The sequence below is a fragment of the Pseudomonas taeanensis MS-3 genome (assembly GCF_000498575.2).
In the GTDB taxonomy this organism is placed as follows: Bacteria; Pseudomonadota; Gammaproteobacteria; order Pseudomonadales; family Pseudomonadaceae; genus Aquipseudomonas; species Aquipseudomonas taeanensis.
In genome coordinates, this window is record NZ_AWSQ01000001.1 from 1,199,340 (window position 1) to 1,313,947 (window position 114,608).

The 114,608-nt window shown below is 62.1% G+C and carries 96 protein-coding genes and 1 riboswitch (2 of these 97 cut by a window edge); of the genes, 44 read left to right on the forward strand and 52 right to left on the reverse strand.

The genetic code is table 11. The features are described 5' to 3' along the window. The 7 genes from phaC to TMS3_RS05230 form a co-directional block, all read right to left on the reverse strand. Nucleotides 1-1,407, reverse strand: partial view of a class II poly(R)-hydroxyalkanoic acid synthase gene (gene phaC / locus TMS3_RS05200; RefSeq protein ID WP_025164195.1) — the 5' portion only. The gene continues 273 nt to the left of window position 1, outside the view; only the first 1,407 of its 1,680 coding nucleotides appear in the window; it begins with the start codon at nucleotides 1,405-1,407; its stop codon lies beyond the left edge, outside the window. A gap of 396 nt (nucleotides 1,408-1,803) precedes the next feature. Then, nucleotides 1,804-2,178 (reverse strand): gamma-butyrobetaine hydroxylase-like domain-containing protein, encoded by a 375-nt coding sequence (locus TMS3_RS05205; RefSeq protein WP_025164196.1) that lies wholly within the window; start codon nucleotides 2,176-2,178, stop codon nucleotides 1,804-1,806. Nucleotides 2,179-2,232: 54 nt separating this feature from the next. After that, nucleotides 2,233-3,573 (reverse strand): HslU--HslV peptidase ATPase subunit, encoded by a 1,341-nt coding sequence (hslU, locus tag TMS3_RS05210; RefSeq protein ID WP_025164197.1) that lies wholly within the window; start codon nucleotides 3,571-3,573, stop codon nucleotides 2,233-2,235. Between the two features lie 28 nt (nucleotides 3,574-3,601). Next, entirely contained in the window at nucleotides 3,602-4,135 is a 534-nt protein-coding gene (gene hslV / locus TMS3_RS05215; protein WP_025164198.1) for an ATP-dependent protease subunit HslV, read from the reverse strand. Between the two features lie 186 nt (nucleotides 4,136-4,321). Then, complete coding sequence (locus TMS3_RS05220) at nucleotides 4,322-5,008, reverse strand: SPOR domain-containing protein (RefSeq protein WP_025164199.1); 687 nt, start codon at nucleotides 5,006-5,008, stop codon at nucleotides 4,322-4,324. Beyond that, nucleotides 5,009-6,748, reverse strand: a complete 1,740-nt coding sequence (gene argS, locus TMS3_RS05225; protein WP_025164200.1) for an arginine--tRNA ligase — start codon at nucleotides 6,746-6,748, stop codon at nucleotides 5,009-5,011. 176 nt (nucleotides 6,749-6,924) lie between these two features. Next, nucleotides 6,925-9,144 (reverse strand): primosomal protein N', encoded by a 2,220-nt coding sequence (locus TMS3_RS05230; protein WP_025164201.1) that lies wholly within the window; start codon nucleotides 9,142-9,144, stop codon nucleotides 6,925-6,927. A 167-nt stretch (nucleotides 9,145-9,311) separates the two neighbouring features. Here TMS3_RS05230 and rpmE point away from each other — a divergent pair, with 167 nt between their 5' ends. The 4 genes from rpmE to TMS3_RS05250 all read left to right on the forward strand — a co-directional run bounded on the left by rpmE (nucleotide 9,312) and on the right by TMS3_RS05250 (nucleotide 13,165). After that, nucleotides 9,312-9,527: a 50S ribosomal protein L31 gene (gene rpmE / locus TMS3_RS05235; RefSeq protein WP_025164202.1), complete on the forward strand. Its 216-nt coding sequence runs from the start codon at nucleotides 9,312-9,314 to the stop codon at nucleotides 9,525-9,527. Between the two features lie 26 nt (nucleotides 9,528-9,553). After that, complete coding sequence (locus TMS3_RS05240; protein ID WP_025164203.1) at nucleotides 9,554-10,354, forward strand: thermonuclease family protein; 801 nt, start codon at nucleotides 9,554-9,556, stop codon at nucleotides 10,352-10,354. Next, entirely contained in the window at nucleotides 10,351-11,793 is a 1,443-nt protein-coding gene (locus TMS3_RS05245) for a M48 family metalloprotease (protein WP_025164204.1), read from the forward strand. Before TMS3_RS05240 ends, TMS3_RS05245 begins: the two co-directional genes overlap by 4 nt. A 103-nt stretch (nucleotides 11,794-11,896) precedes the next feature. Continuing rightward, on the forward strand, nucleotides 11,897-13,165 hold the full coding sequence (locus tag TMS3_RS05250; RefSeq protein WP_025164205.1) for a malic enzyme-like NAD(P)-binding protein: 1,269 nt from the start codon (nucleotides 11,897-11,899) through the stop codon (nucleotides 13,163-13,165). An 86-nt stretch (nucleotides 13,166-13,251) separates the two neighbouring features. Here the strand turns inward: TMS3_RS05250 and TMS3_RS05255 are convergent, their stop codons facing one another. Further along, complete coding sequence (locus TMS3_RS05255) at nucleotides 13,252-15,678, reverse strand: penicillin-binding protein 1A (RefSeq protein ID WP_407691596.1); 2,427 nt, start codon at nucleotides 15,676-15,678, stop codon at nucleotides 13,252-13,254. A 184-nt stretch (nucleotides 15,679-15,862) separates the two neighbouring features. Here TMS3_RS05255 and TMS3_RS05260 point away from each other — a divergent pair, with 184 nt between their 5' ends. The 11 genes from TMS3_RS05260 to hemE all read left to right on the forward strand — a co-directional run bounded on the left by TMS3_RS05260 (nucleotide 15,863) and on the right by hemE (nucleotide 31,458). Then, on the forward strand, nucleotides 15,863-16,927 hold the full coding sequence (locus tag TMS3_RS05260) for a pilus assembly protein PilM (RefSeq protein WP_025164207.1): 1,065 nt from the start codon (nucleotides 15,863-15,865) through the stop codon (nucleotides 16,925-16,927). After that, nucleotides 16,927-17,499 carry a PilN domain-containing protein gene (locus TMS3_RS05265; RefSeq protein WP_025164208.1) on the forward strand — a complete coding sequence of 191 codons (573 nt, stop codon included), beginning with the start codon at nucleotides 16,927-16,929 and terminating at the stop codon, nucleotides 17,497-17,499. The genes TMS3_RS05260 and TMS3_RS05265 overlap by 1 nt, the downstream gene beginning before the upstream one ends. Continuing rightward, nucleotides 17,496-18,119, forward strand: a complete 624-nt coding sequence (gene pilO / locus TMS3_RS05270; RefSeq protein ID WP_025164209.1) for a type 4a pilus biogenesis protein PilO — start codon at nucleotides 17,496-17,498, stop codon at nucleotides 18,117-18,119. The genes TMS3_RS05265 and pilO overlap by 4 nt, the downstream gene beginning before the upstream one ends. Next, nucleotides 18,116-18,640, forward strand: coding sequence for a type 4a pilus biogenesis lipoprotein PilP (gene pilP, locus TMS3_RS05275; protein WP_025164210.1), 525 nt, complete (start codon nucleotides 18,116-18,118; stop codon nucleotides 18,638-18,640). The genes pilO and pilP overlap by 4 nt, the downstream gene beginning before the upstream one ends. Nucleotides 18,641-18,695: 55 nt before the next feature. Then, the gene (gene pilQ, locus TMS3_RS05280) at nucleotides 18,696-20,810 is read left to right on the forward strand and encodes a type IV pilus secretin PilQ (protein WP_025164211.1); all 2,115 of its coding nucleotides are present in this window, start codon (nucleotides 18,696-18,698) and stop codon (nucleotides 20,808-20,810) included. Nucleotides 20,811-20,814: 4 nt separating this feature from the next. After that, complete coding sequence (aroK, locus tag TMS3_RS05285) at nucleotides 20,815-21,333, forward strand: shikimate kinase AroK (protein ID WP_025164212.1); 519 nt, start codon at nucleotides 20,815-20,817, stop codon at nucleotides 21,331-21,333. Between the two features lie 51 nt (nucleotides 21,334-21,384). After that, entirely contained in the window at nucleotides 21,385-22,488 is a 1,104-nt protein-coding gene (gene aroB, locus TMS3_RS05290; protein ID WP_025164213.1) for a 3-dehydroquinate synthase, read from the forward strand. A gap of 10 nt (nucleotides 22,489-22,498) precedes the next feature. Further along, on the forward strand, nucleotides 22,499-24,043 hold the full coding sequence (locus TMS3_RS05295; RefSeq protein ID WP_025164214.1) for an SPOR domain-containing protein: 1,545 nt from the start codon (nucleotides 22,499-22,501) through the stop codon (nucleotides 24,041-24,043). 238 nt (nucleotides 24,044-24,281) lie between these two features. Then, entirely contained in the window at nucleotides 24,282-28,730 is a 4,449-nt protein-coding gene (gene gltB / locus TMS3_RS05300; RefSeq protein WP_025164215.1) for a glutamate synthase large subunit, read from the forward strand. Nucleotides 28,731-28,763: 33 nt separating this feature from the next. Continuing rightward, nucleotides 28,764-30,182 (forward strand): FAD-dependent oxidoreductase, encoded by a 1,419-nt coding sequence (locus TMS3_RS05305; protein WP_025164216.1) that lies wholly within the window; start codon nucleotides 28,764-28,766, stop codon nucleotides 30,180-30,182. Nucleotides 30,183-30,390: 208 nt separating this feature from the next. Beyond that, entirely contained in the window at nucleotides 30,391-31,458 is a 1,068-nt protein-coding gene (hemE, locus tag TMS3_RS05310; protein ID WP_025164217.1) for a uroporphyrinogen decarboxylase, read from the forward strand. Nucleotides 31,459-31,500: 42 nt separating this feature from the next. Here hemE and TMS3_RS05315 read toward each other — a convergent pair whose 3' ends face one another. From TMS3_RS05315 to TMS3_RS05410, 20 genes are all read right to left on the reverse strand, one after another. Beyond that, a complete protein-coding gene (locus TMS3_RS05315) occupies nucleotides 31,501-32,757 on the reverse strand; it encodes a serine hydrolase domain-containing protein (RefSeq protein WP_200929596.1) in 1,257 nt (418 codons plus the stop codon). A 40-nt stretch (nucleotides 32,758-32,797) separates the two neighbouring features. After that, nucleotides 32,798-33,190 carry a hypothetical protein gene (locus TMS3_RS05320; protein ID WP_025164219.1) on the reverse strand — a complete coding sequence of 131 codons (393 nt, stop codon included), beginning with the start codon at nucleotides 33,188-33,190 and terminating at the stop codon, nucleotides 32,798-32,800. Between the two features lie 37 nt (nucleotides 33,191-33,227). Next, a complete protein-coding gene (locus TMS3_RS05325; RefSeq protein WP_043301770.1) occupies nucleotides 33,228-34,463 on the reverse strand; it encodes a beta-ketoacyl-ACP synthase in 1,236 nt (411 codons plus the stop codon). Continuing rightward, nucleotides 34,463-35,191: a 3-oxoacyl-ACP reductase FabG gene (fabG, locus tag TMS3_RS05330; RefSeq protein ID WP_025164221.1), complete on the reverse strand. Its 729-nt coding sequence runs from the start codon at nucleotides 35,189-35,191 to the stop codon at nucleotides 34,463-34,465. The genes TMS3_RS05325 and fabG overlap by 1 nt, the downstream gene beginning before the upstream one ends. Before the next feature lie 91 nt (nucleotides 35,192-35,282). Beyond that, a complete protein-coding gene (locus TMS3_RS05335; RefSeq protein WP_025164222.1) occupies nucleotides 35,283-35,747 on the reverse strand; it encodes an ApeP family dehydratase in 465 nt (154 codons plus the stop codon). Next, complete coding sequence (locus TMS3_RS05340) at nucleotides 35,744-36,946, reverse strand: beta-ketoacyl-[acyl-carrier-protein] synthase family protein (RefSeq protein WP_025164223.1); 1,203 nt, start codon at nucleotides 36,944-36,946, stop codon at nucleotides 35,744-35,746. The genes TMS3_RS05335 and TMS3_RS05340 overlap by 4 nt, the downstream gene beginning before the upstream one ends. Beyond that, complete coding sequence (locus TMS3_RS05345) at nucleotides 36,946-37,446, reverse strand: DUF3261 domain-containing protein (RefSeq protein WP_025164224.1); 501 nt, start codon at nucleotides 37,444-37,446, stop codon at nucleotides 36,946-36,948. Before TMS3_RS05345 ends, TMS3_RS05340 begins: the two co-directional genes overlap by 1 nt. Beyond that, nucleotides 37,443-38,171: a class I SAM-dependent methyltransferase gene (locus TMS3_RS05350; protein ID WP_025164225.1), complete on the reverse strand. Its 729-nt coding sequence runs from the start codon at nucleotides 38,169-38,171 to the stop codon at nucleotides 37,443-37,445. Before TMS3_RS05350 ends, TMS3_RS05345 begins: the two co-directional genes overlap by 4 nt. Beyond that, nucleotides 38,168-40,597, reverse strand: a complete 2,430-nt coding sequence (locus TMS3_RS05355) for an MMPL family transporter (protein ID WP_025164226.1) — start codon at nucleotides 40,595-40,597, stop codon at nucleotides 38,168-38,170. The genes TMS3_RS05350 and TMS3_RS05355 overlap by 4 nt, the downstream gene beginning before the upstream one ends. Beyond that, nucleotides 40,587-41,180, reverse strand: coding sequence for an outer membrane lipoprotein carrier protein LolA (locus TMS3_RS05360; RefSeq protein ID WP_025164227.1), 594 nt, complete (start codon nucleotides 41,178-41,180; stop codon nucleotides 40,587-40,589). Before TMS3_RS05360 ends, TMS3_RS05355 begins: the two co-directional genes overlap by 11 nt. Further along, the gene (locus TMS3_RS05365) at nucleotides 41,177-41,602 is read right to left on the reverse strand and encodes an acyl-CoA thioesterase (RefSeq protein WP_025164228.1); all 426 of its coding nucleotides are present in this window, start codon (nucleotides 41,600-41,602) and stop codon (nucleotides 41,177-41,179) included. Before TMS3_RS05365 ends, TMS3_RS05360 begins: the two co-directional genes overlap by 4 nt. Beyond that, nucleotides 41,595-43,136, reverse strand: a complete 1,542-nt coding sequence (locus TMS3_RS05370) for an HAL/PAL/TAL family ammonia-lyase (RefSeq protein ID WP_025164229.1) — start codon at nucleotides 43,134-43,136, stop codon at nucleotides 41,595-41,597. Before TMS3_RS05370 ends, TMS3_RS05365 begins: the two co-directional genes overlap by 8 nt. Further along, a complete protein-coding gene (locus TMS3_RS05375) occupies nucleotides 43,117-44,049 on the reverse strand; it encodes an LpxL/LpxP family acyltransferase (RefSeq protein ID WP_029866130.1) in 933 nt (310 codons plus the stop codon). Before TMS3_RS05375 ends, TMS3_RS05370 begins: the two co-directional genes overlap by 20 nt. Further along, a complete protein-coding gene (locus TMS3_RS05380) occupies nucleotides 44,046-44,807 on the reverse strand; it encodes a glycosyltransferase family 2 protein (RefSeq protein ID WP_029866131.1) in 762 nt (253 codons plus the stop codon). Before TMS3_RS05380 ends, TMS3_RS05375 begins: the two co-directional genes overlap by 4 nt. A 109-nt stretch (nucleotides 44,808-44,916) precedes the next feature. Continuing rightward, a complete protein-coding gene (locus TMS3_RS05385) occupies nucleotides 44,917-46,599 on the reverse strand; it encodes an acyl-CoA synthetase family protein (RefSeq protein ID WP_025164232.1) in 1,683 nt (560 codons plus the stop codon). Next, the gene (locus TMS3_RS05390; protein WP_025164233.1) at nucleotides 46,596-47,141 is read right to left on the reverse strand and encodes a COG4648 family protein; all 546 of its coding nucleotides are present in this window, start codon (nucleotides 47,139-47,141) and stop codon (nucleotides 46,596-46,598) included. Before TMS3_RS05390 ends, TMS3_RS05385 begins: the two co-directional genes overlap by 4 nt. Nucleotides 47,142-47,151: 10 nt before the next feature. Further along, nucleotides 47,152-47,409 carry an acyl carrier protein gene (locus TMS3_RS05395; RefSeq protein ID WP_025164234.1) on the reverse strand — a complete coding sequence of 86 codons (258 nt, stop codon included), beginning with the start codon at nucleotides 47,407-47,409 and terminating at the stop codon, nucleotides 47,152-47,154. 12 nt (nucleotides 47,410-47,421) lie between these two features. Then, nucleotides 47,422-47,682, reverse strand: coding sequence for a phosphopantetheine-binding protein (locus TMS3_RS05400; protein WP_025164235.1), 261 nt, complete (start codon nucleotides 47,680-47,682; stop codon nucleotides 47,422-47,424). After that, nucleotides 47,663-48,472, reverse strand: coding sequence for a lysophospholipid acyltransferase family protein (locus TMS3_RS05405; protein WP_025164236.1), 810 nt, complete (start codon nucleotides 48,470-48,472; stop codon nucleotides 47,663-47,665). Before TMS3_RS05405 ends, TMS3_RS05400 begins: the two co-directional genes overlap by 20 nt. Beyond that, a complete protein-coding gene (locus TMS3_RS05410) occupies nucleotides 48,445-49,161 on the reverse strand; it encodes a beta-ketoacyl synthase chain length factor (RefSeq protein WP_025164237.1) in 717 nt (238 codons plus the stop codon). Before TMS3_RS05410 ends, TMS3_RS05405 begins: the two co-directional genes overlap by 28 nt. A gap of 233 nt (nucleotides 49,162-49,394) precedes the next feature. Here TMS3_RS05410 and TMS3_RS05415 point away from each other — a divergent pair, with 233 nt between their 5' ends. Further along, nucleotides 49,395-50,165 carry a ParA family protein gene (locus TMS3_RS05415; protein ID WP_025164238.1) on the forward strand — a complete coding sequence of 257 codons (771 nt, stop codon included), beginning with the start codon at nucleotides 49,395-49,397 and terminating at the stop codon, nucleotides 50,163-50,165. A 55-nt stretch (nucleotides 50,166-50,220) separates the two neighbouring features. Here TMS3_RS05415 and TMS3_RS05420 read toward each other — a convergent pair whose 3' ends face one another. The 5 genes from TMS3_RS05420 to TMS3_RS05440 form a co-directional block, all read right to left on the reverse strand. Continuing rightward, nucleotides 50,221-51,018: a universal stress protein gene (locus TMS3_RS05420; RefSeq protein ID WP_025164239.1), complete on the reverse strand. Its 798-nt coding sequence runs from the start codon at nucleotides 51,016-51,018 to the stop codon at nucleotides 50,221-50,223. Nucleotides 51,019-51,105: 87 nt separating this feature from the next. Next, nucleotides 51,106-51,549 (reverse strand): PaaI family thioesterase, encoded by a 444-nt coding sequence (locus tag TMS3_RS05425; protein WP_025164240.1) that lies wholly within the window; start codon nucleotides 51,547-51,549, stop codon nucleotides 51,106-51,108. Nucleotides 51,550-51,641: 92 nt separating this feature from the next. Further along, nucleotides 51,642-52,076: a thioredoxin TrxC gene (gene trxC / locus TMS3_RS05430; RefSeq protein ID WP_025164241.1), complete on the reverse strand. Its 435-nt coding sequence runs from the start codon at nucleotides 52,074-52,076 to the stop codon at nucleotides 51,642-51,644. 55 nt (nucleotides 52,077-52,131) lie between these two features. Then, nucleotides 52,132-53,406 carry a bifunctional O-acetylhomoserine aminocarboxypropyltransferase/cysteine synthase gene (locus TMS3_RS05435; protein WP_025164242.1) on the reverse strand — a complete coding sequence of 425 codons (1,275 nt, stop codon included), beginning with the start codon at nucleotides 53,404-53,406 and terminating at the stop codon, nucleotides 52,132-52,134. Between the two features lie 112 nt (nucleotides 53,407-53,518). After that, on the reverse strand, nucleotides 53,519-55,315 hold the full coding sequence (locus tag TMS3_RS05440) for an SLC13 family permease (RefSeq protein ID WP_025164243.1): 1,797 nt from the start codon (nucleotides 55,313-55,315) through the stop codon (nucleotides 53,519-53,521). Nucleotides 55,316-55,544: 229 nt separating this feature from the next. Between TMS3_RS05440 and TMS3_RS05445 the strand changes: the two genes are divergently transcribed. Beyond that, on the forward strand, nucleotides 55,545-56,240 hold the full coding sequence (locus tag TMS3_RS05445) for an aspartate/glutamate racemase family protein (RefSeq protein ID WP_025164244.1): 696 nt from the start codon (nucleotides 55,545-55,547) through the stop codon (nucleotides 56,238-56,240). Nucleotides 56,241-56,347: 107 nt separating this feature from the next. Here the strand turns inward: TMS3_RS05445 and selO are convergent, their stop codons facing one another. The 4 genes from selO to TMS3_RS05465 all read right to left on the reverse strand — a co-directional run bounded on the left by selO (nucleotide 56,348) and on the right by TMS3_RS05465 (nucleotide 65,304). Further along, on the reverse strand, nucleotides 56,348-57,820 hold the full coding sequence (gene selO, locus TMS3_RS05450; protein ID WP_025164245.1) for a protein adenylyltransferase SelO: 1,473 nt from the start codon (nucleotides 57,818-57,820) through the stop codon (nucleotides 56,348-56,350). Between the two features lie 58 nt (nucleotides 57,821-57,878). Further along, nucleotides 57,879-61,247, reverse strand: coding sequence for a mechanosensitive channel MscK (mscK, locus tag TMS3_RS05455; RefSeq protein ID WP_025164246.1), 3,369 nt, complete (start codon nucleotides 61,245-61,247; stop codon nucleotides 57,879-57,881). Nucleotides 61,248-61,427: 180 nt separating this feature from the next. Continuing rightward, complete coding sequence (locus TMS3_RS05460; protein ID WP_025164247.1) at nucleotides 61,428-63,173, reverse strand: potassium/proton antiporter; 1,746 nt, start codon at nucleotides 63,171-63,173, stop codon at nucleotides 61,428-61,430. A gap of 328 nt (nucleotides 63,174-63,501) precedes the next feature. Continuing rightward, on the reverse strand, nucleotides 63,502-65,304 hold the full coding sequence (locus tag TMS3_RS05465; protein ID WP_025164248.1) for an acyl-CoA dehydrogenase: 1,803 nt from the start codon (nucleotides 65,302-65,304) through the stop codon (nucleotides 63,502-63,504). Between the two features lie 205 nt (nucleotides 65,305-65,509). Here TMS3_RS05465 and TMS3_RS05470 point away from each other — a divergent pair, with 205 nt between their 5' ends. Continuing rightward, entirely contained in the window at nucleotides 65,510-66,367 is an 858-nt protein-coding gene (locus TMS3_RS05470) for a 23S rRNA (adenine(2030)-N(6))-methyltransferase RlmJ (protein ID WP_025164249.1), read from the forward strand. 122 nt (nucleotides 66,368-66,489) lie between these two features. Here the strand turns inward: TMS3_RS05470 and msrA are convergent, their stop codons facing one another. Together msrA and TMS3_RS05480 are read right to left on the reverse strand one after the other, a co-directional pair. Further along, nucleotides 66,490-67,137: a peptide-methionine (S)-S-oxide reductase MsrA gene (gene msrA, locus TMS3_RS05475; protein WP_025164250.1), complete on the reverse strand. Its 648-nt coding sequence runs from the start codon at nucleotides 67,135-67,137 to the stop codon at nucleotides 66,490-66,492. A gap of 107 nt (nucleotides 67,138-67,244) precedes the next feature. After that, nucleotides 67,245-69,911, reverse strand: coding sequence for a putative bifunctional diguanylate cyclase/phosphodiesterase (locus TMS3_RS05480; RefSeq protein WP_025164251.1), 2,667 nt, complete (start codon nucleotides 69,909-69,911; stop codon nucleotides 67,245-67,247). 100 nt (nucleotides 69,912-70,011) lie between these two features. Between TMS3_RS05480 and TMS3_RS05485 the strand changes: the two genes are divergently transcribed. Beyond that, entirely contained in the window at nucleotides 70,012-70,515 is a 504-nt protein-coding gene (locus TMS3_RS05485; protein ID WP_029866132.1) for a hypothetical protein, read from the forward strand. A 119-nt stretch (nucleotides 70,516-70,634) separates the two neighbouring features. Here TMS3_RS05485 and aceF read toward each other — a convergent pair whose 3' ends face one another. Continuing rightward, nucleotides 70,635-72,287 carry a dihydrolipoyllysine-residue acetyltransferase gene (aceF, locus tag TMS3_RS05490; protein WP_025164253.1) on the reverse strand — a complete coding sequence of 551 codons (1,653 nt, stop codon included), beginning with the start codon at nucleotides 72,285-72,287 and terminating at the stop codon, nucleotides 70,635-70,637. A gap of 11 nt (nucleotides 72,288-72,298) precedes the next feature. Further along, nucleotides 72,299-74,944 (reverse strand): pyruvate dehydrogenase (acetyl-transferring), homodimeric type, encoded by a 2,646-nt coding sequence (gene aceE, locus TMS3_RS05495; RefSeq protein WP_025164254.1) that lies wholly within the window; start codon nucleotides 74,942-74,944, stop codon nucleotides 72,299-72,301. A gap of 269 nt (nucleotides 74,945-75,213) precedes the next feature. Here aceE and glnE point away from each other — a divergent pair, with 269 nt between their 5' ends. The 13 genes from glnE to TMS3_RS05560 all read left to right on the forward strand — a co-directional run bounded on the left by glnE (nucleotide 75,214) and on the right by TMS3_RS05560 (nucleotide 90,934). Next, nucleotides 75,214-78,159 (forward strand): bifunctional [glutamate--ammonia ligase]-adenylyl-L-tyrosine phosphorylase/[glutamate--ammonia-ligase] adenylyltransferase, encoded by a 2,946-nt coding sequence (gene glnE, locus TMS3_RS05500; protein ID WP_025164255.1) that lies wholly within the window; start codon nucleotides 75,214-75,216, stop codon nucleotides 78,157-78,159. A 73-nt stretch (nucleotides 78,160-78,232) separates the two neighbouring features. After that, the gene (gene ilvE / locus TMS3_RS05505) at nucleotides 78,233-79,156 is read left to right on the forward strand and encodes a branched-chain-amino-acid transaminase (RefSeq protein ID WP_025164256.1); all 924 of its coding nucleotides are present in this window, start codon (nucleotides 78,233-78,235) and stop codon (nucleotides 79,154-79,156) included. 138 nt (nucleotides 79,157-79,294) lie between these two features. After that, complete coding sequence (gene waaF, locus TMS3_RS05510; protein WP_025164257.1) at nucleotides 79,295-80,329, forward strand: lipopolysaccharide heptosyltransferase II; 1,035 nt, start codon at nucleotides 79,295-79,297, stop codon at nucleotides 80,327-80,329. A 1-nt stretch (nucleotide 80,330) separates the two neighbouring features. Beyond that, the gene (gene waaC, locus TMS3_RS05515) at nucleotides 80,331-81,347 is read left to right on the forward strand and encodes a lipopolysaccharide heptosyltransferase I (RefSeq protein WP_025164258.1); all 1,017 of its coding nucleotides are present in this window, start codon (nucleotides 80,331-80,333) and stop codon (nucleotides 81,345-81,347) included. Further along, nucleotides 81,347-82,468: a glycosyltransferase family 4 protein gene (locus TMS3_RS05520; protein ID WP_025164259.1), complete on the forward strand. Its 1,122-nt coding sequence runs from the start codon at nucleotides 81,347-81,349 to the stop codon at nucleotides 82,466-82,468. Before waaC ends, TMS3_RS05520 begins: the two co-directional genes overlap by 1 nt. Then, nucleotides 82,465-83,298 carry a lipopolysaccharide core heptose(I) kinase RfaP gene (gene rfaP, locus TMS3_RS05525; protein WP_025164260.1) on the forward strand — a complete coding sequence of 278 codons (834 nt, stop codon included), beginning with the start codon at nucleotides 82,465-82,467 and terminating at the stop codon, nucleotides 83,296-83,298. Before TMS3_RS05520 ends, rfaP begins: the two co-directional genes overlap by 4 nt. After that, complete coding sequence (locus TMS3_RS05530) at nucleotides 83,291-84,028, forward strand: lipopolysaccharide kinase InaA family protein (RefSeq protein WP_025164261.1); 738 nt, start codon at nucleotides 83,291-83,293, stop codon at nucleotides 84,026-84,028. Before rfaP ends, TMS3_RS05530 begins: the two co-directional genes overlap by 8 nt. Then, nucleotides 84,025-84,771 (forward strand): lipopolysaccharide kinase InaA family protein, encoded by a 747-nt coding sequence (locus TMS3_RS05535; protein ID WP_025164262.1) that lies wholly within the window; start codon nucleotides 84,025-84,027, stop codon nucleotides 84,769-84,771. The genes TMS3_RS05530 and TMS3_RS05535 overlap by 4 nt, the downstream gene beginning before the upstream one ends. Beyond that, nucleotides 84,768-86,228: a lipopolysaccharide kinase InaA family protein gene (locus tag TMS3_RS05540; RefSeq protein WP_025164263.1), complete on the forward strand. Its 1,461-nt coding sequence runs from the start codon at nucleotides 84,768-84,770 to the stop codon at nucleotides 86,226-86,228. Before TMS3_RS05535 ends, TMS3_RS05540 begins: the two co-directional genes overlap by 4 nt. A 15-nt stretch (nucleotides 86,229-86,243) precedes the next feature. Continuing rightward, on the forward strand, nucleotides 86,244-88,001 hold the full coding sequence (locus TMS3_RS05545; RefSeq protein WP_025164264.1) for a carbamoyltransferase family protein: 1,758 nt from the start codon (nucleotides 86,244-86,246) through the stop codon (nucleotides 87,999-88,001). Continuing rightward, entirely contained in the window at nucleotides 87,985-88,908 is a 924-nt protein-coding gene (locus TMS3_RS05550; protein WP_029866135.1) for a glycosyltransferase family 2 protein, read from the forward strand. Before TMS3_RS05545 ends, TMS3_RS05550 begins: the two co-directional genes overlap by 17 nt. Next, a complete protein-coding gene (locus tag TMS3_RS05555; protein ID WP_025164266.1) occupies nucleotides 88,905-90,047 on the forward strand; it encodes a glycosyltransferase in 1,143 nt (380 codons plus the stop codon). The genes TMS3_RS05550 and TMS3_RS05555 overlap by 4 nt, the downstream gene beginning before the upstream one ends. Further along, nucleotides 90,044-90,934, forward strand: a complete 891-nt coding sequence (locus TMS3_RS05560; RefSeq protein ID WP_025164267.1) for a glycosyltransferase — start codon at nucleotides 90,044-90,046, stop codon at nucleotides 90,932-90,934. Before TMS3_RS05555 ends, TMS3_RS05560 begins: the two co-directional genes overlap by 4 nt. Nucleotides 90,935-90,945: 11 nt before the next feature. Here TMS3_RS05560 and TMS3_RS05565 read toward each other — a convergent pair whose 3' ends face one another. From TMS3_RS05565 to TMS3_RS05590, 6 genes are read right to left on the reverse strand one after another with little or no spacing between them, the layout of a single operon-like run. Continuing rightward, nucleotides 90,946-91,563, reverse strand: coding sequence for an acyltransferase (locus tag TMS3_RS05565; protein WP_025164268.1), 618 nt, complete (start codon nucleotides 91,561-91,563; stop codon nucleotides 90,946-90,948). Between the two features lie 27 nt (nucleotides 91,564-91,590). Then, nucleotides 91,591-92,694 carry a DegT/DnrJ/EryC1/StrS family aminotransferase gene (locus tag TMS3_RS05570; protein WP_025164269.1) on the reverse strand — a complete coding sequence of 368 codons (1,104 nt, stop codon included), beginning with the start codon at nucleotides 92,692-92,694 and terminating at the stop codon, nucleotides 91,591-91,593. Further along, on the reverse strand, nucleotides 92,672-93,157 hold the full coding sequence (locus TMS3_RS05575) for an acyltransferase (RefSeq protein ID WP_025164270.1): 486 nt from the start codon (nucleotides 93,155-93,157) through the stop codon (nucleotides 92,672-92,674). Before TMS3_RS05575 ends, TMS3_RS05570 begins: the two co-directional genes overlap by 23 nt. Continuing rightward, nucleotides 93,141-93,554 (reverse strand): sugar 3,4-ketoisomerase, encoded by a 414-nt coding sequence (locus TMS3_RS05580; protein WP_025164271.1) that lies wholly within the window; start codon nucleotides 93,552-93,554, stop codon nucleotides 93,141-93,143. The genes TMS3_RS05575 and TMS3_RS05580 overlap by 17 nt, the downstream gene beginning before the upstream one ends. Further along, nucleotides 93,551-94,231 (reverse strand): BUD32 family EKC/KEOPS complex subunit, encoded by a 681-nt coding sequence (locus TMS3_RS05585; protein ID WP_025164272.1) that lies wholly within the window; start codon nucleotides 94,229-94,231, stop codon nucleotides 93,551-93,553. Before TMS3_RS05585 ends, TMS3_RS05580 begins: the two co-directional genes overlap by 4 nt. After that, nucleotides 94,228-95,328, reverse strand: coding sequence for an O-antigen ligase family protein (locus TMS3_RS05590; RefSeq protein ID WP_235576608.1), 1,101 nt, complete (start codon nucleotides 95,326-95,328; stop codon nucleotides 94,228-94,230). The genes TMS3_RS05585 and TMS3_RS05590 overlap by 4 nt, the downstream gene beginning before the upstream one ends. 202 nt (nucleotides 95,329-95,530) lie before the next feature. Between TMS3_RS05590 and msbA the strand changes: the two genes are divergently transcribed. Genes msbA through TMS3_RS05605 form a run of 3 tightly spaced genes read left to right on the forward strand, consistent with a single transcriptional unit; the run spans nucleotide 95,531 to nucleotide 99,455 of the window. Next, a complete protein-coding gene (msbA, locus tag TMS3_RS05595) occupies nucleotides 95,531-97,339 on the forward strand; it encodes a lipid A export permease/ATP-binding protein MsbA (protein WP_025164274.1) in 1,809 nt (602 codons plus the stop codon). Between the two features lie 36 nt (nucleotides 97,340-97,375). Continuing rightward, nucleotides 97,376-98,800 carry a bifunctional D-glycero-beta-D-manno-heptose-7-phosphate kinase/D-glycero-beta-D-manno-heptose 1-phosphate adenylyltransferase HldE gene (hldE, locus tag TMS3_RS05600; RefSeq protein WP_025164275.1) on the forward strand — a complete coding sequence of 475 codons (1,425 nt, stop codon included), beginning with the start codon at nucleotides 97,376-97,378 and terminating at the stop codon, nucleotides 98,798-98,800. Nucleotides 98,801-98,807: 7 nt separating this feature from the next. Further along, nucleotides 98,808-99,455 carry an acyltransferase gene (locus TMS3_RS05605; RefSeq protein WP_025164276.1) on the forward strand — a complete coding sequence of 216 codons (648 nt, stop codon included), beginning with the start codon at nucleotides 98,808-98,810 and terminating at the stop codon, nucleotides 99,453-99,455. Between the two features lie 311 nt (nucleotides 99,456-99,766). Here the strand turns inward: TMS3_RS05605 and TMS3_RS05610 are convergent, their stop codons facing one another. From TMS3_RS05610 to TMS3_RS05625, 4 genes are all read right to left on the reverse strand, one after another. After that, nucleotides 99,767-100,660, reverse strand: a complete 894-nt coding sequence (locus TMS3_RS05610) for a hypothetical protein (protein WP_025164277.1) — start codon at nucleotides 100,658-100,660, stop codon at nucleotides 99,767-99,769. A 40-nt stretch (nucleotides 100,661-100,700) separates the two neighbouring features. After that, nucleotides 100,701-101,510 (reverse strand): aldo/keto reductase, encoded by an 810-nt coding sequence (locus tag TMS3_RS05615; RefSeq protein WP_025164278.1) that lies wholly within the window; start codon nucleotides 101,508-101,510, stop codon nucleotides 100,701-100,703. After that, a complete protein-coding gene (locus TMS3_RS05620) occupies nucleotides 101,510-102,682 on the reverse strand; it encodes an NAD(P)/FAD-dependent oxidoreductase (protein ID WP_025164279.1) in 1,173 nt (390 codons plus the stop codon). The genes TMS3_RS05615 and TMS3_RS05620 overlap by 1 nt, the downstream gene beginning before the upstream one ends. 64 nt (nucleotides 102,683-102,746) lie before the next feature. Then, complete coding sequence (locus TMS3_RS05625) at nucleotides 102,747-103,079, reverse strand: DMT family transporter (RefSeq protein WP_025164280.1); 333 nt, start codon at nucleotides 103,077-103,079, stop codon at nucleotides 102,747-102,749. A gap of 86 nt (nucleotides 103,080-103,165) precedes the next feature. Here TMS3_RS05625 and TMS3_RS05630 point away from each other — a divergent pair, with 86 nt between their 5' ends. Continuing rightward, the gene (locus tag TMS3_RS05630) at nucleotides 103,166-104,050 is read left to right on the forward strand and encodes a LysR family transcriptional regulator (RefSeq protein WP_025164281.1); all 885 of its coding nucleotides are present in this window, start codon (nucleotides 103,166-103,168) and stop codon (nucleotides 104,048-104,050) included. Nucleotides 104,051-104,083: 33 nt separating this feature from the next. Then, nucleotides 104,084-105,367 carry a lipid IV(A) 3-deoxy-D-manno-octulosonic acid transferase gene (gene waaA / locus TMS3_RS05635; RefSeq protein ID WP_025164282.1) on the forward strand — a complete coding sequence of 428 codons (1,284 nt, stop codon included), beginning with the start codon at nucleotides 104,084-104,086 and terminating at the stop codon, nucleotides 105,365-105,367. Between the two features lie 142 nt (nucleotides 105,368-105,509). On the opposite strand, the gene TMS3_RS05640 is transcribed toward waaA, so the two are convergent. Continuing rightward, entirely contained in the window at nucleotides 105,510-106,958 is a 1,449-nt protein-coding gene (locus TMS3_RS05640; RefSeq protein ID WP_025164283.1) for a TolC family outer membrane protein, read from the reverse strand. Between the two features lie 219 nt (nucleotides 106,959-107,177). Continuing rightward, nucleotides 107,178-107,283: riboswitch (TPP riboswitch) on the forward strand. A gap of 103 nt (nucleotides 107,284-107,386) precedes the next feature. Here TMS3_RS05640 and thiC point away from each other — a divergent pair. The 7 genes from thiC to TMS3_RS05675 all read left to right on the forward strand — a co-directional run. Further along, complete coding sequence (gene thiC, locus TMS3_RS05645; protein ID WP_025164284.1) at nucleotides 107,387-109,276, forward strand: phosphomethylpyrimidine synthase ThiC; 1,890 nt, start codon at nucleotides 107,387-107,389, stop codon at nucleotides 109,274-109,276. A gap of 97 nt (nucleotides 109,277-109,373) precedes the next feature. Next, nucleotides 109,374-109,973 (forward strand): NUDIX domain-containing protein, encoded by a 600-nt coding sequence (locus TMS3_RS05650; RefSeq protein WP_025164285.1) that lies wholly within the window; start codon nucleotides 109,374-109,376, stop codon nucleotides 109,971-109,973. Next, complete coding sequence (locus TMS3_RS05655) at nucleotides 109,964-110,422, forward strand: DUF1249 domain-containing protein (RefSeq protein ID WP_025164286.1); 459 nt, start codon at nucleotides 109,964-109,966, stop codon at nucleotides 110,420-110,422. The genes TMS3_RS05650 and TMS3_RS05655 overlap by 10 nt, the downstream gene beginning before the upstream one ends. A 145-nt stretch (nucleotides 110,423-110,567) precedes the next feature. Then, nucleotides 110,568-111,383, forward strand: a complete 816-nt coding sequence (gene cpdA / locus TMS3_RS05660) for a 3',5'-cyclic-AMP phosphodiesterase (RefSeq protein WP_025164287.1) — start codon at nucleotides 110,568-110,570, stop codon at nucleotides 111,381-111,383. Nucleotides 111,384-111,463: 80 nt separating this feature from the next. Further along, nucleotides 111,464-112,081: a YqiA/YcfP family alpha/beta fold hydrolase gene (locus tag TMS3_RS05665; RefSeq protein WP_025164288.1), complete on the forward strand. Its 618-nt coding sequence runs from the start codon at nucleotides 111,464-111,466 to the stop codon at nucleotides 112,079-112,081. Nucleotides 112,082-112,098: 17 nt separating this feature from the next. Further along, a complete protein-coding gene (gene parE / locus TMS3_RS05670; RefSeq protein ID WP_025164289.1) occupies nucleotides 112,099-113,997 on the forward strand; it encodes a DNA topoisomerase IV subunit B in 1,899 nt (632 codons plus the stop codon). Next, nucleotides 113,997-114,608, forward strand: the 5' portion of a protein-coding gene (locus tag TMS3_RS05675) for an esterase-like activity of phytase family protein (protein WP_025164290.1). It continues 372 nt past the right edge of the window; only the first 612 of its 984 coding nucleotides appear in the window; the start codon lies at nucleotides 113,997-113,999; the stop codon falls past the right edge of the window. Before parE ends, TMS3_RS05675 begins: the two co-directional genes overlap by 1 nt.

Sequence of the window (114,608 nt, forward strand, 5' to 3'; positions counted from 1 at the left end):
TTTGCCGCCGAACAGGTGTGCCGACTTGTAGCAGGACTCCCACGGCGTGATGTGATCGGTGGTGCCCGCGAGGCAGAACAAGTCGCAGGTGACTTGGTTGAGGTCGATGGGCGTGCCGCATACTTCGAGGGCATTGGCGCGGGTCAGCGGGTTGGTCTTGAACATCTCGATGAACTCGCCGTGTAGCGCTGCGGGCAAGCGAGTCGTGTCGTTGTTCCAGTAGAGGATATCGAAGACGGGCGGCTCGTTGCCGAGCAGGTAGTTGTTGACCCAGTAGTTCCAGATCAGGTCATTTGGGCGCATCCAGGCGAACACCTTGGCCATGTCGCTGCCTTCCAGTACCCCTGATTGATAAGAGCGTCGTTTGGCTGCTTCCAGGGTTTTCTCGTCGGCGAACAGTGCAACTTGGGTATCCAGCTGAGTATCCAGAACGCTGACCAGCAGGGTCAGGGCGTGTACCTTCTGTTCGCCGAGCGCGGCGTAATGGCCGAGCAGCGAGGCGGTGGTCAGGCCGCCAGAGCAGGCGCCGAGCATGTTCAGGTCTTTGCTGCCGGTGATCGCCAGAACTGCGTCGATGGCTTCCTTCAGCGCTTCGATATAGCTCGACAGGCCCCACTCGCGCTGCGCCTTGGTCGGGTTACGCCAGCTGACCACGAAGGTCTGTATGCCGTTACGCAGCAGAAAGCGCGCCACGCTCTTCTCTGCCGACAAGTCGAAGATATAGAACTTGTTGATCTGCGGCGGTACCACCAGCAATGGACGTTCATGCACCTGTTCGGTGCTCGGGCGGTATTGGATCAGTTCCAGCAGGTCATTACGGAACACCACAGAGCCTTCGCTGGTGCCCAGGTTCTTGCCGACTTCGAAGGCGTCCATGTTGACCTGGCTCGGCATGCCGCCGTTATTGACCATGTCCTTGGCCAGATGGGACAGGCCATCGAGCAGGCTCTTGCCGCCGGTTTCGAAGAAGCGTTTGACTGCGGCAGGGTTGGCCATGCTGTTGCTCGGCGCCATGGCTTCGGTCATCAGGTTGATGACGAAATGGCCGCGACTGGCATCCTGTTCCGACAGGTTGCTGTGCTCGATCCAGTCGTGCAATTCCGTGCGCCAGGATAGATAGGTCTGCAGATAGCGCTTGTACAGCGGGTTCTGGCTCCAGGCCGGATCGGCGAAGCGGCGGTCACCGGGTTCGGGTTGCAGCTCGGATTGACCGAGCAGCACGTTCTTCAGTTCCATACCGAAATGGGCGATGTGCTTGGCGCTGTGCAAGGGTTGTTTGATGGCTTGGGTGAGCACCATGCGTGCCGAGGTCAGCAGGTCTTTACCGCGAATGCCGACGACCGGGTTAAGGCCGAGGGTGCTTTCAGACGCCTGACGTTTCAGGTCATCAGTACTTTTATCAGTCATCTACGACGCTCCATTGTCCTGAGGCGAATACCGTCGTTACTGCTGTGCGCGGCGACACAGGGCTGGGGCCTGGTATTGCTCGGGTTACCGGGTGCGGATCAACTCCGCATCTATCTATGCAGCTGGCATATCAGGTCATTGAAACACTGCGGCGTTCGGCTATAGGAGTTGAGGTCAGCCTGAGGGTGCGCAAGTGCGTTTTCTCTGACTGCGTCTTGCCTGACGTTCACGCGCTACATGTATCAACGACTTGATGGCCAAATGCAGGGAACTTGCCAGTTCCTTGGTTACCCGAGTTCGTCAATTAACGCAAGCTGGTCGCGATAGGGGCCAAATGTGGGGGGAGTATGCCGAGAAGGATTAGAAAATGCGCTCTAACCGGGCGCGGGGCTCATGCTAGAGCATCAGTTTGACCACGGACTGCTCCGGGTCACGGGTTTTGCCAGCGGCGGCGAGGGCGCTTAGGTAGTCGGTCCACAGGGTTTCCTGCTGGGTCGCCAGCTCATAGAGATAGTCCCAGGTGAACAAGCCGCTGTCGTGGCCGTCGTCGAAGCACAGTTTTAGGGCGTAGTTGCCCGCCGGCTCGATACTGCTCAGGCCGACATGCAGTTTGCCGAATTGCAGGATGGGCTTGCCGTGGCCTTGCACTTCGGCAGAGGGGGAGTGCACGCGCAGGAATTCGGCAGGCAGGGTATAGCGCTCGTCACCATAGGCTAGGGTCAGGGTTTTCGAAGCTTTATGCAATTCGATGGCGCTGGGGATTTTCGGCATTGTGCTTGACCTGTGTGCCGCCCGGAGGCTCTCCGGGCGGCGTGGGTTGCTCTATCAGAGAATATAGCGCGACAGGTCTTCGTCTTCAGCCAGTTCGCCGAGGTGACTGTTGACGTACGTCGCGTCGATGCGGATCGGCTGGTCGTTATGCTGGGCTGCCAGGTCGCCGGCGCTGAAGGAAACCTCTTCGAGCAGGCGTTCGAGCAGGGTGTGCAGGCGGCGCGCGCCGATGTTCTCGGTCTTCTCGTTGACCTGCCAGGCGATCTCGGCGAGGCGTTTGATGCCATCCGCAGCGAACTCGATAGCCAGGCCTTCGGTGTTGAGCAGGGCAGCGTATTGCTCGGTCAGGGAGGCATGCGGCTCGGTGAGGATACGCTCGAAGTCTTCCGGGCTCAGCGCCTTGAGTTCGACGCGGATCGGCAGGCGGCCTTGCAGTTCCGGCACCAGGTCGCTCGGCTTGCTCAGATGGAAGGCGCCCGAGGCGATGAACAGGATGTGGTCGGTCTTGACCATGCCCAGCTTGGTATTCACCGTGCAGCCCTCGATCAGCGGCAGCAGGTCGCGCTGCACGCCCTCGCGGGAGACGTCGGCGCCGCTGGTATTGCCGCGCTTGGCGACCTTGTCGATCTCATCGATGAAGACGATGCCGTGTTGCTCCACGGCTTCCAGGGCGCGGGCTTTCAGTTCCTCCTCGTTGACCAGGCGCGCGGCTTCCTCGTCGCGTACCAGCTTGAGTGCCTCCTTGACCTTGAGCGTGCGGCTCTTCTTCTTGCCCTTGCCCATGTTGGAAAACAGGCTCTGCAGCTGATTGGTCATCTCCTCCATGCCCGGTGGGGTCATGATTTCGATGCCGGCCGGGCTATCGGCCACTTCGATGTCGATCTCCTTGTCATCCAGCTGACCTTCGCGCAGGCGCTTGCGGAACAGCTGGCGAGTGTTGGAGTCACCGGTCGGTACCGGGTCCTCATTGAAACCGGCACGTGCCGGCGGCAGCAGGGCATCGAGGATTCGCTCTTCGGCAGCATCTTCTGCGCGGTGGCGGACCTTGACCATCTCCTGCTCGCGCAACATCTTCACCGCTGCATCGGCCAGGTCACGGATGATCGACTCGACGTCGCGGCCGACGTAGCCGACTTCGGTAAACTTGGTCGCTTCGACCTTGAGGAAGGGCGCATTGGCCAGCTTGGCCAGGCGTCGGGCAATTTCGGTTTTGCCGACGCCGGTGGGGCCGATCATCAGGATGTTCTTCGGGGTGACTTCGGCTCGCAGCTCGGCGGGCAGTTGCATGCGCCGCCAGCGGTTACGTAGGGCGATGGCGACGGCGCGCTTGGCGTCGTCCTGGCCGATGATGTGGCGGCTGAGTTCGTGAACGATTTCGCGGGGGGTCATGGACATGGGCGGCTCCGAAATAGACGACGACTGGTTAAATAGCCGAGTCCAGTTCCTCGATAGTCAGATTCTGATTGGTAAAGACACAGATGGACGCGGCAATGTTCAGCGCCTTTTCCGCGATTTCGTGGGCGGACATCTGCTCGGTGTTCTGCAGCAGGGCCAGCGCCGCGGCCTGGGCGAAACCGCCACCGGAACCCATGGCGATCAGGCCGTGCTCGGGCTCGACGACATCGCCGTTGCCGGTGATGATCAGCGAGGCGTCCTTGTTGGCCACGGCGAGCATGGCTTCCAGGCGGCTCAGCGAGCGGTCGGTGCGCCAGTCCTTGGCCAGCTCGACAGCGGCGCGCACCAGATGGCCCTGGTGTTTTTCCAGCTTGCCCTCGAAGCGTTCAAACAGGGTGAAGGCATCCGCAGTGGCACCGGCGAAACCGGCGAGGACCTGGCCGTGATAGAGGCGGCGAACCTTCTTCGCGTTGCCTTTCATCACGGTGTTGCCGAGGGAAACCTGGCCGTCGCCGCCCATGACGACTTTGCCGTGGCGACGTACTGAAACGATGGTGGTCAAGGGAGAGTCTCCACGCAGCGGGGCGAAAATGCCCAATGCAAACTCAAATGGGGGGGGCGTGGGTGCTTTTCAACCGGCGGCGGCTAATTCTCGGCCGAATGGCACCGGCGTGGCTGTAACAGCAGATTACCGGCGCGGTGCTGGGTGGCGCGCAATCTGACCCGCATGGCGGGCCGTGGGGCGGGGTTAACGGCTGGGTCGCTGTTGCAGCAGCAGGTTGCTGAAGCCGTTGGCGGCCAGGGCTTTTTGCGACTGAGCCAGCTGCTCGCGGTTGGCGAAAGGGCCGACCAGTACCCGGTGCCAGGTTTCCTTGCGCACCGTACTGGGTTCAATGCGAGCGCTCTGGCCGAGCAAGATGATCTGCGCGCGCAGGGTTTCCGCATCGTCCTGGCGGCGGAACGAGCCGGCCTGAAGGAAGAATTGAGTGCTGCTCGGAGCCTGCGCCACCACCGGTGGGGGTGGCGGAGTCTGGCCGCTGAGGGCGGTCAGGGCACGCGCCGCGTCGATCTTGGCCGCCTCTTCGGGGCTGACCGGTTGCGGCGTCGACGGCTCCGCAGGGGGGGCGACGGGTTGCGACGGCATGATGACTTCCGACTCGGGCAGCAAGGTGTAGAAGTCATATTTGGGTGTGGCCGGTGCGGGCTTTGCGGGCGGTTTGCTCGCAGTTTTGTCCGCCTGGCCGGCGCGCGCCTGTTCGGCCTTGCTGCGCTTGATCTCGTCGCGGCCGGGTTCGAGGCTGAACAGGAACATCATGAAACCGCCGATGGTCAACCCGCAGGCCAGCCAGATCCAGGCCGGCACGGGCCTCTTCGCCGGCGCCTTGTAGCGGCTGGCGCCACGTTTGGTGGCGGGCTTCTTGCGGGCGGCGGCCATTTACATGCGCTCCAGGGTTTCCAGGCCGAGCAGTTCCAGGCCTTGCTTGAGTGTGCGCCCGGTCAGGGCTGCCAGGCACAGGCGGCTCTGCTGGGTCGCCTGGTCCTCGGCGGCGAGGATCGGGCAGTGCTCGTAGAAACTGGAGAACAGCCCGGCCAGGTCGTATAGGTAGGCGCACAGCAGGTGCGGCACGCCTTTCTCGGCGACGCCGTTGAGCACCTCGCCGAACTGCGCCAGCTTGCCGGCCAGGTCGATTTCCTGGGGGGCCTGCAGACTCAACGGGCCGGTTGCCTGCTCGTAGCCCTGGCCCAGCTTGCGGAACACGCTGGCCACGCGGGTGTAGGCGTACAGCAGGTAGGGCGCGGTATTGCCCTCGAAGCTGAGCATCTGCTCGAAGTTGAAGCTGTAGTCGCTGGTGCGGTGTTTGGACAGGTCAGCGTACTTGACCGCGCCGATGCCGACGGCGTGGGCGATGCGGCGCAGTTCGTCCTCGGCGAGATCCGGGTTTTTCGCCTTGACCAGGGTGTAGGCGCGTTCCTCGGCTTCGTCGAGCAGGTCGATGAGCTTCACCGTACCGCCGTCTCGGGTCTTGAATGGACGGCCGTCGGCGCCGTTCATGGTGCCAAAGCCCATGTGTTCGAGCTGCATGTCGGTGTGAACGAAGCCGGCGCGTCGGGCGACCTCGAAGGCCATCTGGAAATGCAGGGCCTGGCGTTGGTCGACGAAGTACAGCGCGCGGTCGGCCTTCAGCGTCTGGCTGCGGTAGCGCATGGCGGCCAGGTCGGTGGTCGAATACAGGTAGCCACCGCCGGCTTTCTGCACGATCACCGGTAGCGGATTGCCTTCGGCATTCTTGAACTCGTCCATGAATACGCATTGCGCGCCATTGCTCTCGCTGAGCAGGCCCTTGTTGCGCAGAGCGGTGATGATGCCCGGCAGTTCGGCGTTGTAGGCGCTCTCGCCCTTGACGTCGGCGGGGCTGAGTTTCACGCCGAGGCGGTCATAGGCCTTCTGGCAGTGCGACAGGGAAATGTCGTTGAAACGGTGCCACAGGCGCATGCACGCCGGCTCGCCGGCTTGTAGTTGCACCACCAGCTCGCGGGCGCGTTCGGCGAAATCGGCGGAGTCGTCGAAGCACTTCTTCGCCGCGCGGTAGAAACCCTCCAGATCGGCCAGCTCGCTGTCGGCGGCCTCCGGGTTGGCTTCCATAAAGGCCAGCAGCATGCCGAACTGGGTGCCCCAGTCGCCCACGTGGTTCTGCCGGATGACCTGGTCGCCGAGAAACTCCAGCACCCGCGCGACGGCGTCACCAATGATGGTCGAGCGCAGGTGGCCGACGTGCATTTCCTTGGCCAGGTTCGGCGAGGACAGGTCGATCACCACGGTCTGCGGACTGCCGGCTTTGCGTACGCCGAGCTGGGCGTCGGCCAGTGCGACTTGCAGCCGCCCGGCCAGCGCCTCACTGTTCTGGAAGAAATTCAGGAAGCCTGGGCCGGCGATGGCCACCTTGCTGATCTGCGCGTCGGCGGGCAGCGCGGCGATCAGTTTCTCGGCGAGGTCGCGCGGTTTCATGCCAGCCGGTTTGGCCAGCATCATGGCGATATTACTGGCGAAGTCGCCGTGGCTCTTGTCCTTGGTGTTCTCCACCTGAATCACCGGGCTGAGGCCGGCAGGTAGCACGCCTTCGGTGGTCAGGCGGGTCAGGGCTTGCTGGATCAGGTGGCGAATGCTGTCTTTCATGGTCTGCTCGTTCGGCCGCGGAGGCGGGACGCGCCGAAGCGCTAGTGGAAAACTGCGCATTATCGGTGCGCGGCGGGGCTCGCTTCAAGCGGCAGTCGGCAGTCGGTTGATGTCGAACGCTGTCGGTACGTGATGAAGCACGGCAGCAGCGGGGTCAACATCTTAGCTGGTATGAGCTAAAACAAGTCGATCGGGTCGACATCCAGCGACCAGCGTACCGCGCGGCCGCTGGGCATTTGTTCCAGTGCCGCGGTCCAGCTGTTCAACAGCCGATGCAGGGCCGCTCGGGTTTCGCCTTGCACCAGCAGTTGAGCCCGATAACGGCCGGCGCGCCGCTCCATGGGCGCCGGTACCGGGCCGAGCAGTTCGATGCCGCTGAGTTTCAGTTCGTCCAGCAGCAGTTCCGCTTCCGTGCAGGCGTGGTCGAGAAAGCCCTCGGCCTGGCCGGGTTTGTGCGCTTCGGCGCGCAGCAGGGCGAGGTGGCAAAAAGGCGGCAGGCCGGCACCGCGGCGCTCGCTGAGGGCCTGCTCGGCAAAGGCGAAGTAGCCCTGCTCGGTCAGCTGGACCAATAGTGGATGGTCGGCCAGATGACTCTGGATGATCACCTTGCCGGGCTCCTCGGCGCGCCCGGCCCGCCCGGCGACCTGAACGATCAGTTGGGCCATGCGCTCGCTGGCGCGGAAGTCCGCGGAAAACAATCCGCCGTCGGCATCCAGAATCGCCACCAGGGTGACGCGCGGGAAGTGATGGCCCTTGGCGAGCATCTGGGTGCCGACCAGGATGCAGGGCTCGCCGCGCTGGATGGTGCTGAGCAGGTTGTTCATCGCCTCCTTGCGCGAGGTGCTGTCACGGTCCACGCGCAGCACCGGCACCTTCGGGAAGAGAATCGCCAGGCGCTCCTCGGCGCGTTCGGTGCCGGCACCGACCGGGCGCAGATCGACCTTGGCGCACTTCGGGCAGTTGCTCGGCTGGCGCTCGACATGGCCGCAGTGGTGGCAGCGTAATTCATGCGAGCGCTGATGCACGGTCATCCGTGCATCACAGCGCGGGCATTCCGATAGCCAGCCGCAGTCGTGGCACAGCAGGGTCGGGGCGAAGCCGCGGCGGTTGAGAAATACCAGGACCTGCTGACCGGCCGCCAAAGTCTGGCCGATGGCTTGCTGCATGGGGCCGGAGATCCCGGAGTCGAGCGGTCGGCTCTTCACATCCAGGCGCAGAAAGCGCGGCTGCTTGGCGCCGCCGGCCCGCTCGCGCAGGTGCAGCAAGGCATAGCGGCCACTGTGGGCGTTGTGCAGGCTTTCCAGCGACGGCGTGGCGGAGCCGAGCAGGATCGGGATGTTTTCCTGATGAGCGCGCACCACGGCCAGATCGCGGGCGTGATAGCGCAAGCCTTCCTGCTGTTTATAGGAGGCGTCATGCTCCTCATCGATGATGATCAGCCCAGGGCGCTGCATCGGAGTGAACAGCGCCGAGCGGGTGCCGATGATGATGTCGGCCTCGCCATCGCGAGCGGCCAGCCAGGCCTCCAGGCGCTCGCGGTCGTTTACCGCCGAGTGCAGCAGGGCGATCCGTGCATTGAAACGCTGCTCGAAGCGCGCCAGGGTCTGCGGGCCCAGGTTGATTTCGGGAATCAGCACCAGCGCCTGCTTGCCAGCTTCCAGGGTTTCGCGGATCAACTGCAGGTAGACCTCGGTCTTGCCACTGCCAGTGACGCCGGCGAGGAGGAAGGCATTGAAACTGCCAAAGCCGGTGCGCACCGCTTCGGCGGCAGCCCTCTGTTCGGGATTGAGCGGCAGCTCCGGTTGCGCCAGCCAGTTGGCGTGGCGTGCGCTGGCGGCATGCCGGCGTATATTGACATGCACCAGCCCTTTCTCGTGCAGCAGGTCGAGGCTGTCCTTGCTCAACTGCAACGTGCTCAGCAGCGAGTGGGCGACACCGTGGGGGTGTTGCGCGAGTGTCTTCAGTGCATCGCGCTGGCGCGGCGCGCGGCTTAGGCGCGGGTCGTCCAGTTGTGCGCCCGGGGCTATGGACCAGAAACGCTCCTGGCGCACCTCGGCCGGCTCGCCCTGGCGCAGCAGTACCGGCAGGGCCCAGCTGAGGGTGTCACCGAGGCTGTGCTGGTAATATTGCGCAGTCCACAGGCACAGCTTGAACAGCGCAGGCGGCAGCGGCGATTGAGCGTCAAGCAGCTGCAGGGCGGGCTTGAGCTTGTCCGCAGGCACCTCGCTGTGATCGGTCACCTCGATCAGGATGCCGATCAGTTCGCGCCGGCCAAAGGGTACGCGCAGGCGCGCGCCAGGTTGCAAGGCGCTGCGCGGCACGCCGGGCGGCGCCCGATAGTCGAACAGGCGGCGCAGTGGCGAGGGCAGGGCGAGGCGCAGAATGGGGTCGGGCACGCGATGGGCTCCGGTCGAAGGAGGCGCGATCTTAGCATGCAGGCATGCGACGGCCGGCGGCGAGGGCCGCTTGCATCGGGCAAGTGGTCTGGTATGATCCGCGGCCTATTTCCGTGCGGTACCTGACATTGGGTTGGGTGGCGGCACAAAATTCTGAGGAATACACCATGAAAGCCGATATCCACCCTACCTACGAAGTCATCACCGCCACCTGCAGCTGCGGCAATGTGATCGAAACTCGTTCCACCCTGGCCAAGCCACTGAGCCTGGACGTGTGCAACGAGTGCCACCCGTTCTACACCGGCAAGCAGAAAGTGCTGGATGCGGGCGGTCGCGTAGACAAGTTCAAGCAGCGTTTTGGTGTGTTCGGCTCCAAGGCCTAATTGGCTTTGTCGTCCCGGAAGGCCTGATGGGCTTCTCGGTGATATTGAAAAAGGCGTCCCTAGTGGGCGCCTTTTTCGTTTTCGTGCTGTACCTGGCGCCTGCGCAGGCGTTTTGTCCGGCGCCCGGCAAGGTGCCGAGCGTCAAGGTGCAGCATGTGGTGGATGGCGACACCTTACGCTTGGTGGATGGCCGCAAGGTGCGCCTGATCGGCCTGAATGCTCCTGAGTTGGGGCGTAACGGGCGCTCTGCCGAGCCGTTTGCCGAGGCCGCGCGGCGCCGCTTGCGTGAGCTGGTCGCGGCCAGTGATGGGCGCGTCAGTGTGCAGCTCGGTCGTGAGACAAAGGATCGCTACGGACGTACGCTGGCGCACCTCTACGACGCTCGCGGGCGTAACCTTGAGGCGCAGCTGCTGGCGGAAGGTCTGGGCTACCTGGTGGCGATTGCACCGAATGTGGCGTTGGTCGAGTGTCAGCTACTCGCCGAGCGCAGTGCGCGACAGGCGGGCCTGGGGCTATGGCGGCAGTCCCCGGTGCAAACCCCGGGACAGCTAAGGCGTGGCGGCTTTGCCCTGGTTCGGGGGCAGGTCGAGCGGGTCGAGCGCAATCGTGGCGGGGTTTGGCTGGAGCTGGGCGACTCCCTGGTGGTGCGTGTGGCGCCGCAGTCGCTGGGTGCATTCGACCTGGGGGCGTTGCGTGCGCTGGTCGGGTCACGCGTCGAGGTGCGGGGATGGGTGGTTGACCGCTCGCGGCGTGGCGGCGTAAAACCAGGACAGGCCCGTTGGATGTTGTCGCTGAACCATGGGGCCATGTTGGAGGTAGTGCCATGAACTTAGGTTACTTGGTTGCGTTACTGCTGGTACTGGCGCAAATGGCTGGTTGCGCGGTGAACCCCGCCACCGGGCGCAACGATTTCGTGATGATGAGCGAGCAGCAGGAGCTGGATCTCGGACGTCGCTACAACCAGGAAATCCTCAAGCAATATCCGCGCTACGCCGACGAAAAACTGCAGGCTTATGTACAGCAAGTCGGTGAGCGCGTGGCCAAGAGTAGTCACCGTAGCCAGCTGGCTTACCAGTTCACCGTAGTGGACAGCCCGGAAATCAACGCCTTCGCCTTGCCAGGCGGGTATATCTACATCCATCGCGGGCTACTCGCCTACCTCAATTCGGAGGCCGAACTGGCCGCCGTCCTCGGTCACGAAGTCGGTCACGTCACCGCACGGCACAGTGTGCGCCAACAGAGTCAGTCGAGCGCCTGGGGCATCCTCGGGCAAGCGGTGGCGATAGGGACTGGTGTAGGCGCCGCAGGGGACCTGACCAGCGCCCTCGGCTCCGCTTTCGTGCGCGGTTACGGGCGCGACATGGAGCTTGAGGCCGACGGCCTGGGTGCGCAGTACCTGGCTCGCGGCGGTTACGACCCGCAGGCGATGATTGAGGTGGTCAAGGTTCTGAAGAACCAGGAAGACTTTGCCCGCGATCAGGCGGCCAAGCGCGGGCAGGCGCAAGCGCCCGGCGGCTACCACGGATTGTTCGATACTCATCCGGACAATGATCGGCGCTTACAGCAGGTGGTGGGACCTGCCCAGGCGTTGGCTAACGGTCAGCAAGAGGTCAATCGCGAGGTGTTTCTCAGGCATCTGCAAGGTTTGCCGTTCGGTGGCTCCGAGGCCACTGGGGTGCGCCGCGGCCAGCAGTTCTATCATGCAGAGCTGGGCTTTACTCTTAAATTTCCCGAGGGTTGGGATATCGTCAATCGCTCGGACGCGCTGATCGGTCATAGCTCCGACCAGCAGGCGTTCATCGCCATGACCCTGGCCGCCAACCCGAAAAACTTGTCCCCAGCCGAGCTGCTGCGTCAGCGTGTCGGCGAGCAGCGCCTGGTCGCCGAGGCAGCGTTCCAGCAGGCCGGCGTGCAGGGCTATACCGCGATAATCCCTGGCCGTGCGGCAAAGCGGGTGGCAGTCGTGCAGCAGGGAGCGCGTGCCTACCTGTTCGTTGCTGCGGTGAAAGGGCAGGCTGCGTTAGAAAGCCAGGATGCTCAGCTCCTCCGGGTAATCAAGAGTTTCCGCTCGCTGACAACAGCTGAACGCAAGCTCGCAGAGCCGCTGCGGCTGCATCTGGTCAAGGCGAAAAGCGGGCAAACCATGGCGGCCCTGGCTAGGCAAAGTAAGTTGCCGGGTGACGCGCAAGCGAGTTTACGTCTGCTCAATGATCTCTACCCCGCAGGCGAGCCGCGTCCAGGAGACTGGCTCAAAGTTGTGCGCTAGTTACCGGCGCCCCGCCTGGCTCAGCAGTCTTGTGCAGATGTATACAACTTGCGTATCCTCGGCCGCCTGCCTGTTCAACAGCCAAAAAAGCGGAAATGCCACTATGTCTGATCTGAAAACCGCCGCTCTCGAATATCATGCCAAGCCCCGTCCGGGGAAGCTGAGTGTCGAGCTGACCAAGCCCACCGCGACTGCTCGCGATCTGTCGCTGGCCTACAGCCCGGGTGTTGCAGAGCCTGTGCGTGAAATCGCGCGTGATCCTGAGCTGGCGTACCAGTACACCGGTAAGGGCAATTTGGTTGCCGTGATTTCCGATGGTACTGCGATTCTCGGGCTGGGAAACCTCGGTCCACTGGCCTCCAAGCCGGTGATGGAAGGCAAGGGCGTGCTATTCAAGCGTTTTGCCGGCATCGACGTATTCGACATCGAAGTCGACTCGGAAAGCCCGCAGGCTTTTATCGATACAGTTAAGCGCATCTCGATCACCTTTGGTGGTATCAACCTGGAAGACATCAAAGCCCCTGAGTGCTTCGAAATCGAGCGCGCGCTGATCGAGCAGTGCGACATTCCGGTATTCCACGATGACCAGCATGGTACCGCTATCGTCACAGCGGCCGGCATGCTCAATGCCTTGGAAATCGCCGGCAAGACGCTGGAGCAGGCCAAGATCGTTTGCCTCGGTGCAGGCGCCGCTGCGATTTCCTGCATGAAGTTGCTGGTAAGCATGGGTGCCAAGGTCGAGAACATCTTCATGATCGACCGTAAGGGCGTGATTCACGCCGGACGCGATGACCTGAATCAGTACAAGGCGGTGTTCGCCAGCGAAACCGACAAGCGCACCATGTCTGATGCCCTCGAGGGTGCCGATGTGTTCGTCGGCCTGTCTGGCGCCAACCTGCTAGGGCAGGAAGATCTCATGCGCATGGCGGCCAACCCAATCGTGTTCGCCTGCTCCAACCCCGATCCGGAAATCAAGCCGGAACTGGCCCATGCCGCGCGCAATGATGTGATCATGGCCACCGGGCGTTCGGATTACCCGAACCAGGTCAATAATGTGCTTGGCTTCCCGTTTATCTTCCGCGGTGCACTGGACGTTCGCGCCACTCGCATCAACGAGGAAATGAAGATCGCCGCCGCCCTGGCGCTGCGCGATCTGGCCAAGTTGCCGGTGCCGCAGGAAGTCTGTGACGCCTACGGTGGCATTGAGCTTTCGTTCGGGCGTGAGTACATCATTCCGAAACCAATGGATGCACGGCTGATCACCGTTGTGTGCGACGCGGTAGCCAAGGCGGCTATCGAGAGTGGCGTGGCAACCCTGCCGTATCCGAAACACTATCCACTGAAGTCGGTGGATGAAGTGTTTAACGGCTAACGCCGGCTGCATAAAAAAACCCGCCTCGGCGGGTTTTTTTATGCACGGTGTCTTTGTGTACAGGGCTAGGGAGGATCGCGTTCTGTCTAGAACAAGTCGATCGGCGCCGACTCGTCGGCGGGTAGCGGGCTTCCGGGAATGCCCAGGCTCGGATCCAGTTCGCTCATGGACGGTGGCGAGTCTTCGCTTTTGAACAGCTCGAAGTAGGCGTTTGCTGTGCCAGGCAGAGCGGCGCGACCGCTGTAAGGGTCGATACGCAGCGTCAGTATGCCGGGAGGCTCCGCAGGAGTGTGGCTGGGGCGATCTTTTAAGGCGGCTGCCATGTAGCTCATCCAGATCGGCAGGGCCACGGTGCCACCATACTCGCGTCGACCCAGGCTTTCGGGTTGATCAAAGCCGGCCCAGACGGTCGTGACGTAGTCGGCATTGTAGCCAGAGAACCAGCTGTCCTTTGATTCGTTGGTGGTACCGGTCTTTCCTGCCAAATCATCGCGACCGAGCGCCAAGGCCCGGCGTCCCGTCCCGCGCTTGATCACGTCCTGCAGCATGCTGGTCATGATGTACGCGGTGCGTTCGTCGATGATCCGCTCGGCGGCCACGGGCGCTGCTGCGAGTTGCTGGGTGTGGTCAGGCTCGCCATTGTCGCTTGTAGGCGTCTGGGCGCCAGTGTCTGCGGGCGAGTCGTTGCGCGCTATTGTGGGCGGGTTGGCGATAAACAAGGGTTCGCCGTGGCGGCTGTCGATTCGTTGGATCAGGTACGGCTGGGTTTTGTAGCCGCCGTTGGCGAACGTGCTCCAGCCGGCGGCGACCTCAAGCGGTGTCAGGTTTGCAGTGCCCAGGGCCATGGACAGGTTACGAGGCAAGTCCTGCTTGTTGAAACCGAAGCGGCTGACATAGTTCAGCGCATATTCAATGCCGATGGCTTGCAGGAGGCGGATCGAGACCAGGTTGCGTGATTTATAGAGTGCTTCGCGTAGGCGGATGGGGCCGAGAAAGGTGTTGTTGTCGTTTTTCGGGCGCCAGACCTGGTTGAGGTAGTCGTCAACGAGCACGATAGGGGCATCGTTCACCAGGGTCGCGGCAGTGTAGCCACTGTCGAGCGCGGCACTGTAGATGAACGGCTTGAAGCTTGAGCCGGGTTGGCGCTTGGCCTGGGCGGCGCGGTTGTAGTTGCTTTGCTCGAAAGAGAACCCGCCCACCAGTGCGCGGATGGCTCCGTTTTGTGGATCAAGCGAAACCAGTGCGCTCTGCGCGATCGGCAATTGGACAAAGCGTAGGCTGCCGTCGTCCTGGCGCTGCACGCGTATCAGGTCGCCGATCTGGGCTACGTCACTGGGCTGCTGCGGGCGCGGACCGAGGCTGTTGGTGTTGAGAAAAGGGCGAGCCCATTTCATGCTGTCCCAGGCGACTGCTTCTTCGGTGCCGTTGCGAGTGAGTACGAGTATTCCGCTTTTCTCTACTTGAGTGACGATCGCAGGTTCAAGTTCGCTCGACGAGGTCTTTTTGGCCAGTTCGGTAAGCCAGGTTTCCTTGGTCAGGCCCGGTAGGCGGCTTTCAGGACCGCGATAGCCGTGCCGCTGGTCGTAGCTGATCAAGCCTTCGCGTACGGCGGTATTGGCCGCCTCCTGTAGGTCGCTGGGGATCGTCGTGGTGACATTGAAGCCTTCGGTGTAGGCCTCGCTACCATAACGTCCAACCATTTCCGCGCGAGCCATCTCCGCCACATAAGGAGCGGCGATTTCTGGAGTGGGCACGTGGTAGCTGGCGTTGATGGGCTCGGCCAGAGCGTCTTCGTAGCGTTGCTGGTCAATTTTTCCGAGCATCTGCATGCGCCCGAGAATCCAGTCACGGCGTTCCTTGCTGCGGGCCGGATTGATCAGTGGGTTGAAGCGTGAGGGCGCTTTCGGCAGGCCGGCGATCATCGCCATCTGTGACAGGCTTAGCTCGCGGATCGATTTGCCATAGTAAACCTGGGCAGCGGCTTCGATTCCATATGCGCGGTTGCCGAGATAGATCTTGTTGACGTATAGCTCAAGGATCTCGTTCTTGCTCAGCTCTCGCTCGATCTGCAGCGCTAGAAGTATTTCATTGATTTTTCGGGAAAAGCTTCGCTCGCTGGTGAGGAAGAAATTCTTTGCCACCTGCATGGTGATGGTGCTGCCGCCCGACTGGATTTGCCCGCTTTTCAATATTTGTGTGGCGGCGCGCAGCAGACTGGTGACATCAACGCCATAATGATTGGCGAAGTTATCGTCTTCGGCCGCAAGCAGGGCGTTGGTAAAGTCTGTGGGGATGTCGGTGAAGTCGATGGGCGAGCGGCGCATTTCACCGAATTCGGCGATCAGTTTGGCGTCGCTGCTGTAAACCCGCAGGGGGATCTGCAGCTGGATGCTACGAAGCGATTCGACTGATGGCAGGCTGGGGCTCAGATAGAGGAACGCGCCGCTGAGACTGAGTAATAGTCCACAAAAAACGGCGACACAAGACCAGCAAAATAACTTCAGCAGACGCATCAAAATTTTTAGATTTCCAGATAAAAGAACGAGTTAAGCGGAAGGCAAGGTTGAAAGGGGAAAACTGTTCACATTATAAGCGCTTTTTTTCCCGGGGAGCCATTTGCGCTTCTGTCAAGACTGTTATTTAATGTGAAAAAACATAAATAGTCCGTAAGTCGCGGATGCCAATAGGAAATCGGTCGTGCTAGGGCTCTTCAATAAGAAAGCGAATACGCTGCTGGGGATTGATATTAGTTCGACCTCCGTCAAGCTCATCGAATTGAGTCGCTCAGGAAGCCGCTACAAGGTAGAGGCTTACGCTGTCGAGCCGCTCCCCCCAAATGCAGTGGTCGAGAAGAATATCGCCGAACTGGAAGGGGTTGGTCAGGCGCTTTCGCGTGTATTGGCCAAATCCAAGACCGGAGTGAAATCAGTTGCCGTTGCGGTAGCGGGTTCTGCGGTGATCACCAAGACCATCGAAATGGAAGCTGGCCTTACTGACGATGAGGTTGAGAACCAGCTGAAGATCGAGGCCGACCAGTACATCCCTTATCCACTCGAAGAGGTGGCTATCGACTTTGAGGTGCAAGCTGCTGCGCCGGGTAACTCCGGCCGGGTCGAGGTGTTGCTTGCGGCTTGTCGTAAAGAGAATGTCGAGGTTCGCGAGGCGGTACTGGCCTTGTCAGGATTGACGGCCAAGGTGGTCGATGTGGAGGCCTATGCTTTGGAGCGGGCTTATGGCCTGCTCGTAGAGCAGCTTGGCGGTGGGCATGAAGATTTGACTGTAGCGGTGGTCGATATTGGCGCGACCATGACCACCCTGAGTGTCCTGCATGCCGGGCGCACCATCTATACGCGCGAGCAGCTCTTCGGCGGCAAGCAGCTTACCGAGGAAATCCAGCGACGTTATGGTCTGTCGGTAGAAGAGGCTGGCCTGGCCAAAAAACAGGGCGGTCTTCCAGACGACTACGACAGCGAGGTTTTGCAGCCGTTCAAAGAGGCTGTGGTGCAGCAGGTCTCGCGTTCTCTTCAGTTTTTCTTCGCCGCTGGCCAGTTTAATGATGTCGATTTCATCCTCTTGGCCGGTGGCACAGCCTCTGTCCCTGATCTTGATCGCCTAATCCAGCAGAAAATTGGTACGCAGACCTTGGTGGCCAACCCCTTTGCGGACATGGCGCTAAGCAGCAGAGTCAATGCGGGGGCGCTGGCCAGTGATGCTCCTGCATTGATGATTGCCTGTGGCTTGGCGATGAGGAGTTTCGACTAATGGCGCAGATTAACCTTCTCCCATGGCGCGAGCAGTTGCGAGAGGAGCGCAAGCAGCGCTTCTTGGTCACGCTGGCCGGAGTTTTGGTGGTTGCTGCTGGCGCAGTGTTCCTCGGTGATCAGTATCTGAGCGGGGCGATTGAGCAGCAAAATGCGCGGAACCAGTTCGTGCGTAAGGAAATTGCTGTGCTAGATGCTCGTATCAAAGAAATCAGCGAGCTGAAGACTCGACGGCAGCAGCTGTTAGAGCGAATGAAAATTATTCAGGACTTGCAGGGTAATCGTCCGGTCACTGGCCGGGTGTTCGATCAGTTGGTGAGAACTTTGCCGGACGGTGTTTATTTCACCGGCCTTAAGATGGACGGTAAAAACATCGCCATTCTCGGTGCTGCAGAATCGAATAATCGAGTTTCGAGTTTGATGCGCGGTTTGGACTCGTCTGAATGGTTGGAGTCTCCTAATCTGACAGAGGTCAAGGCGGTTACTGCGGGGGCGGTCGATCAGGCCAATGTGTTCAAGTTAACCGTCCAGCAAACGCAGCCGAAGCTTGACGCTGATGAGGCTAAGAAATGAGTCTGAGCGAATCGTTAGAAAGCCTAAGAAAAATTGATATCAGTGAGCTCGATCTTAATAATATTGGGTCTTGGCCTGCAGCGATAAGAGGTGTCGTCTGCTTGCTGCTATTGGTCATTGTGTTAGTGCTGGGTTATAACTTTCATTTGAAGGACTTGCAGGCGCAATTAGAACAGCAGCAAAGTGAGGAGGGTGCGCTTAAACAGCAGTTTTCGACCAAAGCGTTCCAGGCTGCCAACCTTGAGGCATACAAGGAGCAGATGAAAGAGATGGAGATCTCATTTGGCGCCCTGCTGAGACAACTGCCGAGCGATACAGAAGTGCCTGGGTTGCTCGAAGATATAACGCGCACAGGGTTGGGTAGCGGTCTGGAATTTGAGGAAATAAGATTATTGCCGGAAGCTGCTCAGCAGTTTTATATAGAACTGCCTATTCAGATAAAGGTAGTCGGTGCGTATCACGATCTAGCAACTTTTGTCAGTGGTGTCGCCAGTTTGCCACGCATCGTTACATTGCATGACTTTGAAGTGGTACCCGCTCAGGCGGGTAGTGCATCTAAGTTGCGTATGAGTATTGTAGCTAAGACGTATCGTTACAATGATAAGGGGGTAGTGCAATGAGGAACTCCCGTCTTTTATTTTTTGTCTCTTTTTTGAGTTTGGCGGGTTGTGGTGCAGGCGGCGATTTTAGTGACTTGCAGGCGTATATGGATGAAGTGCGCTCGCGCCCCGAGGGCTCTATAGAGCCATTGCCAGTGTTTCAGCCATACGAAAGTTTTACCTACAGTGCTGCTGCCTTACGCAGTCCTTTTCAGCCGCCGATCAAAATAGATGTGGTTAATCGACAAAAAGGGTCGCAAGAAATAAAGCCGGATGAGACGCGGGTCAAGCAGTTTCTTGAGGACTTTAATATTGAAGTGTTTGAGATGGTCGGGACCCTTGCGAACGATCATGGCGTTTTTGCTTTGGTGAGTGGGGCTGGAGGTGTGCATCGAGTCAAGGTAGGGGATTACCTGGGCAGAAACCACGGACGCATTCTGGTGATAGATGAGTCCAAGGTCGATGTGATTGAAATTGTCCCGGACGGCGAAGGTGGTTGGCTAGAACGGCCGCGTAGTCTCTCCCTTAAGGAGCGCTCTTAAAAAGAGCGGAGTAATCATGAAAAAAAATAACCGGTCTGCCCAACGGAACCTGAGAATGAATAGCTCCTTATCGCGTTTAGGTATTTTCTTGTCAGCGGTGCTGCTCTCACCTGGGCTGTTGGCCGCTAATCTGCAGGCGCTTGATGTAGCTGCCTTACCTGGTGATCGGGTGGAGTTGAAGTTGACTTTCGATGAGCCGGTGATGGCGCCGCGTGGCTATACAATTGAGCAGCCGGCACGAATTGCGCTCGACCTACCAGGCGTTTCCAATGCCTTGGGGACAAAAAATAGAGAGTTAGGTGTTGGTAATGCACGCAGCGTTACTGTGGTAGAAGCAAAAGATCGAACGCGATTGATCATTAATCTGACCACTTTAGCGCCCTATAGCACTCGCGTTGTAGGCAATGACCTTTATGTGCTTGTAGGTGAAGGGGCGAGACGCAGTGCATCTGTCGCGCAGCCAGTTGCCGAAGCGGCGTCTGCTACTAGGATCCCCGCTGCAAAAGTCTATGCTCCGATAGGTAAGGCCATTAGTAATATTGACTTTCAGCGTGGTGAGCAAGGTGAGGGGAATGTTGTCATTACCCTGTCGGATGCGTCGGTAAGCCCTGACATTCAAGAGCAGGGTGGGAAAATTCGTCTGGATTTTGCCAAGACTCAGCTGCCCGAGTCCCTGCGTGTTCGATTGGATGTTAAAGACTTTGCGACCCCTGTCCAGTTTGTCAGTGCTACTGGCTCTGCGGATAAAGCCAGCATCGTTATTGAGCCAGCTGGCTCATATGATTATCTCGCTTATCAAACGGATAATAAACTCACGTTAAGTATCAAGCCGTTGACTCAGAGTGATGTTGAGGAACGTAAGAGTGAGCGGTTTGCCTACACAGGCGAAAAACTTTCGCTAAATTTCCAGGACATTGATGTCCGTTCGGTGCTGCAGTTGATCGCGGACTTTACCGACTTGAACTTGGTTGCCAGTGACACGGTTCAAGGTAACATCACTTTGCGCTTGCAAAATGTGCCGTGGGACCAGGCGTTGGATTTAGTGCTTAAGACCAAGGGTTTGGATAAGCGCAAAGTGGGCAATGTGTTGTTGGTGGCGCCTGCTGATGAAATTGCGGCACGCGAGCGTCAGGAGCTCGAGTCACAAAAACAGATTGCAGAGCTTGCTCCGCTACGCCGTGAGTTGATTCAGGTAAATTATGCTAAGGCCTCTGACATGGCCAAGCTGTTCCAGTCTGTCACCAGTGCCGACGGCACCGCCGATGAGCGCGGTTCGATTACAGTAGACGATAGAACTAATAGCATTATTGCCTACCAGACTCAGGTTCGTTTGGATGAGTTGCGTCGTATTGTTGCACAGTTGGATGTGGCAGTTCGTCAGGTCATGATTGAGGCGCGGATCGTCGAGGCTAATGTCGATTTCGATAAAGAAATCGGTGTTCGCTGGGGGGGGGCTTTTACGGATGATCAGTGGACTGGTTCCGGCGGTAACATTGGGATCGGCGAAGGTACGACTGGGTGTGGGCCGTTTGTTGGAAATTGCACTTTGCCCACTACCGGCACTGGTAATAATCCTCTTCCCTTTGTTGATCTGGGCTCTGCTAATGCCACCTCTAATTTGGGTATAGGGTTCATTACCAATAACGTGATTCTTGACCTTGAATTGTCTGCCATGGAGAAAACCGGTAACGGTGAAGTGATTTCACAACCGAAAGTTGTGACCTCTGATAAGGAGACTGCGAAGATTCTGAAGGGCTCCGAAATCCCATACCAGGAGGCAAGCTCCAGTGGTGCCACCTCGGTTACGTTTGTTGAGGCGGCTCTGTCGCTGGAGGTTACGCCGCAAATCACGCCTGATAACCGTATCATCATGGAAGTGAAGGTTAATAAGGATGAGCCAGATTTCGCTAACCAAGTTAACGGTACGCCAACGATCCGTAAAAATGAGGTGAATGCCAAGGTGCTGGTTGCAGATGGAGAAACCATTGTGATCGGGGGCGTGTTCTCCAATACACAGAGTAAAGGTGTAGATAAGGTGCCGTTTTTGGGCGACATTCCTTACGTGGGGCGTTTGTTTCGCCGAGATGTCGTTCGGGACTCTAAATCCGAGCTGCTGATTTTCCTTACGCCGCGTATCATGAACAATCAGGCCATTACGGTGAATCGTTGATTCTGTGCGCAATTTGATCCTCGTTGGCCCGATGGGTGCTGGTAAAAGCACCATCGGGCGTTTGCTTGCTAAAGAGTTACGCTTGCCTTTCAAAGACTCCGATAAGGAGATTGAGCAGCGTACTGGGGCCGATATTCCCTGGATCTTCGATGTGGAGGGGGAGCAGGGTTTTCGTGAGCGTGAACAGGCGGTCATAGCCGCGCTGTGCGAATTTGATGGCATGGTTCTGGCGACGGGTGGCGGTGCGGTCATGCGATCGGAAAACCGTGCGGCCCTGAGGTCGGGTGGGCGAGTCGTGTACCTGCATGCTTCAGTTGAACAGCAGTTGGATCGGACCTCGCGTGACCGCAATCGCCCTTTGTTGCGTGCTGGAGACCCGGGCAAGGTGCTTCGTGATTTGCTGGCGATTCGCGATCCGTTGTACCGTGAAATTGCAGACGTTATTGTCGAAACCGATGAGCGCCCGCCTCGTTTGGTTGTGCAGGAAATACTAGAGCGCATCGAGGCGCTCGCTCCCCGTTAAAGCGCAGGCCGAACTGCGCTATCCTAGGTCCCTTTTGACTCTGGGGGCTCCATGCAAACTCTTCGCGTCGATCTCGGCGAGCGCAGTTATCCCATTTATATTGGTGCCGATTTGTTGGCTCGGGCCGATTTGTTGGCGCCGCACATCGCTGGGCGACAAGTCGCCATCGTTACCAATGAAACGGTGGCGCCGCTTTACCTTGGTGCGCTCGAAACCGCGCTTGCTGGGTACGCGGTAACCTCGATTGTCCTGCCGGATGGGGAGGCATTCAAGAATTGGGAAACCTTGCAGGCAATTTTCGATGGTTTGCTTGGTGCTCGACATGACCGGCGTACAACAGTGGTCGCCTTGGGCGGGGGGGTGATCGGTGATATGGCAGGCTTTGCCGCGGCCTGCTATCAGCGTGGGGTCAACTTCATTCAAGTCCCGACTACCTTGCTGTCGCAGGTCGACTCTTCGGTTGGCGGCAAGACTGGAATCAATCACCCGCTCGGAAAGAATATGGTTGGGGCTTTTTATCAGCCGCAAGCTGTATTGATCGATATCGCTAGCTTGGTCACTTTGCCTGCGCGTGAGCTGTCGGCGGGGCTAGCTGAGGTGATTAAGTATGGCTTGATTTGTGATGAGCCTTTCCTTGGCTGGCTCGAAGAAAACATGCTCGCATTGCGCGCCCTCGATCAGGCGGTACTGACGACTGCGGTCGAGCGCTCCTGTGTGGCCAAGGCGCGAGTAGTTGGTGCCGATGAGCGTGAGTCGGGTGTGCGTGCCACGCTTAATCTTGGGCATACTTTTGGTCATGCCATTGAGACGCATCAGGGTTATGGCGTCTGGCTGCACGGTGAAGCGGTGGCGGCGGGTACCGTGATGGCGCTGGAAATGTCGATGCGTATGGGCTGGATCACCGTTGCCGAGCGGGATAGGGGTATTCGTTTGTTTCAGGCTGCGGGTTTGCCTGTCGTGCCGCCAAAAGATATGACGCCTGAGCATTTCCTTGAGCATATGGCTGTCGATAAGAAGGTGCTTGATGGTCAGCTACGGCTGGTGTTGTTGCGGTGCTTGGGGGAGGCGGTGGTCACCAGTGAGTATCCGCGCGAAATTTTGAATGCCACGCTCAGTGCAGATTACGCTGCGCTGGTGGATCAGCTAAAACATTAATGAGTGCACCATGACCAGTTTGCATGCTGACGAGGCCTTTCTCGAGCACTATCAATTCAGTCACGACCCTTTCGCAGCGCGTGTGCCGGGCTTCAAGTTTTTTCCTGCCCAGCGTAAGCCGGTGCTCGGACAGCTGCATCACCTTGCTCGTTACAGTCAGCTGTTGCTGGTCGTGAGTGGCCCTCGGGGGAGTGGCAAAACCCTTCTGCGTCAGGCACTGGTCGCCAGTACCAATAAGCAGGCGGTGCAGAGTGTCGTGATTAGCGGGCAGGGGGCCGCAGAGCCCGGCGCTGTGTTGCGTCAGGTGGCGCAAGGCTTACAGGTGCAGCAGTCTGGGGTGCAAGCGATATTGGCTCAGGTCGGGCAGCTGGCGCTGACTGGGCAAGAAGTCTATTTGCTGGTCGACGATGCGGAGCAGTTGAGTGAAGCCGCGTTGACCAGTCTGTTGGCGCTGGCGGCAGGCAGTGCCGAGGGTCGAGCACATGTGTTCCTGTTTTCCGAGCCTGGTTTGATGCCGCGGCTGGAGTCATTGGCGGAGGGCGGGGAGTGCTTTCACGTCATCGAGTTGCAGCCCTACAGCGAAGATGAGTCGCGTGAATACCTGGCCCAGCGGCTTGAGGGTGCAGGGCGCGGGCTCGAAGTGTTTACAGCTGAGCAGCTCGCTGATATTCATGAGCAGTCCGAGGCGTGGCCGGGGCTGATTAACCAAGTGGCGCGCGAAACCTTGATTGAGACCATGTTGGCTCAGCGCGGGGCGGCTAAGCGATCTTGGTTTCCACTCAGTCTGCCGAAAAAGCACTTGTTGGCATTGGCTGTTGTAGGAATTGGGGTGTTTGCTGCCTGGATGATGCAGGGGCGCTCAGGTGGTGAGGTGATGTCGCCGGTGGCGCAGTTGCCGCTCAAGCAGAATGTTGCGCCTACAGTGCTCGATTCGGCTTCTGAAGCGGCCGATCCGAATCCTCCTGCCATTGAGTTTGCGGGTGCTAATCAGCCTTTACCGCTACCGCTGGTTGGCGAGGCGCAGCCGGTTATTCGTGAGCCATTGGCTCAGGCAGCTGGTTTGACCGGGGCTGAGGAGGCCGACGTGGCGGGGCGTGAGAGTGCAGCCGATGTGCACGTGGATGAAAGTCCGCTGCCAGTCGCTCCTGTTACTCCTGTTGCCCCTGTGGTCAAGGCCGAGGCGCCAGTCACTGTGGTGCAGGTGCCAAAGCCTGAGCCAGTGGTGAAGCCGGCGGTGCCTTCAGCACCGTCGGTCAATGCCGCGTTGGCAGCAGACTGGTATGGGGCGCAGGCGGGGTCGCGTTATACCCTGCAAGTATTTGGTGCGCGTGCAGAGGCTAGTGCGCAAGCCTTCGTGCGTGAACAGGGAGCGGAATATCACTATTTCAAAAAGCAGCATCAAGGGCAGGCGCTCTATGTCGTGACCTATGGCAGCTTCTCTTCTCATGCTGCTGCTCAGGCGGCGCTAAAGGGCTTGCCGACCAAGTTGCAGGCCGGTAAGCCATGGCCGCGTACGTTTGCCAGCATCAAGCACGAGATTGCCCAGGCTCGCTAGTGATGGGTGTCTGTGCGCGGTGACCAGAGAGTCGTTAGCACGACCCTCTGGTCAATTCCTTCGTTTTAGCGACATAAGCTTTCAGTAGGTCGTCGCGAGGATTTGTGACGGCCTAGACGGATATGTACAATAACCTCCCTTTTGCCTGCGCAAAGCTGAGGCTTTGCTCTGCGCGCACGGTAAGTAACTGAATTATAAGCAATTTGCCTTGTTAAAAGGCTGCCTGGTGAGAGTCCCTATGAAAGCAGGTTTGTACCATCCTGATGAGTTCAAGGATAACTGCGGCTTCGGCCTGATTGCCCATATGCAGGGCGAGGCGAGCCATCACCTGCTGCAGACCGCTATTGAAGCGCTGACATGCATGACCCACCGCGGTGGGATCAACGCCGATGGCAAGACCGGTGATGGTTGTGGTTTGTTGATCCAGAAGCCCGATGTCTTTCTGCGCGCCGTGGCTCAGGAGCATTTCTCCGTCGAACTGGCGCAACAATATGCCGTTGGCATGGTGTTCTTTAATCAGGACGCCGATAAAGCCGAGGCCGCTCGCGAGAACATGAATCGTGAGATTTTGGCTGCCGGTCTGAAACTGGTTGGCTGGCGCAAGGTGCCGATCGACACTAGCGTCCTCGGCCGCCTGGCCCTGGAGCGGCTGCCGCAGATTGAGCAAGTGTTCATCGAAGGCGATGATCTCAGCGACCAGGAGTTCGCGATCAAGCTGTTCAGCGCTCGTCGCCGCTCTTCGGTGACCAATGCGGCTGATAGCGAGCACTACATCTGCAGCTTCTCGCACAAGACCATCATCTATAAAGGCCTGATGATGCCGGCCGATTTGCAGCAGTTCTACCCCGATCTGGGTGACGAGCGCTTGCAGACGGCCATCTGCGTATTCCACCAGCGTTTCTCCACGAATACCCTGCCGAAGTGGCCACTGGCGCAGCCTTTCCGCTTTCTTGCGCATAACGGTGAGATCAATACCATCACCGGCAACCGCAACTGGGCTCAGGCCCGGCGTACCAAATTCGCCAACGACTTGATCGGGGATCTGGATGAACTGGGCCCGCTGGTCAACCGTGTAGGCTCCGACTCTTCGAGTATGGACAACATGCTTGAACTGATGGTCACCGGTGGTATCGACCTGTTCCGCGGTGTACGCATGATCGTTCCGCCCGCCTGGCAGAATGTCGACACCATGGACGCGGACCTGCGGGCCTTCTACGAGTACAACTCCATGCACATGGAGCCGTGGGACGGTCCGGCCGGCGTGGTGCTGACCGATGGCCGCCATGCCGTCTGCCTGCTCGATCGCAACGGTCTGCGTCCGGCGCGTTGGGTGACCACCAAGAACGGTTACATCACCCTCGCCTCGGAAATCGGCGTGTGGGGCTACCAGCCAGAGGACGTGATTGCCAAGGGCCGGGTTGGTCCTGGGCAGATTCTGGCGGTGGATACCGAAACCGGTCAGGTGCTGAGCACCGATGATATCGACAACCGCCTGAAGTCGCGGCACCCCTATAAGCAGTGGCTACGCAAGAATGCTCTGCGTATTCAGGCGACCATGGAAGATAACGACCATGGTTCGGCGTTCTACGATGCCGATCAGCTCAAGCAATACATGAAGATGTACCAGGTCACCTTCGAGGAGCGTGATCAGGTACTGCGGCCGTTGGCCGAACAGGGCCAGGAAGCTGTCGGCTCTATGGGTGACGACACGCCGATGGCGGTGCTGTCACAGCGCGTGCGTTCGCCCTATGACTACTTCCGCCAGCAGTTCGCGCAGGTCACCAACCCGCCGATCGATCCGCTGCGTGAAGCCATTGTCATGTCGCTCGAGGTCTGCCTCGGTGCCGAGCGCAATATCTTCGATGAGTCGCCGGCGCATGCCACGCGGGTCATCCTCAGCTCGCCGATCATTTCCCCGGCCAAATGGCGGACCCTGCTGAACCTCGAAACACCTGGCTTCGAGCGGCAGATCATCGACCTCAACTACGAGGAGTCGATGGGCCTGGAAAATGCGGTGCGCAATATCGCCGATCAGGCCGAAGAAGCCGTGCGCGGTGGCAAAGTGCTGCTGGTGCTTAGCGATCGTCACATCGCCCCGGGCAAATTGCCGGTGCATGCCGCTTTGGCTGTCGGGGCGGTGCATCACCGTCTGGTGGAAAAAGGCCTGCGCTGCGATTGCAACATCCTGGTCGAGACGGCTACTGCGCGTGATCCGCATCACTATGCCGTGCTGCTCGGTTTTGGCGCCTCGGCGGTCTATCCGTTCCTGGCGTATGAAGTGCTGGGTGATCTGATCCGTACCGGCGAAGTGCTCGGCGATCTGTATGAAGTATTCAAGAATTATCGCAAAGGCATCACCAAGGGATTGTTGAAGATCCTCTCGAAGATGGGCATCTCCACGGCTGCCTCTTACCGCGGTGCGCAGTTGTTCGAGGCCATCGGTCTGTCCGATGAGGTGGTCGACCTGAGCTTCCGTGGCGTACCGAGCCGGATCAAGGGCGCGCGTTTCGTCGATCTCGAGGCGGAACAGAAGCTGCTGGCCAATGAAGCTTGGAGCGCCCGCAAGCCGATCCAGCAAGGTGGTCTGCTCAAGTTCGTCTACGGTGGCGAGTACCACGCCTACAATCCGGATGTGGTCAGTACCCTGCAGGCTGCTGTACAGCAGGGCAGCTACGAGAAGTACAAGGAATACAGTGCACTGGTCGACACCCGTCCGGTATCGATGATCCGCGACCTGCTCAAGCTCAAGTTGGCCGAGCAGCCATTGAGCCTCGACCAGGTCGAGCCGATGGCGGCGATTCTCCAGCGCTTCGACTCCGCGGGTATCTCGCTCGGCGCCTTGTCGCCGGAAGCCCACGAGGCGATCGCCGAGGCAATGAACCGGCTGGGCGCGCGCTCCAACTCCGGTGAGGGCGGTGAAGACCCGGCCCGTTATGGCACCGTGCGCAGTTCGAAGATCAAGCAGGTGGCAACTGGTCGTTTCGGTGTGACGCCGGAGTACCTGGTCAACGCCGAAGTGCTGCAGATCAAGGTGGCCCAAGGCGCCAAGCCCGGTGAGGGCGGGCAGTTACCGGGAGGCAAGGTCAATGGTCTGATCGCCAAGCTGCGCTACGCGGTGCCGGGCGTGACCCTGATCTCGCCGCCGCCGCACCATGACATCTATTCGATCGAGGATCTTGCGCAGCTGATCTATGACCTCAAGCAGGTCAATCCGGCGGCGCTGGTCTCGGTCAAGCTGGTTTCGGAAGCCGGTGTCGGCACTATCGCCGCCGGTGTGGCCAAAGCCTATGCCGACCTGATCACCATCTCCGGTTACGACGGTGGCACTGGCGCTTCGCCGTTGAGTTCGATCAAATACGCCGGTGCGCCGTGGGAACTGGGCCTGGCCGAGACCCACCAGACCCTGCGTGGCAACGATTTGCGCGGCAAGGTACGGGTGCAGACCGACGGTGGTTTGAAGACCGGCCTCGACGTGATCAAGGCCGCCATCCTCGGTGCCGAGAGCTTCGGTTTCGGTACCGCGCCGATGATTGCCCTGGGCTGCAAATACCTGCGCATCTGCCACTTGAACAACTGCGCCACCGGTGTCGCCACGCAGAATGAAAAACTGCGTAAGGACCACTACATCGGCACGGTCGACATGGTGGTGAACTTCTTCACCTACGTCGCCGAAGAGACCCGTGAGTGGCTGGCCAAACTCGGCGTGAGCAGTCTCGGCGAGTTGATCGGGCGTACCGACCTGCTCGAAGTATTGCCGGGCGAAACCGCCAAGCAGAACCAGCTGGATCTCAGTCCGCTGCTGGGCAGCGAGCATATTCCGGCCGACAAGCCGCAGTTCTGTGAAGTTGAGAAGAACCCGCCGTTCGACCAGGGCCTGTTGGCCGAGAAAATGGTCGAGTTGGCCAAGCCGGCAATCGATGCAGCCAGTGGTGGCGAATTCGCCCTGGATATTTGCAACTGCGACCGCTCCATCGGCGCGCGGGTGTCCGGCGAAATTGCCCGTGTGCATGGCAACAAAGGCATGGCCAAGGCGCCGATCACCTTCCGCTTCAAGGGCAGTGCCGGGCAGAGCTTTGGTGTGTGGAACGCCGGTGGCCTGAACCTGTATCTGGATGGCGACGCCAACGACTATGTGGGCAAAGGCATGGCCGGTGGCAAGCTGGTCATCGTGCCGCCAGCCGGCAGCCCGTTCAAGACCCAGGACAGCGCCATCATCGGCAACACCTGCCTGTATGGCGCCACCGGCGGCAGACTGTTTGCCGCGGGTACCGCCGGTGAGCGCTTTGCTGTACGTAACTCCGGTGCGCATACTGTGGTCGAAGGGACTGGCGACCATTGCTGCGAATACATGACCGGCGGCTTCGTCTGCGTGCTGGGTAAGACCGGCTACAACTTCGGCTCGGGCATGACCGGTGGCTTCGCTTACGTGCTCGACCAGGACAACAGTTTCGTTGACCGGGTCAACCACGAGTTGGTGGAGATCCAGCGCATCAGCGGCGAGGCCATGGAGTCTTATCGCAGCCACTTGCAGCGTGTGCTTGCCGAGTACGTACAGGAGACGTCCAGCGAATGGGGGCAAAACCTCCTGGAAAACCTGGACGACTACCTGCGTAAATTCTGGTTGGTCAAACCCAAGGCCGCGAGCCTGAAGTCGCTGCTCTCCAGCACCCGTGCCAACCCGCAATAATGCGCGCCTGCAGTAGTTTGATGAGGTTTTGAAATGACTGAACGTCTTAATAACGACTTCCAGTTCATCGAGGTCGGGCGCAAAGACCCGAAGAAGAAGCTGTTGCGTCAACGCAAGAAGGAGTTCGTCGAAATCTACGAACCCTTCAAGCCTGCACAAGCGGCCGACCAGGCACACCGCTGCCTGGGCTGCGGCAACCCCTATTGCGAATGGAAGTGCCCGGTGCACAACTTCATTCCCAACTGGCTGAAGCTGGTCTCCGAAGGCAACATCCTGGCGGCGGCGGAACTGTCGCACCAGACCAATACCCTGCCGGAAGTCTGCGGTCGGGTGTGTCCGCAGGACCGTCTGTGCGAGGGTGCCTGTACCCTCAATGATGGTTTCGGTGCGGTGACCATCGGCTCGGTGGAGAAATACATCACCGACACCGCCTTCGCCATGGGCTGGCGCCCGGACATGTCCAAGGTCAAGCCGACCGGCAAGCGTGTTGCGGTGATCGGTGCCGGCCCGGCCGGTCTCGGCTGTGCCGACGTACTGGTGCGCGGCGGCGTGACTCCGGTGGTGTTCGACAAGAACCCGGAGATCGGCGGCCTGCTGACCTTCGGTATTCCCGAATTCAAGCTGGAAAAGAGCGTATTGAGCCATCGCCGCGAAGTCTTCAGCGGCATGGGCATCGAGTTCCGCCTGAATACCGAAATCGGCAAGGACGTGACCATGGAGCAATTGCTCGATGAGTACGATGCCGTCTTCATGGGCATGGGCACCTACACCTATATGAAGGGCGGTTTCCCCGGCGAAGACCTGCCTGGCGTGTATGACGCTCTGGACTTCCTGGTCGCCAACGTTAATCGCAACCTCGGTTTCGAGAAGGCGCCGGAAGACTTCATCGACATGCGCGGCAAGAAGATTGTGGTGCTGGGCGGTGGCGACACGGCGATGGACTGCAATCGCACCTCGATCCGCCAGGGCGCCAAAGCGGTGACCTGCGCCTATCGTCGCGACGAAGAGAACATGCCTGGCTCGCGCAAAGAGGTGAAGAACGCCAAGGAGGAGGGGGTCAGCTTCCTCTTCAATCGTCAGCCCATCGCCATCGTCGGCGAGGACAGGGTGGAAGGCGTCAAAGTGGTCGAAACCCGCCTTGGCGAGCCGGATGCCCGTGGCCGTCGTGTCCCCGAGCCGATCCCCGGTTCCGAGGAGATCATTCCGGCCGAAGCCGTGCTGATCGCCTTTGGCTTCCGTCCGAGCCCGGCCCCCTGGTTCGAGCAGTTCGAGATCCAGACCGACAGCCAAGGCCGTGTAGTCGCACCGGAGCAGAGCACCTTCAAGCACCAGACCAGCAACCCGAAGATTTTCGCCGGTGGCGACATGGTGCGTGGTTCCGACCTGGTGGTGACGGCGATCTTCGAGGGGCGTAACGCCGCCGAAGGCATCCTCGACTATCTCGGCGTGTAGGCTGGGTAGAGCCGTCTTTTCGGCGAAACCCAGCGGCGCCGGCTGCTATGGCTGGGTTTCGCTACGCTCTACGCCAGCCTACCCAGCGAGACCAACCGGGACAAATCGTCGCGGTGGATGAAAGGCACGGCACTCGCCGTGCCTTTTGCCGTGCGCTCTGCGAAAATGCCCCCACTTTTTGCTGACTGAATTCTCAGGAACACTGCCCATGACCGCCCTGAAGAACGATCGCTTCCTGCGTGCCCTGCTCAAGCAACCCGTCGACGTCACCCCGGTGTGGATGATGCGTCAGGCCGGTCGCTACCTGCCGGAGTACCGCGCCAGCCGGGCCAAGGCCGGTGATTTCATGAGCCTGATGATGAACCCCGAGTTCGCCTGCGAGGTGACCCTGCAGCCACTGGATCGTTATCCACAGTTGGATGCGGCGATCCTCTTCTCCGATATCCTCACAATTCCCCATGCCATGGGCCAGGGCCTGTACTTCGAGACCGGCGAAGGGCCGCGCTTCAAGAAGGTGATCAGCAGCCTGGCCGATATCGAGGCGCTGCCGATCCCCGATCCGCAGCAGGACCTGGGTTATGTGATGGACGCGGTGCGCACCATTCGTCGCGAGCTGAATGGCCGGGTGCCGCTGATCGGTTTTTCCGGCAGCCCCTGGACCCTGGCCACCTATATGGTCGAGGGCGGTTCCTCCAAGGACTTCCGCAAGTCCAAGGCCATGCTTTACGACAACCCGCAGGCCATGCACTTGCTGCTCGACAAGCTGGCGCAGTCGGTCATCAGCTACCTCAATGGGCAGATCGAGGCCGGTGCGCAAGCCGTGCAGATCTTCGATACCTGGGGCGGTAACCTGTCGTCGGCGGCCTACCAGGAATTCTCCCTGGCCTACATGCAGAAGATCGTCGACGGGTTGATCCGCGAGCGTGACGGGCGCAAGGTGCCGGTGATCCTGTTCACCAAGAACGGCGGCCTGTGGCTGGAGTCGATGGCCGCCACCGGCGCCGATGCCCTGGGCCTGGACTGGAGCTGCGACATCGGCGAGGCGCGCCGGCGGGTCGGTGAGCAGGTCAGCCTGCAAGGCAACATGGACCCCACGGTGCTCTACGCCAAGCCGGCGGCCATCCGCGCCGAAGTCGCGCGCATCCTGGCCAGCTACGGCCAGGGTAACGGCCATGTGTTCAATCTCGGCCATGGCATTACCCCGGAGGTCGACCCGGCGCATGCCGCTGCCTTCCTCGAGGCGGTGCACGAACTGTCGACTGCCTATCACGCCTGAGCCGGCGCACTGGGGTAAACAGGGTCGCCGCTGCGGCCCTGCTTATTTCTGGCCGATAGCCGGCAAGCTGGCGCTGCGCTGCATATCCAGCGCGCCGGCCATGCGCAGCAACAGCGTGTGGCCGACGTCGTTGTCCCAGTTGAAGCTGTTCTGCAGCACCACCACGGCGGTATTGTGTCGGCTGTCCAGGCCCAGATAGCTGGAGTAGCCGGCGACCAGACCGACCTGATAGGTGATGGTCTGGGCGCCGAGGTCATCGGCAATCCAGGCCACTGCGGCTGCTTCTTTCTGGCGCTTGACCCGTACCTGCAAAGTGTCCTGCAGGGCCGCATCCATCTTGGCATCAGCGCTGCCGTACAGATGCGCCGCCGCGTAACTGAGCAGGTCATCGGCATTCGAATAGAGTGCGGCCGTGCCATGCAGGATGTCGGTGAACTGCCAGTCGGGCACCGGCTGCCCGCGGCGAATGAACTTGGGTTGGTCGCCGGCATGGCCACGCGCCCGCTGGGGGTAGCCCGGCAGGTGCTGCGCCAGATAGTCGGTGTTGCTCAAGCCGAGCGGTGCGGCGACCCTGGCCTGCAGCAGTTCATCGATTTTCTCGCCGCTGTGCAACTCCAGTACATGGCTGAGCAGACCATAACCGATGTTCGAGTACTGCGGCTCGAGCCGCTCGGGGCGTTCGAAGTCGGCCAGGTAGTCGAGCAGGTAGCGGCGATCAAAGTGCCGGTAAAAGCTGTTGCCGGTGAACAGGTATTCGATGAAGTAGCGTAGCGTCTGTGGGGTCATGGGCTGACGCGGCAGGCCCGAGGTGTGGGTGGCCAGCTGCAGCAGGGTGATCTGCTTGGCGTCGTCACTGAGTGCGCTGCCGGCGGGCAGCAGCTGTTCGAGGGTGTCGCCCCAGCGCAGCGTGCCGTCCTGCACCAGCAAGGCGGCGATGTCGCCGACAAAACCTTTACTCAGTGAGCCGACGGCGAACAAGGTACTGCCGTCCGGCTTGCTGCCAGTGAGTTGGTCGGTCACGCCGTAACCGAAGAAGTGTTTCTTTCCATCGGCGTCGAGTACGCCGATCACGATGCCAGGGGTATGCCGCGAGTCGATCAGCGGTTGGGCCAGGGCGTCGATCTCGGCCTGCAGGTCACCGCTACGGGCCAGGCGCTGCGCCTGCTGGTCAGTAGGGTCGACCTGCAGGCGCGACAGGGTACCGCAGGCCGACAGCGCCGACAGCGCCAGCAGAGTCAGAGCATAAACCAGGACTTTGCCTAACCAGCGCGGATGCAACGCGGGACTACTGGAGCACACGGCGATACCTAGGGTTGCTGAAAGGGCGGCACGGCGGCGCTTAAGGCTGGCCCAGGCTCTGGGCTTGCAGTTCCTGGAGGATGTCGTTGCGCAGGTTGTCGACCCAGCGGTTGTAGTTGCGGTGGATCTTGCCGTCCTGCTGATCGAGGCCCCAGCTGTCGCGGTATTGGATGGCGAACTGGCTGGCGCTGTAAGGGATGCTGATTTCTGCGTGATGGCGACCGCGTTGGGTGATTTCTGCCAGAATGTCGATCGGGCTGACGCGTTGCACCAGCCACTCGCGTTTGTTCAGGGCGCGGACAATGGCCTGCTGCATGTCGGCGCTGCTGCGCACGCTGGAGCCGGGGACTGTTTGCTGAATGTTTTCGATGGGCTTGCTGGTGCAGCCAACCAGGGCGCTCAGGGTGAGGGACAGCAGGAGTGCACGGAGCATGGGGGAGTTTCCTTTCTCGGGTGGATAGACGGTGGTTTCACTGCCAGCGGCGGAAGATCAGCGAGGTGTTGACCCCACCGAAGGCGAAGTTGTTGTTCATCACGTACTGGTTGCTCATCGAGCGAAACTCGCCGCGCAGGTAGTCCAGTTCGGCGCAGGCCGGGTCGACTTGGTCCAGGTTGAGGGTATGCACGTACTGGTCGCGGTTCATCATCTCGATGCTGAACCAAGACTCCAGCGCACCGCAGGCGCCCAGGGTGTGGCCGAAGAAGCTCTTCTGCGAGCTGATCGGCATGCGCGCACCGAACAGGTTGCTGGTGGCCAGGGTCTCGGCGACATCGCCTTGCTCGGTGGCGGTGCCGTGACCGTTGACATAGCCGATGGCGGCGGGCGCCAGCTCGGCGTCCTCCAGGGCCAGCTGCATGGCGCGGCGCATGGTCGTGTGTTCCGGCTTGGTGGTGTGCTGGCCGTCGGCGTTGCTGCCGAAACCGACGATCTCGGCGTGGATGGTCGCCCCGCGCGCCAGGGCGTGCTCGAGCTCTTCCAGCACCAGGATGCCGGCGCCTTCGCCGATCACCAGGCCGTCGCGGCCGCTGTCGTAGGGCCGTGGTGACGACTGCGGGGTGTCGTTCTTCAGGCTGGTGGCGTACAGGGCGTCGAATACCATGGCCTCGGTCGGGCACAGCTCCTCGGCGCCACCGGCGAGCATCAGCGGCAGGCGGCCGAACTTGATTGCCTCGTAGGCGTAGCCGATGCCCTGGCTGCCGCTGGTGCAGGCGCTGGAGGTGGGGATCAGGCGGCCGGTGAGGCCGAAGAAGATGCTGATATTCGCCGCCGTGGTGTGCGGCATCATGCGCACGTAGGAGTTGGCGTTGAGGCCATCGGCCACCGAATTGAGCAGCATGTTGCCGAATGCCTTGATCTCGTCGGTGCTGCCGGTGGACGAGCCGCAGGCCACGCCCATGCGCCCATCGCGGATCGATGCGTCGCCGAGCAGACCGGCATCGGCCAGCGCGCGTTCGGCGGCGTAGACCGCCAGCTTGGACACCCGGCCCATGCTGCGCAGCTGCTTGCGGGTCCAGTGCTTGGGCACCGCGAAGTCGTCGATCGGCCCGCCCAGGCGGGTATTCAGCTCGGCGAAGCGATCCCATTCGTGCATGTAGCGGATACCGCTGCGATTGCTGCGAAAAGCCGACTCGATGCTCGGCCAGTCGTTGCCCAGCGAGGTGATGCCGGCCATGCCGGTGACTACTACGCGTTTGACGCCACTCATCAACATAACCCGCCATTCACCGCGAGGACCTGACGGGTGATATAGGCCGCCTCCTCGGACATCAGAAAATTCACCGCGCCGGCCACTTCCTCGGGGGTGCCCATGCGCTGCGCCGGGATCATCTTGAGGATTTCCCCGACCGGCACCTGCTCGTCGAGCATTTCGGTGTCGATCAAGCCGGGGGCCACGCAGTTGACCGTGATCCTGCGCTTGCCCAGCTCGATGGCCAGGGCCTTGGCGGCGCCTATCACGCCGGCCTTGGAGGCGCTGTAGTTGACCTGGCCACGGTTGCCGATCATCCCTGACACCGAGGTGATGCAGACGATGCGCCCTGGCTTGCGCCGGCGGATCATCGGCATGCTCAGCGGCTGCAGGACGTTGTAGAAACCGTCGAGGTTGGTGCGCATGACCAGGTCCCAATCGTCTTCGCTGAGCGCCGGAAAGGCGCCGTCGCGGGTCAGGCCGGCGTTACACACCACACCGTAGTAGGCGCCATGGGCCTCGACGTCGGCTTCCAGCTGTTCGCGACAGGCGCTGCGTTCGGCTACATCGAACTGCAGGATGCGCGCCTGGCGGCCGAGGGCCTCGATCTGCGCTTGCACGGCCTGAGCCTCGTCACGGCGCGAGCGGCAATGCAGGACGATATCGAAGCCGGCCTGGGCCAGGCGCAGGGCAATGGCACGGCCGATGCCCCGGCTGGAGCCGGTCACCAGGATGGTGTCAGTCATGGGTAATGTCTCAATGCTGTGGCGCGCGGCTGTTCAGCGCTGGCGCGGATTATGGGGCCTTGGCTATGGCCGGTCAGCCGAATAACGTCATTCATTGTCCGCGCCCCTCGGGTTGTTCCTGCAGGTAGCGCTCCGCCTGCGGCGGGCGGAACACATTGAGGCGCGCTTCGGCGTGGATGTTCGGGCCGTCTAGGTGGCACTCGAAGACGCCCATGCCGTTGTCGTCCTGCAGCGAGCGCAGCGCGCTGATGCGCAGCTCGACGCCGGCCGGAAAACGCTCGACGTTGCACTGGAAATTGCGCGTGCCGAGCAGGAAGCCCAGGGCCACGGGTTCTCCGGCCTGGCGCGCGTGGCAGCCGGCATAGGCGGCGATGCTCTGCGCCATCAGTTCGATGCCGACCCAAGCCGGCAGGCTGCCATCGGCTTGGTTGAACAGACCGCCGGGGCGCACGGTGAGGCGGGTTTCCACGTCCTCTTCAGCGTAACGCAGCACCTCATCGAGAAGGATCATGTCGCCGGCATGCGGCAGCAGCTCGGCAATGGGCCACAGGCTCATGGCGCGTCTCCGAGGATCAGTGACAGGTTGTTACCACCGAAGGCGAAGGAGTTGCTCATCAGTCGCCGCTGGGGCTTGTGCCCCAGGCGTGTGCCCTGGGCAACCAGTTGCAGGCGCGGCAGCTGATCTTCGGCCTGGCCGTCCCACAGGTGCGGCGGCAGTAGGTTGTCGCGGTTGTAGGGGCTCAGGCTCAGCCAGCAGAACGCCGCCTCCAGCGCCCCGGCGGCGCCCAGGGCGTGGCCGGTCAGTGGTTTGGTCGAGGAGCAGGGCACGCCCTGGGGGAACAGCGCCTGCACCGCCAGGCTCTCCATCGCATCGTTGTGCGCGGTGGCGGTGCCGTGCAGGTTGAGGTAGTCGATCTGCTCGGCCGTCACGCCCGCGGCGGCCAGGGCCTTGCGCATCGCCTGTTGCGCGCCGAGGCCCTGCGGCTGCGGGGCGGAGATGTGGTAGGCATCCGAGCTGGCGCCGCCACCGAGCAGGGCGATGGAGGTCTGCTCCCGGGTCATCAGCTCTTTAGTCATGAGAAATAGCGCCGCACCCTCGCCGATATTGATGCCCTGGCGGTTGGCCGAGAACGGGTTGCAGCGCTCGGCGCTGACCGCTTCCAGGGCGCTGAAGCCGTTCAGGGTCAGGCGGCACAGGCTGTCCACGCCGCCGCACAGCACCGCGTCGCAGTGACCCTGCTGCAACAGCCGGTGGGCGCTGAGCAAGGCGCGGGCGCTGGAGGTGCAGGCAGTGGACAGGCAATAGGCGGGGCCGCTCAGGCCCAGCCAGTCGGCGAGGAAGGTCGCCGGGGCGGCCATCTCCTGCTGGGCGTAGCAATAGTCCGCGGGCAGGGCGCCGTCGTGGACAGAGGCGGCGATGCTCTGGCTGGCTTCATGGATGCCCGAGGTGCTGGTGCCGAGGACCACGGCGATCCGCTCGGGCCCATAGGTTTTGATGGTGGCGCGAAGCTGCGGCTCGATCTCCAGGGCGGCTGCCAGCAGCAACTGGTTGTTGCGGCTGTGCGAGGCCTGCAGGCCGGCCGGCATCGGCGGCAACTCGGCGCGCACCGCGCCCAGGGTCAGGCTGCGGTCGGCCACCCAGCCGTCCTGCGCGCGCATGCCGCTGGCGTCGCCGGCGAACAGCGCGTCGGCGACGGCCTGTTTGCCTTGGCCGAGGGCGCAGATCAGGCCGAGGGCGTTGAGGTAGCTGGGCATCAGGAACCTTCTTCGGCGGCAAGTGCGCTGACCCGATAACTCAGGCCGCGCATGGTGTTCAGGGTGAAATTCAGCGGTGCACGGTAGCTGATCTGCCACGCCGGGTTAAGTCGGCGCTGACCATCGGCCGCCAGTCGCCAGGCATCGGTTGGGTAGTAAAGCGCCAGAGCGTCGCCTGGCGTCAGGGCGAATAGCAGGGCGGCGAACAGTTCGCGGGCTTCGCCATTCGGCGGCAGCAGGCCGTCGTTGCGCCATTCGCCTGCGCTCAGCTGTTGCCGGGCGAGTGGCACCCCCAGCGGATCGAACAGCGACCAGCGCAGGACCGCGTCCTCGCGCTGCAGCACCAGCAGCCAGTCCTGCTGCTGGCCGGCCTGCTCACGGCGGATATGCAGGGACAACGGCAGCGCCGTGACCAGCTGCGCTGGCGCGAGTGGCAGTGGCGTGCGCGCGGCGCAGGCGCCGAGCAGCAGGCACAGGCCCAGCAGCGTCGCGCGGATCATCGGGCGACAGGCTCCAGCGGCTTGCGCGCCGCCACGTTGACCAGGGTCTCGTCGCGCTGACCGAACGGCTTGGGCTGGCGCAGCCCCCAGCGCTCCAAGAGGCCGAAGTCCTTGGCGCGGCTCCACCACAGGTAGGGGTAGGCGACATTGTGCTCGCTGAACTCAAAACCCTGAGCGCGCAGCATGGCCAGGTACTCCGCGGCGCTTTTCTGCACCTGCATCGGATGGCGAAACAGCCAGCGGATCACCCAGGTGTCGATGTAGAACTTGGTCGACTCGGCGAACAGCAGCAGGCCGCCGGGCTTGAGTACTCGCCAGAACTCGGCCAGGGCCTGCTCCTGCTCGACCAGGTGGTGGAAGGTCTGGTGACAGAACAGCAGGTCGACACTGGCATCGGCCAGCTGGATCGCCGCGCAATCGCTGGCGATCAGCTGCACGTCCAGGCCCAGGCGCTCGGCCTCGGCGCGCGAGCAGGCGAGGCTGTGCGGATCGGCATCCAGGCCGATCAGGTGCGCGGGCTGGAAGACGGCGGCGAGCAGGCCGAAGGATTTGCCCTGGCCGCAACCGGCATCCAGCAGCACCGGTGCGCTGGGCAGTGGCGCGTCGATCAGGCGCTTGAGGTCGTCGATTGCCACGCGCAGCACATGGTGCCGCCAGACATGGCTCTGCAGGAACCAGAAACCGAATGGGGTTTCTTCGACATAGGTAGTGGAGGCGCGGTTCATTGACAGTCCTTATCAAGCCGCGGCGCAGCCCGCGGCGGGCACCCGTAGGTGCTGGGGTTGGCCATTGGGCGGCTGAGTTCATCCCACACAGTGGTCTGGTCAGTGTTCTGCGTCGTACCGCGTCGCGTGGCCGGACTGGCCCAGGGCGCCAGCAGGAAGCAGAAGAACAGGCCGAGGCTGACCGCCAGGCCGAAGTTGGCGATCACCGGGGTCTGGCTGACCAGCAACAGGCCGAAGGACAGCCAGCTGGTCAGGGCCGCGAGCAGGGTGCCGAGCAGGCTGACCGCCGGGCCGCCGATGTTCTCGCGCATGAGGATCGTGTAGTCGACGCCGATGGCGGTGATCAGCAGCAGGCCGAACAGGCTGAACAGGGTCAGCGGCTGGCCCAGCCAGCCGAGGCAGGCCAGCGCAGTCAGGGCTGCCAGCAGCGGCAGGCAGACCACCCGCAGCGCGCCGCGCAGGCCGAACGGTAGGCTCAGCAACAGCAGGATCGCCACACAGGACGTCAGCTTGAGCTCGGCGGCGCTCAGTTGCGTGGCGGCGAACAGGCCGTTCAGCTCGCCCAGGCGATCGACCAGCTGCACGCCGTCGAGGCCTTCGGCCGCCGCGCGTAATGAGGGCATGTCGGCCGGGCCCTGCAGGCTGATCAGGCCCGCCACGCCGCTGTCGCTGCGGCCCAGCCAGAGCGGGCGCCAGCCCTCGCCGAACGGGCCGGCGAGGGCCTGTTCGAGGTTGGTGGGCGGTGTGTCCAGCAGCTGCTCGAGTTCCGCGCGCAAGGCGGCTTCGGGAATGCCGGCTGCCAGCAACGGCTGCCAGTGCTGCGGCAAGGCCTGCAGGGCCTCGCGCAGTGCCAGTCGCTGGCTGGCCGGGGCGAGCAGCTGGTTGAGCGAGCGGTAGCTGCGCAGCTGGTCGCTGGCCACCACCTGATCCAGGCGTGCGCTCAGCGCGGCCTGGCGTTGCAGCAGTTGCTGCGGGTCGGCGGCGCGCACCAGAAAGAACTGGCTGGTGGGCTGTTGTCCGGTCAGCTCGGCGATCTGTTGGGCCTCGGCGAGCAGCTGCGGCTGCTGACCCAGCCATTGGCGCAGGTCGTTCTGGCTGTGCAGTTGCAGCAGGCCGCCGACGCAGAACAACGCCAGCAGTCCGAGCAGTGGCCCGCTGCCGGTCTTGGCGAGCAGCGCTGCCCGCCAGGCCAGCAGGCGCTGACTGCCGCCGAGTAGTGCTGGCGCGGGGCTCAGGCGCAGGCCGCTGAGCCAGGCCGGCAGCAGGCACACCGCGCAGAGGTAGGCGGCAATCAGGCCCGCGGCGGAAAACACCGCGACTTGGGTCAGCGCCGGGAAGGGGGTGAAGGCCAGCGCCAGGTAGCCGATCAGGTTGGTCGCCAGGCTCAGGCTGAGGCCGGGCAGGGTCGCACGCAGGGCGCTCCAGCTGTGCCAGTTACTCTGGCCCCAGCTTTTACTCAGATAGTGCTGGGCAAAGTCCAGCGCCACGCCGATCAGGCTGGTGCCGAGGACCAGGGTCATGATGTTGACCTGGCCGAACAGCAGCACGCAGGCGCTGCTGCCAGCGAGCAGCGCCACGCCGACCGGCAGCAGGCTGACCAGCACCCGTGCGCGGCGGTAGGCCAGCAGCAGCAACAGCAGCGTCGCGAGCAGGGCGCCGCCGCCGATCCAGCTGATCTCGCGTGCGGCCGTGGCTTGTCCGGCGGCGGCGTAGAGCATGCCGCTGGCGGCCAGCAGTTGGCCGCCCTGGGCACCGACCGTGTCGCGTGCGCGGTGCACGGCGGCGGCGATCTCCGCCGGGGCCTGCAGGTCGAAGGCGCCATCCCGGGTGCGTGCGCGCAACAGCGTCCAGGTCATGCCCTGATCCTGCAGCAGCAGGGCGCCGCTGCCGAGATCGGCCTGAATACGTTGCTGCGGGTTGAGCGTCTGCTGGGCGCGGGCACCGATCCCCAGCCAGTCCTGTTCGAGCGGCAGCAGGCTGTAGCCGGCGAAGGCGTCGAACAGTTGCGCGGCGCGCTGCTGGATAAATGCCTCGGGCTGCTCGATCAGCTGCGCTCGAGCGGCCGCCGGCAACAGGTCCAGGCGGCTGCTGCGCAATTGCTGGCGCAGGGCGCTAAGGTCGGCGTCCAGGCGCCACTGCAGCCGTTCGAAGCGCTGGGTCGTGCGCCAGTCCTCGGCGACCTGGCGCACCAGTTCGATGGCCTGTTCGCGCTGTGGGTGGCCGATCAACAGCAGTACTTCACGGTTCAGCGGTTCCTGCATGCGCTGCTCGGCGCGCTGCACTAGCTGGTCACCGGCGCCATGCGGCAGCAGGCTCAGCAGGCTGGTCGCCAGCGGTGGGCCGTTGCGCCATTGCCAGGCGGTCAGGGCCAGCAGGGCCAGCAACAGCACGCCGAACAGCCGTGGCAGGTAGCGCTCAATCGGCAAAGTCGTTGCGCTCCTGCTCGCTCAGGCTATTACCCGTCTGGCTGTCCGGCAGGCGCAACAAAGTACTGTCGCCCTGGGCTTCCTGCAGCTCGATGCGCTCGACCAGCGCGCCGCCCTGTATCTGGATGACACTGAAGATCTGTTTCAGCAGCAAGGAACGTGGCGTCAGGCTGAGTTGCCAGGCGTCGGCGCTGCCGCCGAGGTGTAGCTCGAAATCGCGGGCCAGGCCGGCGTGGTCGCCCTTGAGTACGGCGAGAAACAGCCGGCTCTGTTGTCCGGCGCTGTCCTGCCCGGCTTGCTGTTGCCAGCCCTGCTTGGTGCGCCGGGCGATGCCATTGGCGTCGATGCGGTAGTCCAGGTGCAGCGGGCTGCGCAGTTGCCAGAGCAGGCCGTGCTCGGCAGACAGCACGAACAGGCCCTTGCTGGTCAGTGGCTGGGGCAGGGCGCGCAGGTGTTTCTCCTGGATGAAGGGGCCACGCAGCAGCGCCGGCTTGGCCAGCTGGGCGCTCAGCTGTTCGAGGTCGAAGGCCTGGGCCAAGGACGCGCACAGCAGCAGGCCGGCCAGCAGCAGGGCGCGGATCATGCGAGCGCCTGCTCCACGGCCGCGACGAACACCTTGGGCGAGGCCAGTTGCATCTCGCGGCTGGCGATGTCCACCGCCACCTGCACTGTGCTGGCGCGGGTCAGGCGCTCGCCGCTGACGGCGTCGCAGATCAGGTAATTGATCTTCAGGCGGTTCTGCCACTCGATCAGGTCGGCGCGCACGACGATGCGTTGGCCGAACTGTGCGCCGCGTATGTAGCGCAGCTGCAGATCGATGATCGGCCAGGCGTAGCCGGCTGCGCGCATCTGCGTGTAGTTGTGGTCGAGGCGGTCGAGCAGGGCGCAGCGCGCGACTTCCAGGTACTTGACGTAATGCCCGTGCCAGACCACCTCCATCGAGTCGACGTCGAAGAACGGCACGAGGATTTCGACCTCGGCCTGCAGCACGCCGGCTTTACGCATACAGCCTCCAGTGCTGCGCGCGGATACGCTCAAGGCACAGGCGCAGCTCGCCTTCCAGGGCGCGGTCTTCGATCACTGGCGCAAAGTCGCTGGCCAGTTGCCTGTGCATCTCGGCCAGCGGCGCCGGCAGCTGCCGCGGTTCGTCGCGCAGGCGTAGCCAGACGCCCTGGTTGGCGGCCAGCAGGGTGGCGGCGGCGACCTGTTCGGTCAGTTCCAGGCTGCGCAAGGCGTCGCGGGCGGCGATAGTGCCCATGCTCACCTTGTCCTGGTTGTGGCACTCGGTGGAGCGCGAGAACAGGCTCGCCGGCATGCCGTTTTTCAGCGCTTCGGCGGTCCAGGCGCTGGCGCCGATCTGCACGGCCTTGAAACCGTGGTTGATCATCGCGGTCGCCGCCGGGGCGCCGGACAGGTTGCTCGGCAGGCCGTGGTTGTAGCGCACGTCCACCAGCAGGGCGAGCTGCCGGTCGAGCAGGTCGGCGACGTTGCCCACCAGGTTTTTCAGGCTGTCCATGGCGAAGGCGATATGCCCGCCATAGAAGTGCCCGCCGTGCAGCACGCGCTCGGCCTCGGCGTCGATCAGCGGGTTGTCGTTGGCACTGTTCAGTTCGATTTCGATGAATTGCCGCAGCAGCCCCAGGCTGTCGGCCATGACCCCCAGCACGTGCGGTGCGCAGCGCAGCGAGTAGCGATCCTGCAGACGGTGCAACGGCGGCGTCGGCGCATCGATGGCGAGGTCCTGGCGCAGCCAGGCAGCCACCTGCATCTGCCCCGGGTGCGGTTTGGCGGCGAACAGGCGCTCGTCGAAGTGTTCCGGGTTGCCAGCCAGCGCCACCACGTTGAGCGCGGTGATGCGGCTGGCCAGCTTGAGCAGGTAGTCAGCCCTGGAGAACGCCAGGCAGGCCAGTCCGGTCATCACCGCGGTGCCGTTCATCAGCGCCAGGGCTTCTTTCGGGCGCAGGGTCAGCGGCTGCCAGTCCAGCTCGGCATGCACCTCGGCGGAGCTGCGCACCGCGCCGCGGTAGAGCACCTCGCGCTCGCCGCTGAGGGTGGCGGCGACGTAGGACAGCGGGGTCAGGTCGCCGCTGGCGCCGACCGAACCCTCTTCCGGGATCTGCGGCAGGATGTCGTAGTCGAGAAAGGCCTGCAGGCGCTGCAGCAGTTCGATGCGCACCCCGGACACGCCCTGGCACAGCGACTGCAAACGCGCCGCCAGCACCGCGCGGGTGGCCGCCGGGTCGAGCAGCTTGCCCAGGCCGCAGCCATGGAAGGTGTACAGGTGGCGTGGCAGCGCCTCGACCTGATGCAGCGGCACCGCGACCACGCAGGAGTCGCCATAGCCGGTGGTGACGCCGTAGATCACGCCCTCTTTATCCAGCAGCGAGTCGAGGAACTGCGCGCCCTTGGCGATGCGTTGGCGGAAGGCGTTATCGCTTTGCAACTGCGTGGCGCTGTGGCCCTGAGCGAGGCTGACTACTTGCTCGATGCTCAGCGGGCGCTCGCCGAATACGACGGCTTCAGGCTGGTGTGTCGTCATGGTTGTTCCAGAATGGGAAGAAGTTGAACCATTGCTGCGGCGCTTGCAGGCAGTGATGGCCGAGGCGGTCGGCATAGCGTTGGGCCCAGCCGTGGATCACCTGCTCGCGTTCGCTGCGGCGCCATTCGATGCGTTCGGCGAAGGGTTCGAGGGTCAGTTGATAGCGTTGTGCCTGCTTCAGGCAAAACAGCAGGTTGATCGGGCATTGCAGCAATCCGGCCAGCAGCCAGGGGCCTTGCGGTAGATCGGCGGGCTGGCCGAGGAAATCCACCCGGGTCTTGCGCGCGCCGTGCAACGGCACGCGGTCACCGGCGATGGCCAGCCATTCGCCACGTTCCAGGCGCTGGCTCAGTTGCAGCATGATCGCCGGGTCCAGCTCGCTGACCTGGATCAGCCGCAGGTGGCTGGCGCCGGCCTGGCCGAGCAGGCGGTTGAACTGGGCGGCGTGTTTGGTGTGCACCAGGACATTCATCTGCACTTGCTCGCCGAGTTCGGCCAGGGCGCGGCACACCTCGAGGTTGCCCAGGTGCGCGCCGACCAGCATCTGTCCGCGCGGGCCCTGCAGCTGTGCGCGCAGGTTGGCCGGGTCGTTAATCTCGATCTGCTCCAGGCGCAGGCGGCCGTTCCACACGTCGAGCTTGTCCAGCAGGGCGTCGGCGAAGGCCATGAACTGGCCGAACACCGAACGCAGGCTCGGGCGCAGAGCCTCGCGACCACTCCAGAGCGCCAGTCGCCGCTGATAGTCCCAGATGTTCTGGCGGGCGCGGCGACCGAACAGGAAGAAGTACAGCACGATCAGGTGCAGCAGCGGGCTGAGCAGGCGCCGGCCGAGGTGGCGCGTGGCCCAGGCGGTCACGCGCATCAGCAGGAAACTGCCGCGCTCCTGGTGCTCGGCCCAGTGTTGCTGGTTCATCCGCGCCACCTGCGCCAGAGCAATTGCGGGGCGCGCCAGAGCATGCCGAAGAACAGTCGGGCGTGCATTTTCGAGATCAGCAGGTTGTCTTGCAGCAGGCGGAAATGCGAGACGCCGTCCGCTGGGTAATGCACGCGCACAGGCAACCAGCGCATCGGCTGATTGCGCCAGCTCAAGCGCACCAGGATGTCCGTGTCGAAGTCCATGCGCTTGCCGATCGTCACCGCGTCGAGCAAGGCCAGGGTCGGCGTCAGCGGGTAGATGCGAAAGCCGCACATGGAGTCGCGGATGTGCAGCGACAGGCTGTTGATCCACACCCAGACATGGGTCAGGTAGCGGGCGTAGAGGCGGCTCTTGGGCACGCTGGCGTCGTAGCGTGGGTAGCCGCAGATCAGCGCCTGGGGGTGAGCCTGTGAGTCGGCGAGGAAGTCGCCAAGGTTGTCCAGATCGTGCTGGCCGTCGGCGTCGACCTGCAGCGCATGGCTGTAGCCCAGGCGCGCGGCTTCGCGCAGACCGGCCATCACCGCGCCACCCTTGCCCTGGTTGCTCGGCAGGCGCAGCAGGTGGCTGGCGGTCTGCGCGACCACCTGTTCGATCACCCGCGCACAGCCGGGATCGGAGCCATCGTCGACCAGCACGCAGGGCCAGCCGCCGGCGCGCAGGGCGTGCACCACCTGGGCCAGGGCCTGTTCGTGGTTGTACACCGGGATCACCGCGCAGGGCTTATGGAACCCCTGAAAAGCTACCTGCGTTGCCATCGCTGTGTTAAGAGCAGGCTCAGAATGCTCATTTAGTGCCGGTAAACTGCGCTTCTTCGCCTGTTCTTGTCTGGCGCTGACTGCCTCGCCAACGCTGTTAAGGGGCTCCTTACGCATGGGCGGCCGCCAGCAGGATGCGCCCCGAGGAGCAGGCCGCCGCGCCGTTGCGGTAGGCGAAATACAGCTTGCCGCGGCTGGCGTCGAAGCGCAGCGACAGCTGTAGGCGATCGCCGGGGCGCACCAGCTGCTGGAATTTCAGCACCTCCATGCCGCAGAAGCGTGGCGGCAGCTCGGCGATCAGTTGCCGCGCCAGCTGCTGCGCCCAGTCGATCTGCACTACGCCGGGCAGCACCGGGGTTTGCGGGAAGTGCCCGGTGAAGTGGGCCAGATCCAGCGGCACCTCCAGCTCGAGGTGCCACTGACCGTCCGCTTCTCGCTGACCGAGCAGCTGCGGTTGCTGGGTGCGCGGGGCATACAGCTGGGTCTCCAGCTCGGCCTGCGGCAGCTTGCCCTGAGCGTTCAGCGGCAGCTGACGGACCAGGCGCCAGCGGCGGGGCAGCGCCAGCGCGGCGCAGTGTTCGCCGAGGTGCTGGCGCAGTTGCCCGGTCAGGGTGCGGCGACCCTGATTGCGCAGGGCGTGCAGGCCGGCGTCGCTCAAGGCGACCAGCGCACCCAGGTAGGCGCGATGGGCCTGGATAACGCCGAGACGCGCGTCTTCGACCCAGGGATGACTGGCCAACGCCTGTTCGAGCATGGGCAGGGAAATGCGTTTTTCTTCCAGCTTGACGATGCGGTCGAGGCGCCCCAGCAGTTCGAAGCGCCCATCGGCCTCGAACCTGGCGCCATCGGCGGTCTGCTCGATCTGCCCGCTGGGCAGGTACGGCGACTCGATACGCAGCGCGCCTGCACTGTTCAGGCTGGCGCGCACACCGGCGAACGGCCGCCACAGCTCGCCGCCCTGGCGCCAGGCGATGCCACCGGTTTCCGAACTGCCGAAGATCTCGGTCGGCCACTGGCCGAGGTTGTCGCGCAACTGCCGCGCGGCGGGCAGAGGCAGGGCGCCACCGGAGGAAAATACCCGGCGCACGCGGCTCAGTGCCGGCCAGTCGAGGTTGTCACCCATGCGTTTGAGCAGCGCCGGGCTGGCTATCCAGGCAAAGTCGGGTTGTTCCAGGCTGACGCGCTGCAGGTCTTCCGGGAATGGCTGCGCGCGGCGGACAAACACCCGCCCGGCGCACAGCGGCCAGAGCACGCGGAACAGTAGGCCGTAGATATGCTGCGCGGCCACGCTGCCGACGATGCAGGCCTGGCCCAGCTCGGCGCCCCACAAGTGCTCCAGGGCGCGGACTTCATTACCCAGCTGGCGCAGGCTTTTGTCGATCAGCTTGGCCTCGCCACTGGAGCCCGAAGTGCACAGGGTCAGCGCGCAGTCATCCAGCGCCAGTATGGCGCCCGGTAGGGGCTCGTCCAGCAGGCTGGAGAGGTTGGCGTCGCCGGGGTGCTCGCTGAGCCAGAGGTCGACGTGCGGGTTCAGGCGCTGGCGGGTTTGCCCTTGCAGGTCGGCCGGCAGCAGCACTTTGGCCCCGGCGCGCCAGGCCCCGAGCAGGGCAATCGCCAGATCGGCGGTATCTTCCAGGTGCACGGCCAGGCGGCGTACACCGCGGGTCTGCAAGCCCGCGGCCAGGCGCAGGGCCTGCTCGCGCAGTTCGCCGTGTTGCAGGCTGGGCGCCAGGCTGACCGGTCGCGCCGGTTGTTCTGTGAGCAGTAGCTGCTCGAGATCCAGCCAGCTCATGCCAGGCCCCGCACGCGTTGGCGCACCAGCCATTCGCCGGCGAACAGCAGGCCCATCAGGCCGTAGGAAATCAGCCCGGTGTACAGCGCCCACCAGCTCAGCGGTGCCCACAGGGTCAAGGCGCTGGCGATGCTGGCATTAGCGAGGAAGAAGGCGATCCAGAGTTTGGTCACCTGGCGCGTATAGCGCACTCCAGCTTCGGGCAAGTTCGGTTCGCGCAGGCGCGCCAGGCGCTCGATCAGCGGCGGACCGAACTTCAGGCTGAGCCCGAACAGGCCCAGGCAGAACAGGCTCATCAGCACCGGATACCAGCGCAGCAAGTCGGGATCATCCGCCAGCCCGAGCAGCAGGCAGAAGGCCAGCGCGGCAGCCGCCATCCAGCGGCTGCCGGGACGCTGCGCCTGTATCAGCAGGCGTGCCAGCCACAGAGCACCGAGCAGCAGGGCGAAGACCCGCGGCGATAGCTGCTGCTGGCCGAAATACACCGCAAAGGGGTAACTCAGCCCAGCGAGCAGCAGGATCAGGCCGATCAACCGACTCATGGACGGGTCATCAGGCTGCGGGTGCATTGACCAGGCGATACACCGCCTCGACCACATCGCCGACGCTGCGCACGGCCTTGAACTCCTCGGCGGCAATCTTCTTGCCGGTCTGGCGCTTGATGTGGTCGATCAGGTCGACGGCGTCGATGCTGTCGATCTCCAGGTCTTCATAGAGGTTGGCTTCGAGGCTGATCTGGGCGGCGTCCAGCTCGAACAGTTCGACCAGGGCGTCGCGCAGGGTGGCGAAAATCTCATCACGGGTTTGCATCTGCGAGCCTCCTCAGGCGTGCTGCTGCGACGAAACGAAGGCCGCCAGGCTGGTGACGTTGGCGAAGTGCTTGCGAGTGTCTTTGGCGTCGGCGTCGATCTTGATGCCGAAGCGCTTCTGGATGGCCAGGCCGAGCTCCAGGGCATCCACCGAGTCCAGGCCCAGGCCCTCGCCGAACAGGCTGAGGTCGGCGGCGATGTCTTCGGCGGCCATGTCTTCGAGGCCGAGGGCGTCGATGATCAGGTTTTTTATCTCAAGTTGCAGATTGCTCATCTTTTGCGAGCTCCTTCATAAAGTGTTGATGCAGGTAATCATTGAGTTTGCGTGAGGCAATCGGTGCTGGCCCCTGGGCCCTGAATTGCCCGGGGTCGATGTCCTCGCCCACACGCAGGCGAACATGGAAGCGCCGACGGGGGATGCTGTACCAGGGCTCGGCCTTGGTCAGGGTGGTGGGGCTGACGCTGATCACCACCGGGGTGACGATGCGCGCGCCGCGCACCGCGATGGCCGCGGCGCCGCGATGGAATTCGGGGCTCTGCCCCGGCGTGGTGCGCGTGCCTTCGGGGAATACGATCAGGGTCTGGCCATCGCGCAGGGCCGTGGCGGCCTCATCGAGCATGTCCAGGCTGCCGCTGTTGCTGATGTACTCGGCCGAGCGGATCGGCCCGCGCATGCAGGGGTTGTCCCACAGGCTCTGCTTGACCACGCAGTTGGCATCGCGGATGAAGGCGATCAGCACCACCACATCGACCAGCGAGGGGTGGTTGGCGATGACCATCTGTCCAGGACGGCCGAGGCGCTCGACACCCTCAACTTCATAGGTCAGCACGCCGCTGTGGAACATGAACTGGACGAAGGCGCGGAACGCTCCGCTCACCGTGGCCCGGGCCCGCGTGCGGCGCGCTTCGCGGTTACCGGGCAGCAGCGCGAGCAGGGGGAAAATCAGTACGCGCAGGAGCACGCCACCGATGCCGAACAGGGCAAAGCTGAGGGCGGTGGCGATCAGGCGCCAGGCGTAGGGCGCGCTATGGCGGCTCAGGCCTTGTTGAGTGACCAGGTCCATTGGCGATTTTTCCAGTGATGTTCGAGGCAACGCTGTTCGCCGCACAGGGCGCGTAGCAGGTTGAGGGGGTGTGGCCATTGCTCCCTGGGGCCCTGGCCCGGGCGCAGTTGCAGCTGCCAGTCGTCACCTGGCTTGAGCAGCAGGGCCAGGGCATAGGGGAATGGCACGTCGTCGATATAGGGGGCGTACAGCGCCGGCGCGGCTTCCTCGGCGATCACCAGCAGCACGGCCGGGGCGCCTTCACCGAGTAAGGTGCTGGCCTCCAGCATGGCCTGTTCGAGGCCGTCGCCTTCGGCGGCGAGGGCAGTCATTTCGCTGCTGTCGCCGCGCAGGATCGACCACTGGCCGATGATCGCGTTATGTACCGAGAGGCTGAACTGGGTGGGCGACAGCGGTTCGTCGTGCGCCAGATCGGTGAGCAGGGCCAGGGTTCTCGGCGTTTCGCCATGCCGCGAGGCAAACACCAGGGGCAGCGCTGGCTGGGTTTCGGCGATGGGCCAGGCGACGTGAAACAGCATGCGTGCCAGGCGGCTGAGGCGGCGGCGCTGCAGGGCCGGCAGAAAGCCGACATCCGGCTGCTGCTGCGCGTCTGGCAGGCGCATGGGGGCTCGACACCAGGCGCGCCAGTCGTCTGTGCTATCCAGGCCGGGGGCCCAGGCACGCCATTGATCGATTTTGAAATGCATCACGCGAGGAAGTTTCCCGGCCCCTTCGGGCATCCTTGTCTATTGTGGTGTCCTGCTCAACCAGAGCTGGTCGAGGTGCTGCGGCGAAGTGCGAGGCATTATCTAGCTGGCACGCACTCTGCGCAAACTTTGCAGGGGGCTTCTGATGGATGGGCGGTTGATTTGCGCCGCAGCCTCGCCCTTGTCATGCGCTTTGCATAGAATCCAAGGCCATTCAGGGAGAGGGAGGATATGAGATGCGGCGCGTGGTGTTCAATCAGAAGGGTGGCGTAGGTAAATCCAGCATTGCCTGCAATCTGGCGGCGGTGAGCGCGGCGCAGGGCTATCGCACCTTGGTGGTGGACCTGGATGCTCAGGCCAACTCCACGCATTACCTCACGGGGCTGTCTGGCGATGATATTCCCATGGGTATCGCCGACTTCTTCAAACAGACCCTGTCCAGTGGACCCTTTGCCAAGAAGGCTACGGTCGACATTTACGAGACGCCGTTCGACAACCTGCACGTGGTCACGGCCACTGCCGAGCTGGCCGACTTGCAGCCCAAGCTCGAGGCGAAACACAAGATCAACAAGTTGCGCAAACTCCTCGACAGCTTGAGTGAGGACTACGAACGCATCTATCTGGATACCCCGCCAGCGCTGAACTTCTATGCGGTTTCGGCGCTGATTGCCGCCGATCGTGTGCTGATTCCCTTCGATTGCGACAGTTTTTCGCGCAATGCGCTATATGGCCTGCTGCGCGAGATCGAGGAGCTCAAGGAGGATCACAACGAAGGCCTGCAAGTCGAAGGCATAGTGGTCAACCAGTTTCAGCCGCGCGCCTCGCTGCCGCAGCAGTTGCTCGATGAGTTGATCGCCGAGGGCATGCCGGTATTACCGGTGAACTTGATGAGCTCGGTGAAGATGCGCGAATCGCATCAGGCGTGCATGCCGTTGATCCATCTGGATGCGCGGCACAAGCTGAGCCAGCAGTTCGTCGAACTGCACGACCTGCTGAACGGCGGTTGAGTGAGTCGGCGATTCCGCTGGGCGGGCTAGCCGAGGCATAACCCGCCAACAGACCCTAGCGCACGACGAAAATGTCGCAGGGCGCCTTGTGCAGGAAGTGCTGCGCCAGGCTGCCGAGCAAGGCCTGGGACAGTGCACTGCGGCCGTGGCTGCCGAGTACCAGCAGCTCACTGTTCCGGCTTTTCAGCTGTTTCTGCAAGCAGCGCAAAATGCCACCCTGGAGTACCGAATGGGTCAGAGTCGGGCCAGGAACGGGGAAGTTCTGCGCTTCGTCCTCGAGTAATTGGTCGATCAATGCCTGTTGAATATGTAATTGCATGTCGACTTGTTGGGGCGTGCCTTTGTCCGCCTCGAATACGTGCAAGGCGTGCAGCTCTGCGGTTGCCGGTAGCAGGCGATAGGCTTGGCCGAGGGCGCTGCAGGCGCACAGGGAGAAATCGATAGCGGCCAGGGCGTGCCGATAGGGCTGAAAGTCGTTGCGCGCCACCAGCAGCAGGGGCACAGGGCAGCTGCGCGCGATGCGGTCCAGGCTGGTGCCGGAAAAGAAGTCATGCCGTTGGTGGTGGGCGCCCAGGACCAGCAGGTCGCAACCGAGTTGCTGCACCTGTTGCAACACCACCTCGGACGGCTTGCCGCTGTGAAAGCGCAGCTCGCTGCCGGGCGGAGCGTATTGGCTCATTTTGCCGTCGAGGGCTTGCTGGGCCTGTTCATGTTGCTGGCGGCTCTGACTGGGGTCGAGCACATGCAGCAGGGTCAATTTGGCGCGGTGCTGACGGGCCAACTGGGCGGCGCGGCAGAGGGCCTGGTCGGCGGTGTCGCGTAGATCGTGGGCGATGAGAATGTGGCTGAGCATGGGCCGCTCTCCTGCCGGGGGGCATGTCGGCATTGAATTGTGCCTTATGCATTTAGCGGGTCTTTTGACCTATGGCAAGGTCAGGCGTCAGTGCGTACGTAATTGATACAGGCCGCGGCTTTCTGCCACCACTTCGCCGCTGGTGTCGGTCAGTTGCAACTCCAGCCAGTATTCCGCTTTGCCCAAGCGCAACGCCTCGGCTTGCAGGCGTTCGATCTCATCCGCGGCGAGCCGCGCCTCGACCTGAATATCGCTGGTGGCCGGTCGGCGGAAACGCAGGTTCATTTCCTTGACGATGGGGTAGAAGCGAGTGCTGTCGAAGCTGGTGATGAACAGCGCACCGCCAGGAATTTCCGCCAGGGTGAACAGGGCGCCCGCGTACATGCTGCCGATATGGTTCTGGTTGTCGCTCAGCGGCATGCGCAGGCGCACGAAGCCGGGCTCCAGGACCTCAGCCTTGAGCCCGCTGCGCTTGACGAAGGCGATGGCTTGTTCAGTGAACTGGCGAGCAATTTCCACAGGCATGGGCATGGCGTTCGACCTCCTCGGCTGATGTCCCTCAGCCTAATACCTTGGATCGACGCGGCAATGACCGCGTCGTTCCGGTGGATTGACCGATTCGCTCACAAGCCTTGGCTGCGCAACCAGTCCATCAGCTGTGGCAGCGGCAGTGCGCCGCTTTGCCGGGCCACTTCGCGGCCGCCTTTGAACAGGATCAGGCTGGGAATGGAGCGGATGCCCAGCTGTCCTGCCAGTTGCGGGTTGGCCTCGCTGTCCAGTTTGCCCAGGCGGCAGCGGCCTTGCAGTTGCGCGGCGGCCTGGCTGAAGGTCGGGGCAAAGGCCTTGCAGGGGCCGCACCAGCTGGCCCAGACATCCACCAGCAGCGGCAGGTCGCCTTTCAGCTGGCTGGCGAAGTTACCCTGGGTCAGTTCTAAGGGCTTGCCCGGCAGCACCTCGGCCTTGCAGCGGCCGCAAGTCGGAGTGTCGCCCAGGCGCTGGGCGGGGATGCGGTTGAGGCCGTTACAGGCCGGGCAGGGGATCAGCAGGGGGTCGGTCATGAGGGGCTCCAGATCGGGATACACCTAATCTGGAGCCGGCGCGGCAAATATCAAGTCAGCCGGCAGCGGCCAGGGCCTGGCTCAGGTCGGCAAGAATGTCGTCGATATGCTCGATGCCAATGGACAGGCGCACCATGTCGCGAGGTACCCCGGCCTTCTCCAGCTCTTCGTCGTTGAGCTGGCGGTGGGTGGTGGAAGCCGGGTGGCAGGCCAGTGACTTGGCGTCGCCGATATTCACCAGGCGCACCACCAGTTGCAGGGCGTCGATGAACTGGGCGCCGGCGACCTGGCCGCCCTTGATGCCGAAGGACAGGATCGACGCCGGCTTGCCCTGCATATAGCGCTGGGCCAGTTCGTGCTCGGGGTGCTCGGCCAGGCCGGCGTACTTGACCCAGGCCACCTGTGGATGGCTCTGCAGGAATTCGGCGACCTTCAGGGCATTGTCGCAGTGCCGTTCCATGCGCAGCGCCAGGGTCTCCAGGCCCTGCAGAATCAGGAAGGCGTTGAACGGCGACAGCGCCGCGCCGGTGTTGCGCAGCGGCACCACGCGGCAGCGGCCAATAAAGGCGGCGGGGCCGAAGGCCTCGGTGTAGGTGACGCCATGGTAGGACGGATCCGGGGTGTTGAGCAGCGCGAAGCGCTCTTTATGGTCAGCCCAGGGGAAGGTGCCGGAGTCGACCACGATGCCGCCGATGCTGGTGCCGTGGCCACCGATGTACTTGGTCAGCGAGTGCACGACGATGTCGGCGCCGTGCTCGAAGGGCCGGCAGAGGATTGGCGTGGCCACGGTATTGTCGACGATCAGCGGCACGCCGTGACGGTGCGCGGCATCGGCCAGGGCCTGCAGGTCGACGATGTTGCCGGCCGGGTTGCCGATGGATTCGCAGAACACCGCCTTGGTCTTGTCGTCGATCAGCGCCTCCAGGGCGGCGATGTCGTCGTGGGCGGCGAAGCGAGTCTGGATGCCGAAACGCGGCAGCGTGTGGGCCAGCAGGTTGTAGGTGCCACCGTAGAGCTTGGCCACCGAGACGATATTGTCACCGGCTTCGGCAACGGTCTGGATGGCGTAGGTAATGGCGGCCATGCCCGAGGCCACGGCGAGGGCGCCGACACCGCCTTCCAGCGCCGCGACGCGCTCTTCCAGCACGGCGTTAGTCGGATTCATGATCCGCGTGTAGATGTTGCCGGCGACCTTCAGGTCGAACAGGTCGGCGCCATGCTGGGTGTCGTCGAAGGCGTAGGAGCTGGTCTGGTAGATCGGCACCGCCACCGCTTTGGTGGTGGGGTCGGGGCTGTAGCCGGCGTGAATGGCCAGGGTTTCCAGTTTCATGCGACGTTCCTTCGGGCAGATGACGAGGCCCGCAGCATGGATAAAACACCTGGCCCCGGTCAATCCTTTGCCGGACTGAACGGGGCGCCGGGAGCTGGTCGAGCCCTGTCTGTTAGATCGGGGTCAGCGGCCAGAACAGCGGAATCACCAGGGACGCCACGACCCAGAGGATCAGGTTGAGCGGAATGCCGACCTTCATGAAGTCGGTGAAACGGTAGCCGCCGGCGTTATACACGAAGGTGTTGGTCTGATAGCCGATCGGCGTGGCGAAGCTGGCGCTGGCGGCGAACATCACCGCCACCACGAACGCGCGCGGATCGACGCCCAAGTGCTGAGCCACACCGATGGCGATGGGGGTGACCAGCACCGCCACCGCGTTGTTCGACAGCATCTCGGTGAGGATCGAGGTGAACAGGTAGATGAACGAGAGCATCAGCAGCGGCCCGGCCCAGGGCAGCAGGGTCATGGTGTTCTCGACCAGCAGCTTGACCAGGCCGACCTTGTCCATGGCGATGCTGATGGCCAGCATGCCGAAGATCAGGCTGAGAATCTTCCAATCCACCGCCTTGTAGGCGTCTTCCACGTCCAGGCAACGGGTCGCCAGCACGCTCACCGCGCCAATGATCGCCAGGCCCTCGATCGGCATCAGGCCGAAGGCCGCCAGGATCATCACCGCCAGGGTGGCGATGATCGCAATCGGCGCCTTGTCGCGGCGGAAGGCGCGTTCCTGTACGGCGTTGAGACTGATCAGTTCGCCGTTGTCGGCGAAGCGCTTGATCTGCGCCGGGGTGCCTTCAACCAGCAGCACGTCGCCGAATTGCAACTCGAAGTCGTCGAGGTTGCCCTGAATGTTCTCGTCCTGGCGGTGCACGGCGAGCACGGCGATGCCGTAGCGCGCGGTGAGGTCGAGGTCGCGCATGGGTCTGTGGCTGTAACGCGAGTTACGCCCGACTATGGCCTCGGCGAGGATCACGTCGTGGCTGCTGATGGTCTCGAAGGCATCGCCACGGTTGAAGGTCAAATGTCCGCTCTCGCGCAACTCGACCACGTTTTTCACCTGGCCGTGCAGCACCAGGCGGTCGCCAGTGGCCAGCAGGGTATCGTGGCCCGGCTCGGTCAGCTCAAAGTCCTCGCGAAACAGCTTGAGCACCTGCAGGCCGCTGCCGCCGTTGAGATTGGCCTCGCTCAGGGTCTTGCCGATCACCGGTGAGCCGTGTGGCACCAGCAGTTCGGTCATGAAGGTGCGGTCGAGGTCGGGGCGCAACTGCTTGGACAGGGTTTCCCGGTCTGGCAGCAGATGACGGCCGATGGTCAGCAGGTAGAGCATGCCGACGCTGGCGAGGATCAGGCCGGCGCCGGTGATTTCGAAGATGCCGAACGGCGCCACGCCCGCCGTGCGTGCGACGCCGTCGACCAGAATGTTGGTCGAGGTGCCGATCATGGTCAGGGTGCCGCCGAGGATGGTCGCGTAGGACAGCGGGATCAGCAGTTTGGACGGCATGCTGCCAGAGCGGCGGGCCAGTGAGATGGCGATGGGGGTGAGGATGGCCACCACCGGGGTGTTGTTCAGGCAGGCGGAGATCACCAGGGCGGTGAGGGTCAGTCCGGTGAGTACGCGTACCGGGTTGGTACCGACCAGGTTGCCCAGCCAGTTACCCAGGGCGTCGATGCAGCCGGTGCGCTCCAGGGCGGCAGACAGCACGAACATGCAGGCGATGGTCACCGGCGCGGAATTGCTCAGCACGCTGAGCACTTCGCTGGGGCTGAGTAACTGGGTCACCAGCAGGGCGGCCACGGCGATCGCGGCGACGATATCCGGGCTCCATTTCTCGCGGATGAAGGCCACCAATACCCAGATCAGCAGGGCACCGACAAACAGCAGAGGGAGGGGCAATGAGTCCCAGAACATGGGGCGTCCTTAATGTGCGACTCGCGTGAGGTCTCGGGCGCAGCCGTGGCTGAGCCTCTCAGGGCGCCAAGATAGTGAGCTTTGCTTAGATAGTCTAAGAATGTTTGAAAAGGTTTATATGCCATTAAGGCTTAACAGGAGTAGCTGTATCGCAGGCTCTGCAGCGGACTGTGACTGTGCGTCGAGCACCTGGCCGGCTAGGCTCGAGTTTTCCTGTTTGGAGTGCGGTATGCGTCAGTTAGGAATTCTCGGAGGCATGAGCTGGGAGTCCACGGCCAGCTATTACCGTCTGCTCAATCAGGGCGTGCGTGAGCATCTTGGCGGCCTGCACTCCGCGCGGTTGCAGCTGCACTCGGTGGACTTCGCCGAAGTTGCCGAACTGCAGCGGCGTGGCGATTGGCCGGCGGCGGGGGCGCTGTTGGCCGAGGCGGCGCAGGGGCTGGAGCGAGCTGGAGCCGGTGCCTTGTTGCTGGCAACCAACACCATGCACAAGGTTGCAGCGAGTATCGAGGCGGCGGTGCAGATTCCCCTGCTGCATATCGGCGATGCCGTCGGCCAGACCCTGCACCAGCAAGGTACCCAGCGGGCGGCGCTGCTCGGCACACGTTTCACCGTACAGCAGGATTTCTACCGCCAGCGTCTGGCTGAGCGCTTCGATATCGAGGTGATGATTCCTGCGCCGGAGCAGGTCGAGGAGATCGACCGGGTGATATTCGCCGAGCTGTGTCAGGGCGTGTTCCAGGCCAGTGCCCGTGATTTTTATCTGGAGTGCCTGGCCGAACTGCGCGAGCAGGGGGCCGAGGTGGCGATTCTCGGCTGCACCGAGATCGGTCTGTTGCTGGAGGGCGTGCAGGCACCGTTGCCGCTGCTCGACAGCAGCGAAGTGCATGTGGCCATGGGGCTGGAGTGGTTGCTGGCCAGTTAGATGGCGGGGCGTAGGATGTGTTAGTCGCGAAGCGGCGTTACCCATCGTTGTCGGTTGGCGATGGGTATCGCTGCGCTCAACGCCATCCTAGGGATGGCGCCAGGGGCTCAGGACGAACAGCTGATTTCCAAGTGCTTGCCCCACTGCGGCGGGCGCTCGGCATAACGCTCGTAGCCCGGTTGTTCGTCGAAGGGTTGGCTGAGCACCGCATGCAGTTCACGCACCGGGGCGTAATCGCCCTGCTCGGCGGCCTCGATCACTTGTTGGGCCAGGTAGTTGCGCAGGATGTACTTGGGGTTGACCGCGTGCATGCGTGTGCGGCGCGCCTCCTGGCTCCCGGTCTCGGCCTCGGCCTCGCTGGCAACGCGGGCGCGGTAGTCGGCCGCCCAGGCATCGAAGCCTGCAAGATCGCGGAAGTCGTCGCGCAAGCGCGCGAGCGCCTGTTGCGGCGAGCTGTCGCCCAACTCGCGGAAGAAGTTCGTATAGTCCACTGCGCTGCCTTGCATCAGCTGCAGCAGGCGCTGAATCAGCGCCTCGTCGGCCTCATCGGCAGTCAGCAGACCGAGGCGCCGACGCATCAGGTCGAGGTAGTGCGCCTGGTACAGCGGCAGGAACAGGCCCAGGGTCTCGCGCAGTGCGTCGACCTCGACGAAGGGGGTCAGCGCCTGGCCCAGGGCGGCGAGGTTCCACTGGGCGATAGGCACCTGATTGCTGAAGCTGTAGCGGCCGCTGTCGTCCGAGTGGTTGCAGATGAAGTTGGCGTCGAAGTCGTCGAGGAAGGCGTAGGGGCCGTAGTCGAAGGTGATGCCGAGGATCGACATGTTGTCGCTGTTCATCACCCCGTGACAGAAGCCGTAGGCCTGCCAGCGGGCAATCAGCTCGGCATTGCGCTCGACCACTTCGCGGAACAGCGCCAGGTAGGGCGCGTCTTGCTCCAGGCAGGCCGGGAAATGGCAGCGCAACACATGCTCGCCGAGTTGCTTAAGCTGCTCGTGCTGCTGGGTGTAATAGAAGTACTCGAAGTGGCCGAAGCGCACGTGACTCTGTGCCAGGCGCAGCAGCATCGCCGCGCTTTCCTTGCGCTCGCGCCACACCGGGGTGCTCGAAGCGGTCACGCACAGTGCGCGCGAGGTGGGGATGCCCAGGGCCTGCAAGTGTTCGCTGGCGAGAAATTCGCGGATCGAGCTGCGCAGTACCGCGCGACCATCGCCCATGCGCGAGTAGGGGGTCTGCCCGGCTCCCTTGAGGTGCAGGTCCCAGTGCTCGCCGGCATCGTTGAGCACCTCGCCGAGCAGCAGGCCGCGACCATCGCCCAGGCGCGGGTTGTAGCTGCCGAACTGGTGCCCGGAGTAGACCATCGCTCGCGGTTCGGCTTCGTTCCACAGCTTGTGGCCGGCGAACAGCTGGGCGAACACCTCGCTCTCGGCCTCGCTCGGGTCGAGGTCGAGCAAGGTCATGGCCGCCGTGCTGACGACCACCAGGCGCGGCTCGGCGATCGGCTCGGGCAGCACGTGGGTCGAGAATGCATCGCCGAGACGGGCGAAGCGATTGTCGAAGGTCAGGTCGGTAAGCGACTTCAAGGCAACACTCCAGCGGAGGCGCTAGGGGCAGGGCTAGAGCCCTACCCTAGCGCGATGCTTATTGCGGGTCGACTGCGGGGGCGGCCGGGGCGAGTTGAGGGGGCGCGGCCTGCTGTACCGGCTGTACCGGTTGCAGAAGGTTGGTCTGCCCGCTGCCCAGGTTGAGCTCCTGGCCCTGATGGTTTTTCACCATGACCTCGACCTGGTTGAACGCCATCTCCACTTTGTTTTCGCGGAAGATCTGCGCAATGCGCGTGAGGATCTCGTCGGTGGCCGCGTTGCGATCGCCCAGTTCGCGCACATGGAAGCGCAGCTCATAGTCGAAGGTGCTGGCGCTGATGGTGAGGAAGAACAGCTGGGGTTCGGGGTCGCGCAAAACTCGCGGGTTCTCCGTGGCAGCCTGCATCATCAGCTTGCGCGCCAGCGGCAGGTCGGTCTCGTAGGCCACGCCGATCTTGATGATCACTCGGGTGATGGTGTCGTTCAACGACCAGTTGATCAGCTGGTCGGTGACGAAGGTCTTGTTCGGGACGATGATTTCCTTGCGGTCGAAATCGGTGATGGTGGTGGCGCGGATGCGAATCCGGCTAACCGTGCCGGACAGGTTGCCGATGGTTACCACGTCGCCGATGCGCACCGGGCGCTCGAACAGGATGATCAGGCCGGAGATGAAATTGGCGAAAATCTCCTGCAGGCCAAAGCCGAGGCCGACCGAGAGCGCCGCCACCAGCCATTGCAACTTGTCCCAGCTGACCCCGAGCGTCGACAGGGTGACCACGAATCCGACCCCGACGATGGCGTAGGACAGCAGGGTGGTGGTCGCGTAGGCACTGCCTTGCGCCAGGTTCAGGCGCGATAGCACCAGCACTTCGAGCAGGCCGGGCAGGTTGCGGCTGAGCGCCACGGTGATACCGATGATGACCAGCGCGGCGATTACATCGCTGAGGCTGATTGGCACCAGGCTCGCGGCGTCACCGCTACCGCTGGAATACTCGTACAGGGTGATGTTGTCGAGGTAGGCGAATACCGAAATGAGATCAGCCCAGACCCAGTACAGCCCGGCTATCACCACGCCGAGCAGAGCCAGACGAATCAGCCGTAGCGACTGCTGGTTGACCTGCTCGATGTCCAGGGTCGGTTCCTCGACCACCACCTCGGCGCCTTCGCCGCCTTCCTTGGCTTGCGCCAGGCGCTTGGCCGTGGCGCGGTGGTAGGCCAGGCGCCGCGCGGCGACGCTGAGGCCACGGACGAAGGCGGCTTCGATGATCAGCCAGAACATCAGCAGGTACAGGGTATCAATCAGCCGATCACTGAGTTTCAGCGCGGTGTAGTAGTAGCCGAAGCTGACCGCGGCGATCAGCGCCAGCGGCAGTACGCTGAACAGCAAGCCGATCAGGGTGCGCAACGTGGTGTTGTGCTCACGCGCCGGGCCGCTCAGCAGCAGTTGGTGCAGGACCCAGGCCATCAGGCCGTAACAGGTCAGTACCACGACGATGCCGATGACGTCTTCGGCCAGGCTGGCGGGCTGGTGTTCGGCGACCGTGACCACCGCGACCAGGGCCATCACCACCAAGCCGAGGCGGCGAACCTGGCGGTGCAGAAAGGTCACCTGGGCACGCGGCCAGCGGAAATGCAGTTCGGCCACCCCACCCGGTGCGATGATCCGGTAGAAGGTGTAGAACACCAGCCAGGCCTGGGCCATTTCATACAGGGCCGAGCCGAGACTGGCGTTCTGTCCACGCGCGTCGATCTGCAGGGCCAGGCCGCAGAGGGCGAGGAACAGCGTGCCGGGCAGCGCCAGGAGGACGTTGAGCAGGAGCGCCAGGGGGGTGTGCAGTTGGCTGTCGCGCTTGAAGTGGCCGATGTCCTGATGCAGCTCACCGAGCCGCTGGTACAGGTAGCTGCGCTTCCACATCAGCACGCCGATCAGCAGCAGCAGTGGCAGAAACAGCAATGGTCGCTCGATCAAGCCGGCGCCCAGTTCGCGCAGGTTGGCGCCCCAGGGCAGATCGGCCACCTGCTTCTCGAGCAAGCGCGGCGCCGTGCTGAACCAGTCGAGCCCCAGAGGTTTGTTGCTGGGAATCCAGAACATCTGCTCGTCCAGCGTGGTGCGCACGTCGTGGGCAGTGCTGAGCAGTTGTTTCTGGTTCAGCTGCAGGGTGATCGACTCATTGAGCAGGGCATTGAGTTCGCGATTGAGTCGATCGAGCAGGGCGCGGCGGGTGCCAAGCAGCTCGAGCAAGGCGCTGCGCAGTTCGTCGGTGACGTTTTCCGCCGGTTGATTGGCCAGCAACTGGTCGACATAGGTGTAGGGGTTGCTGATCGCTTCGCGCTGCTGGTTGAGTTCGAACTGATAGAGGCGCAGGTCGGCGATGTCGTTGGCCAGATTGGGGTCGAGTTCCAGGGTGGGCAGTGCCTGCTTCTGCTTGTAGAGGATTTTCGCCAGCAGCAGGCTGCCTTCCAAGACGCTGATCTGTTCGTCCAGGGCCTGGTCGCTCTGGTTGAGGGCATCCAGCTGTTGCTTGGTCTGCAGGTTCTGCTGGGTCAGCTGATTGAGGCGGTCGGTGGCGCGCAGCAGGTAGTCGGACAGCTTCAGGTTCAGCGCGCTTTGTTTGGCCAGTAAGGTGCCGGAGCCGGCTTTCTCGGCCTCACGCGATTGTTCGGCGACGGTTTCCTCGGATTGCGCGCGGCGTTTCTCGTTGATCAGTGACTGCAGGTCGATCAGCTCCTGCTCCAGGCGCCGGATGCGTTCTTCGAGCAGGTCGCGCTGACTGCTGCCAAGGTCTTGCAGCAGGCTGTTGCCGGCCAGCTCCTGGCGGCGCAACTGGGTGAGGGCGTCGAGCTGGGCCAGTTCGGCGATGAGCAGGTCGCGGCGCTCTGGGGTGAGCGGTTTGCCGGACTCTTTGCCGGTCTTCAACGCATTGTTGATTTCCTGGGTGCGCGTCTGGTTGCGGCTGATCTCGGCCTGGGCGCGCTCGGGGCGAGTTTGCGCGGTGATGATCAGGCTGTTGGCCTCGCCGATTTGCTTCTGCCAGTCACTCAGCTGGTTGCTGCGCTCATTGAGCAGCGTTTCCAGCTCGGGCACCGCGGTCTTGGCGTGCCGCTGAGCGACCTGGGACGGCTCGCTGGCTTTCAGGCGGGTGAGTTCGCGCTGGGCTTCGTCGATCAGTTTTGGGGCCAGTTCGAGCTGTTGTTTGAGATCGCTCAGGCGTTTCTTGCTGTCGGCTTGCTCGGTCAGCAAACTCAGGGTTTTTTCCAGGGTCTGCCTGATTGCCAGTTGCTCGGCTTCCGGCAACTTGCGTTCGGCCAGTTTTTCCAGGCTGCGCTGTACTTCGGCGCGTTGTGGTGATTCGGCAGCCTGGATCGGCGACGCGCTCAGGCAGAAGCCGAGCAACGCTACGGTTAAATAAATACGTAAAGAGGGCATGTTCGCGATCGCGGGGCTCGAAAAAAGTGAGTTTAACAGGCTGTTGAAAAGTGTAGTGAGCGCTGGCCGATGGCGTGTCCGTAGTAAAAAAAGTCTGGAAACATTCCTGCCGCTTCTTCTGTGCGGCAGTAGACGCAAGACTGCTGCGCGCGAGGCTCGCAGCAGGAGTGCAGCTGGTGGTTAGAGAAACAGGCCCGGCCCTGGGCGGACGCCTTCGGGGAATTTGACGCCGACTTTGCGAATCTTGTTCCCTTCCATCGCGGCGACAGTCCAAGTCAGGCTCTGCCAGTCGACCTGGTCGCCGATTACCGGTTCGCCACCGATCTGGTGAGCGATAAAGCGCCCCAGCGATTGCTGGCCGTCGATGCCGTCCAGCTTGAGGCCGTAGAGGGCGGCAACGGCGCTTAGCTCGGCGTCGCCTTCCAGAACGAAATCGCCGAAGAAACGCAGGTCCTGGCCGCGCTGTGGGGCCTGGCTGAACAATTTGCCGAGGGCGGTCAGGTCATGCTCGTGGCCGATCACGCAGAGCAGGTCGCCGGCTTCCAGGGTGGTACTGCCGGACGGGTGGAGCAGCTCGTTGTGGCGAAACAGTGCGGCGATGCGAGTGCCTTCGGGCATCTTCAATTCGCGCAGGGCGGCGCCGATGCACCACTTCTCCGCGCCGAGGCGGTAGACGAACAGCTCCCACTGGCTGGTCGGGTGCACTTCCAGACCAGCGCGGGAGAACGGCGCCGGTTCTGGCGGCACGGTGACCCGCAATAACTTGGCCGCCCAGGGCAGGCTGGTGCCTTGCAGCAACAGCGAGACCAGGACGATGAAGAAAGCCAGGTTAAAGAACAGTTGGGCATTCTCCAGACCGGCCATCAGCGGGAACACCGCGAGAATGATTGGCACCGCGCCGCGCAAGCCGACCCAGGCGATAAACGCTCGCTCGCGGTCGTGAAAGCCGCGAAACGGCAGCAGTCCGAGGAGAATCGACAGCGGTCGGGCGATCAGAATCATCCACAGGGCCAGGCCCAGCGCTGGCAAGGCAATCGGCAATAGTTGGTTCGGGGTGACCAGCAGGCCGAGAACCAGGAACATGCCGATCTGCGCCAGCCAGGTGAGGCCGTCGAGCATATGCAGGATGCCGTGGCGTGAGCGGATCGGCCGGTTGCCCAGCAGCAGGCCACACAGGTAGATCGCCAGAATGCCGCTACCGCCCACCGCCGTGGTGATGGCGAAGATGATCATGCCGCCACTGACCACCAGCAGCGGATAAAGGCCGTTGGCCAGGCTCATGCGGTTGACCAGATTGAGCAGCAGCCAGCCGCCGCACAGGCCGAGCACGGCGCCGAGGCCGAATTGCTGCACCAGCTGCACCAGCAGGTTCCAGCTGAAGCCGTCTTGTCCGCTGACCAGCATGGCGATCAGGGTCACGGTGAGGAACACCGCCATGGGGTCGTTGCTGCCGGATTCGATTTCCAGGGTGGCGCTGACCCGCTCGTTGAGACCGCGCCCACCGAGCAGGCTGAATACCGCGGCGGCATCGGTGGAGCCAACGATGGCGCCGACCAGCAGACCTTCCATCAGACTCAGGTCGAACAGCCAGGCCGCCGCCACGCCCGTCAGCCCTGCGGTGACCAACACCCCGACGGTAGCCAGCGACAGCGACGGCCAGAGGGCCACGCGAAAACTGGAGACGCGGGTACGCATGCCGCCGTCGAGCAGGATGATGGCCAGCGCCAGGTTGCCGACCAGGTAGGCCAGTGAGTAGTCGTTGAAGATGATCCCGCCTGGGCCGTCGACCCCGGCGAGCATGCCGACGGCGAGAAAGATCACCAGAATCGGGATGCCGAAGCGTGAGCCGAAGGCGCTGACCAGAATGCTCGTGGCCACCAGCAATGCACCGATCAAGAACAGGTTATTGATGGTGCTGGCGTCCAAGGGGGTACTCCGGGCTAAGGGGAGAGGGCGCCGTCATGCATGGCGCGTGCCAGCGATTCTAACCCGCGTCTTCGTCTCACTGTCAAAAAAACACCCCGCTCAGCAAATGGGGCGTCTGCTGGGTGGTTGGCTGTGCTTGAGTGCTTAGGGTGGGTTAGCGACGCGGTTGAAGGGGGGGGCGGTTTGCTTCGCAGGTCGAGCGCCGCGCCACCGACCAGGCCTTAGCCTGGTCGGTGGCAATGATGGGTTGGGGTGCCATCGAGAGAGCAATGCAATGGATGACCGAGGCGGGCGCCTAACCCTCCCTACGCCGGTCGCGCTGTCAGCCTTAGAACCAGCTGTTCTGCATGCTCAGGCAGGTATCGTCGCGGGCTTCGAGGATGGCCAGTTCGTGATGGCAGCTCGGCACCTCCCAGGTGAGGAAGTAGCGCGCGGCCTGCAGCTTGCCTTGATAGAAGTCGCGATCTGCCGCGCTGCCTGTGGCGAGACCCTGCTCGGCTCGAATCGCCTGTTCCAGCCAGCGCCAGCCGATCACCAGGTGGCCGAACACCTTGAGGTACAGCGCCGAGTTGGCCAGGCCCTGATTGACCTTGCCACTCATCAAGTCGCCGAGCAACGCCAGGGTCACCGCTGACAGACGCGCCAGCAGTTGCTCCAGCGGCTGGCGCAGGGCATTCAGCGACTCATGCTCGCCGGCGCGGTGGCAGCAGTCCTGGATCAGCTTGACCAGTTGCTTGAGCGCAGCGCCGCCGTTCATCGACACCTTGCGCCCGAGCAGGTCGAGCGACTGGATACCGTGGGTGCCCTCGTGGATCGGGTTGAGCCGGTTGTCGCGATAGTACTGCTCCACCGGGTAGTCGCGGGTATAGCCGTGGCCGCCGAGGATCTGGATCGCCAGTTCGTTGGCCTTGAGGCAGAACTCCGAGGGCCAGGACTTGACGATCGGGGTCAGCAGGTCGAGCAGCTCCAGGGCGGTCTGGCGCTCTTCCTCGGTAGCCAGGGTCTGGGTATCGTCGAACAGTCGCGCCGCATACAGGCCGAGGTCGAAGGCCCCCTCGACATATGCCTTCTGGGTCAACAGCATGCGCCGTACGTCGGCGTGGTCGACGATCGCCACCTGCGCGCTGGTCGGATCCTTGCCGTCCGGCTGGCGGCCCTGTGGGCGTTGGCGGGCGTAGTCCAGGGAGTACAGGTAGCCGGCGTAACCGAGCATCACCGCGCCCATGCCGACGCCGATGCGTGCCTCGTTCATCATCTGGAACATGTAGGAAAGGCCCTGGTGCGGTTGGCCCACCAGATAGCCGACACACTGGCCGTTATCACCAAAATTCAGCGCGGTGGAGGTGGTGCCGCGCCAGCCCATCTTGTGGAACAGGCCGGCCAGGACCACATCGTTGCGCGGCCCCAGCGAGCCGTCATCGTTGACCAGGAACTTGGGCACGATAAACAGCGAGATACCCTTTACCCCGGGCGGCGCGTCCGGCAGCTTGGCCAGGACCATGTGCACGATGTTCTCGGAGAGTGGGTGGTCGCCGCCGGAGATGAAGATCTTGTTGCCCTTGAGCCGGTAGCTGCCATCGGCCGCCGGTTCGGCGCGGGTGCGGATGTCCGACAGGGATGAGCCGGCGTGCGGCTCGGTCAGGGCCATAGTGCCGAAGAAGCGACCGTCGATCATCGGCTGCAGGAAACGCTGCTTCTGCTCCTCGCTGCCGAAGCTCTCGATTAGGTTGGCTGCGCCCATGGTCAGGAACGGGTAGGAAGTGGTCGCCGCGTTGGCCGACTGGAAGTGGGCGAAACAGGCTTGCGACAGCAGGTTGGGCAACTGCATGCCGCCGACTTCGAACTCGCGGGTGGCATTCAGGAAGCCGGCGTCGAGGAAGGCGTCCACCGCCGGCTTGATTTCCGGGATCAGCTGCGCGGCGCCCTCGACATACTCAGGCTCATGCTCGTCGCTCTTGCGGTTGTGCGGCGCAAATAGCTTCTCGGCAATGCTGCGCGCCGTGCCGATGGCCGCATCGAAGGTCTCGCGGCTGTGGTCGGCAAAGCGCTCACGCTGGGTCAGGGCCTCGGCATCCAGCACTTCATAGAGCTCGAAGGCCAGATTGCGGGAGCTGAGCAGAGTCTCGGACATGGACATTCCTCCAATTGAATGGACTGAGTCTAGGTTGATGAATAAATGCCGCCTAGTACCATCCATGGGCGTGATAAAGCCGCAAAACCTCTGCGTTGACGGTGCGTTGCTCCTGCTTTTGCTGCGCGTTGCCTGGATCGGCGCAGGTGATGCTGAAGGTCGCCCCCGTGGCTGGTAGAATTCGCGGCCTCGCGAGGAGTTATCGATGAACTACCGTCACGCCTTCCATGCCGGCAACCATGCCGATGTGTTGAAACACGTTATCTTGAGTCGCCTGATTGCCCTGCTGTCACGCAAGGAGGCGCCCTTCGCCTACCTCGACAGCCACGCCGGCGTAGGCCTCTACGACCTCGCTGGGGACCAGGCCAGCCGCACCGGTGAATGGCTGCAGGGCATCGCCCGGCTGTGGAAGGCCGAGGATGTGCCGGATCAATTGGTCGATTACCTGGAAGTCATTCGCGCCATGAATCCAGACGGCGTGCTGCGACATTACCCTGGCTCGCCGGAGCTGGCACGCATGCTGACGCGCGAGCAGGATCGCCTGCACCTCAACGAGAAACACCCGGAAGACGGTCGCCTGCTCAAGGAAAACATGGCCGGCGACCGCCGCGTTGCGGTACACCTGGGTGAAGGCTGGCACGTGTCGCGGGCCTTGCTGCCGACCCGCGAGAAGCGCGTGCTGCTGCTGATCGATCCGCCCTTCGAACAGGCCGATGAGCCGGAGCGCTGCGTGCAGGCGTTGAACGAAGCCATTGGCCGGATGCGTCAGGCGGTGGTGGCGATCTGGTACCCGATCAAGGAGCTGGGCCAGCTCAGGCGCTTCTATCGCGATCTGGAAAAGAGCAATGCGCCCAAGCTGCTGCGCATAGAACTCTATGTGCACCCTGCCGATGACGCGCAGCGCCTGAACGGCTCCGGCCTGGTGATCAGCAATCCACCCTGGGGCCTGGAGGACGAACTCAAGCAGATTTTGCCCTGGCTGACCACCTTGCTCGGGCAAAGCCAAGCCGGCTGGCGCATGGATTGGCTGATCGCGGAGCAAGCGGCAGGCGCCAAGCCATAACAGCAGCGACCAGTGCTGATGGACGCAGCGCCGGACTCAGAAGTTGTGAATGTACCGAGCGCCATCGCGAGGCTGACTCCAGGCGTTCGCCGCGAGGTTTTTTCGCCGTCCCTCAGTTCAACCTATGCAGGTAAACACACCCCGGTGCCGCCCAGGCCACAGTAGCCGCCGGGGTTTTTCGCCAGGTATTGCTGGTGATAGCCCTCGGCGTAGTAGAAGGGCGGCGCTTCGGCGATTTCGGTGGTGATCTGGCCGAGCCCGGCCTTGTCCAGCTCGGCCTGGTACTGCACTTTGCTGGCCAGGGCCGCTGCCAGCTGCTCGGCGCCGTAGCAGTAGATCGCCGAACGGTATTGGCTGCCCTTGTCGTTACCCTGACGCATGCCCTGGGTCGGGTTATGCGCTTCCCAGAAGACTTTCAACAGGCCTTCATAGCTGATCTGCTGCGGGTCGAAGACCACCAGCACCGCTTCGGTGTGGCCGGTCAGGCCGGAACAGGTTTCCTCGTAGGTCGGGTTTGGCGTCGGGCCGCCGGCATAGCCGACTGCGGTGGTCCATACACCCGGTTGTTGCCAGAAGCGCCGTTCGGCTCCCCAGAAACAACCGAGGCCGAAAACCGCCTGTTGCAGGCCGGCAGGGAAGGGCGGCTGCAAGGGGTTGCCGTTGACGTAATGCGCGGCGGGCACCGACAGCGGTGTATCACGACCGGGCAGGGCTTGCTCGGCGCTGGGCAGCTCGAGTTTGTGGGCAAGAATCTGTGAGCGCAGAACCATGAGTGATTTCCTCAACGTAAACGGGTGTCAGAGGCTGCCGGGCGTGTCGCACAAGTCCGCCAGACTTTCAGGATAGACCGCAGTCGGGCTGCGGCGTTACACGGCGCTCAGCTCTGCGGGCGGCAGGGGTAGCGCTTCAGACTATTGATCAGGTCGCGCCCGGCAATCGGCCGATCGAACAGATAACCCTGGCCGACATCGCAATGCTGGCGTCGCAGAAAAGCCAGTTGGGCGGCGGTTTCAATGCCTTCGGCGACCACCTTGAGTTTCAGATTGTGAGCCATGGCGATGACCGCCGAAGTGATCTCCCGGTCGTCCTGATTCTCCGGGATGTCCTTGATAAAGCTGCGATCGATTTTGATCACGTCGATGGGAAACTTCTTCAGGTAGCTCAGCGATGAATAGCCGGTGCCGAAATCATCCATCGCCAGGGTCAGGCCCAGGCTTTTCAGGCGGCTTAGCTGGTGGCGGGTGTCGTCGGTGGCCTCCAGTAGCAAACTCTCGGTAAGTTCCAGTTCGAGCAATGTGGGAGCGAGCTGTTCTTCATGCAGAATGGCGGCTATAGAGCCGACCAGATCGGGGTCGGAGAACTGCTTGGGCGACAGATTAATCGCCACCTGCAAAGTGCCAAGGCCGACCGCCGTCAGTTTTTTGCTCATGCGACAGGCCTGACGTACCACCCATTTGCCAATCGGGATGATCAGGCCGGTTTCCTCCGCCACGCTGATGAACTGATCCGGGCGGATCATGCCTTTTTCCGGATGGTGCCAGCGCAGCAACGCCTCCATGCCGAGCAGCTGGCCGCTCTTCAGGCACAGCTTGGGTTGATAGAACACTTCCAGTTCATTCTGTGTCAGGGCGCGGCGCAGGTTGTTCTCGACGAACAGTTTGTAGTTCGCCTCGGCATTCAATTCCTCGCAGAACACCTGCAGCTGATGCTTGCCCTTGGCCTTGGCCTTGTGCAACGCCAGGCCTGCGTGCTTCATCAGGGTTTGCGGGTCCCGTCCGTGCAGTGGCGCGCAGGTCAGACCGATCGAGCCGGTGATGTTGATCAGCTGGTTATCGACGAACAGCGGCTTGTCCAAGGTGTGCAGCACCTGGTTGGCCAGCAGTTGGGCGTCGTTGAGGTCGCTGGCATTCAGCAGGATGGCGAATTCGTTGCTGGCGAAGCGGGCAAGGATGGCATTCGGGCTGAGGCTGTTGCGCAGGCGCCGCGCCAGGCTGACCAGCAGTTTGTCTCCGGTCTGGTGGCCGAGGCTGTCGTTGATCCGTTTGAAGTTATCGATATCCACCAGCAGCAGACTGATCGGCTTGTCGCCGGCGGCGGCAAAGCTGCTCTCCAGGGCGCGGATAAACGCGTAGCGGTTGCCCAGGCCGGTCAGGCTGTCGCTGTAGGCCAGGCGCTCGATGCGTTGCTGCGCGTGCTTGGTTTCGGTGATGTCTTCGTAGATGCCGATGTAGTGGGTCAGGGCGCCGTCATCGGCATGCACCTTGGAGATCGACAGCTGGCCCCAATAAGGGTCGAGGTTCTTGCGCCGGCTCTTGAATTCGCCTTGCCAGCTGCTGTGTTCGGCGAGACTGGAGCGCGTATCGAACAGTAAGGCACTGAGGTTTTCCAGGGCCGGCAGCTCGGGCAGTCGGCGACCCTGCACTTCGGCGGCACTGTACAGGGTGATGGCGGTAAAACTCGGGTTGACGTACTCCACCAGGCCATCGCGATCGAGCAGGATAAAGGCGCTGGCGCTCTGCTCGACGGCGCGCTGGAACAGGTGCAGTGCGCTGGTAGCGCTGCGCTGCTGCTGGTTGCTGAACACCTGGGCGTACTGGTCGGCCAGCTCGCCGGCGAAGGCGATTTCGTCGGCCTGCCAGGCGCGCGGTGCGCCGATGTGCTCCAGGCACAGCACGCCGATCACTTTACCGCCGACGCGGATGCTGGCATCGAGCATGGCGCCGATGCCAAGGGGGCTGAGATAGCTTTCGCTCAGTTCGCGGGTGCGCAGGTCGTGTTGAGCGTCATGCGCGTCCACTGTGCGTCCGCCTTGCAGGGCACTGAGGTAGTTGGGGTAGTGGCGGGCGTCGATGGCTGCGGGCTGTTCATGGCGGCCAGTGTCGCTGCGATACAGCGTGACGGGGTCGAGCCTGTGGTCGGTCAGGTGCCAGATGCTGGCGCGCGCCACCTGGTAGGCTTCGCAGGCTGCTTGGGTGATTAGTTCGGCGGCTTCGTGCAGTGGTTCGCGGGTGACGTAGTGATGCTGCGCCAGGCGTACGATCAAACGCTGCTGGACGTTCACGCGGGCCTGTTGTAGCGCGTACTCCTGCGCGCCGAGCGGGTATATCGGGTGCTCGTTCTGAAGGTGCGGCGCGTCGTCATGCCCGAGGCTTTCGTCGGCGCGCAACAGATAGCCGCGTAGCAGATGGCGGCCACGCTGTTTGAACGGCTCTCCCAGCTCCATCAACCGGAGCGGGCCGTGCGGCGTATACAGGGTGTAATACACCAGATAGTGCGGACGCTGTGCCAGTTGCAGTTGGATGCTGTCATGCAGGTGATGACGTGTCTTGGGCTCCATCAGGCTGGCGTAGGGCGCGTCGAGCAGGGCGCACAGTTCACTGGCGGGTAAACCGAGCTGCAGCTCGCAGGCGGGGTCGAGAAACAACAGACTCCAGCTGGCTTCGTTCAGCCGTTCGAAACGCAACATGCCGAGCCGCGAGGGCACTGGCAACTGCGTCACAACCTCGGCCGTTGAACGGCTCGTGGCATCGGGATGGCTTTTCATTGAACGGCTGGTTTCCAGTATGCTGACCGAGTCGAAATCTCGCCCACTTCTTAGCGTCGAGCAAGGGTGCATCATGCAATTGCGACTGACAAGAAAACTAATGAGCGCAGTGCTGCTGAGCGGCTGTGTTGCACTCAGTCCTGGATTCGCCAGCGAGCCTGCCGCGGGCGTGAGCAGTGCCGAACAGGCCAGTTACCTGGCCAAGCTGAAGCGCTTGTATCTGACCGAGAATGAACGCCAGGCGTTACTCGCGCACAGCAACGACCTGCTGAAAACCTATGCCTTGCGCGCGGCGTATCAGGTTGGTCAGGCGCGGCGCCAGGATCTGCTCTACCAGCTGCGCCTCGGCGCTCCAGGCGAGCTGCTGTTGCGCGAGGAGACGCGCGGCCAGCAAGAAACCCAGATCGCCGTACGCAATCAGCGGATTGCCTTGTTTGGCGTCGACCCCTTTATTCGCTATGACTGCCCAAATGGCAGCATCAGTTGTGTGCTGCTCAACCCGGTCGACGGCAGTCCGCTACTGAGTATCGTGCGCGATCATCAGGGGGCAGCAGAGCTGGCCAAGGCCTTGAGTTTTCTGATCCGTAATCTACAGAAAGGGTAGGCCGGGCGGGTAGCGGAGGGCGTGAGCCATAGCCGCGGCCGTGTAGTACGCAAAAAAAACCCCGCCGATTGGGCGGGGTTGAGGATGCGAGCGTGGCGCTCGAAAGTTGCAGCTAAGCCTTACAGCAGCATGGTGCGGATATCCGTCAGCACTTCACCCAGGCGCTTGGTGAAGCGCGCGGCGGCTGCGCCGTTGATTACCCGGTGGTCGTAAGACAACGACAGCGGCAGTATCAGCTTGGGCTGGAAAGCCTTGCCGTCCCAGACCGGCTGGATGGTCGCCTTGCTCACTCCGAGGATCGCTACTTCCGGCGCGTTGACGATCGGCGTGAAGCCGGTGCCGCCAATGTGCCCGAGGCTGGAGATGGTGAAGCAGGCGCCCTGCATGTCATCGGCAGAGAGTTTCTTGGTCCGGGCCTTTTCCGCCAGGGCAGCAGCCTCAGCCGCCAGCTGCAGCAGGCTCTTCTGGTCGACGTTCTTGATCACCGGGACCAACAGGCCATCCGGAGTGTCCACGGCGAAACCGACGTGCACGTATTTCTTGCGGATGATCGCCTTGCCGCTGGGTGCTAGCGAGCTGTTGAAGTCCGGCAGTTCCTTGAGCAGGTAAGCGCAGGCTTTCAGCAGCAGGGGCAGTACGGTCAGCTTGACCCCGGCCTTCTCCGCCACGCCTTTCTGCGCGACGCGGAAGGCTTCCAGCTCGGTGATGTCGGCCGAGTCGAACTGGGTCACATGGGGCACGTTGAGCCAGCTGCGGTGCAGGTTGGCGGCACCGACCTGCATCAAGCGGGTCATGGCCACTTCTTCCACTTCGCCGAACTTGCTGAAGTCCACGTTCGGGATTGGCGGAATGCCGGCGCCACCGGTTGCGCCAGCCGGCGCTTCCTTGGCCTTCTGCATCATCGCTTTGACGTAGGCCTGCACGTCTTCCTTGATAACCCGGCCTTTCGGGCCGCTGCCAGTAATGGCGGCTAGCTCGACGCCCATTTCACGGGCCAGTTGGCGCACCGCCGGACCAGCATGCACCTTGGCGCCGTCGGACCGTGGCGCGGCCGTCACGTTGGCAGCCGCTGCCGCCAGCTTGGCGATGGCGCTGACTTCGGCGACCACCTCCGGCGCGGCGCCGGGCGGCGTGCTATGCACCGCCGACGCCGCTGCGGGGGCGGCTGGCGCCGGTGCTGCTGGCGCTGCGCCAGCCACCTTCAGTTTGAGAATCAGATCGCCGGTGCCGACGTCGGCATCCAGCTTGACCTCGACGCTTTCCACCACGCCGGCGACCGGCGAGGGGATCTCCATACTGGCCTTGTCGGATTCCAGGGTGATCAGTGACTGGTCGGCTTCGACGCTGTCGCCGGCCTTGACCAGTACTTCGATGACCTTGGCGGTGCCGTCCGAACCGATATCCGGGACATGAATGTCCTGGATCGATTCGCTGACCGCGGGTGCCGCAGCAGGTGTTTCGGTTTTGGCTGCGGCAGCTGGGGCAGGTGCTGGGGCCTCGGCTTTCGCCGGTTCAGCTGCCGGTGCGCTGTCGCTCGCGCCTTCGACTTCAAGCTCGAGCAGCTCATCGCCTTCTTTCAGGCGATCACCCAGCTTGACCTTGAGGCTCTTGATCACCCCGGCCTTGGGGGCCGGGATTTCCATGCTGGCCTTGTCCGACTCCAGGGTCAGCAGGCTCTGGTCGGCTTCGATACGGTCGCCGACCTTGACCATCAGCTCGATGACTTCGCCTTCGCCGCTGCCAATATCGGGTACGCGGATTAGTTCGCTCACAGTGCGTCTCCTTAGCAGTTCAGCGGGTTGATTTTTTCGGGATCGATGCCGAACTTGGCGATGGCCTCGGCCACTACTTTGGGTTCGATATCGCCACGGTCAGCGAGGGCTTCCAGGGCTGCCAGGACTACCCAGTTGCGGTCCACTTCGAAGAAGTGACGCAGTTTCTTGCGGCTGTCACTGCGGCCGAAACCATCGGTGCCCAGTACCTTGAACTCCTTGCTTGGCACCCACTGGCGGATTTGCTCGGCGAACAGCTTCATGTAGTCGGTGCTGGCAATGACCGGGCCATGGCGACCACTCAGGCACTGCTCGATATAGGACTGCTGAGGCTTCTGCTCCGGGTGCAGGCGGTTATTGCGCTCCACGGCCAGGCCATCGCGACGCAGTTCGTTGAAGCTGGTGACACTCCACACATCGGAGCCGACGTTGAACTGCTCGCGCAGAATCTTCGCCGCTTCGCGCACTTCGCGCAGGATGGTGCCCGAGCCAAGCAGCTGCACGTGATGGGCCGCCTCCTTCTTGTCCTCTTCGAGCAGGTACATGCCTTTGATGATGCCTTTCTCGACACCTTCGGGCATGGCTGGCTGCTGGTAGGACTCGTTCATGACGGTGATGTAGTAGAAGACGTCTTGCTGCTCTTCCATCATCTGCCGCGTACCTTCGCGGATGATCACTGCCAGCTCGTAGCCGTAGGTCGGGTCGTAGGTGCGGCAGTTGGGGATGGTCGCGGCCATGATGTGGCTGTGGCCGTCTTCGTGCTGCAGGCCTTCACCGTTGAGGGTGGTGCGCCCGGCTGTACCGCCGATCAGGAAGCCACGGGTGCGGCTGTCGCCGGCGGCCCAAGCCAGATCGCCGATGCGCTGGAAGCCGAACATCGAATAGAAGATATAGAACGGCAGCATCGGCTGGTTGTGGCAGCTGTAGCTGGTGCCCGCGGCGATGAAGGAGCTCATGGCGCCGGCTTCGTTGATGCCTTCTTCGAGAATCTGGCCCTTCTTGTCCTCGCGGTAGAACATTACCTGGTCTTTATCCACCGGCTCATACAGCTGGCCGACCGAGGAGTAGATACCGAGTTGGCGGAACATGCCTTCCATGCCGAAGGTGCGTGCCTCGTCCGGAATGATCGGCACTATGCGCTGACCGAGTTCCTTGTCCTTGACCAGCTGCGAGAGGATGCGCACGAAGGCCATGGTGGTGGAGATTTCGCGGTCGCCGGAGCCGTCGAGGATGGCCTTGAGGGTGTCCAACGGCGGAGTCGGAATGCCGAAGCTCTTGGCCCGGCGCTGCGGCATGTAGCCGCCCAGGGCGGCGCGGCGCTCGTGCAGGTACTTGTACTCGGCGCTGCCTTCCTCGGGCTTGAAGAACGGCAGGTTCTCCAGCTCGTTGTCCTTGACCGGGATGTCGAAGCGGTCGCGGAATTTCTTCAGGCTGTCGACGTCGACCTTCTTGGTGTTGTGCGCGGTGTTCTTTGCTTCACCAGCGCCGGTGCCGTAACCCTTGATGGTCTTGGCCAGCACCACGGTCGGCTGACCCTTGTGGTTGACCGCATCGTGATAGGCCGCATACACCTTGTAGGGGTCGTGACCGCCGCGGTTGAGCTTCCAGATTTCGTCGTCTGAGAGGTCTTTGACCATCTCTTTCAGCTCGGGGCTGTTGAAGAAGTGCTCACGCACGAAGGCGCCGTCTTTGGCCTTGTAGTTCTGGTACTCGCCGTCGATCACTTCGTCCATGCGGCGTTGCAGGATGCCGTCGACGTCCTTGGCCAGCAGTGGGTCCCAGAAACGGCCCCAGACCACCTTGTTGACGTTCCAGCCACCACCACGGAACACGCCCTCCAGCTCCTGGATGATCTTGCCGTTGCCGCGCACCGGGCCGTCGAGGCGCTGCAGGTTGCAGTTGATGACGAAGATCAGGTTGTCCAGCTTCTCGCGGCCGGCCAGGGAAATGGCGCCGAGGGATTCCGGCTCGTCGCACTCGCCATCGCCGAGGAAGCACCAGACTTTCTGCTTGCCTGCGGGGATATAGCCGCGATCTTCCAGGTACTTCATGAAACGCGCCTGGTAGATCGCCTGGATCGGACCGAGCCCCATGGACACGGTCGGGAACTGCCAGAAATCGGGCATCAGCCAAGGGTGCGGGTAGGACGACAGGCCTTGGCCGTCGACTTCCTGACGGAAGTTGTTCAGCTGGTCTTCGCTGATCCGGCCTTCCATGAAGGCGCGGGCATAGATGCCGGGCGATACGTGGCCCTGGATGTACAGCAGGTCACCGCCGTGCTCTTCGGTGGGGGCCTGGAAGAAGTAGTTGAAGCCGATGTCATACAGGGTCGCGGAGGAGGCGAAGCTGGAGATGTGGCCGCCCAGGTCCGGATCTTTCAGATTGGTGCGCATCACCATGGCCATGGCGTTCCAGCGGACCAGCGAGCGAATGCGGCGTTCCATGAACAGGTCGCCAGGCATGCGTGCTTCGTGGGTCACTGGAATGGTGTTGCGGTACGGCGTGGTGATCGCATAGGGCAACTGGGAACCACTGCGGGTGGCCAGCTCGCCCATGCGAGTCATCAGGTAATGCGCGCGGTCTTCACCTTCACGGTCGAGGACGGATTCAAGGGCGTCCAGCCATTCCTGGGTTTCGACGGGATCGAGGTCTTGCATGGCTTGCTCCAGGGCGGAAAGGCTTCCAGAATCGGAGGCCAGGATTCGTGGCCGGCATTGTGAGCGGGTCACGTGAATTCTTGGATTTACCGGGGGTAGGACCGGACTCGTGTAGTTTTACTACATATCGACGACGATTTCAGCCCTTTGGATACAATCTTTAGTAGCAAAACTACAGTTTTTTTGCTGTCAGTCGCCCGTAAAGCGCCAGTTCAGTGGGCTTGTCCGCTTTCAGCGCTGCGCTTGCAATCCGCCAAAAAGGATAGACCATGAGCCTGCCTGCGCTGGCCACTTTGCCTGCCACTCTTGATTTCCTTGCTCTGCGCGCCGAGCAGACCTTGCAGGCGGCCTTTGCCGAGCTGTCAACGGATGCCGCGGCGCGTTTTGCCGCCTGGGCGGGCTCTCGGCAAGAGACCCTGCGGCGGGTTACTGCGGCCAGCGACTTCGTGGTCCAGCAGGCCTTGCGCGATCCGCAGATGTTGCTGGAACTGGCCGAGTCCGGTGAGCTGGAGCGCCCGCTGCAGGCTGGCGAACTGCGCGCGCAGTTGGCCGCGCAGTTGCTCGAGTGCGAGGGTGAAGACGAGCTGGGGCGACGCTTGCGGCGCTTTCGCAATCGCCAGCAGCTGCGCATTATCTGGCGCGATATCAGTCGTCAGGCGGATCTGATCGAAACTTGTCGCGATCTCTCGGATCTGGCCGATAGCTGCATTGATCTGGCCTACCACTGGCTCTATCCCCAGCACTGCGCACAGTTCGGCACGCCGATCGGGCGGCGCACGGGGCAGGCGCAGCATATGGTGATTCTCGGCATGGGCAAGCTGGGGGCCCATGAGCTGAACCTGTCCTCGGACATCGACCTGATCTTCGGTTACCCGGAGGGGGGTGAGACGGAGGGGGTGAAGCGCTCGCTGGATAACCAGGAGTTCTTCATCCGTCTCGGCCAGCGCCTGATCAAGGCGCTGGATGCGATCACCGTCGAGGGTTTCGTGTTTCGTACCGACATGCGCCTGCGTCCCTACGGCTCTTCCGGTTCCCTGGTGTTCAGCTTCAATGCGCTCGAACAGTACTACCAGGATCAGGGTCGCGACTGGGAACGCTACGCGATGATCAAGGCGCGCGTAGTCGGCGGCGATCAGCAGGCCGGTGAGCAGCTGCTGGAGATGCTGCGGCCCTTTGTCTATCGACGCTACCTGGATTTTTCTGCCATCGAAGCGCTGCGCAGCATGAAGCAGCTGATCCAGCAGGAAGTGCGGCGCAAGGGCATGGCCGAGAACATCAAGCTCGGCGCCGGCGGCATTCGCGAGGTGGAATTCATTGCTCAGGCCTTTCAGTTGATCCATGGCGGGCGTGACCTCAGCTTGCAGCAGCGTTCCTTGTTCAAGGTGCTGACCACCCTGGAGGGTCAGGGTTATCTGCCAGCGGCGGTGACCGACGAGCTGCGCGAGGGCTATGCGTTCCTGCGCTATACCGAACATGCCTTGCAGGCGATCGACGACCGGCAGACGCAGATGCTCCCGGATAATGATCAGGACAAGGCTCGGGTGGCCTTTATCCTGGGTTTCGCTGAGTGGTCGGCGTTCCATGAGCGGCTGATGCACTGGCGTGGGCGAGTCGACTGGCACTTCCGTCAGGTGATTGCCGATCCCGACGAGGACCTGGATAACGCCGAAGAGGAGGTCGTCGGCGGTGAGTGGCTGCCGCTGTGGGAGGACGTTCAGGACGAGGCTGCAGCCTGTCGTCAACTGGAGGATGCCGGTTTCGCCGACGCTCCGGCGGCCCGTCAGCGCCTCGCCGGCTTGCGCAGCGGCAATCAGGTGCGCGCCATGCAGCGCCTCGGTCGCGAGCGCCTGGATGCCTTTATTCCTCGGTTGCTGGCGCAGGCGGTGGAACACGACAACCCCGATCTGGTGCTGGAGCGTGTGCTGCCGCTGGTCGAGGCGGTGGCAAGGCGCTCGGCCTACCTGGTGTTGCTGACCGAGAATCCCGGCGCCTTGCAGCGTCTGCTGACGCTGTGCGCTGCCAGTCCGTGGATCGCCGAGCAGATCACCCGCTTCCCTTTGCTGCTCGATGAGTTGCTCAACGAGGGCCGACTGTTCAAGCCGCCATTGGCGCCGGAGTTGGCGGCCGAGTTGCGCGAACGGCTGATGCGCATTCCCGAGGAGGATCTGGAGCAGCAGATGGAGGCGCTGCGCCACTTCAAGCTGGCACATCGCCTGCGCGTGGCGGCCTCGGAGATCGCCGGCTCCTTGCCGCTGATGAAAGTCAGTGACTATCTGACCTGGCTGGCCGAGGCGATCCTCGATCAGGTGCTGGCCCTGGCCTGGCGCCAGACTGTGGCTAAGCACGGCACGCCACGGCGCGCCGATGGCAGTCCCTGTGATCCGGACTTTATCATCGTCGGCTACGGCAAGGTCGGCGGTATCGAGCTGGGCCATGGCTCGGATCTCGATCTGGTGTTCATTCATGGCGGCGATCCACAGGCCGAGACCGACGGTGTCAAGCCGATCGATGGGGCGCAGTTCTTCACTCGACTGGGTCAGCGGATCATCCATCTGCTGACCACGCAGACCAATTCCGGGCAGCTCTACGAAGTCGACATGCGCCTGCGTCCGTCCGGTGCCTCGGGGTTGTTGGTGAGCTCGCTCGGCGCCTTTGCGCGGTATCAGGAAAGCGAAGCCTGGACCTGGGAACACCAGGCGCTGGTGCGCGCACGTGTGTTGGTCGGCAGCCCGCAAGTCGGCCGGGAGTTCGAGGCGGTGCGTGCGGCGGTGCTCGGGCGTGAACGCGACCTGAACGCGCTGCGTACCGAGGTCAGCGGGATGCGCGCGAAGATGCGTGACAATCTCGGCAGTAGGGTGACTGCCGCCGGAACCGCAGCCAATGCCTTCGAGGCCACGTCCCCCTTCGATCTGAAGCAGGATGCCGGTGGTATCGTCGATATTGAATTTATGGTGCAATACGCGGCCCTGGCCTGGTCGCGAAAGTACCCGGAGCTGTTGGAATTCACCGACAATATTCGCATTCTGGAAGGTCTGGAGCGGCTCGGCTTGGTGCCTGGCGAAGATGCGCGCTTATTGCAAGAGGTCTATAAGGCCTACCGTATGGCGGCTCATCGCCAGGCGCTGCAAAAGCAGCCAGGCGTGGTGAGCGGCGATCAATTCCACGCCGAGCGGCGCAGTGTGTTGCGAATCTGGCGGGAACTGGGGCTGAACTGAATTTTTCGTAGGTTGGAAAGCGCATGGCGCACCGACCTCATGTGCACGAATCGAATTTGAGGAGCAGGCAATTATGTCGATGGCCGATCGTGATGGCGTGATTTGGTATGACGGCGAACTGGTGCAGTGGCGCGATGCGACCACCCATGTACTGACCCATACCCTGCACTACGGCATGGGTGTATTCGAGGGCGTGCGCGCCTACAACACGCCGCAGGGTACCGCGATCTTCCGCCTCGAGGCGCACACTGATCGCCTGTTCGATTCGGCCCACATCATGAATATGCAGATCCCGTTCAGCAAGGACGAGATCAACGAGGCGACCCGCGCCGCCGTGCGCGAGAACAACCTGGAAAGCGCCTACATCCGCCCGATGGTGTTCTACGGATCGGAAGGCATGGGTCTGCGCGCCAGTGGCCTGAAGGTTCATGTGATAGTCGCCGCGTGGAACTGGGGTGCCTACATGGGCGACGAAGCCCTGCAGGTCGGCATCAAGGTGCGTACCAGCTCCTTTACTCGTCATCACGTCAACATCTCGATGACTCGCGCCAAGGCCAACGGTAACTACATCAACTCGATGCTGGCCCTGCAGGAGGCGATCTCCGGCGGTGCCGACGAAGCCATGCTGCTGGATACCGAAGGCTACGTGGCCGAAGGCTCGGGGGAGAACATCTTCCTGGTCAAGAATGGCGTGGTCTACACCCCGGAAGTGACGTCCTGTCTGAATGGCATCACCCGCAGCACCATCCTCACCCTGGCCGAAGAGCTGGGCATCAAGGTGGTCGAGAAGCGCATCACCCGGGATGAGGTGTACATCGCCGATGAGGCTTTCTTCACCGGCACCGCCGCAGAAGTCACGCCGATCCGCGAAGTGGACGGCCGCAACATTGGCGCCGGACGCCGCGGTCCGGTGACCGAGAAATTGCAGACCGCTTACTTCGATCTGGTGACGGGTAAGACCAGCAATCACGCCGAATGGCGCACCTTGGTCAAATAAGGCTGAACCAGGTTCGGTCGGCTTGTTGTGTAGGATGGGTTGAGCGAAGCGATACCCATCACTGCCGCAGGTCACCATTACCTGCGCATTAAGCATGTCCGGGAGGCGAAAGCCTCCCTGGTCGTTTCTGGAATTCGCATGAAAATACTGATCGTAGGCCCCAGCTGGGTCGGTGACATGGTGATGGCGCAGACGCTGTTTCAGTGCCTGAAACAGCGGCATGTCGGCTGCGAGATCGACGTGCTGGCGCCCGAGTGGAGCCGGCCGATTCTCGAGCGCATGCCCGAGGTGCGTCAGGCCCTGAGTTTTCCGCTGGGGCATGGCGTGCTGCAACTGGCTACCCGGCGCAAGATCGGCAAGTCGTTGGCCGGCCAGTACGATCAGGCGATTCTCCTGCCGAATTCGCTCAAGTCGGCCCTGGTGCCCTTTTTCGCCGGTATCGGCAAGCGCACCGGCTGGAAGGGTGAGATGCGCTACGGCCTGCTCAACGATGTGCGGGTGCTGGATAAAGAGCGCTATCCGCTGATGGTCGAGCGGTTCATGGCGCTGGCGTTCGAGCCGGGCGAGCTGCTGCCCACGCCGTACCCGCGGCCATCCTTGTCGATCGATCCGGCCACGCGCGACGCGGCCCTGGGCAAGTTCGGCCTGAGCCTGGATCGCCCAGTGCTAGCGCTGTGTCCGGGCGCCGAATTCGGCGAGGCCAAACGCTGGCCCAGCGAGCATTACGCTGAGGTGGCCGAGGCGAAGATTCGCGCCGGTTGGCAGGTCTGGCTGTTCGGTTCGAAGAACGATCATGCGGTTGGCGAGGAGATTCGTCAGCGCTTGATCCCGGGGCTGCGCGAAGAGGCGGTCAACCTGTCCGGCGAAACCGCGCTGGCCGAGGCCATCGATTTGCTGTCCTGTGCCAGTGCCGTGGTGTCCAACGACTCCGGCTTGATGCATGTGGCGGCCGCGCTGAACCGCCCGTTGGTGGCAGTCTATGGCTCGACCTCGCCGCAGTTCACACCGCCGCTGGCCGAACAGGTGGAGATCGTGCGCCTGGGCCTGGAGTGCAGCCCCTGCTTCGACCGCACCTGCCGTTTCGGCCATTACAATTGCCTGCGTCAGCTGAGCTCAGGCCCGGTGCTCGAGGCGCTGGATCGCCTGGTGGCCGATCCGGTTGAGGTCGAATAGTTTGCGTGTATTGCTGATCAAGACTTCCTCGCTGGGCGACGTGATTCATACCCTGCCGGCTTTGACCGATGCGGCGCGGGCGATTCCCGGCATCCAGTTCGACTGGGTGGTGGAGGAGGGCTTCGCCGAGATACCCGCCTGGCACCCGGCGGTCGCCCAGGTGATTCCGGTGGCCATTCGCCGCTGGCGCAAGAATCTCTGGCAGACCTTGAAGAATGGCGAGTGGCGGCGGTTCAAGGCGCGTCTGCGCGAGACCCGTTACGACCTGGTTATCGACGCCCAGGGCCTGCTGAAAAGCGCCTGGCTGACGCGTTATGTCAAGGCGCCGGTGGCTGGCCTGGATCGCAATTCGGCGCGTGAGCCGCTGGCCAGTCGCTTCTATGTCCAGCGCTATGCGGTGCCGCGTGAGCAGCATGCCCTCGAGCGCGTGCGTCAGCTGTTTGCCCAGGCGCTGGGTTACTCACTGCCAAGCGGTATCGGTGACTATGGCTTGAATCGCTGGCAGCTGGCCGCTGCTTCGCCGTCGCCCTATCTGCTGTTTCTGCACGGCACCACCTGGCCGAGCAAGCATTGGCCGGAAAGCTGTTGGCGGGAGTTGGCCGAGCGCATGAGTGCGCAAGGCTGGGCCGTGCGCCTGCCGTGGGGCAACGCCAGCGAGCAGGCGCGCGCCGAGCGCATCGTCGCGGGGCTGGATAATGCGGCGGTGCTGCCCAGGTTGAACCTCGCCGGGGTGGCCAAGGTGATCGCCGGCGCCCAGGCCTGCGTGGCCGTCGACACCGGGCTCGGCCACCTGGCGGCGGCCCTGGATGTGCCGACCATTTCGCTGTACGGCCCGACCTTGCCCGGACGGGTAGGCGCATACGGACGTTCGCAGGTCCATCTGTGCGCCAGCGGTCCGAACGCCGGCAAGGGTGACCGGCATAAGCCCTGCTTCGACGACCTGTTGCCCGAGCGGGTGGCCACTGAGCTGCAGGCGCTGCTCCTGGCAACCCCCTGCCTGTCCGAGGATCGTGTCTGATGCAGTTGGCTTTTATCCTTTATAAATACTTCCCCTTCGGCGGCCTGCAGCGTGATTTCATGCGCATTGCCTTGGAGTGCCAGCAGCGTGGCCACACCATTCGCGTGTACACGCCGATCTGGGAAGGTGAGATTCCCGCCGGTTTCGAAGTGGTGGTGGTGCCGGTCAAGGCGCTGTTCAACCACAAACGCAACGAGAAATTGACCGCCTGGGTACAGGCTGACCTGGCCGCGCGCCCGGTCGATCGGGTGATCGGCTTCAACAAGATGCCCGGGCTGGATGTCTACTACGCCGCCGATGGCTGTTTCGAGGACAAGGCGCAGACCCTGCGCAACCCGCTGTACCGCCTGTGGGGGCGTTACAAGCACTTCTCCGACTACGAGCGGGCGGTGTTCGCCCCCGAGTCGAAGACCGAGATTTTGATGATCTCCGAGGTGCAGCAACCATTGTTCGTCAAGCACTACGCCACCCCGACGCAGCGCTTTCACCTGCTGCCGCCAGGCATTGCCCTCGACCGCCGCGCGCCGGCCAATGCTGCCGAGATTCGCGCCGAGTTCCGCCGCGAGTTCGAGCTGGCAGATGAGGACCTGCTGCTGGTGCAGATTGGCTCCGGGTTCAAGACCAAGGGCCTGGATCGTAGCCTGAAGGCTGTCGCCGCCTTGCCGCGCGAGCTGAGAAAACGCACCCGCTTGATCGCCATCGGCCAGGACGATCCGCGCGCTTTCCAGCTTCAGGCCAGGACGTTGGGCATTTCTGATCAGGTTGAAATTCTCAAGGGGCGCAGTGATATTCCGCGCTTCCTGCTGGGCGCCGATATGCTGATTCATCCGGCCTACAACGAAAACACCGGCACCGTATTGCTCGAGGCCCTGGTCGCCGGGTTGCCGGTGCTGGTCAGCGATGTTTGTGGCTATGCCCACTACATTGCCGAGGCCGATGCCGGTCGAGTGCTGCCCAGCCCCTTCGAGCAGGAAGGGCTGAATAGTCTGCTGGCCGAGATGCTCGATGATCCAGCAAGGCACGCCAGCTGGCGGCGCAATGGCCTGGCCTTTGCCGAGAAGGCCGATCTGTACAGCATGCCGCAGCGCGCGGCCGATGTGATTTTGGCGGAGCGCCGATGAAGTTATTGCTGAGCGAACCGTTCCAGACCCTGTGGGCGGGTAAAGACGCCTTTGCCGAGGTCGAACAGCTGCAAGGTCAGGTCTATCGTGAGCTAGAGGGGCGCCGCACCCTGCGCACGGAAGTGGACGGGCGCGGCTATTTCGTCAAGATTCACCGCGGCATCGGCTGGCGTGAGATCGCCAAGAACCTGCTTACCGCCAAGTTGCCGGTACTCGGCGCCGGGCAGGAGTGGCGGGCGATCCGCCGCTTGCATGAAGCCGGCGTACCGACCATGACTGCGCGGGCTTATGGCGAGCGCGGCGGCAACCCGGCGACGCAGCACTCCTTTATCGTCACCGAGGAGCTGGCACCGACGGTCAGTCTGGAGGATTTCAGCCTCGACTGGGCGCACAATCCGCCGGCTCCTGCGCTCAAGCGCGCGCTGATTGCCGAAGTGGCGAATATGACTGGCACCATGCATCGCGCCGGGATCAATCATCGCGACTGCTACATCTGTCACTTCCTGCTGCACACCGACAAGCCGGTGACCGCCGATGATTTCAGGTTGTCGCTGATCGATCTGCATCGCGCGCAAACCCGCAGCGTCACGCCGCGGCGTTGGCGGGACAAGGATCTGGCCGGGCTGTACTTCTCCGCCCTGAATATCGGCCTGAGTCGGCGCGATAAGTTGCGCTTCCTGCGTGGTTACTTTCATGCAGCCAAGGGCCCGCAAGCGTTGCGACAAATACTGCGTGAAGAAGCGCCGCTGCTGACTTGGCTTGAGCGCAAGGCGGACAAGCTATTGGCTCGCTATGCCCGTAAGTATGCCCCGGGAGCCGGTCATGAGTGAGTGGCGGTTGACGGCGGATGCCGTGCCAGCGCTGACCAAGATGTTTGCCGACCTGGATGCGGTATTCGCCTTGCAGGGGGAGCTCATCACCCGTGATCCCCTGTCGGAGGTGATCCGTGTCGAATGCCAGGGCGTACGTTATTACGTCAAGCGTTACCACGGCGCCGGCAAGGGCTTGCGCAGGTTTCTCGGGCGGCCCCGGGTCAAGGCCGAGTGGCAGAACCTCAAATATTTCGCCAAGTGGGGCATCGCCACTGCGCCTATCGTGGCCTATGGGCTGGAGCGTAAGGCCGGTGCCTTTACCCGGGGGGCGTTGATTACCCGTGAGCTGGTCGGTACCGAGGACATGGGGCAATTAGCCTTGCGTAACGATGAGTGCCTGCGAGATAGCGCCTGGGTGGCGCGGGTTAGCCAGCAGTTGGCCAGCGCAACCCGCATCCTGCATAAGCGCCATTTCACCCATAACGATCTGAAGTGGCGCAACTTGCTGGTTAACCAGCAGTGCGAATTATTTTTGATCGATTGTCCGACTGGGAGCTTCTGGTGGGGGCCGTTTCTGCGTTATCGAATCATCAAGGATTTAGCCTGCTTGGATAAGGTCGCCAAGTACAAGCTGTCGCGTGCCCAGCGCCTGCGCTTCTACCTGCAGTACCGCGGACGCGAGCGGCTTGGCGCCAGCGACAAGAAACGCATCCGCCAGATCGTCGGGTTCTTCGAGGGTCGCGAATGAAGGATTTTATCGCCGCCGAAGATCGTGCGCTCCTCGAGCGTCATGGGCTGGCTAGTTACGACGCGTTATGGACGGTCCAGCTGGAGGCCGTGGATGAACCCAATACCGAACGCGGTGGTTGGAGTAGCGTATACCGCCTGGATCTGGGCGATATGGCCTTCTACCTCAAGCGGCAAAGCAATTATCTGACACGGAGTCTGCGGCACCCGCTTGGCGAGCCGACCTTTGCCCGCGAGTTCCGTAACATCCAGCGTTACTGCAGGCTGGGGATTCCTGCGTTGCAGGCCGCCTTCTTCGCCGAGCGTAAGGAGGCCGGTGCGCAACGTGCAGTTCTGCTGACCCGCGCCTTGGATGGCTGGCAAGATCTGGAGTACTGGTTGCTGCAGTGGGCAGAGCTACCCTCCGCTCAGCGGCAGGCGATCCTCACGGCCTGCGGGCAGTTGGCGCGCCAACTGCACGCGCGCGGACAGGTGCATGGTTGCTTTTACCCCAAGCATATTTTCCTCCAGGCACGCGGCGCGGATTTCGCCGCCCAGTTGATCGACCTGGAAAAGACCCGTCCGCTGTTCTTGGGTGTTCGCGATCGGGTCAAGGACTTGGAGCCGCTGCTACGTCGCGCCAGTGCCTGGGGCGAAGAAGAGGTGCGAGGGTTTCTGGCAGCGTACCTGGATTCGTCGAGTGAGCTTGAGTCGTGGTGGCGACGCTTGTCGCGGCGACAGCGCAATAAAGTGGGGCGCAGATGAAATTAGGTGATTTGCGTCGTGCCGGTCGCGCCCCGAGCTTGCCTATGCCGTTAGAGGCGAGCGCAGGGGAGACCGTTCAGTTGCTGAGCCTTCTGCGTGTGCTGCCAGGCCAGCGTTATGTCGGCTTGGCGCAGTGGCAGGGGGGCAAGGTGCTGGCCAAGCTATTGGTCGGCAACAGAGCCGAGCGACATTACGCCCGAGAAGTTGAGGGTGCGCGTTTGCTTGCGGAGCATGGGTTGTGTACCCCGCCACTGCTCGAACAAGGCTTTCAGGCCGGTGAAGGTGGCTGGTTATTGTTCGACTACCTGGAAGATGCCAGCAGCCTGGGTGATGAGTGGCGAGCGCTGGAAGTGCAACCGGTACTCAGCGATGCTCAGCGAGTGTTGTTAGGGGATGCCCTGGCGGTCATTGCCCAGTTGCATGGCAAGGGGTTATGGCAAGACGACCTGCACTTGGACAATGTGCTGCGTCATGACGGTCGACTGTATTTGATCGATGGTGGTGGTGTGCGTGCCGAAACGCCAGGCCAGCCACTATCGCGCGCTACAGTGTTGGCCAATCTCGGCGTGTTCTTCGCCCAATTGCCGGCCAAGCTTGATGTCTTTATCGAAGAGTTGCTGGTGCATTACCTGTTGGTCAATGGCGAGCACGCTTTGCCACTAGAGGCGCTGCTCAAGGAGGTTGCCAAGGTCCGGCGTTGGCGTCTGCGCGACTACCTGCGCAAGATCGGCCGCGATTGCAGCCTGTTCAGCGTCCGCAGGGGCGCGTCTATGTTAAGGGCGGTGCGGCGTGAGGATGAAAGCAGACTGGCGGCGCTGTTATGCGACCCCGATGCCGCTATCGCCGCGGGTCAGTCACTCAAACGGGGTGGCTCCTCCACGGTGGCGCAGGTTGAGGTGGCTGGCAGCAGCTTGGTCATCAAGCGCTACAACATCAAAGGGGTGGGGCACTGGCTAAAGCGCTTCTGGCGTCCCAGTCGGGCTTGGCACAGTTGGCGCGAGGGCAATCGCCTGGATTTTCTCGGCATCGCCACGCCCAAGCCACTGGCCATGCTGGAACTGCGCACGTTCTGGTTGCGGCGCGGCGCCTATCTGGTTACCGAACACTTGGCGGGTGAGGATATAATCGCGCGCTTCAAGCTCTGTCTGGATAGTCCGCATGGCACAAGCTTGCCCCCAGAGGCTGAGCTCAAGGCGCTGGAGGAGCTGTTCGCGGTCTTACGGCGTGAGCAGATCAGCCATGGTGACTTAAAGGGAACCAATCTGCTGTGGCAGGCGGGGCGTTGGGCGTTGATCGACCTGGATGCCATGCAGCAACACCGCAGTACGGTCACTTTTGCACCAGCCTATGACCGGGACCGTGCGCGCTTGTTGCGCAACTGGCCGAATGACAGCGCGTTATACCAATTGCTCGACCAACGTTTACCGCCGGCGCCCGACGCCGACTCAGCAGACTAAAAGAGGCTAGACCCTGTGGCACTGACGATTCTCGGCCTTTCCGGCGCCCTCAGCCATGATCCTTCCGCCGCCCTGTACATTGACGGCAAGCTGGTCGCGGCTGCCGAAGAAGAGCGCTTCGTGCGTGATAAGCACGCGAAGAACCGCATGCCCTACGAGTCGGCCAAGTTCTGCCTGGAGCAGGCGGGGATCAAACCGTCCGACGTCGACGTTGTGGCCATTCCGTTCGCGCCGATCAGCCTGTTCGGCGAGGCCCGCTGGAAATACGCCAAGCGCTACTGGTACGCCCCGGATCGCGCCCTCGATGCGATCCTGATGGGCAACCGGCGCTACAAGCGCTACCGCAACAAGATCGTCTGGTGCCTGGAACAGCTGGGCTTCGACCCGAAGAAGATCAAGATCGAGCCGGTCGAACATCACCTGGCTCATGCCTCCAGCGCCTACCACTGCTCGGGCTTCCAGGAAAAAACCGCGATCCTCGGCATCGATGGCAAGGGCGAGTACGCCACCACCTTCTTCGGTTATGGCGAAAACGGCAAGATCCACAAGATCAAGGAGTTCTTCGATCCGGACTCACTCGGTGGCCTGTATGGCGCGATCACCGAGTTCCTTGGATTCGAGATGCTCGACGGCGAGTTCAAGGTCATGGGCATGGCGCCCTACGGTGACGCCTCCAAGTACGACTTCTCCCGCCTGGCGACCTTCGAGAATGGCGAGCTGGTGATCAACACCGAGTACGCCAACGTCATTGGCCTGCGCCGCTACAAGGAGAAGGGCAAGGGCTACTACTTCTCGCCCAAGCTGATCGAGTGGCTGGGGCCCAAGCGCGAGGGCGACATCGCCGACGATCCCTACATTCATTACGCCGCCAGCATGCAGGCACTGTTCGAGAAGCTGGCGCTGCAGATGATGGATCACTACCTGGGTGACATCATCAAAGAGACCGGCAAGATCGCCTTCGCCGGTGGCTGTGCGCTGAACGTCAAACTGAACCAGAAGATTATCGCCCGGGATGAGGTGAAGGAACTGTTCGTCCAGCCGGCCTCCGGCGATGCTGGCACCGCAGTCGGCGCCGCCGCCTACGTATCGCATGCCCGTGGCGTACCGGTGGAGAAGATGGAGCACGTCTACCTCGGCCCGTCCTACTCGAACGAAGACGTCATCGCCGCCTGCGCCCGGCACCCGAGCAAGCCGGTGTTTAAGCAAATCGACAACATGCCGCAGCGCATTGCCCAGATCATGGTCGATGGCAACCCGGTGGCCTGGTTCCAGGGGCGCATGGAGTTCGGCCCGCGCGCCCTTGGCGGTCGCTCGATCATCGGCTGCCCGAGCATTCCCGGGGTGGCTAATCGGATCAACGAGCAAATCAAGTTCCGCGAGCGCTGGCGCCCGTTCTGTCCTTCGATGCTCGATACCGTTGGCTCACAGATGCTCAAGGTCGATCATCCGTCGCCATTCATGACCTTCACCTTCGAAGTAAACGAGGAGTGGAAGGATCGCGTCGGCGAAGTGGTGCACGAAGACGGCACCTCTCGCGCCCAGGTACTCAAGCGCGAGTACAACCCACGTTACTACGACATGATGCTCGAACTGGAAAAGCTCACCGGCAACGGCGTGTCGCTGAATACCTCGCTGAACCGTCGTGGCGAGCCAATGATCTGCTCGCCTACCGATGCGCTGAATATGTTCTATGGCTCGGACCTTCAGTACTTGATCATGGAAGATATTCTGGTGGTGAAGGACGGCATGGACTGGCATGAAAATGTCGGCTAAGCGACTGCTTAGCGTCGTCATTCCTACGTACAACTACGCGGCGGTGTTGCCGCGTGCGGTTGAGTCGGTGCTGGCGCAACTGGATGCGGCCTCTGCCGAACTGGTCGTTATCGATGACGGCTCAACGGATGGCACTCGGCAGGTGCTTGACGGGCTGCTGGTGGCACATCCCGGACGCTTTCGCGTCGTTCACAAGAGCAACGGCGGTGCCTCTTCGGCACGCAACGTGGGCATTCGCGAGACGACAGGCGACTACCTGATCTTCCTCGATGCCGATGATGAGATGGCCTCCGGTGCGCTGTCTGCACTGCGCGAGCACCTGACTGCGCAGCCGCAGACGCGCCTGGTGATCGGCGGCCATATCAGCATCTCGCCCGATGGAAAACGCCGGGAGCATGAGTCTGCCGTCCTGCCCGAGCAGCCGCTGGATCGCTTGAAGGCGTATCTGCTGGACAAGCGCATTGCCTTGTCCAATGGCGCTTGTGCCATGCACCGCGAAGTGTTCGAGCGCGGAGACTATCCAGAGGCGTTCCGCAGCGCCGAGGACATTCCTGTGTTCGCCCAGGCGTTGGCCAATTACCCGTGTACGGTGTTGAATCAGCCACTGGCGCTTATCCACAAACACGACGACAGCCTGCGCCACCAGTTCAGCCACGCCAAGGCCGGTGGCCTGGCGCTGGTGGACGAAGTGTTTGCACCCCTGCGGCTGCCGGGCGAGTTCCAGTCCTTGAAAAAGCCGTTCCATGTGCAGCGCAGTCTGTCGTTGTTTCGCAGCGCCTATCTGGCGGGTGATGTGCAGGCGGCCAAGCAATACTTTCGCGCCGCACTCCAGTGCGACTGGGGTGTTCTGCTCAGGGCCTCCTATGTTCGCAAGGCTCTGCGTTTATGGTTGGGGCGACACGCATGAGTTCTAGGATCAAAGTGCTGCAGTTGCAGGCTCGCTACAACGTGAATGCTTCTGACTTGGCCGAGCAGATTATTCAAGGGCTGCCTGCCGAGCGTTTCGAGGTGACCACCGCCTTTTTGCGTGGACGTCCGGGCAGTGGGGAGCCGGAGAGCCGAGCGCCTCGCTCGATCTATTTCGGTTTCAGTCAGTCTGACTTGAAAGGATTGCGCCTGCGGGCCTTATGGCGTCTCTATCGATTGTGTCGAGAAGAGCGCTACGAAGTAGTGATCGCTCACCGGTTCAAGCCCATTAATATGCTGATGCTACTCAACCCTTGGCTGCGGATTCCGGCGTGCATTGGTGTGCAGCACGGCATTGGCGATTTTGACCGTGCTTACCGGCGCTGGGAGGCACGTCGACTGCTGGCTGGGAATTGGCGGCTGGTCGGTGTTTCGCGTGCGGTGCGTGATTATTTGCTGGGGTGCGGTGCTGGCTTTGATTCAGGCAATACTGTGCAAATCAACAATGCCATCGATATCGAGCGCGCCGAAGGCCTGCAGCATTCCCGCGAAAAGGCCCGTGCGATGCTCGGCCTCGCCACTGAGCCATTTACGTTCGGTGCTATTGGCCGATTGGTTCCAGTCAAGGGGCATATCCACCTGATCGAAGCCTTCGCTAAATTACAGGCGGACTACCCACAGGCGCAGCTCGCGATCATCGGCGAAGGCCGCTCTCGTGCCGACCTGGAATCAGCCATTGAGCGTCATGCTCTGCAAGGACGAGTTCACCTGCTCGGAGCTCGTGAGGATGCCTTGCAGTATGTGCGCGCCTTCGACGCGTTCGTGATGCCGTCGCTGAGCGAGGGGCTGCCCTTGGCGCTGCTGGAAGGGATGAGCGGCCGTTTGCCGGTGGTTGGTTCGGACATCGACAGCTTGCGACCGATACTCGAGGACTGTGGCGGGCGGGTCTTTCCGGTTGGCGATGCCGAGGCATTGGCCGAGCAGTTACGCGCAATCTTGAGGCTCGACACAGAGCAGCGAAACGAGGAGGGCGAGCGGGCCTACGCTTATCTGCGTAGCGCGCATGCCATTGAAGATTTTCGCCGACAATATCACCAGTTAGTCGAGCAAGCGCTGGGCGCGGAGCAAGCATCCTCATGAGTAGTGTTCAGGATCTGGAACAGCCGTTAGTGACGGTGATTATCCCTTCCTACAACCACGCCGAATACATTGAACAAAGCATTCTCAGCGTGCTTGGACAATCGTATCCGCGGGTGGAGTTGCTGGTCGTCGACGATGGCTCGCAGGATGACAGTGTTGCAGTTATTCGGCGCCTGCAGGCCATCCATGGTTTCGATTTCCGCGTACAGGCAAACCAGGGATTGTCGCGCACACTGAATGACACTATTGCACGGGCTAAGGGAAGTTTGATCGCGCCTTTTGGTTCGGACGACATCATGCGTCCTGATCGCTTGTTCCTGCAGGTGGCGCATCTGCGTGGAAAGCCTGAAGTGGGAATCTGTGCTGGTAATATCGAGACGATTGATGAGGCTGGTCAGGTGCTGCCTAGGCAGCGACTCAGGCCGGCTCGACGTCTGACGTTCGATGATATCTTTCTTTCGCAGCAGCCGGGCGCCCCTGCGCCGACCATGCTGTTTCGCCGAGAAGCGTTGGAGGCGGTGGGGGGGTTCGATCCTGAGATCAGGCTCGAGGACCTGCTGATAAAGCTGAAGATCACTCAGGCGGGGTATGTGATTGATGTGTTGGACGCGGTACTGGCGCAATACCGGACACATGAACGTAACACTTACAAAAACTATCGTTTCATGATTGATAACGTCCTGAAGACTTATGCCCTTTTCAGTGCGCACCCCGCTCATGCCGAGGTTTGCGCGCGCTTTATCAACTCCATGCTGCTCAAGTGCGCCCGGAACGATAAAGCGTTGGCCCGCGAGTTGCTCAGCCAATTGCCGTGGCGTTTCTGGAATCGCAAGACGCTACGGGCCTTGGGGCGCTTGCTGTTACCGGCCGGACAAACTTCGACCTGAGTCGTGGGGTCTCAGCTCGGAGTTTCTTGAGTATCTAAGGGGCGGAGCACCTTGGCCGGAATGCCCCCTGCAACAACATTTGCGGGAATATCTCCGTTCACTATGGAGCCATTGGCTATCACGCTATTGTCGCCGATCGATACTCCTTTCAATACAGTCACATTCGCGCCGATAAAGACATTCGAGCCTATTCTGACTGCCCCGCACGAGTGAAGCCCTGAGCTGCGCAGGTTTGGCTCAAGGCTGTGGAAGTCTGAGTCGTAGGCCGAAAAGTTATGTCCGATCAGAGAGTTGTCTGCAATGCTTATCGTGCTGCGCTCGGCTATCAGTACTGCGTTGTTGTTAATGTGAACATTCTCGCCAATCATAATTGTTGCTGTTTTTTCCCGGGCCTCTATATGGGCATAGCCGTTCAGGAAAAACGGCGACGGCCATACGCCAATGGTCGATTTACCTATGCGGATTTCGCCCTTCCCGGTAAAGAGGACCGGTTGCTTCAAGCGGCCACGCATGTTGCTTGGTTGGTTGTCTGAAAGCAGCCTGTATTTCAGCTTTCGGGCACCTTGTAGCCACTGGAGCAGATAAAGTCTGAAGCCTTGCCGCCAGCCGTTCTTATATATTTTTTTCATGCTCTGGTGTCGTTGCGACCTAATCTTTCAAAGTGCTGCGTTGTTGATTGCTTCAGCAACTATATGAGCGTGTTCGAGTGTCATGCTGGGGCCCATTGGCAGGCTCAGTACTTCGGCATGCAGACGCTCAGTGATAGGCAGTTGCAGATGATTGAACTCCGGGTAGGCGCTTTGTTGGTGTGGGGCTATCGGGTAGTGGATCAGTGTTTGTATGCCGGCTTGTGTCAGCTGATGCTGCAGGCGATCCCGGTGTTTGCTTAATACGACGAAAAGATGCCAGACGTGCTGTTCTTCGTGCCCCCAAGTGGGGAGTGAGATGGCAGTGTGCTTGATGTTATCCAGATAGCAATGAGCAATTTTTCGTCGTTGCGCGGTCTGCTGATCCAAGTATTTTAGCTTCACTCGCAACATGGCTGCTTGGATCTCATCAAGGCGGCTGTTCACGCCCTGATAGAGGTTTCGATATTTCTCATGGGAGCCATAGTTACGAAGCGCCCGCAAGGTTTCAGCCAGCTCATCGTTGGAGGTGGTAATGGCTCCGGCGTCACCGAGTGCTCCAAGGTTCTTGCCCGGGTAAAAGCTGAAGCCCGCTGCGTCACCCCAGTTGCCAGCCTTGCGTCCATGCAGGCTGGCGCCATGTCCTTGTGCGGCATCTTCAAGAATCAGCAGTCGATGTTCATCGGCCAGTTCTAGGAGTGCCGGCATGTCTGCCAGGCGTCCGTATAGATGGACTGGGATGATCGCCTTGGTGCGTGGAGTTACGGCGGCTGCAACAGCTGCCGGGCAAAGGTTGAAGCTGCTCGCGTCGGGTTCCACTAGAACCGGTGTCAAGTGGTTCTCGGTGATGGCCAACAGCGTAGCGATATAGGTGTTGGCTGGAACGATGACCTCATCACCGTCTTTGAGTCGGCCAATTTCCTGCCAGGCCCGAAGGGTCAGCGTGAGCGCGTCGAGCCCATTGGCTACACCGATGCAGTGAGTGGTCGCGCAATAAGCCGCGAATTCCTGCTCGAATGCAGCCAACTCATTGCCGGCAATGTACCAGCCAGAGTCGATGACGCGTGCGCAAGCTTCAAGTAATTCTGCGCGTAGCGCAGCATTGACACTTTTAAGGTCTAGGAAGGGAATCATCTTTGTCCAGGAAACGTACGATGCGTGCAGGATTGCCGATGACAACTGCGAATGCTGGGACATCTTTGGTGACTACGGCGCCCGCACCAACCATGGCGAATTGGCCGATGGTGATGCCGGGCAGTATGGTGGCATTGGCGCCAACAGACGCCCCCCGTTTAATTAGCACTGCGCTGTAGTGCGCTAGATAAGCTTTGGAGCGCGGCAGCTTGTCATTGCTGAAGGTGGCGTTTGGGCCAATGAACACACCATCTTCGATCTTGGTGCCATCCCAGAGGTAGACGCCGGATTTGATGGTGACCTCATTGCCAAGCACCACTTGGTTCTCAATTAAAGTGTGCGCACAAATATTGCAGTTCTTGCCTATTCGCGCGTTGGGCAATATGACCGAGTACTGCCAAATCCTGGTCCCCTCACCGATGTGAGGGCTCTGTACATCTGAGAGTTCATGAATGCTTGGCATCTAGGGTTTCTTTAATGAACTGTTCATAGTCGCGAATGTAGTCGGACTCATCGTAGTGTTCGCTGGCGATAACCATCAAAACACAATCGCTGGAAAAATCGAACATCTCGTGCCAGACCATTCGGTCAATACATAAGCCTTGGTGTGGTGAAGACAGCTTGAGTGTTTGGCGAGTGTGGCCATCATCCAGGAGGAAGCTGCAGCTGCCGCTTATGCAGACGGCAACTTGTTCAAGTGCGCGGTGTGCATGGAAGCCACGGCGAACGTCATTGCGGAGTTGGTAGAGGTAATAGACCCGGCGAATCGAAAATGGAATGTTGCTGTCGCCCTCTAGCGCAACCAGAGCGCCGCGCTCGTCTGCAATTTCGCGAAAATCAATCAGTCTAGCCAAGCTCATTTGTTATTGGCCTTTAACAGGGGCTTGCGATTGGCCTGGAGTACGCTCATCAAACGCTGGGCAGCCTGCTCACCGGCGCTCGTCGTGTATCCACGGATCAACGCCTCTAGGTGAGCATTTGCAAGCCATTGCGCGTCCTCATCATAGCGCAGCAAATGCCGGACATTGCGCTTACGTTTCCAGCGGGGAAGGGGGCGACCGCTGATCTGCATGTCGGAAAAATCAATCAGGCCAAACTGTGAGTTGGGTAAATACAAGACATTGCCCAGATGCAGTGAGCGGAAATAAACGCCAACTGCATGCAGTTCGCCGAGAAATCGCCCAAAGTGCTCGATCTCTATAGCCAGCCTTAGCGTATCCAGCTTGCGCCAGCGTGTACGCAGGTCTTCGCCGGGTAATGGGGTGTAGCGCACTGCATTTAATTGCTGAGCCGGGATCAGTAACAGCTCTTCAATGACGGGGGCGGCAATTCCGAGTTGCTGTAGCCGCGCAGCATTCTTCGCAAAGCGGCACGCTGGCAGCGACCACAGGGCGGACGAAAGCAGGCGCTTGCGCCGATAGAGTTTGAGGAAGTTGCCGCCCTGCAAGCGGACAACCTTCAGTCCGAAACCATCTTCTTCGATTGTTTTGGCGTCCTGAAGAAGAGCGTCCAGTTCAATCTCGCTCAAAGTTTTCATGGCTTGTACTGCAGGCGTTGGTGGATGGACAAGGCTGCGACCAGGGACAGAGGAATCCAGATTAAAAACCAGTTCTCGTTAGGTCTTGAGAAAAAGTTACTACCTTCCGTCAGTCCCGCCGATAGGCCGTACACGATCAAGGCGGAGGCCAGTTGGAACTTCGCCTGGTGCTTATGTTGCCAGCAGCGCTGCAGCGCTAGCCCATACATCAAAAGCCACAAGCCAAGCCCGGCCAGTCCGAGTTCGAGGAGAACAGCCAATTCGACATTATGTGGGTCGCTTAGTGTGCGGTTGAGCCCTTCCACCGCGAATATGAATTTGCTGTTGTAGCCATGGCCGATCCATAAATGATCGCCGGCCTGGCTAATGGCCTCGCTCCAGAGTTGTGGGCGGAAGGATAGGCCTCGCTGCAGCAATAGTTCGGGCATCAGTACGAGGCTGACTCCCGCAGCAACGACGAGCGCAGCAACCAGATAGAGTGAGCGTCTTCCGCTCATGGCGAGCATCCATACACTGGTGAGGGTCAGGGCAAGTAGTGGCGTACGCGAGCCTGTGGCCAGCAGGGCGGCCAACAGGGGTAGCGTGAGCAATATCGGCAGCCAGTCATGTCGCTCGCTACGGGTCAGCCAAGCGGCAATCCAGTAAGTGCTGAAAAAGCCCAGTACATGAGATGTGAGCAGGGGGTTACGCAGCGAGCCGGTACCGATCAGGCGCCCCTCGGCTGAGGGGGTGGCGAAGTAGAGATACAGGTTGATCAGGGCAGCCAAGGCGCCGAGTATGGCGCCGACGCGCAACACCTTGAGCAGCAATTGCTCGTCCTTGCAGGCGATCAATGCGCAGCTGGCGAACATCATGAAAATGTAGAGAGGGCGCTTGGCGAGGCCACCAAGGCCATCATCGGCTCGCGTCCAGAACAGGCTGGCTAGTAGCCAGCCCGAAAAAGCCAGGAAGGCCAGTATCATGGGTTCGCGTAGAATTGATCGCAGGTTGTGTGGCGCAATGATCAAGGCGAGCAGAGCGGGTGCAGCGACCAGTCCGTAATAGAGCTTGGTGAACAGACTGCCATCGGTAACCCAGAATAGGCCTGTCAGAAGCACCAAGTAGCCAAGCGTCAGCCAGTGGCGAACTATGAGGTTATCCAGGCGCGATTGCACGGAGTTGGTCAGAGGGGGGTATGTCTGCACTAGATCAGGCCAATGATTGTTAGGATGGCCGGCATCTTAAAGCATCTGCCGGGAAGAGCTAGCCGCTGCTGTGCTAAGCTCCCTGACCTTTTCGGCCCAGCCTAAGCGTGAGCGCATGACCGACCAGCATCAGAGAGCCACCCAGGTCTCCAGCCTGAAGATATACCTTCGCCTGCTGGGCTATGTGAAGCCTTATATCGGCCTGTTTCTGATTAGTATTCTGGGTTTCATTATTTTCGCTTCGACCCAGCCGATGCTCGCCGGCATCCTCAAATATTTTGTCGATGGTTTGTCCAATCCGGACGCGGTGCTATTCCCAACGGTCCCCTATTTGCGTGATCTGCAGTTGCTGCAGGTAGTGCCGTTGTTGATCGTGTTAATTGCCGCCTGGCAGGGACTGGGGTCCTATCTGGGCAACTATTTTCTGGCTAAGGTCTCGCTAGGCCTGGTGCAGGACTTGCGCATCGCACTATTCAATAACCTGCTGGTTTTGCCCAACCGCTATTTTGATAACCATAACTCCGGCCACCTGATCTCGCGCATCACCTTTAATGTGACCATGGTCACGGGGGCCGCGACCGATGCGATCAAAGTGGTGATTCGTGAAGGGCTGACGATCGTCTTCTTGTTCGCCTACCTGATCTGGATGAACTGGAAATTGACCCTGGTGATGCTGGCCATTCTGCCAATAATTGCGTTAATGGTCGGCAGCGCGAGCAAGAAGTTTCGCAAGCAGAGTAAGAAAATTCAGGTGGCCATGGGCGATGTCACCCATGTCGCCTCGGAAACCATTCAGGGCTACCGGGTGGTACGCAGTTTTGGTGGTGAGGGTTACGAGTCCAGGCGGTTTACTGCCGCCAGTCAGGACAACACCAGTAAGCAATTGCGCATGACCAAGACCGGCGCGGTCTATACCCCTATGCTGCAGTTGGTGATCTATAGCGCCATGGCAGTGTTGATGTTCTTGGTGCTATTTCTGCGCGGTGATGCCACTGCGGGCGATCTAGTGGCTTACATCACCGCGGCGGGACTGCTGCCCAAGCCGATCCGTCAATTGTCGGAAGTCAGTTCGACTATCCAGAAAGGCGTGGCCGGCGCCGAAAGCATCTTCGAGCAGCTCGACGAAGCCCCTGAGGTCGATCATGGCAGTGTCGAGCGCGAGCGGATTACGGGGCGTCTGGAAGTGCGCCAGCTGAGTTTCCAGTACCCGGGTAGTGAGAAGCCGGTGCTCAATGACATCAGCTTCAGCGCCGAGCCGGGGCAAATGGTCGCCCTGGTGGGGCGCTCCGGTAGCGGCAAGTCGACGCTGGCTAACCTGATCCCACGCTTCTACCACCATGAGACTGGGCAGATTCTGCTCGACGGCGTCGATGTCGAGGACTACAAACTGCGCAACTTGCGACGGCATATCGCGCTGGTCACGCAGCAGGTCACTTTGTTCAACGACAGCGTGGCCAATAACATTGCATACGGCGATTTGGCCGACGCGCCGCGTGAGGCGATCGAGCAGGCCGTTGAGGCAGCCTACGCCAAGGAGTTCATCGACAGGCTTCCAGATGGTCTGGACACCGAGGTGGGCGAGAATGGCGTGCTGCTATCGGGCGGTCAGCGCCAGCGTCTGGCGATAGCCCGAGCGTTACTCAAGGATGCGCCGATCTTGGTGTTGGACGAGGCGACTTCGGCGCTGGATACCGAATCCGAGCGACATATTCAGGCAGCTCTGGATCGCGTGATGAAGGGGCGGACCACATTGGTTATCGCGCATCGCTTGTCGACCATTGAAAAGGCCGACCTGATTCTAGTCATGGATCAGGGGCGCATCGTCGAGCGTGGCACTCATGCGGATTTGTTGGCGCTTAACGGTTTCTATGCACGTCTGCATGCGCTGGGGCTGGATGAAGACGCACCATTGGATATTGCCTGATAAACTACGCGCCACCACTTGAGGCCCGGAGCCCACATGAAGTTGTCCATGCCCCGTTTCGATCAAGCTCACGTGCTGGTGGTGGGCGATGTCATGCTCGACCGATATTGGCATGGCGGCACCTCGCGAATCTCTCCGGAAGCGCCGGTGCCGGTGGTCAAGGTTGAGCAGATCGAGGATCGTCCGGGTGGCGCGGCCAACGTCGCGCTAAATATTGCTGCGCTGGGTGCGCCGGCTGTGCTGGTGGGCGTGACCGGTGAAGACGAAGCCGCTAACAGCCTGAGTAACAGCCTGGCAGCCGTGGGTGTGAAAACCCGCTTTCAACGTATCGCCAGCCAGCCGACCATCGTCAAGCTGCGGGTCATGAGCCGCCACCAGCAGCTACTGCGGATGGACTTCGAAGAGCCGTTCAACACTGACGCCGGCGCCCTGGCGCTGGAGGTCGAAGCGCTGCTGGATGGGGTCAAGGTGCTGGTGTTGTCGGATTACGGCAAGGGCGCCCTGCAGAATCATCAGGTCTTGTTGCAGGCGGCGCGGGCGCGCGGCATTCCGGTGCTGGCCGACCCCAAGGGCAAGGACTTTTCCATCTATCGCGGCGCGAGCTTGATCACCCCGAATCTGCATGAGTTTGAAGTGGTGGTCGGTGCCTGCGCCGATGAAGCCGAACTGGTGGCCAAGGGTGCACAGCTGATGCGTGAACTGGAGCTGGGCGCCTTGTTGGTGACCCGCGGTGAGCACGGCATGACCCTGTTGCGCCCCGAGCACCCAGCCCTGCACTTGCCGGCCCGCGCCCGCGAAGTGTTCGATGTGACGGGTGCCGGCGACACTGTTATTTCGACCCTGGCGGCCAGTCTGGCCGCCGGTGAAGAGCTGCCCCACGCTGTGGCCCTGGCCAATCTGGCCGCCGGTATTGTGGTCGGCAAGCTGGGCACCGCCGCCATCAGTGCACCTGAACTGCGCCGCGCGATTCAGCGCGATACGGGTTCGGAGCGCGGCGTGTTGAGCCTCGATCAATTGCTCCTGGCGATTGACGATGCCCGCGCCCATGGCGAGAAGATCGTTTTCACCAATGGTTGTTTCGACATTCTTCACGCCGGCCATGTGACCTATCTGGAGCAGGCGCGCGCTCAAGGCGATCGGCTGGTCCTGGCGGTGAATGGCGATGCCTCAGTCACTCGCCTGAAGGGCCCGGGCCGGCCAATCAACTCGGTGGATCGGCGCATGGCGGTACTCGCCGGCCTGGGTGCGGTGGACTGGGTGGTGAGCTTCAGCGAAGACACCCCGGAGAACCTGCTCAAGCAGGTGCGCCCGGATGTGCTGGTCAAGGGCGGTGACTACGGCATCGAGCAGGTTGTCGGCGCCGACATCGTCAAGGCCTATGGTGGTGAGGTGCGGGTGCTGGGGCTGGTGGAAAACAGCTCGACTACCGCCATAGTCAAGAAAATTCTGGATCGCTCCTGAGGCCCCTATGCTTCAATGGCTCTATCTGCTGCTGCGTAATCTCGCCTATAAAAATCGCCTGAATCTCAAGCCGGGCAACCGACTGGAAGTGCCCCTGAGTGTCCAGCGGAGGCTAAAGAAGGTCACTATCAAGCTGGGCGGCCGCAACAACCGCCTGTTGGTCGGTGAGGGCACCGAGCTAAGTCACTGCGAGATCCGTCTGGACGGCCAGGACAACCTGATCGATATAGGTCCGCGGGTGCGTTTTCGTTCCGGAAAAATCTACCTGCGCAATACCAGTGGCCAGCATATCCGCATAGGCGCGGAAACCACGGTGGAAGGGGCATACCTGCTGGTTGACGAGGCCGCCAGCATCGACATTGGTCGTGACTGCATGCTGTCCACTGAGATACTGATCCGCACCGGCGACAAACACTCGATCCTTGCGGCGCATAGTGGCGAGCGCCTCAACCCCGCGCGCGACGTGCACATTGCCGACCGCGTATGGATCGGTCGCGATGTGCAGATACTCAAGGGCACAGTGCTGCATCCAGAGTCGGTGGTAGGTGCCTGTTCGGTAGTCAGTCGGGCCTTCGAGGAAGGCAACTGTGTAGTCGCCGGGGTCCCCGCGCGGATCGTCAAACGAAGCATACGCTGGGACCGTGCGTTGCTCTGAGGCCTGACTTGGCGGGTTGGACGTCAGGCTCTGCGGGCCTGGCTCCAATCGTGACTCGCGGGTATTCGATCGCCTCGGGCTGGCTGGCAACGCTGGTCACCAATAGTTAGTCGCGTGCCCCGTGCTGGCTGTCTGTGCTCGGTCACTTGCTTAAGCGCTTCGACCTTGAATTTTTCGGGGAAACACTGGTTGCTCATGGCACGTCCGAGTGGGCCTCAGTTTAAGGCTTGGAGGTGTCTACGAAACCAGGGGCGATTCACTATGCATTTTCCCTGGGAAGGCCAGAACCTGGAGGGGGGGCAGGGCGACGCTCAGCGATCGCCGTTGGTTTTTTCGAGCCTTCGGCTTAGCCAGTCCTCCCAACGGATGCGTTCGTCGCGCACCAGCCAGCCGTCTTGCGCGGCGAAGCTTTCCGCCAGCCACAGGTCGCTGCAGTCAATCGCCTGCAGCTGGCCCTTGTTGAGAGTGAACAGCTCGGGCGTCGGTCGCCCCTGCTGCAGCGGCATCAGGTAGAGATCTGGGCGGGAGCGATCCAGGAGGGCGACCAGCTGATCGCCCTGCAAGTGTTCATCAACATGGAACAGACTGAGTTGTTTGGCCGCTTTCGGCAGAGTCAGGCGCAGATCGTAGACCAGCTGCAAGGAGGCGGTTGGCAGATGTACATAAGCGCGCGGACGTTCGAGTAGCGGTTGTTTGCCGCAATGTACCGGTCGTGCCGCGCCGGAGAGGGGGCTGAGGTGGAAGTGCTGGTTTTTCCGATAGTGCAGGGTCTTTTGGTAAGGAGCAGGCAGCCAGGTGTCGCCAAAACGCCCGGTCAGCCAGCCTTCTGGAGTCTCCAGCAGGCACTCTTCGGCGACTTCTTGAACGGCGGTGAGCAGCGGCAGGTTCAGTTCGTGCGTAGGGACGTAGCCGGAGATCAGTTTGAGCACTATATCGCCACGGTCCAGGCGCCGTTGGCGCACCAGTACCCAGTAGTCGCGTTCTTGCCAGTTGAGGGTAAGGCGCACTGAAACGCCTAGGTTGGCCAGTTCCAGAGCGAAATGCAGGGGGTCGCTCACCTCGACCGCTTTACGTCGTTCGAGCATCTGGCTGAAGTTCAGCGGCTGGCCGAGGCTCTGATAGCTGAGGGCATTCGGGCCGGCTTCAACGAACAACCGCTGGGTCTTGAAGGTGGTGGGGTTTTCGCGACTTAGACTGAGCGGCATTTCGGCTCCTGCTGGCGTAGGGGCGTGCACTACTGCGACCTCAGGCGATGTCCTGAATCACCGCCGCCGCGGTCGCGACATTCTCGGCCAGGTGGTGCGGACTGATGGTGCCGATGATCGCGCTACTGACTGCCGGGTGGGCGAAGATCAACTCGAAGCTGGCACGTACCGGGTCTTCGTGCGGTTGCAGGCAGGCATGCCCGCTGGCCAGGGCCTTCTTGATCAGAATGCCTTTGCCGTGCTGCTCAGCGTAGTCCATGACCGGCAGTTCGCCCTGCTCACTGAGGTTGTAGGTGACCATCGCGCAGTCACCCTGTTCCAAGGCCAGCAGGCCGCCTGCTACCGTCTTGCCGGAGAAACCGAAGCCGCGGATTTTACCTTCGCGCTTGAGCTCTGCGAGGGTTTCATAGACGCCACTGTCGCGCAGGATGGCGACATCATTACCGTCCGAGTGCACCAGTACCAGGTCGATATAGTCGGTTTCCAGGCGTTGCAGGCTGCGGTCCACCGAGAAGCGCGTATGCGCTGCGGAGAAATCGAAGCGCGACTGGTTGTTGTCGAACTCTTCCCCCACCTTGCTGACGATCACCCACTGCTGGCGTTGGCCGCGCAGCAGGGGGCCGAGGCGGGTTTCGCTGCTGCCGTAGGCCGGGGCGGTGTCGATCAGGTTGATGCCCAGATCGTGCGCCTGGCCGAGCAGCTGGCGAACCGTAGCGTCATCGGGGATGGTGAAGCCTTTGGGGTATTTCACTCCCTGGTCGCGACCCAGTTTGACCGTGCCAAGACCCAGCGGGGATACCAGTAAGTCGGTCGAGCCCAGTGGGCGATGGAGGTTGTGCAGGCTGTGCATCAGAGGAGCTCCTCCCAGATTGGTTGGGCGACTGTAGGGCGAGGCAGCTGCGGTAGCGCAGCGTGAGCTGCGGGCTGGATGCCGTCGCGGTCGAGCGCCGCCAGTACGCGATCGGCAAAGTCCGGCGCCAGGGCCAGTTTAGTCGGCCAGCCGACCAGCAGTTTGCCCTGGTCGGCAAGAAAGGCATTGTCTGGGCGAGTCAGGCCCGATTGTGCCGGCTCGGCGCGATCCACCCGCAGAGTCGCCCAGCGCGCGCTGGACAGGTCGACCCAGGGCAGCAGGTCGCCGACTTCCTTCTGCGCGGCCCTGATCTGTGCGGCCGGGTCACGGGCCACGCCATCGGCTTCGGCCAGATCACCCCCCAGGTACCAGACCCATTGACCATCGGCGGCCGGGTGGCTGGTCACCGTCACGCGCGGCTTCGGACCGCCGCCCAGGCAGTGCGCGTACAGCGGTTTCAGGGTCGGTCCCTTGACCAATACCATATGCAGCGGGCGCAGTTGCTGGGCGGGTTGACTGAGGCCGAGTGTGCCGAGCAACTCGGCGTTGCCGCTGCCCGCGCTGAGGACGATGCGCTGGGCGCGAATCTCGCGGCCGTCGACGCGCAGCCCCTGCAAGTCACCCTGCTCGCGCAGCGGCTCGATGCATTCGGCTGCCAGCAGGCTGTCACCTGCCAGCGTGGCCAGGCGAGTGATCAGGCTCGGTACGTCGAGCACCAACTCAGCCAGGCGGTAGACCTTGCCCTTGAATTTCGCGTGTTGCAGCGCCGGTGGTAACTGCTCGCCCTTGACCTGATCGACCCGGCCGCGCACCGCCTTGCTGGCGAAGAAGCTGGTCAGGTTGCCGGCCAGGGTGCCCGGCGACCACAGGTAGTGCGCCTCGGAGAGCACGCGTACCGCAGCGAGGTCCAGTTCGCCGCTGCCGGCCAGCGCCTCGCGCCAGCGTCGCGGCATGTCGGCGATGGCTTCCGAGGCGCCTGTCAGGGCGCCATGCAGGGCGTATTTGGCGCCGCCATGGATAATTCCCTGGGATTTGACGCTCTGTCCACCGCCCAATGAGGCACTTTCCACCAACAGGGTGGAGAAACCCTGGCGGCGCAGGCGGGCATTCAGCCAGAGGCCGGCGATGCCGCCGCCGACGATCAGAACGTCAGTAGTCAGAGCTTGGGACATGCGCGCGCCTCGTCGGGGAAACAGAGGCGCAGTATAACCCGCGAGGGCCTGGCGGCTCGTGCGATCAGTGGCCGGTGGTGTGCGAGAACAGCTGGATCACCACCACGCCACTGACAATCAGGCCCATGCCGAGTATCGCCGGGATATCCAGGCGCTGCTGATAGAGCACGGTCGCGGCGATGCTCACCAGGACGATCCCCAGACCGGCCCACACCGCGTAGGCGATGCCGACTGGAATGGATTTGACCACCAGACTGAGCATCCAGAATGAAATCACATAACCGACAACCACCAGCACCAGGGGTAATGGTTTGTTGAGGCCGTCGAGTGCCTTCATCGACGTGGTGGCGATGACTTCGGCAATGATCGCGATGCTGAGATAGACGTAGCCGGTCATGATGAGACTCCTGTGTGTGCTGTTGGCTATTCTAGTCATTTGGTTGATGGGATAAAGTGATTACCTATCTGTATTGGAGATAGCTTGTGCAGTGGAGCCTGGAGCAGGTCCGGTTGTTCGTCAGCGTTGCCGAACTACAGTCTTTTTCTGCGGCCGCCCGTCAATTGCACCGCGCGCAGTCGGCCGTCAGCACGGCCATTGCCCTGCTCGAGACCGACCTGGGCGTAGTGCTGTTCGAGCGCAGCAGCGGCCGTCAGCCGCGTCTGACCGAGGCCGGCACGCTGCTGCTGGAGGAAGCGCGCGAGGTGCTGCGTCAGTGTGAGCGCCTGGAGGGGCGGGCGCTTGGTCTGATGCGCGGGGAAGAAACGCGATTGCGCTTGGCGCAGGATGAGGCGATGCCGTACCAGCCTGTATTGGACAGCCTCGAGGCGCTGGCCCAGGCCTTCCCGCTGCTGGAGGTACAGTTGACCAGCGGTGCCCAGGGCGAGGTCGCGCGCAAGCTACTCGAGCGCCGGGCCGATCTCGGGTTGTTGTTTCACCATGAGCAGATGCCCGATGCGCTGGAGCGTCAGCGCCTCGGCAGCATCGAGATGGTCACAGTGTGCGGTGTCGGCCACCCTCTGGCGGGTCGGCCCTACGCTGATCGGCGTGAATTGGCACGGCACCGTCAGTTGTTGATGGTGCTGCAGGACAGCCATTACCCCGGTGGCGAACAGCTCAGCCCGTCGGTATGGCGCGCCGATAGTTTCTACGCCATGGCCGAGCTGCTCATGCGTAACCTCGGGTGGGCCTGGTTGCCGCGACATGTCGTGCAGTACCCGGTTTACCAGAACCAGCTGGTCGAGCTGCGCAGTGACTGGACACCGCCGCCCCTGGTGGTGGAACTGGTCTGTCGACGTGACGAGGCTCTGGGGCCTGCGGCGCTTTGGCTGGCCGATTGTTTTGCCGAGCACCTGCAGGCCATCGGCTGATTGACGGCAGTCACTCTGCTAAGCTGCGCGCCCATGAATCGTACCCTTTATAACCTGTTGCTACACCTCGCCATGCCCCTGATCGCCCTGCGCCTGGCCTATCGCGCCTGGCGTGCGCCGGCCTATGCGCGGCGCATCGGCGAACGCTTTGCGCTGGGTCTGCCAGCGCTAAAGCCCGGTGGTATCTGGGTGCATGCGGTCTCGCTGGGCGAAAGCATCGCCGCGGCGCCGCTGGTTCGCGAACTGCTGACGCGTTACCCGCAGTTGCCGATCACCCTTACCTGCATGACGCCGACAGGCTCCGAGCGTATTCAGGCGCTGTTCGGCGGGGCTGAGTATCAGGGGCGGGTGCAGCACTGTTACCTGCCTTATGATCTGCCCTGGGCTGCTGCGCGTTTTCTCCGTCGTGCGCAGCCGCGGCTCGCGGTGATCATGGAAACCGAGCTGTGGCCGAATCATATCCATCAGTGTACCCGCCGTGACATCCCCGTGGTGCTGGCCAACGCTCGCCTGTCCGAACGCTCGGCGCGCGGTTATGCGCGCTTCGCCAAGCTGACTGCGCCGATGCTCGCCGAACTGAGCCTGATCGCCGTGCAGACCAGTGCCGAGGCCGAGCGTTTTCGTGATCTGGGTGCGCGCGCCGCGTGTGTCGAGGTGACCGGCTCGATCAAGTTCGACCTGAGCATCGACCCCGAGCTGCCGCGCCGTGCGCTAGAGTTGCGCCAGCAGTGGCAGGCCAGCCAGCGACCGGTATGGATAGCCGCGAGTACTCATGTTGGCGAAGACGAGGCGGTGTTGATCGCTCACCGTGAATTGCTTAAGCATTGGCCTGATGCGCTGCTGATTCTGGTGCCACGCCATCCCGAGCGCTTCGGTTCGGTATTCGAGCTGTGTCAACGCGAGGGCTTCGACACTCGCCGGCGCTCCAGTGGTGAGGCAGTGCAAGCCAGCGATCAGGTGCTGCTGGGCGACACCATGGGTGAGCTGCTGTTCCTCTATGCCTTGGCGGATGTGGCGTTTGTCGGCGGCAGCCTGGTGGCCAATGGTGGGCATAACCTGCTGGAACCCGCGGCGCTGGGTAAGCCGGTGCTCAGCGGACCGCACCTGTTCAACTTCCTCGAGATCGCCGCACAGCTGCGTGAGGCGAGCGCCTTGCTCGAAGTGGCGGATGCCGCTGCGCTGGCGCAGCGGGTGGCCGAGCTCTGGCGTGAGCCGGCGCGCGCTGTGCGGATGCATGAGGCGGGGTTGGCGGTTATGCGGGCCAATCAGGGCGCGCTGGAGCGCTTGCTGGGCGGTCTGGGACGTTTGCTCGGTTAGCCGTCGCCCGGATGTACTCCGGGGCCGATCTCGCAGTTTACATCCGGGCTATGTGGCGGCGAACTCAGCCAGTACGGCGAAATCCACGCGGAAATGAAAAAGCCCGGCACAGTGTCCGGGCTTTCTTGTCTCAGCCAACGGCTCAGTAATCCTGGTTGCCGCGCAGTTGCGCTTCGGCGGCCTTGGCCAGGTCCGGTGGCAGGAAGTCCTTGTCCGGGTTGTAGTCCGGCTTGAGGTAACTGCCGAGGGCTTCCAGGTCGGCCGGGCTGAGGGTGCCGGCGGCCTGCTTGAGGCGCAGGTTGTTGAGGATGTAGTCGTAGCGTGCGTCGTTGTAGGTGCGTACCGAGTTGTACAGTTGGCGCTGTGAGTCGAGCACGTCGACGATGTTACGAGTGCCGACCTGATAGCCAATCTCGGTGGCCTCCAGAGCGCTCTGGTTGGAGATGATCGACTGCTTGCGCGCCTGCACGGTTTCCACGTCGGTGTTCACCGCGCGGTGCAGGTTGCGGGTGTTCTGTACCACCTGGCGGCGCAGGCTTTCGCGCAGCTGTTCGCTCTGGGTCAGGCGCTGGTAGGACTCGCGTACCTGCGAGCTGGTCAGGCCGCCGCTGTACAGTGGGATGTTCAGTTGCAGGCCGATTGAACGTTGTTCGACATCACCATTGAAGCGAGGTTGGCCGGCAAAACTGGTACTGGAGTTGCTGAAGCCGAGGCTGTCGTTATCGCCTTTCTGGTAGCTGGCCACCGCGTCCAGGGTCGGCGCATGGCCGGACTTGCGCTGGCGCAGGGTTTCTTCGGCGGCATCCACCGCGTAGTTGCTGGCCTGCAGGTTGAGATTCTGCGCCGCGGCGGTATCGACCCAGGCTTTGGCATCGTTGGGCGTTGGCGCGAGGATCGGCAGGCTGTGCAGGATGCCCTCGAGGGCGCCATGCTCACGGTTGGTCAGCGTTATCAGCGCTTGGAACGCGTCGTCCACCTGGCGCTGGGCGATGATCCGGTTGGCGCGTGCAGTGTCGAAGCCGGCCTGGGCTTCGAGCACGTCGGTCTTGTCCGACAGGCCGACGTCGAAGCGCTCGTTGGCCTGGTCGAGTTGACGCTTGAACGCAGCTTCTTCGGCCTTGGTCGACGCCAGGGTGTCTTGGGCGCGCAGCACTGCAAAGTAGGTTTCCGCACTCTGCAGAATCAGGTTCTGTTCGGTGGCAGACAGCTCCAGTGCGGCTTGCTCGCTGGTAGCTTCGGCGGCCTGCAACTGAAACCAGCGGTCGGCGCGGAACAACGGCTGACTCAGGTTGGCCTGATACACGGTGCCGCTGCGGGAGCTGGTGATGGCTGGCGAGTCGATCGCGGTGCGGGTGTCGGTCATCGTGGCGCCGGCCGAGAGGTTCGGCAGCAACCCGGAACGGGCCTGTGGCACCACTTCACGGCGGGCCTGGTAATCGGCGCGCGCGGCCGCCAGGTCGGCATTGTTGTCGGCGGCTTCCTGGTAAACGGTAATAAGGTCCGTTTTGGTGGACAGCGGGGCTTGTTCTGCCCAGGCCAGTCCGGCGGAAGCGGAGGCCACGGCAAGAGCCAGAGAGAGTCTGCGCAACATTAGGGCGATCCTAGATTCGGCGGTAATCGGCAAGGCTAAGGGGCCCTGCCAAGGGGGTCAAGGCACGCTGATAGCGCCGTGAGTGTAGTTTGCAACAAGCTATGTTGCTTGCGCGCAACAATCTTCGTGCTAGTGGTTTAGTCGTCACTATCCGACGCATGGGTCAGGCTTTTTTGACTCAGCGGTTGGTTTTATTGCGATGTCTTGATTAGACTGCCTGGGTTCTTGTCGGGGTGCCCGTATTTTGGGCTGAGATTGGCAGTTGCCGGATCCCGTTGAACCTGATCAGGTTAAGGCCTGCGTAGGGAACAAGATGTCCTCGCTTTCCCCACGGCGAGTCTTCTCAGCACCAGTTCTGGTGCGCCCGCGCCCGCAAACGGCTCTGTTCACGTTCACTCCGACATTTCATCCCAGGAGAGAACCAGCCGATGAGCACACAAGAAAAAAAGAACCTGAGTGAATCCGCCCAGGTCGACCAGCAATCCGTGCAGCCCTTCACCCGTTCGCAGAAGGTCTATGTGCAGGGTTCGCGCCCGGATATTCGCGTGCCGATGCGCGAGATCAGCCTGGATGTCACCCCGACTGACTTCGGTGGCGAGATCAACGCGCCGGTAGTGGTTTACGACACCTCCGGCCCCTACACCGATCCGAATGTGACCATCGACGTGCGCAAGGGCCTGGCCGACGTGCGCTCGGCCTGGATCGCCGACCGCGACGACACCGAGCTGCTCGACGGCCTGAGCTCCAACTTCGGTCTGGAGCGCCTGAGCAACCCCGAGCTGACCGCCATGCGCTTCGCCCACGTGCGCAACCCGCGTAAGGCCAAGGCCGGCAAGAACGTCAGCCAGATGCACTACGCGCGCCAGGGCATCATCACCCCGGAGATGGAATACGTCGCCATCCGCGAGAACATGAAGCTGCAGGAAGCCCGCGCCGCCGGTCTGCTCGATCAGCAGCACGCCGGCCATAGCTTCGGCGCGAGCATTCCCAAGGAGATCACCCCGGAGTTCGTCCGCGAGGAAATCGCCCGCGGTCGCGCCATCATCCCGGCCAACATCAATCACACCGAGCTGGAGCCGATGATCATCGGCCGTAACTTCCTGGTGAAGATCAACGGCAACATCGGCAACTCGGCGCTGGGCTCTTCCATCGAAGAAGAAGTGGCCAAGCTGACCTGGGGCATCCGCTGGGGCTCCGATACCGTGATGGACCTGTCCACCGGCAAGCACATCCACGAGACCCGCGAGTGGATCATCCGTAACTCGCCGGTACCGATCGGCACCGTGCCGATCTACCAGGCCCTGGAAAAGGTCAACGGCGCCGCCGAAGACCTGACCTGGGAGCTGTTTCGCGACACCCTGATCGAGCAGGCCGAGCAAGGCGTGGACTACTTCACCATCCACGCCGGCGTGCTGTTGCGTTACGTGCCGATGACCGCCAAGCGCGTCACCGGCATCGTCAGCCGTGGCGGTTCGATCATGGCCAAGTGGTGCCTGGCGCATCACCAGGAGAACTTCCTCTACACCCACTTCGAGGAAATCTGCCAGATCATGAAGGCCTACGACGTCAGCTTCTCGCTGGGCGACGGCCTGCGTCCCGGCTCGATTGCCGACGCCAACGACGAAGCGCAGTTCGGCGAACTGGAAACCCTCGGCGAGCTGACCAAGATCGCCTGGAAACACGACGTTCAGGTGATGATCGAAGGCCCCGGCCACGTGCCGATGCAGCTGATCAAGGAGAACATGGACAAGCAGCTGGAGTGCTGCGACGAGGCGCCGTTCTACACCCTCGGCCCGCTGACCACTGACATCGCGCCGGGCTACGACCACATCACCAGCGGCATCGGTGCGGCGATGATCGGTTGGTTCGGTTGCGCCATGCTCTGCTACGTTACTCCCAAGGAACATCTGGGTCTGCCGAACAAGGATGACGTGAAAACCGGGATCATCACCTACAAGATTGCCGCTCATGCGGCAGACCTTGCCAAAGGTCATCCGGGAGCGCAGATTCGCGATAATGCATTGAGCAAGGCGCGTTTCGAGTTCCGCTGGGAAGACCAGTTCAACCTCGGCCTGGACCCGGATACCGCACGGGCCTACCACGACGAGACGCTGCCGAAGGACTCGGCCAAGGTGGCGCATTTCTGCTCCATGTGCGGGCCGAAGTTCTGCTCGATGAAGATCACCCAGGAAGTGCGGGTCTATGCTGAAGAGCAACGCATCGCCGCGCTGGAGCTGGATCAGGAAGTGGAGCAGGGCATGCAGGCCAAGGCCGAAGAGTTCAAGGCGCAGGGCGCGCAGCTCTATCACAAGGTGTGATGGAGTCTCGACGCAGACGGTTGGGCGTTAACGCCCAACCGAATGCAGCGTGAACAGGACGGGCCTTCGGGCCCGTTCGTGTTAATAGGGGGTAGTTATGCAACAGGATGACGTTGAAATAATCGAGCGGGAAACCTGTTTTAGCGGCTTTTACCAGCTCGATCGCCTGCAGTTGCGGCATCGCCAGTTCGCCGGGGGGATGGGCCCGCAACTCAGCCGCGAGCTGTTCGTGCGCCACGATGCTGTGTGCGTGCTGCCTTACGATCCGCAGCATGATGTGGTGGTGTTGATCGAGCAGTTTAGGATTGGCGCCTTGGAGAAGAGTACCAACCCGTGGTTGCTGGAGTTGGTTGCCGGGCTGATCGACAAGGACGAGCAGCCTGAGGAAGTGGCGCGCCGGGAGGCGGTCGAGGAAGCGAATCTGACCTTGAGCTCATTGTGGCCGATTACCCAGTACTACCCTTCGCCTGGCGGCTCGGATGAGCGCGTACATCTGTTCGTCGGTCGTTGCGACAGCCAAGGCGCAGGTGGGGTACATGGCCTGGCAGAAGAGGGTGAGGATATTCGGGTGCATGTCTGGCCATTGGAGGATGCGCTGGACGCAGTGAAAGACGGGCGTATCGACAATGCGGCGAGCATCATCGCCTTGCAATGGCTGGCACTGAATCGCGCCGAAGTCCGGGGGTTATGGTCGTGAACCTGTTACGCGAGCGCTACCGGGTCGATCTGGTCGAGCTGCAAGCGGTGTGCGAGGCCAATTATGCGCGGCTGATGCGTTTGTTGCCGGCCATGCGTGACGAGCCCAGCGCGCGGCGGGTGGCGTTGAGCCAGGGCGAACATCTGCTCGGTGTGCTGGCGCTGGAGGTGCTGGAAACCTGCCCCTACACATCGACCCTGCAGGTACGTCAGGAGCACAGCCTGCCGTGGCTGCCGGTGCCGCAACTGGAAGTGCGGGTCTATCACGATGCGCGCATGGCGGAGGTGGTCAGCGCGCAAAGTGCCCGACGCTTCCGCAGTATCTATCCCTACCCAAATGCGGCGATGCACCAACCGGATGAAAAGGCCCAGCTCAATCTGTTCCTTGGCGAGTGGTTGAGCCACTGCCTGGCCTGCGGTCATGAGCTGGAGCCGGTGCTGCTGGGCTAGTGACGTGCTGTTGAGTGAGATGGCGAATAAGTCAGTCCCATCCTGAGTCTTGTGGGCGCTTTTCTGTGACCTATGCCCGTTTATCGGGTTTACCGTTGGCTGGCCTAGCCGCCATAATCCAGGCATTCCGCTCAAGGAGAAGGCCTTGCCGCGCGTGCCCACTTCCGCTGAAGACTCCTCGGTACTGCTGGTGCAGTTGTCCGATAGCCATTTATTCGCCGAAGCGAACGATAAGCTGTTGGGCATGGATACTCAGGACAGCCTGCAGCGAGTGATCGAGCAGGTGCTGCAGGAGCAGCCACAGATTGACCTGATGCTGGCCAGCGGCGACTTGTCGCAAGATGGCAGTCAGGCCTCTTATGCGCGTTTTCGCCAGATGACGGCGGCCATCCCGGCGCCAGCGCGCTGGTTTCCCGGTAACCATGACGAAGTTCCGGCCATGCAGGCCGCCTGTGTCGGCAGTGACTTGCTGGAATCGGTGATCGATCTGGGCAACTGGCGAATCATCCTTCTCGACTCCTCCATTCCCGGCGCGGTGCCGGGTTATCTCGGCGAGCGGCAACTGGCCTTGCTGGAGCGCGCGCTGGGTGAAGCCCCTGAGCGTCACCATCTGATCTGTCTGCATCACCACCCTGTGCCCATTGGTTGTCGCTGGTTGGACACGATCGGTGTGCGCAATCCGGGTGCATTGTTCGCGGTGGTGGAGCGCTTTGCTCAGGTGCGTGGGTTACTTTGGGGGCATATTCACCAGGAGTTCGATCAGCAGCGCAATGGCGTACGGCTGCTCGCGTCGCCTTCCACTTGCGTGCAATTCAAACCAGGTAGTGAGGAGTTTCAGGTAGACAGCACGGCCCCCGGCTACCGCTGGCTGCGTCTGCATGCTGATGGACGCCTGGAGACGGGCGTATCGCGCGTCAGCGGTATTCCGTTTGAGGTGGATTACAGCGTCAAGGGCTATTGAAAGGGCGCTGAGGCTGGAGACAATCAGGCGAAAGCTGCTACCGTTCCGCTTCCCGATGCCGCGTGTCAGCCCTGTCAATCATGCCCCTAGCCAACCCCAGTATTCTCTATATTCACGGCCTCAATAGCTCGCCTGCGTCGCTGAAAGCCAGCCAGTTGCTGTGCGCCATGACGCGCCTGGGTCTGGCTGCGAACCTGCGTGTACCGGCCTTGCATCACCATCCGCGTCAGGCTATTGCTCAGCTCGACGCGCTGATCGGCGAGCTCGGTCGGCCCGTGCTGGTAGGCAGCTCCCTGGGCGGCTACTATGCGACCCACTTGGCCGAGCGGCATGCGCTGCGGGCGCTGTTGATCAACCCTGCGGTACGTCCGCATCAGTTGTTCGAGGGCCACCTGGGCCCGCAGCAGAATTTCTACAGCGATGAGACCTGGGAGTTGACCGCCGACCACGTGACGGCCCTGGCTGAGCTGGAAGTGCCGCCGCCGCAAGATCCCGCGCGTTACCAGGTGTGGTTGCAGACCGCCGACGAAACCCTCGACTATCGCCATGCCCAGGCCTATTACCGCGCCTGCGCGCTGCGCATACAGGCCGGGGGCGATCACGGTTTTCAGGGTTTCGCCGAACATTTGCCGATGCTCTTTGCTTTTGCCGGTATCGACGCCCAGCTTTGGCGCGATATCGACTTTTCCGACCTTTAATGACGACCAGAGACCCCATGGCCCAGCAGAACACCTACAACGCAGACGCCATCGAAGTCCTTTCCGGCCTGGACCCGGTGCGCAAGCGCCCGGGCATGTATACCGACACCAGCCGGCCCAACCACCTGGCCCAGGAAGTGATCGACAACAGTGTCGACGAAGCCCTGGCCGGCCACGCCAAGTCGATCCAGGTGATCCTGCACGAGGACAACTCCCTGGAGGTGATCGACGACGGCCGTGGCATGCCGGTGGATATCCACCCCGAAGAGGGTGTGCCGGGGGTGGAGCTGATCTTCACCAAGCTGCACGCCGGCGGTAAGTTCTCCAACAAGAACTACCAGTTTTCCGGTGGCTTGCACGGCGTCGGCATCTCCGTGGTCAACGCCCTGTCGACCCATGTTTCGGTGCGGGTCAAGCGCGACGGCAACGAATACCAGATGACCTTTGCCGACGGCTTCAAGGCCAGCGACCTGGCCGTGATCGGCACGGTCGGCAAGCGCAATACCGGCACCAGCGTGCATTTCTCGGCGGACAGCAAGTATTTCGACTCGCCGAAATTCTCGATCAGCCGCTTGAAGCACGTGCTCAAGGCCAAGGCGGTGCTCTGTCCCGGGCTGAGCGTCAGCTTCGAAGACAAGGCCAGTGGCGAGCGCGTCGAGTGGCTCTATGAAGATGGTTTGCGCTCCTACCTGGAGGATGCAGTCAGCGCCTACCCACGGCTGCCCGAGGCGCCGTTCTGCGGCAGCCTGGCGGGTAATAAAGAAGCGGTGGATTGGGCGCTGCTGTGGTTGCCGGAAGGCGGCGACAGCGTGCAGGAAAGCTACGTCAACCTGATCCCCACGGCTCAGGGCGGCACCCACGTGAATGGCCTGCGCCAGGGTCTGCTGGACGCCATGCGCGAGTTCTGCGAGTTCCGCAGCCTGTTGCCGCGCGGGGTCAAGCTGGCGCCGGAAGACGTCTGGGAGCGGATTGCCTTCGTCCTGTCGACCAAGATGCAGGACGCGCAATTCTCTGGACAGACCAAGGAGCGCCTGTCTTCCCGTGAGGCTGCGGCCTTCGTCTCGGGTGTGGTGAAAGACGCGTTCAGCCTGTGGCTCAATGCCCATCCCGAACTTGGTCAGCAACTCGCCGAACTGGCGATCAGCAACGCCAATCGCCGTCTCAAGGCGAGCAAGAAGGTCGAGCGCAAGCGCATCACCCAGGGGCCGGCGCTGCCCGGCAAGTTGGCCGATTGCGCCGGTCAGGACCCGATGCGTTCCGAGCTGTTTCTGGTAGAGGGCGACTCCGCTGGCGGTTCGGCCAAGCAAGCGCGTGACAAGGAGTTCCAGGCGATCATGCCGCTGCGTGGCAAGATCCTCAATACCTGGGAGGTCGATGGCGGAGAAGTCCTGGCCTCGCAGGAGGTCCATGACATCGCTGTGGCCATCGGCATCGACCCGGGCTCTAGCGATCTGTCGCAGTTGCGCTACGGCAAGATCTGTATCCTCGCCGACGCCGACTCCGATGGGCTGCATATCGCCACTCTGCTGTGCGCCTTGTTCGTCCGGCATTTCCGCCCCCTGGTGGATGCCGGACATATCTACGTGGCCATGCCGCCGCTGTATCGCATCGATCTGGGCAAGGAAATCTTCTATGCCCTGGATGACGCCGAGCGCGACGGCATCCTCGACCGTCTGGTCGCCGAGAAGCGCCGCGGCAAGCCGCAGGTCACCCGCTTCAAGGGCCTTGGCGAGATGAATCCACCGCAGTTGCGCGAAACCACCATGGACCCGAATACCCGTCGGTTGGTCCAGCTGACCTTGGAGGACTACCCAGGTACTCAGGAAATCATGGACATGCTATTGGCGAAGAAACGCGCCGGCGACCGCAAGTCCTGGCTGGAGTCGAAGGGTAATCTGGCCGAGGTGCTGCTCTGATGCGGCGTCTGTGCGTTGCGCTGCTGTTGATCGCGGCTCCGCTGCTGGTCGCTGCTCAACCGTTAGATGAGTTGAAACTGCTCAGCGAGCATCCGGTCGAGGGCATCGCCGGGGGTAATCTATCGGGCTTGGCCTGGTGCAGCGAGGCGCTGTGGGCGGTGTCGGATCGCGATGATGACCGTTTGTATCGTCTGGATACCAGTCAGACGGTGTGGCATGCCGAAGCCGAACCTTTCGTCGCTCCAGCGCCACCGGTAATGCCACTGCCCTGGGGCTTGCGCATGAGCACCTGGGTGGCCGGGCAGGTGCGCGGCGGCGACTTGGATTTAGAGGGACTGAGCTGCGACGCCAAGGGCAACCGCTACCTGGTCAGCGAGGCACATGCCGCGGTGCTGCAGCTTCCACCGGCCGCGGCGCCGCAGTGGTTGAACTTGCCGGGCGGACTGGTTCGTCAGGCCCGCGCCAGTGGCATGCTGCTGCATGTCAACGCGTTGTTCGAGGGCGTCGCGGTCGATCCAGCCGGAGAGCGCCTGTGGCTGGCTGCCGAGCGCGAGAATCGTGGTTTGTTGGTGTTGCACAAGCAACCTTCGAGCTGGCGCTGCACCGGGGGC

Excerpts from the sequence above, each read along its gene's own strand:
- TMS3_RS05570 (WP_025164269.1), bottom strand. The coding sequence starts at position 92,694 with ATGATTCCCTTCCTAGACCTTAAAAGTGTCAATGCTGCGCTACGCGCA.
- parE (WP_025164289.1), top strand. The coding sequence starts at position 112,099 with ATGGCCCAGCAGAACACCTACAACGCAGACGCCATCGAAGTCCTTTCC.
- rfaP (WP_025164260.1), top strand. The coding sequence starts at position 82,465 with ATGAAGTTATTGCTGAGCGAACCGTTCCAGACCCTGTGGGCGGGTAAA.
- TMS3_RS05565 (WP_025164268.1), bottom strand. The coding sequence starts at position 91,563 with ATGAAAAAAATATATAAGAACGGCTGGCGGCAAGGCTTCAGACTTTAT.
- TMS3_RS05425 (WP_025164240.1), bottom strand. The coding sequence starts at position 51,549 with ATGCCCATGCCTGTGGAAATTGCTCGCCAGTTCACTGAACAAGCCATC.
- TMS3_RS05350 (WP_025164225.1), bottom strand. The coding sequence starts at position 38,171 with ATGAACCGCGCCTCCACTACCTATGTCGAAGAAACCCCATTCGGTTTC.
- TMS3_RS05620 (WP_025164279.1), bottom strand. The coding sequence starts at position 102,682 with ATGTCCCAAGCTCTGACTACTGACGTTCTGATCGTCGGCGGCGGCATC.
- TMS3_RS05415 (WP_025164238.1), top strand. The coding sequence starts at position 49,395 with ATGCGGCGCGTGGTGTTCAATCAGAAGGGTGGCGTAGGTAAATCCAGC.
- pilQ (WP_025164211.1), top strand. The coding sequence starts at position 18,696 with ATGAATAGCTCCTTATCGCGTTTAGGTATTTTCTTGTCAGCGGTGCTG.
- TMS3_RS05385 (WP_025164232.1), bottom strand. The coding sequence starts at position 46,599 with ATGAGCTGGCTGGATCTCGAGCAGCTACTGCTCACAGAACAACCGGCG.
- pilP (WP_025164210.1), top strand. The coding sequence starts at position 18,116 with ATGAGGAACTCCCGTCTTTTATTTTTTGTCTCTTTTTTGAGTTTGGCG.
- trxC (WP_025164241.1), bottom strand. The coding sequence starts at position 52,076 with ATGACCGACCCCCTGCTGATCCCCTGCCCGGCCTGTAACGGCCTCAAC.
- waaA (WP_025164282.1), top strand. The coding sequence starts at position 104,084 with ATGAATCGTACCCTTTATAACCTGTTGCTACACCTCGCCATGCCCCTG.
- TMS3_RS05470 (WP_025164249.1), top strand. The coding sequence starts at position 65,510 with ATGAACTACCGTCACGCCTTCCATGCCGGCAACCATGCCGATGTGTTG.
- TMS3_RS05365 (WP_025164228.1), bottom strand. The coding sequence starts at position 41,602 with ATGCGTAAAGCCGGCGTGCTGCAGGCCGAGGTCGAAATCCTCGTGCCG.
- TMS3_RS05435 (WP_025164242.1), bottom strand. The coding sequence starts at position 53,406 with ATGAAACTGGAAACCCTGGCCATTCACGCCGGCTACAGCCCCGACCCC.
- ilvE (WP_025164256.1), top strand. The coding sequence starts at position 78,233 with ATGTCGATGGCCGATCGTGATGGCGTGATTTGGTATGACGGCGAACTG.
- thiC (WP_025164284.1), top strand. The coding sequence starts at position 107,387 with ATGAGCACACAAGAAAAAAAGAACCTGAGTGAATCCGCCCAGGTCGAC.
- TMS3_RS05325 (WP_043301770.1), bottom strand. The coding sequence starts at position 34,463 with ATGAGTGGCGTCAAACGCGTAGTAGTCACCGGCATGGCCGGCATCACC.
- hslU (WP_025164197.1), bottom strand. The coding sequence starts at position 3,573 with ATGTCCATGACCCCCCGCGAAATCGTTCACGAACTCAGCCGCCACATC.
- aroB (WP_025164213.1), top strand. The coding sequence starts at position 21,385 with ATGCAAACTCTTCGCGTCGATCTCGGCGAGCGCAGTTATCCCATTTAT.
- aceE (WP_025164254.1), bottom strand. The coding sequence starts at position 74,944 with ATGCAAGACCTCGATCCCGTCGAAACCCAGGAATGGCTGGACGCCCTT.
- fabG (WP_025164221.1), bottom strand. The coding sequence starts at position 35,191 with ATGACTGACACCATCCTGGTGACCGGCTCCAGCCGGGGCATCGGCCGT.
- TMS3_RS05625 (WP_025164280.1), bottom strand. The coding sequence starts at position 103,079 with ATGACCGGCTACGTCTATCTCAGCATCGCGATCATTGCCGAAGTCATC.
- TMS3_RS05345 (WP_025164224.1), bottom strand. The coding sequence starts at position 37,446 with ATGATCCGCGCGACGCTGCTGGGCCTGTGCCTGCTGCTCGGCGCCTGC.
- mscK (WP_025164246.1), bottom strand. The coding sequence starts at position 61,247 with ATGCCCTCTTTACGTATTTATTTAACCGTAGCGTTGCTCGGCTTCTGC.
- TMS3_RS05585 (WP_025164272.1), bottom strand. The coding sequence starts at position 94,231 with ATGAAAACTTTGAGCGAGATTGAACTGGACGCTCTTCTTCAGGACGCC.
- TMS3_RS05250 (WP_025164205.1), top strand. The coding sequence starts at position 11,897 with ATGTCTGATCTGAAAACCGCCGCTCTCGAATATCATGCCAAGCCCCGT.
- TMS3_RS05655 (WP_025164286.1), top strand. The coding sequence starts at position 109,964 with ATGGTCGTGAACCTGTTACGCGAGCGCTACCGGGTCGATCTGGTCGAG.
- TMS3_RS05605 (WP_025164276.1), top strand. The coding sequence starts at position 98,808 with ATGCTTCAATGGCTCTATCTGCTGCTGCGTAATCTCGCCTATAAAAAT.
- TMS3_RS05265 (WP_025164208.1), top strand. The coding sequence starts at position 16,927 with ATGGCGCAGATTAACCTTCTCCCATGGCGCGAGCAGTTGCGAGAGGAG.
- TMS3_RS05615 (WP_025164278.1), bottom strand. The coding sequence starts at position 101,510 with ATGCACAGCCTGCACAACCTCCATCGCCCACTGGGCTCGACCGACTTA.
- TMS3_RS05640 (WP_025164283.1), bottom strand. The coding sequence starts at position 106,958 with ATGTTGCGCAGACTCTCTCTGGCTCTTGCCGTGGCCTCCGCTTCCGCC.
- TMS3_RS05540 (WP_025164263.1), top strand. The coding sequence starts at position 84,768 with ATGAAATTAGGTGATTTGCGTCGTGCCGGTCGCGCCCCGAGCTTGCCT.
- TMS3_RS05370 (WP_025164229.1), bottom strand. The coding sequence starts at position 43,136 with ATGACGACACACCAGCCTGAAGCCGTCGTATTCGGCGAGCGCCCGCTG.
- TMS3_RS05560 (WP_025164267.1), top strand. The coding sequence starts at position 90,044 with ATGAGTAGTGTTCAGGATCTGGAACAGCCGTTAGTGACGGTGATTATC.
- TMS3_RS05575 (WP_025164270.1), bottom strand. The coding sequence starts at position 93,157 with ATGCCAAGCATTCATGAACTCTCAGATGTACAGAGCCCTCACATCGGT.
- TMS3_RS05555 (WP_025164266.1), top strand. The coding sequence starts at position 88,905 with ATGAGTTCTAGGATCAAAGTGCTGCAGTTGCAGGCTCGCTACAACGTG.
- TMS3_RS05205 (WP_025164196.1), bottom strand. The coding sequence starts at position 2,178 with ATGCCGAAAATCCCCAGCGCCATCGAATTGCATAAAGCTTCGAAAACC.
- TMS3_RS05465 (WP_025164248.1), bottom strand. The coding sequence starts at position 65,304 with ATGTCCGAGACTCTGCTCAGCTCCCGCAATCTGGCCTTCGAGCTCTAT.
- hldE (WP_025164275.1), top strand. The coding sequence starts at position 97,376 with ATGAAGTTGTCCATGCCCCGTTTCGATCAAGCTCACGTGCTGGTGGTG.
- TMS3_RS05530 (WP_025164261.1), top strand. The coding sequence starts at position 83,291 with ATGAGTGAGTGGCGGTTGACGGCGGATGCCGTGCCAGCGCTGACCAAG.
- TMS3_RS05295 (WP_025164214.1), top strand. The coding sequence starts at position 22,499 with ATGACCAGTTTGCATGCTGACGAGGCCTTTCTCGAGCACTATCAATTC.
- TMS3_RS05480 (WP_025164251.1), bottom strand. The coding sequence starts at position 69,911 with ATGAAAAGCCATCCCGATGCCACGAGCCGTTCAACGGCCGAGGTTGTG.
- TMS3_RS05405 (WP_025164236.1), bottom strand. The coding sequence starts at position 48,472 with ATGGACCTGGTCACTCAACAAGGCCTGAGCCGCCATAGCGCGCCCTAC.
- TMS3_RS05420 (WP_025164239.1), bottom strand. The coding sequence starts at position 51,018 with ATGCTCAGCCACATTCTCATCGCCCACGATCTACGCGACACCGCCGAC.
- TMS3_RS05610 (WP_025164277.1), bottom strand. The coding sequence starts at position 100,660 with ATGCCGCTCAGTCTAAGTCGCGAAAACCCCACCACCTTCAAGACCCAG.
- TMS3_RS05650 (WP_025164285.1), top strand. The coding sequence starts at position 109,374 with ATGCAACAGGATGACGTTGAAATAATCGAGCGGGAAACCTGTTTTAGC.
- TMS3_RS05550 (WP_029866135.1), top strand. The coding sequence starts at position 87,985 with ATGAAAATGTCGGCTAAGCGACTGCTTAGCGTCGTCATTCCTACGTAC.
- TMS3_RS05340 (WP_025164223.1), bottom strand. The coding sequence starts at position 36,946 with ATGCCCAGCTACCTCAACGCCCTCGGCCTGATCTGCGCCCTCGGCCAA.
- TMS3_RS05520 (WP_025164259.1), top strand. The coding sequence starts at position 81,347 with ATGCAGTTGGCTTTTATCCTTTATAAATACTTCCCCTTCGGCGGCCTG.
- gltB (WP_025164215.1), top strand. The coding sequence starts at position 24,282 with ATGAAAGCAGGTTTGTACCATCCTGATGAGTTCAAGGATAACTGCGGC.
- glnE (WP_025164255.1), top strand. The coding sequence starts at position 75,214 with ATGAGCCTGCCTGCGCTGGCCACTTTGCCTGCCACTCTTGATTTCCTT.
- TMS3_RS05665 (WP_025164288.1), top strand. The coding sequence starts at position 111,464 with ATGCCCCTAGCCAACCCCAGTATTCTCTATATTCACGGCCTCAATAGC.
- TMS3_RS05220 (WP_025164199.1), bottom strand. The coding sequence starts at position 5,008 with ATGGCCGCCGCCCGCAAGAAGCCCGCCACCAAACGTGGCGCCAGCCGC.
- waaF (WP_025164257.1), top strand. The coding sequence starts at position 79,295 with ATGAAAATACTGATCGTAGGCCCCAGCTGGGTCGGTGACATGGTGATG.
- TMS3_RS05320 (WP_025164219.1), bottom strand. The coding sequence starts at position 33,190 with ATGCTCCGTGCACTCCTGCTGTCCCTCACCCTGAGCGCCCTGGTTGGC.
- TMS3_RS05375 (WP_029866130.1), bottom strand. The coding sequence starts at position 44,049 with ATGAACCAGCAACACTGGGCCGAGCACCAGGAGCGCGGCAGTTTCCTG.
- TMS3_RS05440 (WP_025164243.1), bottom strand. The coding sequence starts at position 55,315 with ATGTTCTGGGACTCATTGCCCCTCCCTCTGCTGTTTGTCGGTGCCCTG.
- TMS3_RS05360 (WP_025164227.1), bottom strand. The coding sequence starts at position 41,180 with ATGATCCGCGCCCTGCTGCTGGCCGGCCTGCTGCTGTGCGCGTCCTTG.
- hemE (WP_025164217.1), top strand. The coding sequence starts at position 30,391 with ATGACCGCCCTGAAGAACGATCGCTTCCTGCGTGCCCTGCTCAAGCAA.
- TMS3_RS05240 (WP_025164203.1), top strand. The coding sequence starts at position 9,554 with ATGGGCTTCTCGGTGATATTGAAAAAGGCGTCCCTAGTGGGCGCCTTT.
- rpmE (WP_025164202.1), top strand. The coding sequence starts at position 9,312 with ATGAAAGCCGATATCCACCCTACCTACGAAGTCATCACCGCCACCTGC.
- TMS3_RS05535 (WP_025164262.1), top strand. The coding sequence starts at position 84,025 with ATGAAGGATTTTATCGCCGCCGAAGATCGTGCGCTCCTCGAGCGTCAT.
- TMS3_RS05400 (WP_025164235.1), bottom strand. The coding sequence starts at position 47,682 with ATGAGCAATCTGCAACTTGAGATAAAAAACCTGATCATCGACGCCCTC.
- pilO (WP_025164209.1), top strand. The coding sequence starts at position 17,496 with ATGAGTCTGAGCGAATCGTTAGAAAGCCTAAGAAAAATTGATATCAGT.
- TMS3_RS05390 (WP_025164233.1), bottom strand. The coding sequence starts at position 47,141 with ATGAGTCGGTTGATCGGCCTGATCCTGCTGCTCGCTGGGCTGAGTTAC.
- TMS3_RS05305 (WP_025164216.1), top strand. The coding sequence starts at position 28,764 with ATGACTGAACGTCTTAATAACGACTTCCAGTTCATCGAGGTCGGGCGC.
- TMS3_RS05395 (WP_025164234.1), bottom strand. The coding sequence starts at position 47,409 with ATGCAAACCCGTGATGAGATTTTCGCCACCCTGCGCGACGCCCTGGTC.
- TMS3_RS05580 (WP_025164271.1), bottom strand. The coding sequence starts at position 93,554 with ATGAGCTTGGCTAGACTGATTGATTTTCGCGAAATTGCAGACGAGCGC.
- argS (WP_025164200.1), bottom strand. The coding sequence starts at position 6,748 with ATGAAAGACAGCATTCGCCACCTGATCCAGCAAGCCCTGACCCGCCTG.
- TMS3_RS05445 (WP_025164244.1), top strand. The coding sequence starts at position 55,545 with ATGCGTCAGTTAGGAATTCTCGGAGGCATGAGCTGGGAGTCCACGGCC.
- msrA (WP_025164250.1), bottom strand. The coding sequence starts at position 67,137 with ATGGTTCTGCGCTCACAGATTCTTGCCCACAAACTCGAGCTGCCCAGC.
- TMS3_RS05255 (WP_407691596.1), bottom strand. The coding sequence starts at position 15,678 with ATGCGTCTGCTGAAGTTATTTTGCTGGTCTTGTGTCGCCGTTTTTTGT.
- TMS3_RS05380 (WP_029866131.1), bottom strand. The coding sequence starts at position 44,807 with ATGGCAACGCAGGTAGCTTTTCAGGGGTTCCATAAGCCCTGCGCGGTG.
- TMS3_RS05485 (WP_029866132.1), top strand. The coding sequence starts at position 70,012 with ATGAGCGCAGTGCTGCTGAGCGGCTGTGTTGCACTCAGTCCTGGATTC.
- TMS3_RS05245 (WP_025164204.1), top strand. The coding sequence starts at position 10,351 with ATGAACTTAGGTTACTTGGTTGCGTTACTGCTGGTACTGGCGCAAATG.
- msbA (WP_025164274.1), top strand. The coding sequence starts at position 95,531 with ATGACCGACCAGCATCAGAGAGCCACCCAGGTCTCCAGCCTGAAGATA.
- TMS3_RS05335 (WP_025164222.1), bottom strand. The coding sequence starts at position 35,747 with ATGAGCCTGTGGCCCATTGCCGAGCTGCTGCCGCATGCCGGCGACATG.